101 protein-coding genes and 1 pseudogene (1 of these 102 running past the window's edge) are annotated in these 115,343 nt (G+C 64.4%); 49 read left to right on the forward strand and 53 right to left on the reverse strand.

Annotation, left to right across the window (positions count from 1 at the left end; genetic code table 11):
* The first annotated feature begins 218 nt into the window (after positions 1-218).
* The 9 genes from VGH98_03270 (at position 219) to VGH98_03310 (ending at position 7,904) form a co-directional block, all read left to right on the forward strand.
* A complete protein-coding gene (locus VGH98_03270; GenBank protein ID HEY2374974.1) occupies positions 219-2,519 on the forward strand; it encodes a protein kinase in 2,301 nt (766 codons plus the stop codon).
* A gap of 64 nt (positions 2,520-2,583) precedes the next feature.
* Complete coding sequence (locus VGH98_03275) at positions 2,584-3,774, forward strand: ATP-dependent 6-phosphofructokinase (GenBank protein ID HEY2374975.1); 1,191 nt, start codon at positions 2,584-2,586, stop codon at positions 3,772-3,774.
* 26 nt (positions 3,775-3,800) lie between these two features.
* Positions 3,801-3,986, forward strand: a complete 186-nt coding sequence (locus tag VGH98_03280; GenBank protein HEY2374976.1) for a hypothetical protein — start codon at positions 3,801-3,803, stop codon at positions 3,984-3,986.
* The gene (locus VGH98_03285) at positions 3,983-4,510 is read left to right on the forward strand and encodes an SRPBCC family protein (GenBank protein HEY2374977.1); all 528 of its coding nucleotides are present in this window, start codon (positions 3,983-3,985) and stop codon (positions 4,508-4,510) included. The genes VGH98_03280 and VGH98_03285 overlap by 4 nt, the downstream gene beginning before the upstream one ends.
* Positions 4,507-5,106, forward strand: coding sequence for a GNAT family protein (locus tag VGH98_03290; GenBank protein ID HEY2374978.1), 600 nt, complete (start codon positions 4,507-4,509; stop codon positions 5,104-5,106). Before VGH98_03285 ends, VGH98_03290 begins: the two co-directional genes overlap by 4 nt.
* Before the next feature lies 1 nt (position 5,107).
* Positions 5,108-5,596: a DinB family protein gene (locus VGH98_03295; GenBank protein HEY2374979.1), complete on the forward strand. Its 489-nt coding sequence runs from the start codon at positions 5,108-5,110 to the stop codon at positions 5,594-5,596.
* A 397-nt stretch (positions 5,597-5,993) separates the two neighbouring features.
* Positions 5,994-6,701, forward strand: coding sequence for an SdrD B-like domain-containing protein (locus VGH98_03300; protein HEY2374980.1), 708 nt, complete (start codon positions 5,994-5,996; stop codon positions 6,699-6,701).
* A 167-nt stretch (positions 6,702-6,868) separates the two neighbouring features.
* Positions 6,869-7,282, forward strand: coding sequence for a hypothetical protein (locus VGH98_03305; GenBank protein HEY2374981.1), 414 nt, complete (start codon positions 6,869-6,871; stop codon positions 7,280-7,282).
* Positions 7,283-7,340: 58 nt separating this feature from the next.
* Positions 7,341-7,904: a hypothetical protein gene (locus VGH98_03310; protein ID HEY2374982.1), complete on the forward strand. Its 564-nt coding sequence runs from the start codon at positions 7,341-7,343 to the stop codon at positions 7,902-7,904.
* 6 nt (positions 7,905-7,910) lie between these two features.
* Here the strand turns inward: VGH98_03310 and VGH98_03315 are convergent, their stop codons facing one another.
* Positions 7,911-8,312, reverse strand: coding sequence for a hypothetical protein (locus VGH98_03315; GenBank protein ID HEY2374983.1), 402 nt, complete (start codon positions 8,310-8,312; stop codon positions 7,911-7,913).
* Positions 8,313-8,481: 169 nt separating this feature from the next.
* Between VGH98_03315 and VGH98_03320 the strand changes: the two genes are divergently transcribed.
* Both VGH98_03320 and VGH98_03325 read left to right on the forward strand, forming a co-directional pair.
* Positions 8,482-8,949 (forward strand): hypothetical protein, encoded by a 468-nt coding sequence (locus VGH98_03320; protein ID HEY2374984.1) that lies wholly within the window; start codon positions 8,482-8,484, stop codon positions 8,947-8,949.
* An 86-nt stretch (positions 8,950-9,035) separates the two neighbouring features.
* Positions 9,036-9,786, forward strand: a pseudogene (locus VGH98_03325) (AAC(3) family N-acetyltransferase).
* Between the two features lie 13 nt (positions 9,787-9,799).
* Here the strand turns inward: VGH98_03325 and VGH98_03330 are convergent.
* Entirely contained in the window at positions 9,800-10,222 is a 423-nt protein-coding gene (locus tag VGH98_03330; GenBank protein HEY2374985.1) for a GNAT family N-acetyltransferase, read from the reverse strand.
* Between the two features lie 353 nt (positions 10,223-10,575).
* On the opposite strand from VGH98_03330, the gene VGH98_03335 reads away from it, so the two are divergent.
* Entirely contained in the window at positions 10,576-11,712 is a 1,137-nt protein-coding gene (locus VGH98_03335; GenBank protein HEY2374986.1) for a PAS domain-containing sensor histidine kinase, read from the forward strand.
* Positions 11,709-12,404, forward strand: coding sequence for a hypothetical protein (locus tag VGH98_03340; GenBank protein ID HEY2374987.1), 696 nt, complete (start codon positions 11,709-11,711; stop codon positions 12,402-12,404). Before VGH98_03335 ends, VGH98_03340 begins: the two co-directional genes overlap by 4 nt.
* Before the next feature lie 8 nt (positions 12,405-12,412).
* Here VGH98_03340 and VGH98_03345 read toward each other — a convergent pair whose 3' ends face one another.
* Both VGH98_03345 and VGH98_03350 read right to left on the reverse strand, forming a co-directional pair.
* Positions 12,413-12,826 (reverse strand): hypothetical protein, encoded by a 414-nt coding sequence (locus VGH98_03345; protein HEY2374988.1) that lies wholly within the window; start codon positions 12,824-12,826, stop codon positions 12,413-12,415.
* A complete protein-coding gene (locus VGH98_03350; GenBank protein HEY2374989.1) occupies positions 12,823-13,317 on the reverse strand; it encodes a hypothetical protein in 495 nt (164 codons plus the stop codon). The genes VGH98_03345 and VGH98_03350 overlap by 4 nt, the downstream gene beginning before the upstream one ends.
* 66 nt (positions 13,318-13,383) lie before the next feature.
* Between VGH98_03350 and VGH98_03355 the strand changes: the two genes are divergently transcribed.
* On the forward strand, positions 13,384-13,794 hold the full coding sequence (locus tag VGH98_03355) for a hypothetical protein (GenBank protein HEY2374990.1): 411 nt from the start codon (positions 13,384-13,386) through the stop codon (positions 13,792-13,794).
* On the opposite strand, the gene VGH98_03360 is transcribed toward VGH98_03355, so the two are convergent.
* Positions 13,783-14,982, reverse strand: a complete 1,200-nt coding sequence (locus tag VGH98_03360) for an amidohydrolase family protein (protein HEY2374991.1) — start codon at positions 14,980-14,982, stop codon at positions 13,783-13,785. The genes VGH98_03355 and VGH98_03360 overlap by 12 nt on opposite strands.
* A 90-nt stretch (positions 14,983-15,072) precedes the next feature.
* On the opposite strand from VGH98_03360, the gene VGH98_03365 reads away from it, so the two are divergent.
* Positions 15,073-15,633 (forward strand): class I SAM-dependent methyltransferase, encoded by a 561-nt coding sequence (locus VGH98_03365; protein ID HEY2374992.1) that lies wholly within the window; start codon positions 15,073-15,075, stop codon positions 15,631-15,633.
* A 2-nt stretch (positions 15,634-15,635) separates the two neighbouring features.
* Positions 15,636-16,133, forward strand: coding sequence for a GNAT family N-acetyltransferase (locus VGH98_03370; protein ID HEY2374993.1), 498 nt, complete (start codon positions 15,636-15,638; stop codon positions 16,131-16,133).
* A 176-nt stretch (positions 16,134-16,309) separates the two neighbouring features.
* Here VGH98_03370 and VGH98_03375 read toward each other — a convergent pair whose 3' ends face one another.
* From VGH98_03375 to VGH98_03385, 3 genes are all read right to left on the reverse strand, one after another.
* Positions 16,310-17,173 (reverse strand): glycoside hydrolase family 16 protein, encoded by an 864-nt coding sequence (locus VGH98_03375; protein HEY2374994.1) that lies wholly within the window; start codon positions 17,171-17,173, stop codon positions 16,310-16,312.
* 103 nt (positions 17,174-17,276) lie between these two features.
* Entirely contained in the window at positions 17,277-19,229 is a 1,953-nt protein-coding gene (locus VGH98_03380; protein ID HEY2374995.1) for a HAMP domain-containing sensor histidine kinase, read from the reverse strand.
* Entirely contained in the window at positions 19,230-19,688 is a 459-nt protein-coding gene (locus tag VGH98_03385; GenBank protein ID HEY2374996.1) for a response regulator, read from the reverse strand.
* A 147-nt stretch (positions 19,689-19,835) separates the two neighbouring features.
* On the opposite strand from VGH98_03385, the gene VGH98_03390 reads away from it, so the two are divergent.
* The 9 genes from VGH98_03390 (at position 19,836) to VGH98_03430 (ending at position 30,585) form a co-directional block, all read left to right on the forward strand.
* Positions 19,836-22,040 carry an acylase gene (locus VGH98_03390; protein HEY2374997.1) on the forward strand — a complete coding sequence of 735 codons (2,205 nt, stop codon included), beginning with the start codon at positions 19,836-19,838 and terminating at the stop codon, positions 22,038-22,040.
* A gap of 40 nt (positions 22,041-22,080) precedes the next feature.
* Positions 22,081-22,521, forward strand: a complete 441-nt coding sequence (locus VGH98_03395; GenBank protein HEY2374998.1) for a hypothetical protein — start codon at positions 22,081-22,083, stop codon at positions 22,519-22,521.
* Between the two features lie 14 nt (positions 22,522-22,535).
* Positions 22,536-23,240, forward strand: coding sequence for a class I SAM-dependent methyltransferase (locus VGH98_03400; protein HEY2374999.1), 705 nt, complete (start codon positions 22,536-22,538; stop codon positions 23,238-23,240).
* 559 nt (positions 23,241-23,799) lie between these two features.
* Complete coding sequence (locus VGH98_03405) at positions 23,800-25,065, forward strand: efflux RND transporter periplasmic adaptor subunit (protein ID HEY2375000.1); 1,266 nt, start codon at positions 23,800-23,802, stop codon at positions 25,063-25,065.
* Positions 25,066-25,083: 18 nt separating this feature from the next.
* On the forward strand, positions 25,084-25,812 hold the full coding sequence (locus VGH98_03410; GenBank protein HEY2375001.1) for an ABC transporter ATP-binding protein: 729 nt from the start codon (positions 25,084-25,086) through the stop codon (positions 25,810-25,812).
* The gene (locus tag VGH98_03415) at positions 25,809-26,951 is read left to right on the forward strand and encodes an FtsX-like permease family protein (GenBank protein HEY2375002.1); all 1,143 of its coding nucleotides are present in this window, start codon (positions 25,809-25,811) and stop codon (positions 26,949-26,951) included. Before VGH98_03410 ends, VGH98_03415 begins: the two co-directional genes overlap by 4 nt.
* A complete protein-coding gene (locus tag VGH98_03420; protein HEY2375003.1) occupies positions 26,948-28,114 on the forward strand; it encodes an FtsX-like permease family protein in 1,167 nt (388 codons plus the stop codon). Before VGH98_03415 ends, VGH98_03420 begins: the two co-directional genes overlap by 4 nt.
* Positions 28,115-28,187: 73 nt before the next feature.
* Positions 28,188-28,706, forward strand: coding sequence for a TIGR03546 family protein (locus tag VGH98_03425; GenBank protein HEY2375004.1), 519 nt, complete (start codon positions 28,188-28,190; stop codon positions 28,704-28,706).
* A complete protein-coding gene (locus tag VGH98_03430; GenBank protein ID HEY2375005.1) occupies positions 28,681-30,585 on the forward strand; it encodes a TIGR03545 family protein in 1,905 nt (634 codons plus the stop codon). Before VGH98_03425 ends, VGH98_03430 begins: the two co-directional genes overlap by 26 nt.
* Positions 30,586-30,640: 55 nt before the next feature.
* On the opposite strand, the gene VGH98_03435 is transcribed toward VGH98_03430, so the two are convergent.
* Complete coding sequence (locus tag VGH98_03435; GenBank protein ID HEY2375006.1) at positions 30,641-32,119, reverse strand: amidohydrolase family protein; 1,479 nt, start codon at positions 32,117-32,119, stop codon at positions 30,641-30,643.
* A gap of 93 nt (positions 32,120-32,212) precedes the next feature.
* Here VGH98_03435 and VGH98_03440 point away from each other — a divergent pair, with 93 nt between their 5' ends.
* The 4 genes from VGH98_03440 to VGH98_03455 all read left to right on the forward strand — a co-directional run bounded on the left by VGH98_03440 (position 32,213) and on the right by VGH98_03455 (position 38,772).
* Positions 32,213-34,639 (forward strand): ABC transporter permease, encoded by a 2,427-nt coding sequence (locus VGH98_03440; protein ID HEY2375007.1) that lies wholly within the window; start codon positions 32,213-32,215, stop codon positions 34,637-34,639.
* A 105-nt stretch (positions 34,640-34,744) separates the two neighbouring features.
* A complete protein-coding gene (locus VGH98_03445; GenBank protein ID HEY2375008.1) occupies positions 34,745-35,116 on the forward strand; it encodes a hypothetical protein in 372 nt (123 codons plus the stop codon).
* Positions 35,117-35,584: 468 nt separating this feature from the next.
* Positions 35,585-36,934, forward strand: coding sequence for a hypothetical protein (locus VGH98_03450; protein HEY2375009.1), 1,350 nt, complete (start codon positions 35,585-35,587; stop codon positions 36,932-36,934).
* Between the two features lie 50 nt (positions 36,935-36,984).
* Positions 36,985-38,772, forward strand: a complete 1,788-nt coding sequence (locus tag VGH98_03455) for a D-aminoacylase (GenBank protein ID HEY2375010.1) — start codon at positions 36,985-36,987, stop codon at positions 38,770-38,772.
* Positions 38,773-38,864: 92 nt separating this feature from the next.
* On the opposite strand, the gene VGH98_03460 is transcribed toward VGH98_03455, so the two are convergent.
* Positions 38,865-40,310, reverse strand: a complete 1,446-nt coding sequence (locus tag VGH98_03460; protein ID HEY2375011.1) for an aminotransferase class V-fold PLP-dependent enzyme — start codon at positions 40,308-40,310, stop codon at positions 38,865-38,867.
* A gap of 119 nt (positions 40,311-40,429) precedes the next feature.
* On the opposite strand from VGH98_03460, the gene VGH98_03465 reads away from it, so the two are divergent.
* Positions 40,430-40,978: a hypothetical protein gene (locus tag VGH98_03465; protein HEY2375012.1), complete on the forward strand. Its 549-nt coding sequence runs from the start codon at positions 40,430-40,432 to the stop codon at positions 40,976-40,978.
* Positions 40,979-41,054: 76 nt separating this feature from the next.
* On the opposite strand, the gene VGH98_03470 is transcribed toward VGH98_03465, so the two are convergent.
* From VGH98_03470 to VGH98_03480, 3 genes are all read right to left on the reverse strand, one after another.
* Positions 41,055-43,487: an ABC transporter permease gene (locus VGH98_03470; protein ID HEY2375013.1), complete on the reverse strand. Its 2,433-nt coding sequence runs from the start codon at positions 43,485-43,487 to the stop codon at positions 41,055-41,057.
* 17 nt (positions 43,488-43,504) lie between these two features.
* Positions 43,505-45,967 carry an ABC transporter permease gene (locus VGH98_03475; GenBank protein ID HEY2375014.1) on the reverse strand — a complete coding sequence of 821 codons (2,463 nt, stop codon included), beginning with the start codon at positions 45,965-45,967 and terminating at the stop codon, positions 43,505-43,507.
* A 158-nt stretch (positions 45,968-46,125) separates the two neighbouring features.
* Positions 46,126-46,377 (reverse strand): hypothetical protein, encoded by a 252-nt coding sequence (locus tag VGH98_03480; protein ID HEY2375015.1) that lies wholly within the window; start codon positions 46,375-46,377, stop codon positions 46,126-46,128.
* A gap of 125 nt (positions 46,378-46,502) precedes the next feature.
* On the opposite strand from VGH98_03480, the gene VGH98_03485 reads away from it, so the two are divergent.
* A complete protein-coding gene (locus tag VGH98_03485) occupies positions 46,503-46,970 on the forward strand; it encodes a hypothetical protein (GenBank protein ID HEY2375016.1) in 468 nt (155 codons plus the stop codon).
* A 7-nt stretch (positions 46,971-46,977) separates the two neighbouring features.
* Here VGH98_03485 and VGH98_03490 read toward each other — a convergent pair whose 3' ends face one another.
* Both VGH98_03490 and murC read right to left on the reverse strand, forming a co-directional pair.
* Positions 46,978-49,413, reverse strand: coding sequence for a fused MFS/spermidine synthase (locus VGH98_03490; GenBank protein ID HEY2375017.1), 2,436 nt, complete (start codon positions 49,411-49,413; stop codon positions 46,978-46,980).
* Positions 49,414-49,418: 5 nt separating this feature from the next.
* A complete protein-coding gene (gene murC / locus VGH98_03495) occupies positions 49,419-50,870 on the reverse strand; it encodes a UDP-N-acetylmuramate--L-alanine ligase (protein HEY2375018.1) in 1,452 nt (483 codons plus the stop codon).
* Positions 50,871-50,885: 15 nt separating this feature from the next.
* Here murC and VGH98_03500 point away from each other — a divergent pair, with 15 nt between their 5' ends.
* Positions 50,886-51,548, forward strand: coding sequence for a hypothetical protein (locus VGH98_03500; protein ID HEY2375019.1), 663 nt, complete (start codon positions 50,886-50,888; stop codon positions 51,546-51,548).
* 9 nt (positions 51,549-51,557) lie between these two features.
* Here VGH98_03500 and VGH98_03505 read toward each other — a convergent pair whose 3' ends face one another.
* The 7 genes from VGH98_03505 to VGH98_03535 form a co-directional block, all read right to left on the reverse strand.
* Positions 51,558-52,079 (reverse strand): hypothetical protein, encoded by a 522-nt coding sequence (locus VGH98_03505; protein ID HEY2375020.1) that lies wholly within the window; start codon positions 52,077-52,079, stop codon positions 51,558-51,560.
* Between the two features lie 121 nt (positions 52,080-52,200).
* The gene (locus VGH98_03510; protein HEY2375021.1) at positions 52,201-52,884 is read right to left on the reverse strand and encodes a DUF4349 domain-containing protein; all 684 of its coding nucleotides are present in this window, start codon (positions 52,882-52,884) and stop codon (positions 52,201-52,203) included.
* Positions 52,885-52,974: 90 nt separating this feature from the next.
* Positions 52,975-56,055: a M14 family zinc carboxypeptidase gene (locus VGH98_03515; GenBank protein HEY2375022.1), complete on the reverse strand. Its 3,081-nt coding sequence runs from the start codon at positions 56,053-56,055 to the stop codon at positions 52,975-52,977.
* A gap of 124 nt (positions 56,056-56,179) precedes the next feature.
* Positions 56,180-59,530 carry a hypothetical protein gene (locus VGH98_03520; GenBank protein ID HEY2375023.1) on the reverse strand — a complete coding sequence of 1,117 codons (3,351 nt, stop codon included), beginning with the start codon at positions 59,528-59,530 and terminating at the stop codon, positions 56,180-56,182.
* A 107-nt stretch (positions 59,531-59,637) separates the two neighbouring features.
* A complete protein-coding gene (locus tag VGH98_03525) occupies positions 59,638-62,076 on the reverse strand; it encodes an ABC transporter permease (protein ID HEY2375024.1) in 2,439 nt (812 codons plus the stop codon).
* Between the two features lie 110 nt (positions 62,077-62,186).
* Entirely contained in the window at positions 62,187-62,429 is a 243-nt protein-coding gene (locus tag VGH98_03530) for a hypothetical protein (protein HEY2375025.1), read from the reverse strand.
* Between the two features lie 195 nt (positions 62,430-62,624).
* The gene (locus tag VGH98_03535) at positions 62,625-64,490 is read right to left on the reverse strand and encodes a glycoside hydrolase family 9 protein (protein ID HEY2375026.1); all 1,866 of its coding nucleotides are present in this window, start codon (positions 64,488-64,490) and stop codon (positions 62,625-62,627) included.
* A 125-nt stretch (positions 64,491-64,615) separates the two neighbouring features.
* Between VGH98_03535 and VGH98_03540 the strand changes: the two genes are divergently transcribed.
* The 3 genes from VGH98_03540 (at position 64,616) to VGH98_03550 (ending at position 67,676) form a co-directional block, all read left to right on the forward strand.
* Positions 64,616-65,269: a hypothetical protein gene (locus VGH98_03540; GenBank protein ID HEY2375027.1), complete on the forward strand. Its 654-nt coding sequence runs from the start codon at positions 64,616-64,618 to the stop codon at positions 65,267-65,269.
* Between the two features lie 36 nt (positions 65,270-65,305).
* Entirely contained in the window at positions 65,306-65,830 is a 525-nt protein-coding gene (locus VGH98_03545) for a DUF4112 domain-containing protein (GenBank protein ID HEY2375028.1), read from the forward strand.
* Between the two features lie 229 nt (positions 65,831-66,059).
* A complete protein-coding gene (locus VGH98_03550) occupies positions 66,060-67,676 on the forward strand; it encodes a glycosyltransferase family 39 protein (protein ID HEY2375029.1) in 1,617 nt (538 codons plus the stop codon).
* 85 nt (positions 67,677-67,761) lie between these two features.
* On the opposite strand, the gene VGH98_03555 is transcribed toward VGH98_03550, so the two are convergent.
* The 4 genes from VGH98_03555 to VGH98_03570 form a co-directional block, all read right to left on the reverse strand.
* Positions 67,762-68,421 carry an NAD(P)H-binding protein gene (locus VGH98_03555; GenBank protein HEY2375030.1) on the reverse strand — a complete coding sequence of 220 codons (660 nt, stop codon included), beginning with the start codon at positions 68,419-68,421 and terminating at the stop codon, positions 67,762-67,764.
* Positions 68,422-68,527: 106 nt separating this feature from the next.
* The gene (locus VGH98_03560) at positions 68,528-70,501 is read right to left on the reverse strand and encodes an Ig-like domain-containing protein (protein HEY2375031.1); all 1,974 of its coding nucleotides are present in this window, start codon (positions 70,499-70,501) and stop codon (positions 68,528-68,530) included.
* A gap of 230 nt (positions 70,502-70,731) precedes the next feature.
* Positions 70,732-71,658: a DUF5996 family protein gene (locus VGH98_03565; GenBank protein ID HEY2375032.1), complete on the reverse strand. Its 927-nt coding sequence runs from the start codon at positions 71,656-71,658 to the stop codon at positions 70,732-70,734.
* 59 nt (positions 71,659-71,717) lie between these two features.
* Positions 71,718-71,996 carry a UBP-type zinc finger domain-containing protein gene (locus VGH98_03570; GenBank protein ID HEY2375033.1) on the reverse strand — a complete coding sequence of 93 codons (279 nt, stop codon included), beginning with the start codon at positions 71,994-71,996 and terminating at the stop codon, positions 71,718-71,720.
* A 74-nt stretch (positions 71,997-72,070) separates the two neighbouring features.
* On the opposite strand from VGH98_03570, the gene VGH98_03575 reads away from it, so the two are divergent.
* Both VGH98_03575 and VGH98_03580 read left to right on the forward strand, forming a co-directional pair.
* On the forward strand, positions 72,071-73,765 hold the full coding sequence (locus tag VGH98_03575; protein HEY2375034.1) for a Na+/H+ antiporter: 1,695 nt from the start codon (positions 72,071-72,073) through the stop codon (positions 73,763-73,765).
* Between the two features lie 662 nt (positions 73,766-74,427).
* Positions 74,428-74,829 carry a hypothetical protein gene (locus VGH98_03580; GenBank protein ID HEY2375035.1) on the forward strand — a complete coding sequence of 134 codons (402 nt, stop codon included), beginning with the start codon at positions 74,428-74,430 and terminating at the stop codon, positions 74,827-74,829.
* Between the two features lie 62 nt (positions 74,830-74,891).
* On the opposite strand, the gene VGH98_03585 is transcribed toward VGH98_03580, so the two are convergent.
* Entirely contained in the window at positions 74,892-75,068 is a 177-nt protein-coding gene (locus tag VGH98_03585) for a hypothetical protein (protein HEY2375036.1), read from the reverse strand.
* Between the two features lie 186 nt (positions 75,069-75,254).
* On the opposite strand from VGH98_03585, the gene VGH98_03590 reads away from it, so the two are divergent.
* Complete coding sequence (locus VGH98_03590; GenBank protein ID HEY2375037.1) at positions 75,255-75,956, forward strand: amino acid racemase; 702 nt, start codon at positions 75,255-75,257, stop codon at positions 75,954-75,956.
* 4 nt (positions 75,957-75,960) lie between these two features.
* Here VGH98_03590 and VGH98_03595 read toward each other — a convergent pair whose 3' ends face one another.
* From VGH98_03595 to VGH98_03625, 7 genes are all read right to left on the reverse strand, one after another.
* Entirely contained in the window at positions 75,961-76,149 is a 189-nt protein-coding gene (locus VGH98_03595; protein HEY2375038.1) for a hypothetical protein, read from the reverse strand.
* Positions 76,146-77,444, reverse strand: a complete 1,299-nt coding sequence (locus VGH98_03600) for an amidohydrolase family protein (GenBank protein HEY2375039.1) — start codon at positions 77,442-77,444, stop codon at positions 76,146-76,148. Before VGH98_03600 ends, VGH98_03595 begins: the two co-directional genes overlap by 4 nt.
* 94 nt (positions 77,445-77,538) lie before the next feature.
* Positions 77,539-78,843 carry a RagB/SusD family nutrient uptake outer membrane protein gene (locus VGH98_03605; protein ID HEY2375040.1) on the reverse strand — a complete coding sequence of 435 codons (1,305 nt, stop codon included), beginning with the start codon at positions 78,841-78,843 and terminating at the stop codon, positions 77,539-77,541.
* A gap of 93 nt (positions 78,844-78,936) precedes the next feature.
* Entirely contained in the window at positions 78,937-82,056 is a 3,120-nt protein-coding gene (locus VGH98_03610) for a SusC/RagA family TonB-linked outer membrane protein (GenBank protein HEY2375041.1), read from the reverse strand.
* A gap of 383 nt (positions 82,057-82,439) precedes the next feature.
* Positions 82,440-83,192 carry a type I methionyl aminopeptidase gene (gene map, locus VGH98_03615; GenBank protein HEY2375042.1) on the reverse strand — a complete coding sequence of 251 codons (753 nt, stop codon included), beginning with the start codon at positions 83,190-83,192 and terminating at the stop codon, positions 82,440-82,442.
* 24 nt (positions 83,193-83,216) lie between these two features.
* Positions 83,217-83,813 carry a ferric reductase-like transmembrane domain-containing protein gene (locus VGH98_03620; protein HEY2375043.1) on the reverse strand — a complete coding sequence of 199 codons (597 nt, stop codon included), beginning with the start codon at positions 83,811-83,813 and terminating at the stop codon, positions 83,217-83,219.
* A gap of 58 nt (positions 83,814-83,871) precedes the next feature.
* A complete protein-coding gene (locus tag VGH98_03625) occupies positions 83,872-86,439 on the reverse strand; it encodes an ABC transporter permease (protein HEY2375044.1) in 2,568 nt (855 codons plus the stop codon).
* A gap of 153 nt (positions 86,440-86,592) precedes the next feature.
* Between VGH98_03625 and VGH98_03630 the strand changes: the two genes are divergently transcribed.
* On the forward strand, positions 86,593-87,816 hold the full coding sequence (locus VGH98_03630) for an MFS transporter (protein HEY2375045.1): 1,224 nt from the start codon (positions 86,593-86,595) through the stop codon (positions 87,814-87,816).
* Between the two features lie 5 nt (positions 87,817-87,821).
* Here the strand turns inward: VGH98_03630 and VGH98_03635 are convergent, their stop codons facing one another.
* Positions 87,822-88,094, reverse strand: coding sequence for a hypothetical protein (locus VGH98_03635; protein ID HEY2375046.1), 273 nt, complete (start codon positions 88,092-88,094; stop codon positions 87,822-87,824).
* Positions 88,095-88,270: 176 nt separating this feature from the next.
* On the opposite strand from VGH98_03635, the gene VGH98_03640 reads away from it, so the two are divergent.
* Together VGH98_03640 and VGH98_03645 are read left to right on the forward strand one after the other, a co-directional pair.
* Positions 88,271-88,999 carry a c-type cytochrome gene (locus tag VGH98_03640; GenBank protein ID HEY2375047.1) on the forward strand — a complete coding sequence of 243 codons (729 nt, stop codon included), beginning with the start codon at positions 88,271-88,273 and terminating at the stop codon, positions 88,997-88,999.
* 528 nt (positions 89,000-89,527) lie between these two features.
* Positions 89,528-90,469 (forward strand): diacylglycerol kinase family protein, encoded by a 942-nt coding sequence (locus VGH98_03645; protein ID HEY2375048.1) that lies wholly within the window; start codon positions 89,528-89,530, stop codon positions 90,467-90,469.
* Here VGH98_03645 and VGH98_03650 read toward each other — a convergent pair.
* From VGH98_03650 to VGH98_03675, 6 genes are all read right to left on the reverse strand, one after another.
* Positions 90,466-91,239 carry a DUF1080 domain-containing protein gene (locus VGH98_03650; GenBank protein ID HEY2375049.1) on the reverse strand — a complete coding sequence of 258 codons (774 nt, stop codon included), beginning with the start codon at positions 91,237-91,239 and terminating at the stop codon, positions 90,466-90,468. The two genes, VGH98_03645 and VGH98_03650, sit on opposite strands and share 4 nt — an antisense overlap.
* A gap of 36 nt (positions 91,240-91,275) precedes the next feature.
* Positions 91,276-92,478, reverse strand: a complete 1,203-nt coding sequence (locus tag VGH98_03655; GenBank protein ID HEY2375050.1) for a phosphatase domain-containing protein — start codon at positions 92,476-92,478, stop codon at positions 91,276-91,278.
* Between the two features lie 14 nt (positions 92,479-92,492).
* Positions 92,493-92,663: a hypothetical protein gene (locus VGH98_03660; protein ID HEY2375051.1), complete on the reverse strand. Its 171-nt coding sequence runs from the start codon at positions 92,661-92,663 to the stop codon at positions 92,493-92,495.
* A 24-nt stretch (positions 92,664-92,687) separates the two neighbouring features.
* The gene (locus tag VGH98_03665) at positions 92,688-92,915 is read right to left on the reverse strand and encodes a hypothetical protein (GenBank protein HEY2375052.1); all 228 of its coding nucleotides are present in this window, start codon (positions 92,913-92,915) and stop codon (positions 92,688-92,690) included.
* An 8-nt stretch (positions 92,916-92,923) separates the two neighbouring features.
* The gene (locus VGH98_03670; protein HEY2375053.1) at positions 92,924-93,196 is read right to left on the reverse strand and encodes a hypothetical protein; all 273 of its coding nucleotides are present in this window, start codon (positions 93,194-93,196) and stop codon (positions 92,924-92,926) included.
* Positions 93,197-93,345: 149 nt separating this feature from the next.
* Entirely contained in the window at positions 93,346-94,197 is an 852-nt protein-coding gene (locus VGH98_03675) for a class I SAM-dependent methyltransferase (protein HEY2375054.1), read from the reverse strand.
* 100 nt (positions 94,198-94,297) lie between these two features.
* On the opposite strand from VGH98_03675, the gene VGH98_03680 reads away from it, so the two are divergent.
* Both VGH98_03680 and VGH98_03685 read left to right on the forward strand, forming a co-directional pair.
* The gene (locus VGH98_03680; protein ID HEY2375055.1) at positions 94,298-96,496 is read left to right on the forward strand and encodes a serine/threonine-protein kinase; all 2,199 of its coding nucleotides are present in this window, start codon (positions 94,298-94,300) and stop codon (positions 96,494-96,496) included.
* 40 nt (positions 96,497-96,536) lie between these two features.
* Positions 96,537-97,628 (forward strand): succinylglutamate desuccinylase/aspartoacylase family protein, encoded by a 1,092-nt coding sequence (locus tag VGH98_03685; GenBank protein ID HEY2375056.1) that lies wholly within the window; start codon positions 96,537-96,539, stop codon positions 97,626-97,628.
* 46 nt (positions 97,629-97,674) lie between these two features.
* Here VGH98_03685 and VGH98_03690 read toward each other — a convergent pair whose 3' ends face one another.
* From VGH98_03690 to VGH98_03710, 5 genes are all read right to left on the reverse strand, one after another.
* Positions 97,675-100,959, reverse strand: a complete 3,285-nt coding sequence (locus VGH98_03690) for a PDZ domain-containing protein (GenBank protein HEY2375057.1) — start codon at positions 100,957-100,959, stop codon at positions 97,675-97,677.
* Between the two features lie 77 nt (positions 100,960-101,036).
* The gene (locus VGH98_03695) at positions 101,037-102,356 is read right to left on the reverse strand and encodes a RagB/SusD family nutrient uptake outer membrane protein (protein HEY2375058.1); all 1,320 of its coding nucleotides are present in this window, start codon (positions 102,354-102,356) and stop codon (positions 101,037-101,039) included.
* Positions 102,357-102,388: 32 nt separating this feature from the next.
* Positions 102,389-105,370 carry a SusC/RagA family TonB-linked outer membrane protein gene (locus VGH98_03700; GenBank protein HEY2375059.1) on the reverse strand — a complete coding sequence of 994 codons (2,982 nt, stop codon included), beginning with the start codon at positions 105,368-105,370 and terminating at the stop codon, positions 102,389-102,391.
* Between the two features lie 123 nt (positions 105,371-105,493).
* Positions 105,494-106,300, reverse strand: a complete 807-nt coding sequence (locus tag VGH98_03705) for a GntR family transcriptional regulator (GenBank protein HEY2375060.1) — start codon at positions 106,298-106,300, stop codon at positions 105,494-105,496.
* 64 nt (positions 106,301-106,364) lie between these two features.
* A complete protein-coding gene (locus tag VGH98_03710) occupies positions 106,365-106,916 on the reverse strand; it encodes a hypothetical protein (protein ID HEY2375061.1) in 552 nt (183 codons plus the stop codon).
* A gap of 321 nt (positions 106,917-107,237) precedes the next feature.
* Between VGH98_03710 and VGH98_03715 the strand changes: the two genes are divergently transcribed.
* Positions 107,238-107,744, forward strand: a complete 507-nt coding sequence (locus VGH98_03715) for a DUF6496 domain-containing protein (protein HEY2375062.1) — start codon at positions 107,238-107,240, stop codon at positions 107,742-107,744.
* On the opposite strand, the gene VGH98_03720 is transcribed toward VGH98_03715, so the two are convergent.
* The 4 genes from VGH98_03720 to VGH98_03735 form a co-directional block, all read right to left on the reverse strand.
* The gene (locus VGH98_03720) at positions 107,729-108,067 is read right to left on the reverse strand and encodes a DUF3175 domain-containing protein (protein ID HEY2375063.1); all 339 of its coding nucleotides are present in this window, start codon (positions 108,065-108,067) and stop codon (positions 107,729-107,731) included. The genes VGH98_03715 and VGH98_03720 overlap by 16 nt on opposite strands.
* Positions 108,064-108,612: a BON domain-containing protein gene (locus VGH98_03725; protein HEY2375064.1), complete on the reverse strand. Its 549-nt coding sequence runs from the start codon at positions 108,610-108,612 to the stop codon at positions 108,064-108,066. Before VGH98_03725 ends, VGH98_03720 begins: the two co-directional genes overlap by 4 nt.
* An 89-nt stretch (positions 108,613-108,701) precedes the next feature.
* A complete protein-coding gene (locus VGH98_03730; GenBank protein ID HEY2375065.1) occupies positions 108,702-109,058 on the reverse strand; it encodes a cupin domain-containing protein in 357 nt (118 codons plus the stop codon).
* A gap of 53 nt (positions 109,059-109,111) precedes the next feature.
* Positions 109,112-109,567: a hypothetical protein gene (locus VGH98_03735; protein HEY2375066.1), complete on the reverse strand. Its 456-nt coding sequence runs from the start codon at positions 109,565-109,567 to the stop codon at positions 109,112-109,114.
* Between the two features lie 80 nt (positions 109,568-109,647).
* Here VGH98_03735 and VGH98_03740 point away from each other — a divergent pair, with 80 nt between their 5' ends.
* Positions 109,648-110,469, forward strand: coding sequence for a helix-turn-helix domain-containing protein (locus tag VGH98_03740; protein ID HEY2375067.1), 822 nt, complete (start codon positions 109,648-109,650; stop codon positions 110,467-110,469).
* Positions 110,470-110,539: 70 nt separating this feature from the next.
* The gene (locus VGH98_03745) at positions 110,540-110,908 is read left to right on the forward strand and encodes a VOC family protein (GenBank protein HEY2375068.1); all 369 of its coding nucleotides are present in this window, start codon (positions 110,540-110,542) and stop codon (positions 110,906-110,908) included.
* 4 nt (positions 110,909-110,912) lie between these two features.
* Here VGH98_03745 and VGH98_03750 read toward each other — a convergent pair whose 3' ends face one another.
* The gene (locus tag VGH98_03750; GenBank protein HEY2375069.1) at positions 110,913-111,353 is read right to left on the reverse strand and encodes a hypothetical protein; all 441 of its coding nucleotides are present in this window, start codon (positions 111,351-111,353) and stop codon (positions 110,913-110,915) included.
* 129 nt (positions 111,354-111,482) lie between these two features.
* The gene (locus VGH98_03755; GenBank protein HEY2375070.1) at positions 111,483-112,307 is read right to left on the reverse strand and encodes a HipA family kinase; all 825 of its coding nucleotides are present in this window, start codon (positions 112,305-112,307) and stop codon (positions 111,483-111,485) included.
* A 171-nt stretch (positions 112,308-112,478) separates the two neighbouring features.
* Between VGH98_03755 and VGH98_03760 the strand changes: the two genes are divergently transcribed.
* From VGH98_03760 to VGH98_03770, 3 genes are read left to right on the forward strand one after another with little or no spacing between them, the layout of a single operon-like run.
* Positions 112,479-113,315, forward strand: a complete 837-nt coding sequence (locus tag VGH98_03760) for a glycosyltransferase (protein ID HEY2375071.1) — start codon at positions 112,479-112,481, stop codon at positions 113,313-113,315.
* The gene (locus tag VGH98_03765; protein HEY2375072.1) at positions 113,299-114,153 is read left to right on the forward strand and encodes a ChbG/HpnK family deacetylase; all 855 of its coding nucleotides are present in this window, start codon (positions 113,299-113,301) and stop codon (positions 114,151-114,153) included. The genes VGH98_03760 and VGH98_03765 overlap by 17 nt, the downstream gene beginning before the upstream one ends.
* Positions 114,150-115,292 carry a glycosyltransferase family 87 protein gene (locus VGH98_03770; protein HEY2375073.1) on the forward strand — a complete coding sequence of 381 codons (1,143 nt, stop codon included), beginning with the start codon at positions 114,150-114,152 and terminating at the stop codon, positions 115,290-115,292. Before VGH98_03765 ends, VGH98_03770 begins: the two co-directional genes overlap by 4 nt.
* On the opposite strand, the gene VGH98_03775 is transcribed toward VGH98_03770, so the two are convergent.
* Positions 115,239-115,343, reverse strand: the 3' end of a protein-coding gene (locus tag VGH98_03775) for a dihydrofolate reductase family protein (protein HEY2375074.1). The gene runs 423 nt beyond the window's last position; 105 of the gene's 528 nt are visible here — the last part of the coding sequence; its start codon lies beyond the right edge, outside the window — the gene reads right to left on this strand; its stop codon occupies positions 115,239-115,241. The two genes, VGH98_03770 and VGH98_03775, sit on opposite strands and share 54 nt — an antisense overlap.

The following is a 115,343-nucleotide window of genomic DNA, read 5'->3' on the forward strand; positions in this document are numbered from 1 at the left end:
CAGGGAATCGGGCGCGCGCCAATGGCGCGGCGCCCGTTTCATTTTTTGTAACGCTCCTTTCGACGCGCCGTAATCGACGCGCCCCTCTCGACGCGCTGTAATCGACGCGCCGTAATCGACGCGCCCTTCTCGACGCGCCCCTCTACCGCCCGATCCGCGTCGCACATCCCACGGCCCGCAATTCGCGAATCACTGTCCATTCTTGCACATTCCCGTTCATGTCGGTCGACCTCCGCGACCACCTCCAACAGGCGTTGACCAACGCCTACTCCGTCGAGCGCGAGCTCGCCGGCGGCGGCATGAGCCGCGTCTTCGTCGCCGAGGAGCGCGCGCTTGGCCGACGCGTCGTCGTGAAGGTGCTCTCCCCCGACCTCGCCGCCGGCGTCAACGTCGAGCGCTTCCGCCGCGAGATCCAGCTCACCGCGCGGCTCCAGCACCCGCACATCGTGCCCATTCTCAGCGCCGGCGAGATGGACGGTCTTCCCTTCTATACGATGCCCTTCGTCGAGGGCGAATCGCTGCGCATCCGGCTCGTCCGCACCGGCGCGATGGGTGTTTCGCAAGCTGTGAACATCGTCCGCGACGTCGCCCGCGCACTGGAGTTCGCCCACGAGAAGGGCATCGTCCATCGCGACATCAAGCCCGACAACGTTCTTCTTGCGGGCGAGAGCGCGACCGTCACCGATTTTGGGATCGGCAAGGCGATCGCCGAATCGCGGGTCGGCGAGGCGGATGAAGCGCTCACCCTCCTTGGCGTCGCGCTCGGCACGCCGCAATACATGGCGCCGGAGCAGATCGCTGCCGATCCGGCCATCGATCACCGCGCCGACCTCTATTCGTTAGGCTGCGTCGCCTACGAGCTACTCGCCGGGGAGACGCCGTTTGCCGGCCGCTCCGGCGCTGCCGTCTTCCGCGCGCACCTCCTCGAGGAGCCGGCGCCGATCACCGCGAAGCGCAGCGACGTTCACGATTCGCTGTGCCAGCTCATCGCGCACTGTCTCGCGAAGGACCCCGCGCTCCGCCCCACCTCGGCCCGCGAGGTGCTCGCGCTGCTCGAGCGGGTCTCGACCGTGGCCGGCTCATCCGCGACGGGCGCCGCGATCGCGCGCGAGGCCCTGACAATCGCCGTGCTGCCCTTCGCGAACGTCAACGCCGACCCCGAGAGCGAGCACTTCGCCGATGGCCTGACCGATGAGGTCATCACCGACCTCTCCATGCTCAAGATGCTGCGCGTGACCTCGCGCCAGTCGGCGATGCGACTCAAGGGAAGTGACAAGGACGTGCGAACGATCGCGCGAGAACTGGGGACGCGTTTCGTGCTCACTGGCAGTGTTCGCCGCGCTGGCGCCAACCTGCGAGTCACCGCACAACTCGTAGACGCGACGAGCGACGCACAGGTCTGGGCGGAGAAATACAGTGGTACCCTCGACGACGTCTTCGACATCCAGGAGAAATTATCGCGCCACATCGTCGAAGCACTGCGCCTTCGTCTAACGCCTGACGAGGACCAACGGATGGCGGAGCGCCCGATCCGCGACGTCCGCGCCTACGAGTATTATCTCCTCGCGCGGCAGCAGATCTGGAGCTTCACCCGCCCATCGCTCGAGCGCGGCCTGCAGCTCATTCGCCAGGCGCAAGCCATCGTCGGCGAGAGTGAGCTGCTCCTCGCCGCCGAGGGACTGATCTACTGGCAGTACGTGAACGTCGGGCTCGTCCCGGTCGAGCGCTACGATGTGTATCTGCAAAAGGCCGATGCGTGCGCGGCACGAATGCTGGAGCTGAATCCGCGATCGGCGAAGGCGCACAGTTTGCGCGGTGCCGTGCGGATGCATCGCGCCGATCCGCGCGGTGCGATGGAGGACTTCAAGCGCGCGCTCGTCTTCGATCGCAACGACCCAGAGGCCCTTCTCTGGCTCGGCTACGGATACGCGGTCGCGGGACGGGTGGCGCTCGGGCGTGCGCTCATGGAGCGACTGCAGCAGGTCGATCCGTTGACGTCGATCAATCAGACCATGTTCGGCATCATCGCGATGCTCGACGGCAAATACGACGAGGCACTCTGCTGGACCCAGCGTTCGGTGGACGTCGATCCCGGAAATCCGACGACGCGCATGATGCACGCGCACGCGCTTGCCGCGAATGGCCGGGTCGACGACGCGCGTGGATTGTTACATACCGTCGCGAGCGAGAAGCCAACGATGGCTTGGGCTCGGCTTGCCTGCGCGATGGCATTCGCCTTGACCGGCGACCGTGAGCAAGTGCTCACGTCGATCACGCCCGATCTGCGCGACGCCGCGGCAACCGACGACATCTTCTCGTGGTGGATGGCGGATTGTTACGCGCTCGTCGGCGAACGCGACGCCGCGCTCGAGTGTGTCGCGCGCATGATCGATCTCGGCCTGTTCAATTATCCCTTCCTTGCGCAGTACGAGCCCTTCATTGCGTCCATCCGCGCCGAGCCACGCTTCGCCTCGCTGCTCGAACAGGCGAGGAAGCAATGGGATGCGTTCGAGCCATAGCCGATCGTCGTCCTGAGTGAAGCGAAGGATGACAGGGGAGCGGGAAACGATATCTTTCCCGACCATGCCAAACTCCAAGGGGACAATCGCGATTCTCACCGGTGGCGGAGACGTCCCCGGACTGAATCCCGCCATTCGGGCGATCACCATTCGTGCGCTTCGTGAAGGCTACCGCGTCGTCGGCATCCGCCGCGGATGGGCGGGGCTCGTCGACTACAGCCCGGACAAGGACGCGGACAACTCCGAGAACATCCAGGATCTCTCGGAAGCAGAGGTCAACCGCGCCGGCCGCACCGGCGGTACCTTCCTCCACACCTCGCGCACGCGCCCGAGCACGTTGCCAAAGGCGCGCGTGCCCGCGCACCTCTCCGGTTACAACGAGAAAATCAACGACATCACGAAGGACGTGCTCAAGAACCTGGAGCACATCGGCGTCGACGTGCTGATCCCGATCGGCGGCGACGATACTCTCAGCTACGGCAAGAGACTTCATGACGAGGGCGTGCACGTCGTCGCGATTCCGAAGACGATGGACAACGACGTTTTTGGGACCGACTACTGCATAGGGTTTAGTACTTGCGTGACACGCACGATCGAGCTCACGCATAGCTTGCGAACCTCTGCGGGTTCGCATGAACGTTTCCTCGTCATCGAGGTCTTCGGCCGGTATGCGGGCTTCACCGCGCTGCTGCCGACGATGGCTGGCGCCGCGGACCGGTGCGTCATCCCGGAACATCCCGTCGACGTCGAGCAGCTTACGGAGCTCCTGACCTACGACCACAATCGGAACCCGAGCAAGTACTCCGTCGTGCTCGTGTCCGAAGGCGCCAAGCTCAGGTCGCAGGAGGGCATGAGCTTCGAGGGCGAGGACACCGACATGTTCGGCCACCGCAAGCTCGGTGGCATTGGTGACAAGGTTGCGTCGGCGCTGAAGGAGTATTCACCGCGCTACAACAACGGGCGACGCATCGACGTCGTCAACCAGCGCCTCGGCTACCTCGTGAGGTCTGGCGATCCCGACGCGCTCGATTCGATCGTACCGATGGCGTTCGGCAACCTCGCGCTGGACCTGATTCTCAAGAAGGAGTATGGCCGGCTGGTGAGCATCCACCACGGCTTCTATGACAGCGTATCGATCAAGAGCGTGACGTCGGACAAGAAAGTCGTGGACGTGTCCAAATACTACAATACGGAGCGGCTGCGGCCGATTTATGATTTTGACGGCGCGCCGCTGTTCATCATGACGAATGACTGATTTTTCCCTAGCGGAGCTGACATGCGATGAAAGCCTATCTTCTCACGACAGCCGTCGTCTTTGCCGCGCTCACGGTTCTCCACCTCTGGCGGATGGTCGCCGAGGGCGGGGGTCCAGGAAGGGAGCCGTTTTTCCTGCTCATAACCGTGGTCGCGGCAGGCTTCACGGCCTGGTCGGTAACACTGCTGCTGCGACAGAAGCCGCAATCGTGATCGTCGTCGTTCTCGTCGTGATCGTCGTCGTCGCGGGGATCCTGCTCTTCGCGGCGACGCGACCCGATGCATACGGCATTCAGCGTGTCACCACCATCGGCGCGCCGCCTGAGCGTATTCTCCCCCTGCTGATTGACAAGCAGTGGCCGAACTGGTCCCCATTCGAGGCGCTCGACCCGACGATGGAGCGCACCTACAGCGGAGCGCCGACCGGTAAGGGGGCGGTCTACGAATGGGAGGGCAATCGCCAGGCGGGAAAGGGGCGCATGGAGATCGTGGATGTCTCGCCCCCAAAGAGCGTCACGATTCACGTCGACTTCGTCAAGCCATTCGACGCGCACAACATCAACCAGTTCACGCTCGAACCGCGGGGGAATGCAACCGTGGTGACCTGGTCGATGCGCGGCACCCAGCCCTTTGCCTTGAAGGCAATGAGCATCTTTGTAAGTCCCGATCGCCTCCTCGGTAAGCACTTCGAGACTGGGCTCGCCAATCTCAAGGCGACGGCCGAACGCAACGCATGATCACCACCGCCCCGGTAACGCTCGAGGCACACGGCGTCCGTCTCGAGCCGCTCGCGCCGGAGCATCGGGATGCGCTCGTCGCCGTCGCGACCGACGGCCGACTCTGGGAGCTCTGGTTCACCTCTGTTCCGACTCCTCAGGAAGCCGCCGGCTACATCAACGACGCGCTCACCGGCCAGCGCAACGGCCACATGCTCCCCTGGATCGTGCGCGAGCTCCACTCGGGCGAGATCATCGGGACAACGCGATTCCATGACATCGTGCCCGCCATCGATCGCGTCGAGATCGGGTATACCTGGTACGCCGCCCGGTGGCAGCGCACGCATGTCAACACCGCCTGCAAGCTGCTGCTGCTGGCGCACGCTTTCGACTCGTTAGGGTGCAAGGTCGTGGGTCTGCGGACGGACCGCTTCAACGTTGCTTCGCAGCGGGCGATCGCCGCACTCGGCGCGCGTCAGGATGGAATCCTCCGCCATCACCAGGCGCGCCGCGACGGAACCGCACGCGATTCGGTGATATTCAGCATCCTTGCGGCCGAATGGCCCGATGTGAAGCGACACCTCACGTTGCGACTCGCACGCCACGGCGGAGATTGAGATGCGCGTGTCGGACCTCGAGCGACTCTACGACTTCTCCTACTGGGCCAACCGCAAGCTCTTCGACGTGATCGCGAAACTTCCCGAGGAGCAGTTCACGCAGAAGGTGAGTGGCGCCTACGGTTCGATCCGGAACGCGCTCGTTCACGTGATGAGCGCCGAATGGGGATGGCTGGATCGATGCGGCGGACAACAACGCGGACCGCGCCTCGATCCCGATGATTATCCGACAGCGCAATCCGTCATCGAGACATGGAAACGTGTCGAAGGCTACGTGCGCTCCTTCCTTCCGACCTTGAACGATGAAGATCTCGAGCGGAAGGTGGAATTCTCGATCGGCGGTGGTCCGATGCGCCTCGTTGCCCTCGGCGACTTGCTGCACCACTCGGTGATCCACGCGGTGCATCATCGCGGTCAGGTGGCGCTGATTCTCCGGGAGCTCGGGCTTACGCCCGGCAATTTCGATTTGCTCATCTACTGCATGGAGTAAGAGGCATCGCGCGGATGTGCGCCTTTCGCGGCGGCTCGGGCATTTCGCCCTGCCGCTTCGGTTCTACCTCAGCGGCTCGCGGAAGGACGGCGACAGGGAGCTCCGGGAGGCAGAGGTAGGTACTGGACAATGTTCGGTCTCGCCGGGCCGCCGCGCCGAGTGACGCAGTGCAGACCTAACGCTGCCTAACGAGCACCACGGGGCGCTGAAGCGGACAAAAGCGCCGCGCGAGGGAGGCCGACAGGACGACCGAGTCCTTCGGCCCAACTGACTGTGCGGACTCTGGTCGGGCGAACGCGTTGTGATCTGGGTTATGGTTGACACGACCGCTTGCGCCTAACGTTCACGTCGTAGTCCCCACCTCGTTTCACTTCCGACACAAACAGGAGATGCAACCATGCGCGGCTCAATGGTCGTGCTAGCATTGGCCGTCACGCCGTTCATCGCGCGCACGTCGCTCGCGCAACGCCAACACGGGGTTCCTACCCACGTCGTGCGGCGCGAGATGCCCGCGGCGTCGCGGCGTGACGATGACGACAGCGACAACGATCGTCGCGGTGACGACAAGAAATGCGAGGAGCGGCAGCGTGGGAACCCCTCCCAGAACGGGTGGGATCACCGCGCGGATCCGCGCACGAAGGCCAACAAGGACTGCCAGACTGCGCCGCCTCCGGCTCCGCAGCCTCCTCCGCCTCCGGCTCCGCAGCCTCCTCCGCCGGCACCCGCTCCGGCTCCGGATACCACTCCGACCACGCCTCCGCCACCTGCTGGTCACACGATCGTGCAGGGCAGCGTGTTCTTCGATCTCAACCAGAATGGCAGTTTCGACGCGCCCGATGAAGTTTCGCTTTCGGGTTGGACCGTCGCGATCACGGGTCCTATGAATCTGACCGCAGTGACCGATGGTAACGGCGCGTACTCGTTCACCGGGCTCGTAGAAGGCAATTACCTGGTGTGCGTGATCCCGCCGATGGGCTGGATCCAGACGGCCCTTCAGGGTGCGCCGTCGTGCGGCGCGAACCTATACGGCTACGCAATTCCGGCCGTGCAGCTCGCGGGAGACGTCGTGTACTCTGGCGTCGACTTCGGCTTCATTAGCCAGTAACATCGAGTGGTACTTGCAGCAGGAACGGGCTCGGCATCGCGCCGAGCCCGTTCTTTTTTCCTCTGAGCGGCGAACGTCCAGGTTGTCACCTCGGCGAACGACGCGTATCGTTTGGGCGTGGACAGGCAGCACGTCATGATCGTTAGGCTATGCCGAGGCGCAGGCTCATGTCCGTCTTCCAGCGATCGGTCGCCGGTACCGTCCGCAATCGCCTGCGCGAGGCGGCGCGAACGTTCTCCGGCGAGCCGCCGACCCCTGAAGCAATCCAGCTCCAGCTCGAGCTCGTGCTCAAGGCGCGGAAGGAGCTTGCTGGCGGCCAGGCTGACCTCCTGCGTCTCCTCGGGCCTGGCGCGGTGGCGGACGCACTCGGCGACCCCGAGCGCATCGCCGCCTATGCGGAAAGTCTCGCCGTCGAGGCGCTGGTCAACGACGTCGCCGGTCACCAAGAGCGCGCCGCGGCGATGAGAAAACAGGCCGTGGCGATTGCGCGCGAGCTACGGCGGCATGCCACGACGCCAGACCCCGCAATCGAACAGCTGATCGCGCGCGATGGCCATCCCGAGATCGATGGCGCGCAATAGTGATGATCATGGCAGCCCTGCCGTTAGGCATCAACCTCGCCCGCATGGAGGCGTTCACGTGCAAGACACTGTCGCGCCGGTCCTCACCGAGTGGGAAAGCTTCTACGTCATCATCGGCTCATCGGCGGCGGCGCTCACGGGCTTGATGTTCGTTGTGATCACCCTCGTCAACGATTCTCGGCGGCGTCGTTCGGAGCAGGCCGTCTCCGCCTATTCGACGCCGACGATCGTGCATTTCGGCGCGGCGCTCCTCATCTCCGCCATCGCCAGCGCGCCCTGGCACGGGCTCGGCGCTGCAGGCCTGACGATGGGCGTCGTCGGCGCGGCCGGCATCGTGTATATCGCGCTCGTGCTCAAGATGATGAGCAACGTTCCCGACACATCATACTCCGCCGTGCTCGAGGACTGGCTATTTCACGTGATCTTGCCGCTGATTGTGTATCTCGCGTTCCTCGTTATGGCGTTCCTCCTCCCGCGACATCCCGAGCCGGCTCTCTTCGGGATCGGAGGCGCGACCCTGCTGCTCCTTTTCATCGGCATCCACAACGCCTGGGATATCGTGACATTCCTCGTGCTGGGACCCGACCAGCCCGGCGCCGATAAGCCAACGCCAGGAGCCTAACGGTACCTAGTGGAGGTCCAGATCCGCGGATTGGATGTCGGTCGCCTCGTAATTCCCTGAGGAGCTCCTTTGTAGCCGCCATTGCGTAACGCGCACGGCGGTCTGGCCGACGTGATAGCCGGCGATTTCCGAGTACGGGACACGCACGCTGGACTTCGCGGCCACGCGCGGACAGCTCGACGGATCGTCGCAGAGCGCGAAGTCGGCAACAGTCCCACTGGCAGTCGTCGCGAGGAAGTTGGGATCGACCGCCATGTAGAACACCGGCCACGAATTGGTATTCGTGAGGGTGAGCGCGGTACCGTCGCTTGTGACAACGAGTCGTTGCGACACCGGACTGGTCGACGTCTCACAAGCAAGGAGCGTCAGAGCGGCCAGTGCCAGAGCGAGTGCTCGCGATGTTCTCATTGCGCCTCGACCGGGAGGACTGTGATTGCTAAACCTTAAGCGAGGCGGTTGAGTCACAGTTGCGCCGGCCTGTTGTTGATCGCGTGGCCGTGATTCATTATTGGACCGCTGAACGATAGGTGATTCTTCCCGGATCTGATCGATCACGTTGAACTGGGACTCGCGTCGCATGACCGACACCGCAAGCGCTGCCAGTCTCCTGCTGAAGCTCTACGAGCTCCGCACCGAGCCGACCCTGCGCCAGGCACGTGCCTGGTTTGCTTTCGAGTTTCATCCGTCGAGCACGCGCGAGGTATTGAGCACCTGGCTCGGGCCTGGCCACGAGAGCGCGCCCTATCGCATGGTGACGAGCTACTGGGACATGGCGGCGTCGCTCGTCAGCCTGGGGGCAATTCCCGCCGAGATGTTCAATGCGGCGAACACCGAGCACGTCGCACTCTACGCGAAGCTGCGTCCCTTCCTCGGTGAAGTCCGCGCGGCCACGCGGTACCCGGATTATCTCTCGCACGTGGAGCGCCTCGTGACCGGTCCCGCCGACGCCCCGGAACGAATCGAAATTGTCGACCGTTATCTGCAGCGGCAGCGCGCGCTCGCCACCGAAGGAAAGCAACGGCCCAACCTAACGACGACCAGCTGAACCGTTCTCCGAGACACGCGATGTACAGTCGGGAGGAGCTCTCCACGGACCTCCGCGCACTCGGTCTCGCGCGCGGCGACGTCGTGATGGTGCACGCCTCGGTGCGCGCTGTCGGCGACGTCGCCGGCGGCCCCGACGAGATTCATCTCGCGATCAAGGATGTATTGGGGAGCGAGGGTACGCTCATGATGTACGCGAGCGCTCCACGCTATGTCGACGAAGTCGGCCGGGGGAACCTAACGCCACGCGAGGAAGCAGAAGTTCTGGACAAGTTGCCGGCGTTCGACCCGCTCACCGCGCGATCCGCGCGTGACAACGGCGCGCTTGTCGAGATGCTGCGGACCTATCCCGGCTCGCGTGTCAACAATCATCCGGCGCGATTCGTCGTGTGGGGAAAGCAGACCGACTACCTGCTTTCGCGCCAGCCATGGGACTACGCATCGCGACTCGGCGCTCGAGCGACTCGTCGCACTGGACGGCAAGATTCTACTTCTGGGCTCCGATCATGACGCCGTGACGTTTCTGCATTACGCGGAGCACATCGTCGAGATTCCCGACAAGCGCGTCGCGCGATTCGAGGTGCCGGTGCTCGAGCAAGGCAAGCGAGTTTGGCGCGAAATGGCCGAGTTCAACACCGGGGGCGACGGCGTTCACGCCAACTGGCCCGATCGGTTCTTCGCGCACATCGTCGACGCGCACCTCGCCGCCTCGGGCAACCATGGAGGAATTGTCGGGAATGCGCCGTCCCATCTACTGCGCGCTCGCGCCCTGCTCGACGCCGCGCTGGAGGCGATGCGAGCGACGGCAGCGGCGCCGGCCGTGCACAGTGATACCTAACGGCCCAGGAAACTCAGTCGCTTGACGGCTTGTCTTTCTCTTTGGACTCGGGCCGTGGTGATCGGCGCGCCTGCTCGGAGATCTGTGCCATTTGGGCACGCAGATCGGCGGCGTTTGCGGCCACCTCGCGCGTGATCTCCCCGGTGCGCTCGAGCTCACGTTCGCGTTTGCGTAACTCGGCGCGCGTGTGTTTCAATCTTGCGCCGCCGTCCTCGAGCGTCCGGTCTGCTTCGCGCAGGCCGGCCTCGGTCTGTTCCTGGCGTTCGCGCGTTTCGGCGTCATCTTCTGCCCTCACGCGAGTCGCTTCGGCGGGCTCCGCCGTGTCCGGAGTTGCTGCCTCCTCCGCACTCTGTTGATCGCTCGGATCCCCTGCCTTTTCCATCCTTTCCTCGCGGAAAACCGTTGCCTTGGTCCCGATTTGCAAGGCAAGAGCCATGAGCAATTAGCGTGGCTGAGCCGCAATGGCGACAGACGTTTGTTTCCAGGCCTTATTCGTGCAGCAAGTTGCCCGACCAGGTTGAGCCGTGGGCCCGCTTCTCGAGTCCACGGTAGTTGGTCTTCAATTCAGGCAATGACACTTCAGGCGACCACGACGCGGTCGAGAACGCGCTCGCGCCCGCCACTGGCCCGTTGTCACTCCGCGCATCAGTTTCGTAGACAATGACCACGAGAAGACCCCCGTCACCCACTTCGACTCCGGCCAACGAGTCCGAAGCTCGAGACAGGGCAGGCGCTAAACGAGACGCAGCCGAGTTTGTTGTTGCGAACGACTCCCAGGCCGCGACCATCGTGGGTGCGGATCTTTACGGTCTGCTCGTGGAGAGCGTACAGGATTACGCCATCTTCGCGCTCGATCCCAAGGGCTACATCCTGACCTGGAACATCGGTGCGGCACGCCTCAAGGGATATACCGCCGACGAGATCATCGGCCGGCACTTTTCGATCTTCTATCCTCCGGAGGACATCGCACGCGGCAAAACGGAGTGGGAGCTCGAAGTGGCCGCACGTGAAGGTCGGTTCGAAGATGAAGGGTGGCGCGTCCGCAAGGATGGAACGCTCTTCTGGGCGAACGTGATCATCACGGCCCTCCGCCGCGGCGAGGGACAGCTCGTCGGCTTCGCGAAAGTCACGCGCGACCTCACCGAGCGGAAGGCATCCGAAGAACGCGCGGTTCGCGACGCGAGCCGTCTCGCCGCGGCGGAAGCAGCGGGTCGCACGAAGTCCGAGTTCCTTGCGACGATGAGTCACGAGCTCCGCACTCCTCTGAACGCGATCGGCGGCTACGCGGAGTTGATCGAGATGGGGGTTGCGGGGCCGATCTCCGAAGAGCAGCGCTCTTACGTCACGCGCATTCGCAGCAGCCAGCAACACCTGCTCGCGATCATCAACGATTTGCTCAATTACAGCCGCAGCGAGGCAGGGCAGCTCGCCTACGACATCGGCAACGTGTCGTTGCACGACGTCGTCGAGCACGCGCTGCCGATGATGCTCCCGCAAGCCACCACCAAGGGCGTCTCGATCACACACGGACCGTGCACGCCCGTCGTCAACGCTCTGGCCGACGAGCAGAAGGTGGAGCAGATCGTTCTGAATCTGCTCTCGAACGCGGTGAAGTTCACGCCGCGTGGTGGCAGCGTCATCGTGTCCTGCCAGATCGACGACGACCAGAGCGCGATCACGGTCAGCGACACCGGGCCTGGAATTCCGCCCGACAAGAAGGAGGCGATCTTCGAGCCATTCGTTCAGCTCGGTCGGTCGCTGACGACTCAGCTTCAGGGAACGGGGCTCGGTCTCGCGATCAGTCGCGATCTCGCCCGGGCGATGCACGGTGATCTGTCCGTCGGCGACACGCCCGGCGGAGGAGCGACGTTCACCCTCACGCTTCCCCGCGCCGAAACGACCGCCGAGCACGAAGCTAACGAGTGAGCCGGCGCGTCCTGCTCAGCTGGAGCGGCGGAAAGGACAGCGCGCTCGCCCTCGCGGCGCTCTCTGACGATCCGACGATCGAAGTCGTGGGACTGCTCACGAGCGTTACGCGTGACTACGATCGTGTGAGTATTCACGGCGTGCAGCGCGCGCTGCTCGACGCGCAGTCGGCGGCATTGGGACTCCCCCTCACCGAGATCGCGCTCGAGCCCCAGTGCACGAACGCCGCGTACGAGGCGGCTTTCCTCACCGCTCTCGAAACGGCGAGGGCGCGTCATCCCGGAGTCGATGCAATTGCTTTCGGCGACCTCTTCCTCGAGGACGTCCGTGCGTATCGCGAGCGGCTGCTCGCCGGGACGGCTATCGAGCCCCTCTTCCCACTCTGGGGCGAACCGACCGCCACACTGGCCGAGCATTGCTGCAACCTCGGCATCGAAGCGCGGCTTGTCTGCGTCGACACGACACAGCTCTCGAGCGCATTCGCCGGTCGTCTCTTCGATCGCGAGCTGCTCGCCGAGCTGCCGACCGGAGTCGACCCCTGCGGCGAGCGTGGCGAATTCCACACTTTCGTCGCCAACGCTCCTGGCTTCGGCGCACCCGTGCGATATACCGTTGGTGAGATCGTTAGGCGCGACGACCGCTTCGTGTACTGTGACCTTCTTCCGGGTATTGCGGCTACGGTTGCTACTTAGAAACGGGCCTAACGAGCGTCGATCGCATGATGGAGCTCGGGCGGTAGCGGCAAGAACGCTTCGACGGCGCTCACCAGGTCGGCGACGCTTACCGGGCGACGTAGCACGCGAGTCCACGGCCCTGCGGGTGGCGGGATCGTCGTGCGCGCGAGAAGGATGACGCCGGGATCGGCATGGCGTTTTCGGAGCGCCTCGAGATCGGCGAGGTTCGCGCCGATGAGCGTATCCTGATCGACGACGAGCAAGCGTACCGGTCCGCGGTCCGCGAGCGCTGGTTGGACGACGCGCGCCTCGCGCATTCCGCGCGCGCCGACCGCGTCGTAGCCAGCTTCACGCAATGCGCCGCGGAGCAGCGCCCGCCGCCATTGATCACCCATGACGACCAGAACGCGCGGTGCGGTTCGGTCGTCATTCGTCGTCATGGTTTCTCCCTTGCGGCCGCGCGATCGGCGCGCTGTCCTTTACGCAGTAGAGCCCGCACGTAGTCGTCGAAGTCGTCGTGCATGATCTTCATCGCGGGGTTCGCGAGCATGTCGCGGAACGCGTCTTCCTCGCCCAGCTGTGACATGCGCTTTTCCCAGGACCTGAAGTAATCGTCCGGCAGCTGACCTTCCTTGTGCGCGTACCATGCGATCTCGAAGAGCGAGAGTTGCATGAGACTCAGGAAGTATTCCTGAATCTCACGATCGGAATGCAGGTGTTCGACATCGTTCTTGTGCACTGCGGCGAGCGATGGATGATCCACTCGAATCTTTCGCAATTGATACTGCAGCTCGACGAGCTTTGCGAAGTTGGCGACCGCCTGCGCCTTGCGTGCCGCGCGAAACTGGAACGCGGTGTACAGGAGTCCGCCAGCGATGGCAAACGATGACACGGCCTGGAGTGTTATCTGTACGATCTGTATCGAGGGCATTCTCTGAAGCTAGACTACGCTCTCTGCTTTTTGACAACCGCTCACTGGGCCAGGAGCCACCGCCGAATGTGGTACACCGTGCTGCACGAGGAAGCGCCCATCGGCATCGTCGAGTTGCCGCTGGCCGGTCTCGCTGCTGGAACGATGCAACGATTCCCCACCTATCGCGCGATTCGTCCCACCGTGCGCGCGGCCACGGGTGCCCTGCTCCAGCTCGGGCTCTTCGGCGCAGCTTATCCGCCGATCCCGCCGCGCCAGCGCGAGATCGCGCGCTTGAGGCGCGCGATTGCACGCGCCGCGCGGCTTCCCCTAAGTCTCGTCGATGAGCGCGGCGCCGCGGCGCATGCGGCCTTCGTGAATCTCCTGGAGGCGCCGGCAGACGAGCGGGTCGTTGTCGTAGCGGGCTTCGAAGACACCCTGGCGGGAGTCGGCGCCCGAGTGCCGGCGCCCATCGAAACGCTACCGCTATCGCGGTAGCCCGCGCGTGATCTTCTCCGCATTCGCGTAGTACACCTTCTTGAGCACCGAGTCTGGAAGATCGATCCCGTAGAGTTTCCAGAAGGCGTGGTAGTTCCGGTAGTAATCGAAGTACTCATCGTGCGTCTCGAAGACGCGCCAATAGTACGGATACTCCGCCGGCTGGAACGAATCCTTCCCGAAGAGGATGCGATCCTGGTACTTCACGAAGAAATCGTGCGCGCCGCGTGGCTGGCGGCCGATGTCGTACAGGACGGCGCCAACCTCGGTGTAGACGTTAGGCATCTCGTCCAGCATCTTGCCCAGGCGACCGAGGTCGTTCGCGTGCCAGCCCATGTGTGCGGCGACGAAGGTCGTGCGCGGATGTTTGTGGAACAAGTTGTCCCGCTCCGTCATCAGCTCCTCGAAGCGCGGGAAGCGATCGGGCGGATAGCGACGACCCGGAAAGAGGGCCAGCTCGAGCCACCGTTCGTTCTTCATGTCGATCGGCTCGAAGAATTGCTCGGGATCCGCAGTGTGGATGAAGACGGGAATGCCGAGTCTCGCACACGCGTCCCAGATCGGATCCAGCTCGGGGTCGTCGAGCTTGAGGCGCGTGCCGTCGGCCTTCTTGATCGTTAGGCCGAAGCTCTTCGGGATTTCGCCGACGCCAACGGCACCGGCGGCGAGGTCCGCTTGCAATTGGGCGATGGCCTTCTCCGCCCATCCCGGTCCAACGTTGCGGAAATCGATCCCCGCGAGCACGCGCACGCGATCTTTCATCTGCGCCGAGGCGCGAATCGCGGTGACGGCGCGCTTCAGGCGATCCCCGCTCAGGTTGTCGGCAGCGAGCATGACGCGCACGTTCAAACTGTCCATCGCGGCACCGAGCGTCGCGAGCCCTTCGGCCGACTCGAGGAGGCCTTCCGGATGACCATGGAAGTCGATGGCCGGATACTTGGCACGCCTAACGAGATGTGCCGGTGTGACGAGCGTCGATCGCGGGCGATAGTCGAGGATGCTCGGCGCGGCGAGATCGGGGGCCATGCAGCTGCCCGGCCGCACTTCCGTCGTACCTTCGGGGCAGCTTTCGCCCTGTTGAATCGTGGTGACGGGCCGGCCGCCGCGGCCACCAGGCCGGCCGGTCTGTGCGACAGCGTCGGTAGCGATGAGCGAGCACACGCCGATGAGCGTGAAGACAAGACGCATTAGGACTCCGAGCCGATTTGCCTGCGCAATCTGACACCGGTGGAGCAAGCTTCGAAAGAGGTGCGCCTCCTGCTTCGTCTCGTGGTGTAAATGGACTCGCGTGACGCCGGGCAACTGATCGCCCCCGCAGTGCACGTTGGCGAGCGTTGGGCCGACCTCGGAGCAGGCACGGGCACATTTACAAGAGCGCTCGCGCGTCTCGTCGGAGCGGCCGGCACCGTGTACGCCATCGAGCGCGATCGTTCGGCCATCGTTTCGCTCGAGGCACTCGCGCGAGATCGCGAGTCCGGAAAGGCCTCCGTCGTCGCCATGCGAGCGGATTTCACGCAACCGCTGGAGCTCCCACCGCTGGATGGCGCGCTCTTCGCCAATGCGCTCCATTTCATCGATGCCTACGAGCAAGCAAACGTGCTGCGACGCATCGCCGAGCGTCTCGAGAACGATGGCGCAATCGTCGTCGTCGAATACGACAACCGACCGCCGAGTCGTTGGGTGCCGTTCCCGCTTTCACTGACGCGTCTCGCCGAGCTGTCACGTATCGCGCACCTCGGCGCGCCCGAACTGATCGGCCAGCGCCGGTCGATGTTTGGCGGAAGCATGTACGCGGCGCGCGTGCCGCGGCGATCACCTATGCCGCTGACGCCAACCTAACGATGCGCCTCACCTTCGCCCTCGCCAGCCCCAAAGATGCGCCTGCCCTTGCGGCATTACGCACCGCGGCCGCGCGCGAGCTGACGAAGCAGTTCGGCGCGGGCCATTGGTCCAGCGAACCGTCGGAGCGAGGCGTCCTGGCGGATCTCAAGAATGCGCAGGTCTGGATCGCGCGGCGGGGCGCCGCCGTCGTCGCGACGTTTCGTCTCGCGACGAAGAAGCCGTGGGCGATCGATCGGTCGTACTTCAGCGAGTGCAAGCGCCCGATCTATCTCACGAACATGGCAGTGCGGCCGGACTACCAGCGGCGCGGCGTCGGACGTGCGTGTCTCGAGCACGCGGTTCGACGCGTCTGCGAATGGCCCGGGGATGCGATACGGCTCGACGCATATCAGGGCGACGGCGGCGCGGGCCAGTTCTACGCCAGGTGTGGCTTTCGTGAGGTCGGACGCGTGGTCTATCGATCCACGCCACTCATCTATTACGAGTTGCTCATCTGACGGCTGCGCGCCGCGAGATCGGAGACTCGAGGCCCTTTCAGGACAGTGCCACGGGACCCAGCCTGTTCGAGGATGGCCTGCGTCAGGTGCGTGCCGGCGTGACGACGATGGAGGAAGTCGTGCGCGCGACGGGCGGTGACCGCGGCAACGTGCCGACTTGAGCGCGGCGCAAGGACTTACAGCTTCTTATAAACGCGCACGTAGTCCACGACCATCGTCTGTGGGAAAGTCGTCGTCGCATCCGGATCGCCGGGCCAGCCTCCGCCGACGGCAACATTCATGAGCAGAAAGAACGGGTGATCGAACACCCATGTCGTGCCGGATGGAATGCTGCCTAACGTCGTCTGGAAGTACTGTGCGCTGTCGACGAACCACTGGACGCTATTCGGGTTCCACTCGACGGCATAGACGTGAAAATCATCGGCGAACACGCCGCTGCCGAGCTGGTATGGTCCTCCGATGCCGCCGGCGCCGGAATATCCAGGACCGTGCATCGTCCCGTGAACGACGGCTGGCTCCTTTCCAATGTTCTCCATGATGTCGATCTCGCCGCTCTTCGGCCAACCGACGAGATCGATGTTGTTGCCCAGCATCCAGAAGGCGGGCCAGAGCCCCTGTCCGCGAGGAATGCGAATGCGCGCCTCGAAGCGCCCATAGGACTGCGAGAAAAGACCCGCGGTTTTGATTCGCGCCGAGGTGTATCGACAGCTCCCATACCAGCAGCTGTCGACAGTGTTCGCCGGTTCAGCGAGTGCCGTGATAACCAGATGCCCGTTACCGTCGAGCGAAATATTGTCGAGGCGCGTCGTGTAGAACTCGCGCTCCTGATTGCCCCAGCCGCCTCCGCCGGTGTCCGCGACCCACTTCGTGCGATCGAAGGAGATGCCCGCCGCACCATCGAACTCGTCGCTCCAGACGAGCGTCCAGGATGGCGGCGTCACGGGAGGCGTCGTCACGCCCGACGTATTCGACGTCGCCGCGGACGCACACGCGGCAAGGAAGAGCACGACCACCGCTCGAGCATCCGCACGAGTTTTCATGCCCTTGAATGTGCGGCGCACACTGCCGCGTCGGAAGCGCGCCCGACGAATTTTGTGAACGATCTGGCGAACTACCGGCGCCCCGCCTCGACGGGTGTGCTGTTCACGGAATCGTCGTCTGGTTCGTAGTGCGCGGAACGTTCGGATGCCTTCGATTCTGTCCTCTGTCGCTCAGCGCTCGCGACACCACCGAATTGCCTAACGAAACGCCCGTACGTCCGTTCGGGGTCGTGGTCGAAACGGGAAGTGTCACGGTGAAGAGCGCACCACCTTCGGCCACGTTCACCGCACTTACACGGCCGTGATGCCGCTCGACGATCGACCGGACAATCGTGAGGCCCATGCCGAGTCCTTGTGTCTTCGTCGTGAAGAAGGGCTCGAAGAGATGCGCTTCCACGTCGGAAGGGATGCCAGGTCCGCTGTCGCGAATTGCGATCTCCGCCACGCCACGGACGAGCGTTGTGCTGACACTCACCGCGCGCCGGATGCTGGACGAGGACGCCGCATCCAGTGCATTGATCGTGAGATTGAGGATTACCTGTTGCAGCTGCACGGGATCCCCCATGAGCGTGAGCGAGTGCGGTGTGAGGGAGAGCTCCAGACCGGTGCTCCGGAGCACCGCGTCATGCTGGAGAAGATGCACGGCCTGCCGGCAAATCTCGTTGATGTCGAGCGTCGTCGTCGCGGATGACTCCTTGCGCAAGAGCAGCCGAATCTGGTTGATGACCTCCGCCGCGCGATCGCAGTCGCTGACGATGTTTCTGAAGCTTTCTGCCGCCTCGTCGAGATCGCGCGTCCCACGCGCGAGGAGAATCGATCCGGCCTCGGCGTTCGCACGAATCGCGGTCAGCGGCTGACGCAACTCGTGCGAAAAGGAGGCAGCGAGCTCGGCGACCGCTGCCACTCGGCCCATGTGCGCGATCTCGCGCCTTGTCTCTTCGGCGGCAGCCACTTCATTCGCCATGTGATTGAAGCTGTCTGCGAGACGCGCGATCTCGGCCACGTCGGCCCCTGGCACACGAACGTCGTATCGTCCGCGAGCAATCGACTCCGCGGCATCGGCGATCGCGACAATCGGCTTGGCGACTCGTCGACCGATGAACAGCGCCGCACCGGTTCCGGCAAAGATCAGGACGATGCCGACGACAACCAATTGCCGGAGGGTGGCCCGGGGCGCGGCGAGGATATAGTCGAGTCGCGACTGCATCATGATCTGGAGCGGCGTCTCCGGAATCGGCGCGCTCGCGGTGACAACTCTCACGTCGGTGCCATCATGGTCAGACTGGTTGATGACGCTGCCCGGTGGAGTAGCCGGCACGCCGCCGACGGTCGCCCAGGTGCTTCCATCGGCATTGCCGTAGTACGTCGTCACGCCGTCGCCCGCGAGCGCGCGCACGCTGCGATCCGCCTGCGTATTGTCCGCGATGCGACGCTCGTGCGCGATGTATCCGATCACTCCACGCCGCCTAACGACTGGCTGCACCAGCCAGAAATAGACGCTCCCGTCGGACACGTAGAGTGGGCTCAGCCCCAACGACTCGGGCGCTCTGGCCGCGCGGACCGCCAGGCGCAACATCGCTCGAGCGCCTAACGCCAAATTGCTCACGGGTATCGCTGCCGTCACCGACCTCCCTCGACCGACATGGGTGGCGCGCTGCCCCTTCGCATCCCACAGCTCGATCACCAGCCCGGAGTCCGTCGGGAGCACGAGGCCGGCGAGTACCAGGCGTGCGTCGGCGAGGAGCTTCTTCGAAGAAGCTGATACGCTTCGCTCGTTCTCGCGGGCGTCGGCGTCGCCCAACGCGAGGGTGAGCGCGGCATTACGCGCCGCCGTCAGGTAACGAAGCCGGTTTTGCCTGAGTCCCGTTTCAGCGACGGCGGCGAGTTCGCGAGTCGATCGGACGAGTCGCTCCTCCGCTCCCGCAATCGCCGAGCGCGTCAGCATCTTGTACGCCGCGGCGACGACCACTATCAGGCAAAGGGCGATCACTCCACCGGTGAGAAGCGCCAGCCTTCGCGCCAGCGACATGCGGTGTCGAGCTTCGGCGATTGGCATTCAGAAACTCTGGTGTGCCACGGCAGAGTCCGTGCGAACCGACCAGCAGGCGCTATCGTCCGAGCTGTCGCTCGCGCGACTCGCGAGGCACGGGCGCAGAAGCTCGAGCAGCGCAGCCGCGGTGAATGGTTTGCGGAGCCAGCCGCGCGCGCCAACGGCTCGAGCGTGCTGCAGCGTGGCCGGATCATCGTACGCACTGATGAAGATGACCGGCGGAAGCGAGTCCGCACGCGCCAGGAGACGGTCGTAGAACTCGAAACCTGTCGACGTTCCGAGCTGAACGTCGATTACGAGACAGCATGGCGACGAGAGGTCCCGCTCGAAATACTCCTCCGCGTCACCGAACGTCTCAGCGCGGACGCCAAGCACACGCAGCAAACGGACTAGCGATCGCCTGATCGACTCATCGTCGTCGACGATACCGACCCACTCTTCGAAAGTGATCGGCAATGGAGACATCGCTTCGGTCCGGCAGGTGGTGGTTGTATCCAGGAGTAATGGGCGCCACAGGTTGACTCAATTCTCACCATAGCGCTGCCGCCGGGCAGCCATATTGGACTTTCGACCAATCGTTACTTTAGAAGGAACCCTCCATTCGGTCGAACAATGAAGCGCCTCTCTCTGATCATTGCAGCCGCCGTCCCGCTCCTCGCTGCCGCGCCGCAGCAAGAGTCTCGGAACCCGGAGCTTGCGCGTCTCGAGCGCGAAGCACAAAACGTCTCCATCACGCGTGATGATTGGGGCATTCCCCACGTCTACGGGAAGACCGACGCCGACGCGGTGTTTGGTCTCGTCTACGCGCAGGCGGAAGACGACTTCAATCGCGTCGAGACAAACTTCATCAATGCGATCGGGCGGCTCGCCGAGGCAGAAGGGGAAAAGGAGATCTACCGCGACCTCAGGATGAAGCTGTTCATCGATCCAGACACGCTCAAGGCGGACTACGCCGCGAGCCCGGACTGGCTCAAGAAGCTGATGGACGCCTGGGCCGATGGGTTGAACTTCTATCTGGCGAAGCATCCCACGGTGAAACCGCGTGTTATCACGCACTTCGAGCCGTGGATGGCGCTGAGCTTCAGTGAGGGGAGCATCGGCGGCGACATCGAGCGCGTGAACCTCAATCAGCTCGCGGCGTTCTACGGAAACCAACCGCGTGAAGACAAGGGATCACAGCGCGAGGACGAAACCACGATGCCTAACGAGCCGAGCGGCTCGAATGGGGTAGCGATCGCGCCGTCGAATACCGTTGGGCATCACGCCTTGCTCCTGATCAACCCGCATACGTCGTTCTTCTTCCGTGCCGAGGTGCAGGTGCACAGCGACGAGGGGCTGAACGCGTACGGCGCGGTCACGTGGGGGCAGTTCTTCGTCTATCAGGGTTTCAACGATCGCATCGGTTGGATGCACACGTCGAGCGGCGTCGACGCGATCGATGAGTATCTCGAGACGATCGTGAAGAAGGGCGATCAGCTGTTTTACAAATATGGCAACGAGGAGCGACCCATAACGGTGAGTACGATCACCGTGCCTTACAAGACGGCGAGTGGTATGGCGACGAAGCAGTTCACCGTGTACCGCACACATCACGGACCGATCATTCGTGAGCAGAACGGCAAGTGGGTCGCCATTCGGCTCATGAACGAGCCGGTGAAGGCGCTCACGCAGTCCTACACACGGACGAAGGCGCGCGATTACAAGTCGTTCAAGCAGATCATGGATCTGCACACGAACTCGTCGAACAATACTATTTACGCGGACGCCGACGGGAACATCGCCTACTTTCATGGGAACTTCATTCCGCGTCGCAATACTCGCTTTGATTGGTCGAAGCCCGTGGAGGGAAGCGACACCGCCACCGAGTGGCACGGCTTGCTATCCGTCGACGAGTCGCCGCATCTGCTGAATCCTGCAAGCGGATGGCTGTATAACTCCAATAACTGGCCGTGGTCGGCCGCGGGACCGTCGAGCCCGAAGCGTGCGGACTATCCCGCCTACGTCGAGACGGGTCGTGAGGAGTCGTGGCGCGGCTACCATGCCTTGCGTGTGCTCTCGAATCGCAAGGATTTCACGGTCGAGCGGCTCCGCGCTGCGGCCTACGACAGCTATCTCCCCGCTTTCGAGAAATTCATCCCTTCCCTCCTCTCCGCGTACGATCAGTTGCCGGCGAGCGACCCGCTCAAGACGAAACTCGCCGAGCAGATCAAATTGCTGCGTGGGTGGGACTATCGTTGGGCAGTTCCGTCGGTGGCGACCTCACTTGCAGTGTTCTGGGGCGAAGAGATGACTCGGCGCGTCGGCGCCGAGGCGCGCCGCGCCGGCGTCTCGACCGATGACTACATCCTCGGGAAGGCAACGCCGGCGGAGCGCGTGGAAGCGCTCGCCGCGGCATCGGACAAGCTCGGCGCCGACTTTGGAAACTGGAAGACGCCGTGGGCCGATATCAACCGCTTCCAGCGCCTAACGGGTGACATCGTCCAACCCTTCAACGACGCCGGGGCGAGCATTCCCGTCGGGTTCACGTCGTCGCGATGGGGCTCGCTCGCTTCGTTTGGCGCGCGGCCATATCCGGGGACAAAGAAGTGGTATGGCACGAGCGGCAACAGCTTCGTTTCGGTCATCGAGTTCGGGGATAGCGTGCGAGCAATTGCGGTGACCGCGGGCGGTGAGAGCGGGCATCCGGCCTCACCACACTTCAACGACGAGGCGCAGCGATACGCGACTGGTGACCTGCGCCCGGTCTACTTCTATCGGTCTCAACTCGCGGGCCACACGGAAAAAACGTACAATCCAGGCGCGGAGGTCGAACCATAGGCTTGCCGCGTGACGCTCGACGAGGAGTCCAAGGTCTCATATGCCTAACGATTTTCAGGAGCAGGAGCAGACGAGACTGCGGGTCGCGCTATCCGTGGCGGCAGGTTTTCTCGCGGAAGTGTTCACGATCGCCGTCGTCGGGATCGTCATTCTCGGCCACCGACTGATGGCTCCTGGGCAGTCTCCGGACGTTCAGCGTGAGTTCAATTTCCGCGCGGCGTACATCACGGGCCCGCTCTTTGGTGTGATCTTCACGTACGTGATGGCAACGTGGGTCGTGCGCAAAGCCAAGGGGCGATACTTCGCGCATGCGCTGCTCGTCGGCGCGGGAGCGATCGTACTCCACGTCGTGACCACGATCGGCGCGCCGGGTGGATACGGCTTGATCCATGGCGTCGCCGATTTCCTGAAGCTCGTCGCCGCGGTGACGGCGGCGTACGTGGGCGAACGCAAGAGGGCTGGCCGCGTCGTCACCGCCTAACGTGGTGCGCATCCGTGGCGACGGCTAACGTCTACACTCGCCGCTGGTTCTCCACCTTCCTCGGCCGGATCGACGCGGCGATCGTCGACCGCGAGATCGCGTTTCTACGCAGGCACCTGGCCGCGGGCGCGCGCGTGCTCGACCTCTGCTGCGGCACCGGCCGGCACGCGGCTCCGTTGAGCGACGCTGGATTCCGCATCGTCGGCCTCGATCGAGACGCGTCGGCATTACGCGACGCAAGATCGTGGGCGCCAGCCGCAGACTTCGTGCGCGCCGACATGCGGCAGTTGCCGCTCGAGACAGGCAGCGTCGACGCAGCGATCTGCATGTGGCAGAGCTTCGGCCATTTGGATACTGAGGGTAACGAGGCCATCCTCGGCGGGCTGGCGCGCGTGCTGCTACCTAACGGTTGCCTGGTCATGGATCTCTATCACCTGGATTTTCACGCCGCGCACCAGGGCGAGCGAACGATCGAGCGCGATGGCGAGCGCGTGTTCGAATCGCGCCGGATGCATGGCGATCGGCTGCGCGCGACGCTGCGCTACGAGTCGAGCGGCGAGTCGGAGGAATTCGAGTGGCAGTTGTTCACACCCTCGGCCATTGGAGCAATGGCTCGGCGAGCTGGATTGGAGGTGCGGTTGGTTTGCGCCGAGTTCGACGAGCACGTTGCGGCGTCGAGCGAGCGGGCGAGGATGCAGCTTGTGTTTAGAGGGATGTGAACGGCGGAAACCGCGTGAACGGCGGTGCGAAGAGAAGGATCTAGTGGACTGTAACTGAGATAATGAGAGCAGATGCGAGAGCAGGCGCTTTCCACGCCAAAACAACAAAGCGCATTACGGATTCGACGGATGGACGGATGCTCCGGATCGCTCCGGATCGCTCCGCGAAGAGGACGACTCCGCCTGCCACGAGCCGGGAATATTTGTTAACTGCACACCGATTGAGCGTTGGTGGCGAATCGAGCGCTAGAGGCGTCCCGAGGCCCTAACAAAAATCGTCCGGGCTCGTTGCGCGCAGCTGGATCAAGCAAGGACCGAATCCGTTTGATCCGTGCTATCCGTCGAATCCGTAATACTTCTTTGTCATTGTGGCCTTTTCGGCTGGGCCAGTTTTGATATGGAGTCGGCAAGCCGTGCTCTCACAATCTCAATTACAGTCCACTAGTATCCGTGCCTTGTGGCTCGCCCCTAACAATTGATGCTAGATCCTGGGTCGCTTCGCTCCGGAGGATGACAAAGCCTCTAGCGGACCCCTTCCCCGTTCCTACATTCGCGCACTATGGGCAGCCCCACACCGCTGCACGACCTCTCCAAACTCCGTATCGATCGCGACGCGCCAACGGCCGGCGTGAGACGGGCAGTGATACGAAACGCGATCTTCGCGGTAATCGTGTTCGCTCTTGCCGCGGCCGTGCTTCTCGTTTTGCGCCAGCGATCGGTTGTGCCGGTGCAGACGATCGTCGCCGCCGTGTCGAACGATCCTGGAGTGAAGAGCGGTTCCAGCGGCGCAACGAGCGTGACGGCCAACGGGTACATCGTCGCCCGCACGCGCGCGTCCGTGTCGTCCAAGGTTCCCGGACGACTCGCGTACCTCGGCGTGAGCGAGGGATCATTCGTGACAGAAGGCGAGATCATCGCGCGACTCGAGAATGGCGATTACGCGGCGCAGGTCGCGGAGGCAAACGCGAACATCGCCACCAGCCATGCGCAGGTCGTCGAAGCGGAAGCGGATCGCGATCAGCAGCAAAGCGACGCGAAACGCTTGCGCGACATTCGCGTTCAGAACAAGCAGCTCGTATCGCAGCAGGAAGTGGATGCCGCCGAGACGAAGCTCGCGACCTCCGACGCGCGCGTGAAGGCGGCGCAAGCGCGCGTCATCGCGGCCGATGCATCGTTGCGTTTCGCGCAGGTGAATCTCGCGAACACCGAGATTCGTGCGCCGTTCACGGGTACGGTTTTGCGCAAGGAGGCCGAAGTTGGGGAGGTCGTCGCCCCGTCGGTGGGTGGCGGATTGACGCGCGGTGCGGTCGTGACGATGGCCGACCTCAAGAGCCTCGAGGTCGAGGTCGACGTGAACGAGGCATATATCGCGCGCCTGCACGGCGGACAAGCAGCGCGGATCACGCTCGATGCGTATCCGGACACGTCGTTCGCCGGCCACATTCGGCAGGTCGTGCCGACGGCCGATCGGCAACGGGCGACGGTGCAGGTGAAGGTGACGATCGTCGATCGCGATCCCCGCATTCTGCCCGAAATGGGCGCGCGCGTCGATTTCCTCGAGCCCGAGGCGAAGCTCGCGGGCGCACCTGCGATCGCGTCGGCACCGCGAATTCGGGTTCCGGCCGCGGTCGTTCACGAAGAGAACGGCCAATCGATCGTGTGGCTCGTGCGCGACGGACGCCTCGAGTCGCGCGCCGTCGAGGCAGCGCCGACGAGCGCCGGGTTCCGAGAGATTCGCAAAGGACTCGCCGGCGGCGAGATGTTACTGGCCGGCGGCGTCGATCAGCCGAAGACGGGGATGCGGGTGACGTTTACGAAACCCTAATTCGTTGGGAGTGGCATTATGGCCCTGGTCGAGATTCGCGACGTCTACAAGTCGTTCCAGCGTGACACGCAACACATCGATGTGTTTAACGGCATCACCCTCGACGTGGACGAGGGGAGCTTTCTCGCTCTGATGGGTCCCTCGGGCTCGGGAAAGTCCACGCTGCTCAACCTGATCGCGGGCCTCGACAAGCCGAATGCCGGCACGATTCGCGTCGCAGGCTCCGAAGTCAGCGCGATGAAACCGCGCCAGCTCGCGCCGTGGCGCGCGCGGCATGTGGGTTTCGTGTTTCAGCAATTCAACTTGCTGCCGGTGCTGACGGCATATCAGAACGTCGAGCTGCCGCTGCTGCTCACGCGGCTCTCGAAGAAAGAGCGGGACGAGCGAGTGCGTATCGCGTTAGGCGTCGTGGGACTCGACGATCGGATGGATCACTATCCGCGGCAGCTGTCGGGCGGGCAGGAGCAGCGCGTCAGCATCGCGCGCGCGATCGTCGCCGACCCGACGGTGATTCTCCTTGACGAGCCGACCGGTCAGCTCGACGGCAAGAGCTCGCAGGAGGTGCTCACCCTGCTGAAGCGTCTCAATGCCGAATTCAGGAAAACGATCGTCATCGTGACGCACGACGCTCACGCCGCCGAGCGAGCGACGACGGTGCTCCATCTCGAGAAGGGCGATCTCATTCGCAGCGACTCCGTGCCGAGCCTTCGGGCTGCCGAGGCCGCAACGGCGCGGGTGCCACGATGAAATACCTACCGTTGGTGCTCGCCAATCTCGGACGCCACAAGCGGCGCACGATCCTGACCATAACGAGTGTCGCGCTGGCGCTCTTTCTGTTCGCGTCACTCCAAACGGTGGTGACGACGATCGCGAACGCCGCGAATGTCGGGAGCGTGCGTCGTCTCGTCTCGACGAGCGCGACCGGCATCGTCTTCCCGCTGCCGATCTCGTACGCGAATCGTCTGCAAGCCGTGCCCGGAATCGAGGCGGTGACCTACGCGAACTGGTTCGGCGGCCGCTATGGCGATGGCAGGAAGTTCTTCGGCCAGTTCGCCATCGATCCGAAGTCGTACCTCGACATGTACCCGGAGATCTCCGTCCAGGAAGATCAGAAGCAAGCCTTCGTTCAGGAGCGCTCGGCAGCGCTCGTCGGCAAAGGACTCATGAATGCGTTCGGCTGGAAGCTCGGGCAGAACGTCACGCTTCAGGGAACGATCTATCCGGGCGACTGGACGTTCACGATCCGAGGCACCTACACGCCGACGGCTGCGTCGATCACCGATGACATGATGTTTTTCCACCACGACTATCTCGATGAGCGCACCGGCCGACAGGGTCTCGTTGGCTGGTACGTCGCGCGCATCGATCATCCCGATCGCGCGGCGACCATCGCGAAGACGATCGACGATCAGTTCAAGAATTCATCATATCCTTCGAAGACCGGCACGGAACAGGCCTTCAATGCAAGCTTTGCGACGATGTGGGGCAATGTGAGCTTGCTCATGGGCACGATCGGCATGGCGGTCGTGTTCGCGATCCTCTTGGTGTCGGCGAACGCGATGATGATGAGCGCACGGGAACGGACGCGCGAAGTCGCGATACTGAAAACGATCGGCTTCGGTGACACGACGTTATTCGGCGTCGTGATGCTCGAGGCAGCCGTCATCGCCGTTACCGGTGCCGTGATCGGTCTCGGCGGAGCGAAGGTGCTGTACAAAGCGACACATTTCAGTGGCGGCGGCTTTCTCCCTGGCTTCGATGTCACGGGCACAACGCTGGCCTTAGGCTCGGCGGTCGCGATCGTTCTGATGATCGCGAGCGGTGCCGTGCCGGCGATTCGCGCCGCGCGGCTGCCGGTGATCTCGGCACTGAGGCAGGTCGAATGAAGATCCCATTCATCTACAACGCGCGGAGTGTCATTCAGCGGCCCGCGTCGACGGCGTTCACCGCCGTCGGTATCGCCCTCGTCGTCGCGGTGTTCATCGGCATGCTCGCGCTGGCAAACGGCTTCCGCGCCGCACTCGCGCGCACGGGATCCGATAACAACGCGCTCGTCCTGCGCCGCGGTGCGGACTCGGAGCTCTCCAGCGGCATCGATCGCGAGACGGCGAACCTGATCGCGACGTCGCCGCATGTCGCCCTTGCCGCCGACGGTCGCCCGCTGGTCAGTCCCGAGGTCTACGTGCTCGTCCCGCTCGTTAGGGTCGGCGGTGACAGCAATGCGGTCGGGAATGTGGTGATTCGCGGCATCAGTGAGAAGGCGTGGGATGTGCGCGCCAATATCCATGTCGACAACGGCCACCGCCCAGCCTCGGGCCGCAGTGAGATCTGCGTCGGGACGAAGATCCTTGGCCGATACAGGAATACCAGTATCGGTGACAGGCTTCGCTTCGCCGGTCGCAACTGGGACGTCGTCTGTAACTTCAGCGCCGGCGGCTCCGCATTCGAGTCGGAGATCTGGGGCGAGAACGAGCAGTTCATGCCCGTGTTCCGTGGCCAGGTGTTCCAGTCCGTCTCGTTCCGCTTGAAGGATCCAGCAGCGTTCGAGGAAGCGAAGCGGGCGCTCGAGGGAGACAAACGACTTCAGGTGGACGTCCACCGGGAGTCGACGTTCTACGTCGACCAATCGAAGCTGCTCGGCGACATTCTCCAGTTCCTCGCGATCGTGATCACGAGCATCATGGCAATTGGCGCGGTATTCGGCGCGGTAAACACGATGTACGCTGCTGTCGCCGGTCGGACGCCGGAGATCGCGGTCCTGTTGACGTTAGGCTTTCATCCGCGCAGCGTGCTGGCGAGCTTCCTCGTCGAGTCGGCGCTGATCGCCGCGATCGGTGGCATCATCGGTTGTTTGATTGCGCTCCCCGTCAACGGATTTGTTGCGAGCACAACCAACTGGTCGAACTTCAGCGAGATCGCCTTCAATTTCCGGGTCACGCCTGGACTTCTGCTCGCGGGACTGATCTTCGCCGTCGTTATGGGAGTGGCGGGCGGATTCTTTCCCGCCAGACGAGCGGCGAAGCTTCCGGTCGTGCAAGCGTTGAGGTAAGGTGGTTCGTGATCGGTGTCTGGTCGTTGGTGGCACCCAACTACCAACGACCAGACAGCAATAACCAATAGACATGCTCGCCCTTCTAAAGCTCCTCCAATCGCTCGTCAAAACATTGCACTCCGACGGAACGCCGACCCAGATCGGGCTCGGCGTCGCACTCGGAGCGGCATTGGGACTGACGCCGATCGCGAACGCGCACAATCTGATAGTTCTATTGCTGCTCGCGGTGCTGAACGTGTCTTTTGGCGCGGGTATGTTGGCCTGGGCGGTCTTCGTGCCTGTGGGATTCATGCTCGACCCGCTGTTCGATCGCGTCGGACACTGGCTCCTGATCGACGCAGCATCCCTTCGGCCTCTCTGGACGACGTGGGACAACACGCCAGTGCTCGCGCTCACGAACTTCAACAACACCGTCGTTCTCGGTAGCGTTGTCGTCTGGCTCGTGCTCTTCGTACCGCTCTGGTTCGTGTCGCGGGTCGCGATCATCCGCTATCGCGCGACAATCGGCGAGCGCGTACGCCAGTCGCACTTCTACAAGGTTCTCTCCGCCTCCCAGGTGTACAATGTCTACCGCTGGTTCCGTCCGTAGCGGCTCGACGCCGGCCTACGGTCCGCCCGCGGCTGGCAGCGGCGCGGCGCCTAACGGGTCGAGCGGCCGCAAGCGCAAGGCGTTCTTCCGCTGGCAGGGTATCGTGCCGATCGTGCTCGTTGGCGCGCTCGTCGCGTTGGTTTGGTTGCTCTTCGCCGAGCGCCTTCTGCGCAACACCATGGAGGAAGCGGGCACCAAGGCGTTAGGCGCCGAAGTCGACGTCGCGGATCTCAAGATCCATCTCACGCAAAGCGCCATCGAGATCGCGGGCATCGCCGTCGCTGATCCATTCGATGCCCATAGGAACCTCCTCGAGATCAAGCGCCTCTTCGTCGAGCTCGAGCCTGCACCGCTGGCGGAGAAGAAGCTCGTCGTGAGCCGGCTCACGATCGGGGATGTCCGCACCGGCACGACACGAGCCACTGTCGCGCGGCCCGTGCCTGCGGGCGGCTTTGCGACGTCGGCGCTCCGCGCCATGCAACAATGGGCAAAGCAGTTCGACGTACCGCTCCTCTCGTTCACACCTATCGACACGATCAAGTCCATCGTGCTCGATCCGACGCAGCTCACGTCGGTGAAGGCCGCGCTTGCGCTCGCGGCACGCGGGGACTCGGCGCGCAACAGCGTCGAGAAAGGCTTCGCGAATCTGAAGTTGCAGGCGACGCTCGACTCCTCGCGCGCGCTGCTCACGCGACTTCAGGGCACGAACGTTCGTACGCTCGGCATCTCCGGCGCGCGCTCCGCGGTCAATGATATTCGGCGCGTGTCCAGCCAGGTAGATTCAGCGAGGAAGCGAGTTGAGAGCTTTGCAAATGGCTCGCGTGCTCTTGTGGACAGCATGCAGAGTGGATTGCGAACGCTGGACGACGCCCGCAAAGCCGACTACGCCTTCGCCCGCCGATTGATCAAGCTGCCGTCCGTCGACGCACCGGACATCGGCTCGGCGCTCTTCGGCAGGGTGACGATCGACAAAGTTCAGGAAGCTCTCTACTGGAGCCAGCTCGCGCAGCACTATATGCCGCCCGGCCTCTTGCCGAAGGAGTCTGAGGGGCCAAAACGACTTCGCGCATCGGGAACGACTGTGCACTTCGTGAAGCCCGCAGCCTATCCACGCTTCCTGCTCCGTCGCGCTGATCTCAGCGTCGCGATAAGTGACGGACCTGCGAAAGGGAACTACGTCGCCGCCATCACGAATGCGACAACCGAACCGGTGCTCGTCGGCCAGCCGACAACGTTCGCGGTGAGACGTGCCGCAAGCGGCACGGGTATCGATTCGCTGCGCCTAACGGGACTGCTCGATCACCGTACGGCGAAGCCGCGCGACGTGGTGAATCTGCAAGCGGCGGGCGTCGCGCTACCGGGGTTTCCAATTCCGGGGCTTCCCTATCGCGCCGAGCTGGGGCGCGGCGCCACCGCGCTCTCGTTGTCGCTCGACGGCGATCAGCTCGCGGCGAAATGGATGGTCGCATCGAACAAGATGGCTTGGGTTGCAGACAGCAGCGCCAGCAAGCGGCTGAACACAATCGAGTCACTCGTCGCGCGGGTTCTCACGGGCGTCTCGGCGCTGCAGATGAACGCCGACGTGACCGGCACGTTGAAGTCGCCCAAGCTCGCGGTGAGCTCGAATCTGGATCGCCTCGTCGCCGATCAGCTGCGCAATGTCGTCGGTGCTCAGGTGGCCGCGGCCGAGGCCAAGTTGCGCGCCCGCGTTGACAGTCTGGTCGATGAGAAGGCCGCGCCGGTGAAGCAGCGCGTCGCCGATCTCCGCGCGAGCGCAGACAAGCGCGTCGGCGATGCGCGCGCGCAGCTCGATGCCGAGAAGCAGAAGCTCGACGCACAACTCAAAGCACTGAGCGGCGGACTAGTCGGCCTGCCCTGAGGCGTGCGAGGCGTGCGAGGCGCGCGAGGCGCGGGATTAACAGACTGTGAATCGATCAGAGTTCTGGGCGCCGCCTCGGGATTCCCGTCTGGAGACGGCGCCGCTGCTGGACCGGGCCATCCGCGTGCGCCGCATCATTGAGCAAACGCTCACGGTCGGCAGCATCGATCAACCGGCCGTTCGCGACGACGGCCGCGATGTGCGAGATGTTGCGAATATCGGCCAGCGGATCGCCATCGAGGAGGACGAGATCCGCGACCTTCCCGACCGACACCGTACCGAGTGTGTCCGTCGCATGCAGGAAGCGGGCAGGGTTGAGCGTGGCAGCCTGCAGCGCCGCGAGGGGCGTGAGTCCCGCCGCCACGAGCCGAGCCAGCTCGTCGTGCAGGCTGAATCCCGGCAGGCAATACGGGTTGAGCTCGTCGGTGCCGGCGAGGATCGGCACGCCGTCTCGCCAGAGCTCACCGACAATGATCGTCTCACGGCGGAACTGCGCCTGCTGCGCCGCCGCGCCGCGCCCACCTCGCTCGATCGTTTCGGCGCGGTCGAACCAGCGCTGCCTAACGACTCGCGGTACGTAGCGAAGCCGAGGATCGTTCTCGAGTGCTGGGTCGTCGAGGTGCGTGACGTTGTAGCGGACGGTCAGCGTCGGGACCTGCCAGGTTTGGTTGCGCACGAACGTCGCCGCGAGGGAATCGCAGCGCGCCGCATCGTAGGTGGAATCGATCAGCCCACCGGCGCCACGCTCGAAGCTCGACGCGGCGGCCCAACCGCGCGACGAGATCGTGCGCGCTGTCCCCTCGACGATCTGCGACTCGAGTGCGGAACAGCCCAGTGCCACTCCCGTTAGGTGCTCGATGCTGCGCTGACCCGCATCCGAAGCCTCGGCCGCGGTGATCGCGATCGTCACGTGGCCCGCGAACGGGATGCCGAGCTTCTTCGACTCCTCGGCAATCGCGAAATACGTGTCGCGTGGGAGATGGCTGTAGACCTTGATAAAGTCGGCGCCGTCGCGTTGGAGCGAGCGCACGACGTTCCGGGCGTCGTCGGCATTGCGCACCCGAATCGAATTGGGCCACACCGGTTCTGGTCCATCGACGAGGTTTCCGGCGGCGACGAGACGCGGGTGCCGGCCATCGCGCTCCGCGACGCGCGATCGCCAGTCGCGAATGACGCCCGGGTCGCCCCACATGTCGCGCACGCCGGTAACTCCGTTGGCGACGAACAGCTCGGCGACCGCGTCGGCCATGTTCGGCCACGCGGCGTGGACGTGCATGTCCCAGAGCCCGGGGATGAGGAACTTGCCGCGTCCGTCGACCACGCGCGCGTCCGAGGGCGCCGCTTCGGAATCGATGCTCGCGATGCGGTTGCCTCTCACGACGACCGTCGCGTCGGCGAGCGGCCGGCCACCGGTCACGTCGATGACCGTGACGTGCGTGATCGCGATGGCCGCCGATGGAGCAATATCGGGCGATCGGCTGGACGACGAACACGCTGCCACGACGACGACGATCAGGGCAACGAAATATCTCACGTACTTCGCGACCCCTTGATACCAACCGAAGTCACGCCCAAGCTGTCCAAGCCCTAGACTCTACGCTCTAGCCCCTAGCCCCCCGGTCCCCCCGTGCGCGATATCCGCTATTCCATCCGCCGGCTCCTCAAGAGTCCTGGCTTCACCGCCGTCGTCGTCTTGACGCTCGGTCTCGGCATCGGTGCCAACACGGCGATTTTCAGCGTCATCAACACCGTGCTTCTCCAGCCGCTCGACTATCGCGAGCCGGACCGCCTCGTCACGATCAACCACTTCTATCGGTCCGCGGCGCTGAACAACCTCGAGGCGCCCGTCTCGGCCGTTGGATTCCGGGACTACCGCGACAAGACGAAGAGTTTCGAGGCCGTCGCGGTCGAAACCGGCTGGAGCGCGAACCTAACGGGAACGGGTGACCCCGAGCGCGTGCCGGCGATCCGTGTCTCGGGCGACTATTTCCGTGTGTTTGGCGTCGCGCCGCAGTTAGGCAGAGTCTTCGGTCGAGACGAGGATGAGCCCGGAAAGAATCAGGTCGTCGTGCTGAGCGACGGATTGTGGAAGCGCATTTACGGCGGCGATCGCGGCATCGTCGGCAAGACGATCCAACTCAACGCGCAGAGCTATACGATCCTTGGCGTCATGCCCGAGGGATTCAAAGCGTTCTTCAATAGCCAGGCCGACATCTGGACGCCGCTCGCGCTCGATCCAAAGCAGTTCAGTCCGGAGAATTACACCAACGAGTCGCTGAACCTCACGGCGCGGCTCAAGCCGGGCGTCTCGGCGAAGCAGGCTGACGCGGAGATGCACGCGTTCGCCGAGCAGGTGCGTCGACTGTATCCGAACTTCGTGGGCAAGGTGTGGACGCTCAAGGTCAGGACGCTGAATGAACTGGCGACTGGCGACATTCGGCCCGCGCTGCTCGTGCTGCTCGGCGCAGTGGGATTCGTGCTGCTCATCGCCTGCGCCAACGTTGCCAATCTGCTGCTCGCGCGCGTGACGTCGCGGCAAAAGGAAGTCGCGATCCGCACCGCCTTGGGTGCCGATCGATGGGTGCTCGTCAGGCAATTACTCACCGAGAGCGTGCTCCTCGCGCTCGCCGGCGGCCTCCTTGGACTCGGCATCGCCTATTGGAGTGTGCGAACGCTCATCGCGATCGTGCCCAACATTCCGCGCGCGAACGAGCTCGGTATCGACGGTTCGGTGCTGGCGTTCACGCTCGGGCTGTCGGTGTTCACGGGCCTGCTGTTCGGCGTCGTACCGGCGCTCCAGACCTCGCGAACGAATCTTCACGAAACGCTCAAGGAGGGCGGACGCACCGGTTCGGCGGACGTCTCCGGTCGGGTACTGCGCCGTGTGCTGGTCGTCGGCGAGATGGCGCTGGCGATGACGCTGCTCATCGGCGCCGGCCTGCTGATCAAGAGCGTGGCAAAGCTGCAGCACGTGAGCCCTGGCTTCGACCCCGATCGACTCCTCACATTCAACCTGTCGCTGCCTAACGCGAAATACCCTAACGATACCATCCGTCAACAGTTCTTCCAGAGCATGATCGAGCGCGTCAGCCACGTTCCAGGAGTCGCCGCAGTGGGGGGGACCTCGACGATGCCTTTCGGCGGCAGCTGGTCGACGGGAAGCTTCAACGTCGAGGGCTATCAGCGGGCACCGAATGAACCAGGACCGTGGGGTGATATCCGGATCGTGACGCCGGACTTCTTCCGAACGATGCACATCCCGCTCTTGCAGGGCCGGACTTTCGGCACGCAGGACAGCCACGGCGGCCAGTCGGTCGCGATCGTCGACGAGGAGTTCGTACGCAAGTACTATCCGAGCCAGAATCCGATCGGAAAGCGAGTGTACTTCAGCGATCAGCCGAAGGACTCCGATTACATCAGCATCGTCGGCGTCGTCGGACACGCGATGCACGAAGCGCTCGACGCGAAGCCACGCATTCAGCTCTATCTGCCGTACGCGCAGATTCCCAACCGCCAATCGATGTCTGTTGCCGTGCGCACGACCGGCGATCCTCTCTTGATGGCGCGTACGGTTCGCGAGGCGATTCATACTGTCGACAAAGACATGCCGCTCTCGAATGTGAAGAGCATGGACGACCTGCTCGAGAGCTCGCTCGGCCAGCGACGATTGTCGATGATCCTGCTCGGTGCGTTCTCGGCGATTGCGATGCTGCTCGCATCGATCGGGATCTACGGCGTGCTCGCGTACACGGTGACGCAGCGCTCGCGCGAGCTGGGAATTCGCATGGCCCTCGGCGCCGCGCGAGGCCGCGTGCTGCGGCTCGTGATCGGTCAGGGGATGGTCCTCGCCGTCATCGGTATCGCGATCGGGCTCGTTGGTGCGCTCGCGCTGACGCGGCTCCTCGCGGCGCAGCTCTACTCGATAACGCCGACTGATCCGGTGACGTTCATCGGCGTGTCGTTCATGCTCGCCGGGATCGCACTCGTGGCAACGTTACTCCCAGCTTTGCGAGCGACGCGCGTGGATCCCGTCGTGGCACTACGAGAAGAGTAGCCGTGAAAGCAAGCGCGAGCGTGGCCGCGACGAGCAAAGAGGAAACGACACGATTCATGCAGCGGCTTCCTGACGGCGGTTCACAATGTGATCAGGGAGCAACCAATGGAACCAAATCGACCGGAAAAGGACGCCGCAAGCGCTAACGAATCCGATCCTCTCTTTCGATCGCAGTCGGACTATGCCTATCGATTCGGCTACGATGCGGCCGGCGATCCTCGGAACTCGGGCAAGCAATTCGAGGAGGTCGAGAAGGACCTCGAGGGCGGCTGGCTGAACGTTCGCGTACCCGGTGGCGAATGGCAGGCGGTCCGTGATGACGCGCGTCTGGGTTACCAGCGCGGACAACACATCGGTATCGAGCCAGCCAGCGGCGCGATAGGCCAGACGTCGGACGACCGCCCGAGCTTCGCGGATCCGGTCGCCGATGGAATCGACCCAACATCACCGGAAAGCCCGGAGCAAGGCGAAGCGTGAGGGGCTGGGGGGGGGTAGGGGTTAGAGATTAGGGGTTAGGGGTTGGACAGTGTCGTAGCCCTGACACCTAGCACCTAGCACCGGCTTTGGCGCATAAATCAAAATTCAGAGCGTAAGCCGAGGTCGTAGACATTCCGTGCCGCCGTGCGGCGAAAAGAGATCAAGATCTTTGGACGCGAATGACGCCAATCTGAAGCGAATCCAATCGGCTGGCCTTGCAGCGCTGTCGAGCGGGCACCCCGTCTCGAGATCCTTGTTGGTGAAGGCGACGAACCGGGCGCGAGCTTCTCGATCGTCCACGCATTCACAATCATGGGCTTGCGCGATCATCGCTTTCGTGCGCACGGTTGGATTCGCCCCCGTCGCACAATTCGCGTCCCAGCAGTTCTCCAATCTGTGCGGCTCTCGCGGGGAGCACCCATTTCTGCACCAAAGCCCCTAGCACCTAGCCCCTAGCCCCTTCGGCGGATGCCAAACAGCTTCACACCGCTCGCCGGCGTCGCCACGTATAATGATGCGGCGCGCATCGGGTTTTCCGTCGACGAGAATGTACGGCGGCTGCTACGCTTTCACTGGGTGGAGCGCCGCCTGATGCGGATTCTCGTCGCGCACCTAACGAGTGAGCCGGTGTGGGAGGCGAAGTGCGCATTCGCGCTCCACCAGTGGCAGTGCGCCGAGCACGTGGACGCGTTGCGTCGGCGCATTGGGGAGATGCGGAGTCCGGTGCCACCGTTGGACGCGGTGCCCGAGAACGATCCGACCGCGAAGGAGCTCGACGCATTTCTCGAGCAGGTCGATGCCGCGCGGAGCACGAACGAGCTTCTCGTGGGCGTGTACGGCGTGCTTCTTCCCGCGCTCGCCGATGCTTATCGGGATCACATCGAGCGCACCAATCCGCTCGTGGACTATCCAACGCGGCGTCTGCTGCGGTTTGCGCTGATAGAGATCGATGAAGCCGTAGCGTGGGGCGCGACTAAGCAGAGTGCAGAGGGCGGCGGGTGGAACGAACACCTGCGGGCGTATCTCGCTGCCGCTGCGGGCATCGCGGGCGATGTGGACGTCGAGCTCGTCGACAGCACGCTCCACCCTCCACGCACAACTCTCCACGCTTTCCACCCTCGGCGCGACGAGCGCTTTCACGGCCAGTACAACTTCGAGTTCGCGCCGCATCTGGTCTACAGCATGCCTAACGTGGCAGCAGAGGAACGCAATCTCGCGCTGCTCTGCAAGCGAGCACTCGAGATGGACGTACCGGAGATGATGGCGTCGTTCATGACCGAGCGGCGCGATCAACCATGGGAGTTCTATCGTGACTACTCGCGCCAGCTCTGGGACGAAGCACGCCACGCGATGATGGGGACCGTCGCGCTGGAGGCCCGCGGTATCGACTGGAAGTCCGACATACCGCTGAACGTGAGCTTCGCGCTGCGACTCAACCTTCACGCGACGCCCATCGAGCGGCAGATGCTGCTCTACGCGATTGAGCAATCACTCATGCCTGGCGAGACGGGCAAGCGATACGAGTACGAGACGGCCGTCGCCGCGGGGGACGCGCTCTCGGCGCACTTTCACGATTATGACTGGGCGGACGAAGTGCTCCACGCGCAGATCGGCCGACGGATGCTGAAGCGCGAAGGGATCTCGAGCGATGAAGCGCGAGAGCGCGCGGCGGAGATTCACGAGAAGACCTGGGCCGCGCTCGACCAGTATCGCGCGCTCGATGTCCAACATGATTGGTGGCCTGAGTTTGTGCGCAGAGTCCTCGGCAAGGAAAGCGCTGCACAGACACGTCCCGCATTGAATATCTTTTCGGAGTAGCAACTGTCGGCGCGGGATCTGCACTGATCGCAAGAAAACAATTCCCCTCTATGTCCATCTCTCGACGCTCTTTCGTTCTGAGTGCTGGGACCACACTCGCTGCGCTCGCAGGCTCGCCGCGGTTGATGTTGCCCTGGCGTCGACGCTACGCACTCGTCATTCGCGGCGGCACCGTCTACGACGGCCTCGGTGATCACGGCGTCGAGGCCGACGTTGCGATCGAGGACGGACGCATCGTCGCGATCGGGCCGAATCTCAAGGATGAAGGCGCAGTCGAGATCGACGCGCGCGGCATGGCGGTGGCGCCAGGCTTCATCGACATTCACTCTCATGGCGACGGCTCGCTCTGGGAGGATCCACGCGCCGAGTCGATCGTTAGGCAGGGCGTCACCACGATCGTCGTTGGCCAGGACGGTTCGTCGCGAGCACCAATGGGCGGCACCCCGGACGAAGAGAATGGGCGACACTCGTTCCAGCGCTTCTCCGCCTTCTGGGATTCTCTGAAGACGCTCCAGCCCAGCGTCAATGTCGCGTCGATGGTGGGACTTGGGACCATCCGCGGCATCGTCATCGGAAACGTCAACCGGCCGGCGACAGCTGACGAGATCGTGCGCATGACGCAGCTCGTCGAGCAAGCGCTCGGCGACGGCGCGTGCGGCGCGTCGTCGGGACTCGAGTACACGCCCGGCGCTTTCGCGACGCGCGATGAGCTGATCGCGCTGTGCAGACCGCTCGCGTCGCGACACTTGCCTTACGCGACGCACATGCGCAACGAAGACGATCACGTCGTCGAGGCGATCGACGAATCGATCGCGGTTGCCGCGGGCGCGAACTGCCCACTCCAGATCTCGCATCTCAAGACCGAGGGCCCTCGCAACTGGCACAAGCTCGACGAGATTTTCCTGCACATTCATCGAGCGCGCGGAGGGCTGGACGTCGCGGCGATTCCTGCTGGTGAATCCAAGGGAGCAGCAACCACGAGAAAACGCGGGACGACGTCGTCGGCTCGCAGTCACCGAGCGCCGGCGCGAGCGCCGGCCGCGTCGAAGTCGCCCGACGCGCCGGGAATCGACGTCGCCTTCGATCGCTATCCGTACATCGCGTATCAGACGGGATTGAGCAATCTCTTCCCGGTCTGGAGCCGCGACGGCAGCACGGACGACTTTCTCCGCCGGCTCGATGATCCGGCCACGTCCGAGAGGATCCGCCGCGAAACGGTGGCCAAGGTCGAGCTCATCGGTGGCTGGGACAACGTCGAGATCAGCGGCATCAGTAACTACGCCGACATGGCGGCCGACGGCAAGCACATCGGCAGTTTCGCAAAGACTCAACAGCTCGAGCCGTACGCCCTGGCCGTCGCGCTGCTCCAGCGCGGCAAGGGCAACGTCGGCATGGTGGGCTTCGCGATGAGCGAGGACAATCTCGAACGGATCCTCGCGCATCCCCAGGGCATGGTCTGCTCCGACGGCGGCGCCTACGCGTTCGACGGTCCCACGCACAATGGTCATCCGCATCCACGCGGCCTCGGGACATTCCCGCGTGTGTTAGGCAGATACGTGCGCGACAAGAAGGCGCTGAGCCTGGCGAGCGCCATCCACAAGATGAGCGGGTTCCCTGCCTCGCGGATCGGGCTCACGGATCGCGGCCGCCTCGCAAGGGGTATGGCGGCCGACGTGGTCGTCTTCGACCCGTCGACGGTCGAGGACAAGGCGACTTACGAACAGCCGTTCCAGTACCCAGTCGGAATCAAAGCCGTGATCGTCAATGGAGTCGTTGCGCTGCGCGACGGACAGCGTAGCAAAGACCGATCCGGTCAGGGGATTGCGACAAGGGGCTAGGGGTTAGGGGCATAGGGTTACGGGCATAGGGGCTAGGGTCAGGCAAACGGACCTCTGTGCGCAGGCCCTAGTCCCTGACCCCTAACCCCTACCTAACCCCTAACCCCTTCGCACACGACGGCCATGAGCTGGTCAATGTCCGCCTCGGTCGTCCGCCAGTTGTGCGTGCAGACGCGCAGCGAGAACACGCCGTTGATCTTCGTCGAGGAAATCAGGAATCGGCCATGCTCGTTGACGCGTGCGTTCACGCGCTCGTTGAGCGCATCGAGCTCGGCGCGGTCGTCGACGCCGGAGGGATGAGCCCGAAAGCAGAGGATCCCGAGCTGCGCCGGTGCCAGCACCTCCAGCGACGCCGCGCGCCTAACGATTGATTCGGCGTACTCGGCCAGCTGCATGCCCCGCTCGATCATTGCGCGGATCGGCGCGAGGCCGAACGTGCGAACGGAAAGCCAGATCTTGAGCGCTCGTGAGTAGCGAGTGAGCTGCTCGCCGTAGTCGGCGAAGTTCACCTCCTCTTCTCCCGGCGCAACGTCCTTCAGGTATTCCGGGAAGATGTGAAAGGCCGACTTCAACGTCCCCGGATCACGCGCCAGAAGACCCGCACACTCGAATGGAACGAAGAGCCATTTGTGCGGATCGAGGACGACCGAGTCGGCGCGCTCGATCCCGCGCAGCATGTCAGCGCCGCGCGACGTCAACGCGGCGAAGGCGCCGTACGCCGCGTCCACGTGCAGCCAGAGCGACTCGCGCTCGCAGAGTGCCGCGATGCCCGGTAAATCGTCGACGGCACCGGTATTCGTCGTCCCCGCGCTGGCGACGACGCAGAAGGGAACAAGGCCAGCTTCCTGATCGCCGGCGACCGCGTCGCGCACCGTGTCCGCGCGGAGCCGCCAGCAGTCGTCAGTTGGCAGCACGCGCACGTTGTGTCGCGAGATACCGGCGATCCACGCCGCCCGCGCAACCGCCGAATGCGCCTGTGAGGAAGTGTAGAGAGTGAGTCGAGGGAGGAGTGAAGCGTCCTCGCCCGCGCGCGCATGCCGCGCCGCCACAACGGCCATGAGCGTCGCGGTCGAGCCGCCCGAGGTCAGCAGTCCGCTCGTCCCGTTAGGCATCGCAAGCCATTGTCGGAACCAGTCGAGCACGACGAGCTCGATCTCGTTCGGGCCAGACGCGATCGGCCACACCCCGGCGAAGAAGTTGTAGCCCGTCGCAAGCCAATCGCCCAGCACCGAGGGAAATGTCGGAATGCTCGGGACGTAGCCAAGAAAGTGCGGATGCGGCTCGCGTGCGTGATAGGGGAGCACGCGCTCCGCCAACTCGTCGAGTGCGCGATCGAAGCCGATTCCCTGCTCCGGCGCCGTCGGTGCGATCGCGCCAACGATCTGCTTCGCCTCACCGCGTGAGAGTGTTGTTCGCGCCGGTTGGTCGCGCAGCGACGCCAGATGACTGGTAACGAGGTCGGAGACGCGCGTCGCCATCGCGCGCATCGTGTCGCGGTCGACTTCGAGAGGGGAAACCCAGGTCTCTGTCTCTGCCATAGTTGTCGGTTGAACGATTGCAGCGGGCGCGCTGAGGCCGTTGCCCAACGCCGCGCCGCTCCCAGTTGTAATTCATCATGACAATCCGCTGCAAGCTTAATCTTATCTGGAGTCGAACCGTGCGACGCCGCTATTCACTGTTATTCATCCTCTCATCCGCCGCCGCCTCGGCGAAGCTACCCGCGCAGGCGCCGATGGCGGGCGTACCCGGCCCGGGCATGGCGGGCGCGCTGGGCGCTCAGATGCTTCTCGCGCAGACCGGTCCGTTACAGCTCACCGACGTGCAGGTCGTGAAGCTGGCGGCAATCGCTCGCCGTGCCGAGGACCGGCATCGCGCGATGCGCACGCGCCTCGACTCGCTGCGCCTGCGACGCGTTCCGGGCGAGCGTGATTCCACAGCACGTCCTCCGCGCGAAGGGTTCTCGACAGATCTGTTCGAACATGAGCGTGAGGCATCGCACAACGACTTGCGGGATGCGCTCGCCGTTCTCTCGCCCGATCAGCAGGCGCGCGCATGGGAGATGTTTGCGGCGCGACGTGTCACGCCGTTCGCGCGCGTCCCGATGCGCGACGATGGTGCTCGCGGCGAGCGTCGCGCTCGTCCGCCCGCCGGACGCATGATGCCAGCTCCAACGCCGCGACGTCCGGGTGAGAGCGAGTCGCAGTGACTATGGCTCGCCTGAGCGGGGCGCTCAGGCGCCACGCTCAGGCGAATCATGAACGCTTCGCAGGAACGCTTCGCCTCTAGTCCGCGCGGAGAGCCTGCACCGGATCGATGCGAGTCGCCCGGCGGGCCGGCAGGTACGCCGCGAGCACGGCCACTGCGATCAGTAGTACAGTCGCCGCAAGGAACGCGAAGGGATCGATCGGGCTCACCTCGAATAACAAACTTTGAAAGAGCCGCGACGTCGCGACGGCGCCGAGGAGACCGACAATCGCTCCCGCGATTGTGAGCTTCAGGGCTCGGCCAAGCACTGCGCCGCGCAAGTCGGATGGCATGGCCCCAAGTGCGATCCGTATTCCGAACTCTCGCGTTTGCTCACCGACGATCGAGGACATCACGCCGAACAATCCGATCGCCGCGAGGACAAGCGCGGACAGCCCGAAGCTGGACATCAGTAACGTGCCGAACCGGGGTTGCGCCAGCGGCTCGGCGAGCAGCTGGTCCATCGTCTGCCCGAGCCAGAGATCGACTTGCGGATCGACGTCGCGCGCGAGCCGTCGCGCGAGTGGAACGAGCGCGCCGAAATCACCCGTCGAACGCACCGCGAAATAGGTCTGCCACTCGAATTGATGCCAGGGCAGATACACCGTCGGCGTGGTCTCTCGGAGCGACCGCAGATGCGTGTCACGCGTGACACCGACGACAGTGCGCCATGCATTTTCGCTGTTCGCAGCGCCGGCGGGCGGAGGCCAGCGAATTTGCTTGCCAATCGGATCCCGCCCCGGCCAGAATCGGCGCGCCACTGATTCGCTCACGACGACGACGAGCGGAACACCCTCTCGATCGGTCTGGAGGAACGGCCGCCCTCGAATCACCGGAATTCCAAATGTTCGAAAGAAGTCCGGTCCGCCGACTTCGATCGGTACGGAAGGACCAGCCGCGGCCTCGGCATCGGTTTGTCCCTCGCTCTCGAAATGCAACTGCCAGACGTTGGGCCCAAGCAGTGGCGGTATCAGGATCGGGGTCACCGACGTCACGGTCGGCATTGACTGGAGCCGCGTGAGCAACTGATCGCCTAACGCGAGCAGCTTCGGGAACGAGTCCTGACGCTGGGCATTGTACGAGAACGACAGAATCGCGAGGTGGTCGGCGTCGTAGCCGAGATTCTGGCGTTGCAACCGCTCGAGGCTTCGCGCGAGGAGCGCGGCGCCGGCAAGCATCACCATCGCGAGTGCCACCTGCGAGGCAACAAGCAACTGGCGAAGGCCACGACGACGACGCGATTCGCTACCCGCGCGCGAGTCGAAGCGGAGCGGCGAAGCGAGGCTCGTACGTGCACCGAGGAGCGCCGGCGCCAGCCCGAACATGATGACCGCCGCCGCGGTCAGGCCGATCGCGCTGAGCACTGGCGCTCCAGTGAGACGCACGTCGTCCAGACGCGGCAATTGCGGAGGCGCGAGCCTGACGAGCAGGTTGAGTGCTGCCTCGGCGAGCGCGAATCCGAGCGCGCCGCCCGCCGCCGCGAGCAAGGCGGCTTCAACGAGCAACTGGCGAACGATGTCGCCGTAGCCCGCGCCGAGCGCGCGGCGCACGGCCATCTCTCGTGCGCGACCCGAAGCTCTCAACAGAAGCAGATTGCCGACGTTCAAACAAGCAATGACGAGTAAAAGCACCACGGCGGCCACGAGCACCAGCAGCACCGGCGTGACGTTTCCGAGGACGGTCTCGGCGAACGTCTTCGCATTGACGCCCTTGTAGCGAAGCTCCGGATTCACCCGGCTGGCGATTTGCAAGTACTCATCACGGGCCGTTTCGACCGTCGCATGCGGCGCAAGCCGGCCAACAGCGATCGTCGAAACGCCGCCCGACCAGCCGCCCCAGATCGGACCCCAGTATTCCGCGCCGGCAGGGTAATTCAGGCCGGGCGGCGCGACCCCGACGATCGTGAATTCCCAACGCAAGAAAGGCTCGATCAGGTGACGACCGATGACCGAAGGGTCGCCGCCAAACTTGCTCTGCCACGCGGCGTAGCTCAGAACGATCACCTTCGAGGAGCCCGTCCCAGAGCGATCGAATGCGCCGGCGTCGTCGTCGCTCGGCTGCAGCAAGCGTCCCAACACCGGCTTGACGCCGAGGAGCTCGAAGAAATTCCCGGTGACGAGCGAGCGATTGAGCGGAACGGAACGATCGCCGTCGAGCATCGGCGCCGGTGACGCTGGCCAGTGCGCGACTCCGGCGACGTCGCGCAGCGTCCGCGTATCACGACGGAAATCGGCAAGCGCCTTCGTCCCCGCGGCGTACTCGACGCCCGGCACGCGATACGTCCACATCACGACGACGCGATCCTGATCGACTACCGGCAGTCGTCGCACGAGCACCGCGCGAAACACGGTGAACATCGCCACCGACATCCCGATCCCGAGACCGAGGATGATCACCGCGGTCACGAGAAACGCCGGCGTGCGGCGGAAGCCGCGGAGCGCGCTCTTGAGGTCCTGTGTCAGCCGATCCATTTGATCTGACCTCACCTTCATTCCGCGCGCAATGCCTCCGCAGGGCTCACGCGCGCCGCGCGGCGCGCCGGGAGAAAGCTCGCCACCGCAACGACGCTGAGTACTATCGCCGTCGCAATGATCAGAATCCAGGGATCGCTCGGACTGATCCCGACGAGCAGCGAATGTAGAACGCGCGTCGTCGCGAGCGCGACGACGAGGCCGAACACGGCTCCGATCACGCCGAGCCGGAGTGCCTGAACGACGATGCGTCCGCTCACGCTCGACGGCCGCGCGCCGAGCGCAATGCGCACGCCAATCTCGCGTCGGCGCTGGCTGACGACGAACGCAATCGCGCCGAACACGCCGATCGCGCTGAGCAGGAGTGCCATCGCCGCCGAGATCCCGAGGAGCAGCGTCGCGAACGAGACGCGCGCCATCGACCGCGCGACGATGACGCTCATCGGCTCGAGGTTCGCGATCGGAACATGCGGGTCGAGCTCGCTGACCGCGCGACGGATGCCATCGGTGAGCGCGAGGGGGTTGTCACTGTGCGTGCGGATGACGACCCGCACGTAGTTTGGTGGCGACCAGAGATGCGTGCCCGTCGCTGGGATGAGCGGATAATAAATGATCGGCTGCGGCGGCTGGTCAAGCCCTTGGTCCCGCACATCGCCGGCGACGCCGACGACGCGATAGAACGGCGGCTGGGTCGAATTCGAGATCGTCTTGCCGAGGGCCTCCTCGCCGGGCCAGACGCGGTGCGCCAGCGTTTCACTGATGACAACGCCCGCCGTCCCCTGCTCCGTCTCGGTCCACGTCGGCACTCGGCCGCGCACCGGAATGCGCATCGCCGCGAAGTAGGTCGGAGCCACGTGCGGCTTCGGGACGCACGGCGCTGACTCGCCGCGGCCGAGCGGTTTGTCTTCCGCAAAGATCAACGCGCAGGCCGCGCCCGAGAACTGATCGAGTGGAAGCGATTCCGTGATGCCGACCGCGGTCACGCCCGGCATTCCCGCGAGCCGTTCGTTGAGCCGGCGATAGAAAGTCTCGACGCTCTGATAATCCTGGTACGTGCTGCGCGGCAACGCGATGGTAAAGGTCGCGACGCCGGACGGATCGAAGCCGGGCCGCGCATTGCGCAGGTTACGAAAGCTCTGAACAAGGAGCGCTGCGTCCGCGAGAAGTACGAGCGCGAGCCCGACCTGGCCGACGAGTAACACGTCACGTGTCGCGAGCTGTCTTCGCGACGCCGTCGTTCCACGCGCTCCCTCGCGGGCGCCGAGGTCCGCGCGCTCGCGCCGAAAGCTCGGTACGACGCCGAAGACGAGCCCGATGCACAGCGACAGCCCGGCCGCGAAGACAATGGTTGTGATGTCGAGATGCACCTCGGCCAAACGCGGAATGCTCGAAGGCGCGATCGATAGCAGCAGCTGAATTCCGTTCCAGGCAAGCGCCAGTCCTATTGCACCGGCGGCGAGCGCGATGAGCAGGCTCTCACCGAGATAGTGAAGCGTCACATATAACCGCGACGCACCGAGCGCGCGACGAATTGCCACTTCGCGCTGCCGGAACTCGAGGCGCACCAGAAAGAGATTCGCTACATTGGCGCAGGCGATCAACAGCACGAGGCCGACCGACGCGAGCAGGATCCAGAGTACTCCGCCGATGTTTCCCAGGATCTCATCACGCGCCGAGATCACGTCGGCGGTGAAATGGTAGTTGCGCATGAAGGCCGGCGAATAGGCGCCGGGGAAGAGCTCGGAAAAGCGCCGCGTGATCGCCTGCAGGTCACGTTGCGCGTCGGCAATCGTTACGCCCGGTCTGAGCCGGCCAATCGCGCTCAGCCCGTGATCGTTGACTGGAGGCGCGAGCGAGTCGATCGGCAGCGGAAACCATAGATCGACGCGCTCGTCGGGAAGCTCCATGCCGCTCGCCATCACGCCGATCACCGTCATGCGCGACCCTTCGACCGTAATCGGCTTACCGACGATGTTCGGATCGCCGCCATAGCGGCGTTTCCAGAGGTCGTTGCCGATCACGACGACGCTGGGCATGCCCGGATGGTCGTCGGCGCTGGTGATCGGACGTCCCATCGCGGTGCGCAAGCCGAGGATCCGCACGAGACTCGCGCTCGCAAATGCTCCCGGCACACGCTCGGCGTCACCTTGGTCGGTGATCGCCGGCTGCCACGAGCTGAAGGCGCCGATATCCTCGAACGTGTGGTTGTGCCGCCGATACTCGAAGTATCCCGCCACCGACACGCCCCAGAACCCAGTGGCGGTCTTGCCCGAGACGGAACTCCGGATCTTCACGAGTTGATTGGCATCCGGATACGGCAGCGGCCGGAGCACGACGCGGTCGAGCACCGTGAAGATCGCCGTCGTCGCACCGATCCCGAGCGCCAGCGTGAGCACCGCGACGATGCTGAAGATCGGGCTCCGCGCGAGGGCACGGGCTGCGTGACGCAGCTCGCGACCCACAGCGTCGATGACGTCCATGCGCCGTTGTTGGCTGAGGATACGCCCGTAGCGCGACCAGCGTGACACCTCGGCGGCGAGCTGACGGCGGCCCGCAGTCGTTAGGCGATTTACTGGAATGGTTCAGGTAAGGTGCGCATGTCCACGCTAGCTGTCAAGAAGACGGGGTCGTCGTTAGGCTAGTGCCCGTATCTGATCGGCTTGCGCACGAGCGCGGCGGTGAGAAGCAGATTGCCCAGCTGCTCGATCGGGAGCTCTGCCCAGCCGTTCGGCGGCGGCATCAACCGTCGCTTCTCGGTTGAGCTCTCAAAGCAGAGCCAACCCTCTCGGTATCCTTCCGGCAGGGAATCGGCCGAACGCCACTCACTCGACGCCGGATTCACCTCGTACACCATCCACTCGACACCCGCAGCATCGCGGATCTGACGCATCGCGCTCTCCGATCAGAAGGGCCCAACGCTGCGAAGCGCCCGCAAGATCTGCTCCTTCATGCGCAGCACTGCGCGATTTCGAGTTCGGTCTCGAGCGCGGCAGGCGACTTGCGGGCACGGCCCGTGTGACCGACGCCACCAATCGCCTCAGCAACGACGACGCCATCTCGGCAATTCTTGCCGAGTGGCGGCGACGGCTCCGCGGAGAGTCGGATCTGGAGGCCCGCGAGGACCTGCGCGGCCGGCGCGAGCGTTCACTCACCCGCGCTCTGCTCGCGGTTGCCGACGCGCCGGAGAACTCGGCACAAGCCTCGGAATCCCTCAGCAAGTTGGCGATGATCGCCGCACTCTACGGCGTCGACCAGCCGCGCGAACGTCTCGATCCCGGGGCGCTATGCGAGGAGCTCAACCACCTGCGCCAGGCAGTGCGGCACTACGTGCGTCAGAAACGCCTCGAACCCGACGTCGCCACGAAGCGCATTCTCGCTTTCGACCGCGCACTGTCTGTCGCGATGCACGCAGCGCGAGCGGGAGAACACCAATGCGACAGCGGCGACAATTCCCTGCCGAGAGAATTAGAGGCCAGGGGCTAAGATCAGTTCAGCGCATCACCGCGCGGAGACGATCCTTCCACGCGTCGTCAGCGACGAAGAGCGAATCCGGAAAGACACGGTACGACGCGAGCTGCGTGTAGATCGCCTCGCTGCGATAGGAATTGAGCCCGACGGCTGCCAGGTACTGGAGACGCAGGTTCCGATCGCGATTGATCGCCGCGCCCTCGAGCCAGGGTTTCAGTGTCGACCCGTCCCCAGCATACGTGGAGAAGAGCGCGATCGGCGAATCGAAGCCGACTTCGCCGAGCGATGCCGCGACCCCTGCATAACGAGGATTCCCGAAGCGCGCCGCCAGCGCGGCGATATCGATGCGCGTCGTCTGGTTCTGCGCGAGCAGGACCAGATCATAGCCGCCGCCGTTGAAGTTGTTCGCCCAGACCGTGCCGTACGGAAAGACGGCAAGGAAAGTCGCGATCTCGCTTTTCACGGCGTCCGGCGTGCTCTCGTAGAGCGGAACCCATTGGGTCACGACGCCGCCCGGGTTGAGGTGCCGCTTTACGGCCTCGAAATACTCGCGCGTGTAGAGCGACGCCGCGCCCTTGACCCACGGGTGAATCGGATCCGAGGTGATGACGTCGAATTTGTCGTGCGTCGTGAGAATGAAGCTGCGCGCGTCATCATAGACCATCGTCGTGCGCTTGTCATTAAGCACGTCGTTGTTCTGGTGCGTGAAATAGCCCGAGACGACACGCGGAATGAGCGGCTCGATCTCGCAGATCGTTAGGCGCTCGACGTCGGGATACGGCACGAAGGAGCCGGCCGTCACGCCGGCACCGAAGCCGACGACGAGCACCGACGCCGGATGCGGGTGCACGAGCGCGGGCAGGTGCGCCAGCATCCGTTGCAGTCGCATGTCCTGCGGCAGCGTCGACGCCTCGACCTTGCCGCTGACGTGGAATTGCGTCGCACCGCTGGACGTGAGCGTCGTCACCGCGACGCTCGAGTTCATTCCCTCGCCAACATAGCGCACGTCCACCTGACCCAGCCACGTCACCATGTACCGCCCGTACGCGACGAGCAGTCCCGGGACGCTCGGCGTGGCGACACTGGCCAGCACGGCCAGCGTCACCGCCGCCGTCACCATCCCGATACGAGCGCGCCCGCCTAACGACGTAACGAATACGGCCAGCGCCGCCAACGCCGCCAGCGCGACGAGCCATCGCTGCGCGTCCTGAGTTCCCAGCACCGGTACGAGCACCAGGCTGAACCCGAGCGCACCGACGATGCCGCCGACCGTATTCGCCGCGTACACGGCGCCGACGAACTGCGCGGCGTCGCCGCCATCGTGTGCCGCCGACGCGAGCGCAAGCGGGAAGCTCGCCCCCCAGAGACATGCCGCGGGTAGGACAACCCAGATACACCTCGTCAGGTCCAGTTGAAACGTGTACCAGGGACTTGGCGCGAGCGCGGGATTGATCGGCCAGTACGGAAGTGCGCTCCCGATCATCGCCGCCGCGAAGAGGATCGCAAGCACCTGAAGCAGCTGGCACGCGCCCAAAGCGAGACGCGGTCGCGCGACCGAACGGCCGATGGCCGCGCCGAACGCGCTGCCGATACCGAGCCCCGACAGGAAGACGCCGAGGATCATCGAGAAGGTGTACGTCGTCGCGCCAAGCATCAGGGACAGCAGTCGCGTCCACACGACTTCCGCGCCGAGGGCAGCCGCTCCCGAGAGGCCAATGACGAGATAGATCGCAGTATTCCGCGTGGTGCCTGACGCGCGGCGCCCGGTTGGCTCCAGCGGCGGCACGCCCGTTCGCTTCGCGACGCCGAACCCGACCCCCGCGACGATGAGATTGATCGCGAGCGCGGCGAGCGTCGTGATCGTGAGATCGTACACGCGCAGGAGATAGAAGCCGGCGAGGATGCTGCCGAATACCGCGCCGACGGTGTTCCCGCCGTACAGAAAGCCAATCCAGGCGACGCCGTCAGGGGTCGCGGCCACGGCGCGCGACGCCGCCGGCAGCGTCGCGCCCATGAGCACCGTCGGTGGAAGAAGGCATATGGCGCACACTACGGCCCGAATCAGGATCGCGAACGGCCCATGGCCGGCGATCGCCGAGTACACACCGCTCACCAGCGGCACCACCGCGAGCACGAAGAGTCCACATGCACCGATCCCGAGCTCGAGGAACGCATAGAGACGAAACGGGTGGATGACGCGCAATTTCGTTAGGCGCGGCAGAAGCAGACTGCCGACGCACATCCCGCCCATGTACGTGGAGAGCAGTACCGCGAGCGAGATCGCCGAGGAGCCGATCACCAGCTCGAGAAGTTGAAACCAGACGATCTCGTAGATGAGCGCCGCGATGCCGCTCAGGACGAAGAGCGCGAGCAGAGCGCCGAGTGGTCGCGCGGGAGCGACGCCGGCAACGGGCGGCTCGAATCGGGTGACAGCGTGCTTGGCAACTGTCTTCGGCATGGGTCTCAGCCTTGCCGCTTCTCGAGCTCGCCCAGAAGCGACGGAATGAATCCCCCGAATGCGCCATTGCTCATGACGAGCACCACGTCTCCACGCTTCGCTTCGTGCGCGACCCGGCTCACGATCTCACCCACGTCGGACGAGTAGTCGGCAACCATGCCCCGATGACGCAGCGCGTCGACGATGGCCGGCACGCTGAGCTGTTCGTTCGCCGGCACCTTGTCGTGTGGCTCCGGCACCTTGAGCGACACACGCTCGGCACCCTCGAATGACTCGGCGTATTCCTTTTGGTGGATGTTGCGGCGGCTCGTATTCGAACGCGGCTCGAAAACCGCCCAGAGACGGCGATCCGGATAACGCAGACGGATTGCATGAATCGTCTCGCGCACCGCGGTTGGGTGATGCGCGAAGTCGTCGATGACGAGAACGCCGTTCGGCTCGCCGCGCGGTTCCTGACGCCGCTTCACGCCGCGGAACGAGGCGAAGCCCGCGGCGATCTGCGTACTCGTTAGGCCGAGCGATCGCGCGGCGGCGTAGACGCCCGCGGCATTCTCGACATTGTGACGCCCGGCCATCGGCAGGAGAAAGCGCGGCGCGCTGCCATCGGGCTCTCTGATCACGAAGTGCGCGCCCGACGCGTCGAAGCTCAGATCGTTTGCCGCGTAGTCGCCGGTGAATCCATAGGTGACCACGTCCGCCCTTCCCTTCCGGGCGATCTCGATCGCGTTGGGGTAGCTCGAGCACACGGCGAGCGTACCATCGGCGGGGAGAACGTCTGCGAATTTCACGAACGCCGACTCGTAATGCGGCATGTCGCGATAGATGTCGGCGTGGTCGAACTCGATGCTCGTGAGAATCGCCGTCTTGGCGCGATAGTGGAGGAACTTCGGTCCTTTGTCGAAATAGGCGGTGTCGTACTCGTCACCCTCGACGACCACGTACGGACCCGCGCCACAGCGAAAGTTGCCGTTGTAGTTGAGTGTCACGCCGCCAACGAGAAAGGATGGATCGGTCCCTGCAGCGACGAGCACGTGCGCCACCAACGCCGACGTCGTCGTTTTGCCGTGCGTGCCAACAACGACTACGCTGTGCTTGCCCGCGAGAATGAGCGATCCAAACGCCGCGGGGAAGCTCATCTGTGGAACGCGCCGCTCGCGGACTGCCGTCGCTTCCGGGTTCTCGCGTCTAATGACGTTGCCGATGATCACCAGGTCGGGCCGCGCACGATCGAGATTCTCAGCCGCGTAAGGCGTCATCACGTCGATTCCCCAGGCGCTCAACATGTCGCTCATGGGGGGGTAGACGTTTGCGTCGCTTCCCGTCACTGTATAGCCGGCGGCCTTGAGCATTCCTGCAAATGATCCCATCCCCGTGCCGGCGACGCCGACGAGGTGGATGCGCTTGACGGAGTGCGGCGCGATGTCGTCCAGTACGAGCCCGTTGTCATTCATGGCCATGAAGCATAGCGACTGATGCTGCGCTCCGTTTCGATCCTCTGCCTGCTCGCGCTACCTACCCTCGCTTCCGCTCAGTCGGATAGCAGCGCGCGACCGCGAAGTCCGCTGTGTTGGCGCGGAAAACCGGAGCCGCGGTGCGGATCGTTCTGGATCACGGAGATGAGCGGTGAGTACGCGTTTGCCACCACGCAAACTCACTACACGCTGAGCTCCGGACCGTACGTCGACTCGTTCAGAGTCCCGGATGTAAGCTCGCAGCTTCTCTGGACCGTTGGGCCCATGTTCAACACCGGCCCAACGCGAGCGCTTGGCGGAACGATTTCCGCGGGCTTGGTGAGCGAGGGTGCGCGCATCGCCGTCGAGGCGCGGCGGCGTTACTGGATGTCTCCGACGAGCGCGGTCGATGTCTCGGGGGGCGCTCTACGCATGGACGTACCGATGGTGCCCAACAACATCGATCATAGTCCGTATGGCGTGACGGCCGGTGTCTACGTCGTAGGCGGAGACCTCATTCACCTCAACGGGCACGTTGACGCGCTATTGACGGGCGGCCGAGTACGCGCCGCGGGAACGGTCGGCGGCGGACTGGGAAGCTATCCGGCGCTGGGAGCAACGCTGCTGTTCGGCGTACTGACGCTGGCGGTGATTGCGGCGTTCGCGAGCAACGGGGACTTCTGAGCGCGCTGCCTAACGAACGAGCTGGAAGGTATTCGAGACCTCCTCGTCCGTGGGCAGCTGAGCGCGCGTGATCACCGGATGGCTCGGCTCGCCAGCCGCGCCGTGGAAGACTTCCCAGAGAACGCGGTACGTCCCCGGAACCTCGTTCACCGCGAAGCGCGGCAGGTAATTGGTACCCGGCATGCCCGCGATGACCTGAAAGACGTACTCGTAGGTCGTGTTGTTGGCGATCTTGAGAGGCGTCTCCTCACAGGCGAGCACATTCGGCTGGAACGCGATGACCCACTTGTCGCCAACCTGCTTCTGCAGTCGCGGTGGCTGCGGCCCCTGGCACATCGGCAAGTAGACTGGCCCGCCGGTGGAGTTGCGGTACGTCATCCGAATCGTTAGGTGCGCGAGCCCATTCGCCTCGCTCACCGTGTAGATCGGTGAGTCGGTTCGAATGGGCTCGGTGGTCGGGTATGCCATCCGCGCACCGGCGCAACCAAGGCCTGCTGCCAAAGGGAGCAGAAGTATCGGCGAATAACGCATGGAATGCTCTCGACTGATCCTACTGTCGCTAAGCGAGCACCGTGCCGGGCCGGGTTGGAATTGCCTAAGGGAGGCTAGGAGGGCGAGCCCTTTCAGCTCGCTCCTCCAAGCAGTTCCGCCGTCACTTGACGAACAACCGCCCGATCCCTCGCCCGATCGCGCTGAAAAACACCGATATCGGGCCGGGCTCACGCTTCTTGCTGAACTCCGCGTTCAGCTCCGCGAGCGCCGATGTGTTCTTCAGATGATCGAGCCGGTGCTCGAGGCTGTCGATGTCCCCCTGCACCCGCGCAAGCTCGCGCTCGAGCGTGAACACGTCGCTCATATTGACGGCTTTCTCGAGCAATGTCCGGAGCTGATCGCGTTCGGTGGACAGACTCGTGATGCGGGCCTCGACGTCGATCGACTCCTCGGTGACGTCCTGGGACGACACCTTACGCGACTTCACCGTGCCGAGCTGCGAGAGTGAATCGAGCGCGACATCGAGCTTGGGCTCCGGCACTCGCATCGAGACACTGACCCGTCGCTCGTCCCGCGACTCGCTGGCGATGTAGCCGCCGAGCGATTCCGTGAGGCTGCGGGTACGAACGACCGGCGGCGTGAGGTCCTCCACTTCCTCGGAGAGATCACCACGTCTGACGAGCATGCGTTGCGCCGGCTCCAGGCGAATCGAGCCCACCCCTGCCGGGGCGACCGAGGCGCCGGGTCCCAGCACGGGCGCTCCGGCGCGTTGGGCGATATGACATCCGGCGGCAGCGAGTACCACTACGACAGCGAACGCGGGGCGAAACACGGAACGAGTCATAGAGCACCTCCCATACGGTTAGGGTGCACGCGACAGCGCCCGTGGTACACGTACGGAGATTGAGGGTTTCACCGAGTCGTTCTGCTTGGCCTACTTCGAGTCCAGCTTCCTCCCCACGTTCAGATTGTCAAAGTTCATAACCGTATTGAACACGAGGAAATACGACCCGATCGTCTCGCCGCGATAGATCGGGTTGTTTGCGAACAACACCACGTGTCCCTTCTCGAGCGGCGCGTCGATGACGGCCGGGCGTTGGGCGATGTCGGTCCCGCCGTCGAGGAGACCCGAGACCAGCAGGTCGCGTTGATCGGCGAAGCGCACCGCGACACGTGGACGCTGGTCGGGTGGGATCACGCCGACCGGGTTGCGCAAGATCTCATCGGTCACCGGCGCGGCTTGCCACGGCTGCACGGGCGTTGGGCGAGGCGCGTCGAAGCGTTCGTCGAGCGGCCGTCCCTGGACCACGTCCGGATCGTCTGGGGTGCCGCGACCGGTCGCGCGCGCTTCGCCATTGCCAGCACCAAAGCGACCGCCGCCGCGTCCGCCACGCACGCTGCTGACGCCGAAGCTCTGGCCGTTCGCGCTGTACAGGGCGAGGCTGTCCTTCACGCCATAGACGATCGGGCTAGCGTCGTCGACGATCCGTGAACGGAGGAGCGTGCCGACCACTTCGCCTCGGCGCGGCTGATTGACGCTGACTCCGTTCGCGAGGCCGAACTGCACCGCGAAGTCGGCCGTGTTTTCGACGCTGACGAGCACGCCACCGCGCCTGACGAAGCTCTCGAGGTTCGCCAACCCCTGCCAGCCGAGTCCTGGGCGGAGATCCTCGGTCTGTGCCAACACTCCGATGTTCGGCGTCTCCGGCGTCTTCTTCCACGGGAGTGGATTTCGCCACTGTGGAAGTCCCTGGATGATCGCGTTGGCGTTGCCGCCCGCCGGTGGGAAGAGGATGACGTCGTACTTCGCATTGAGCGTTGCGTTTTTCGCGACGTCCTGCGTCGAGATGTAGTCGTAGGGGATCTGGAGGAAATCGAGCGCCTGGCGCCACCACCCTTCGGTCTGGGTGTTCTGCCAGGTATGCAGCAGCGCGATGCGCGCGGCGCGCAATGGATGCAGCTTGACGTTAGGCGCGGCGGCCGACGCGTACGCGGAAATACCGAGCTCCTTCGTTAGGCGATCGAGGTCGCCTTGCGACACGTTGCGGATGACGAACGAGCCCCGGTTGAAGTGCTTGCCGTCGGCGTCGAACGGCGCTTCGGCCGCTTGAAAGTCCGCATTCCTAAGCTTGTATCGGAGCGTCGCCAGCGCGTTGTCCCCGTTGTGGTTGACGAGGAACACGCCACCCGAGCCCGTGACGCCGCCCGGCGCTTTGATCTCCCCCGTCACGCGTTCCATGGGAACGTCGAGAACTTTGGTATCCGTGGTGCGGACAGCGCGTACGCCGAACCCTTCCGGGAACGTCCAGCCAGTGTCGTCGTAGGGATTCTTCTGCGGATCGTTCGGGCTCCAGTACTGATAGTCGAGGAGCGCGTCGGCGATGCGTGAGTACGGCTGGTCCATGCGGATGACGTAGCTGCCCGCGGGGAACTGTCGAGTTTCCGTCACCTCGGTCGGGCGTGGCGGTGCACTGTCGCCCTGCGTTGCCGCTCCGCGTCCAGCCCGGCCGCCCCGGCCTTCCGCGGGACGCCTAACGACCACCGTGACCGAGAAGGGCCGCGTCGCCCGCGAGATCTCGACCGCCTGTTTTTGCAGCACGCGAAGCAGATCCGCCTGCGCGCCGCGACGCGGATCGTCCGCCGGCAGCACGTACGCCGCGGGCCCTTCTGTTTTCGGCTTCAGAATCGAGCGTTTGCTTTTTTCGTAGAAATTCTCGAGGAAGGTACGTCGATTGTTGGCGATATAACTCAGCGAGACGAGTATCCCCGTCTGCTCGTAGTTGTTGTTGTTGCGGAGGGACCACTTCACGTGCGCGAGCGGCGGATTCTGGCGATACCAGGTCCGCTCCGTCTCGCTCGGGCTGAGCGTGCGATCGAGTGTCTCCGCGGTGCCGCCATTACCGAAGGTCTCGTACAAGCGGCTGATGCCGTTGTGCGTCGCCGCGATGAACATCAGGTAGCCGGGCGACCACGTATCGAACTGCCCGTGCGCGAAGACGCCGGGCATCCCGAAGCGCGTCATCTCCTGCACGTTGTTCCAGCCGATCATCTGCCATTCGTTCGTGAGCAGCGGATCCAGCCACGCATTGAACGGCCCGTCCCCGATCGTATTGTCGTACATGAACGGCACGGACTCGTGGAGGTCGTGCAGTACCTGCGCCTTCCAGTCCACGAAGGTGTTGAGGACGTTCTGGGTGAGCTTGAGCGTCATCCCCATCGCGTCGCGATTGTTGTCGTGACGCACGTAGTGCCCCCAGTACACGAGGTCCGGGTACGTCGCTCCAGGGTGCTTCATGTGCCAGTTGAAGATGTCGACCATGCGGTCGCGTCCGTCGACCTCGACAATCGGTGTGATGAGCGTGATGAGATGGTCGCGGATGTTCTTGATATACGGACTCTCATCGACGGCGAGTCGGTAGGCGAGCTCCATGAGGGCCGTCGGCGCGCCCGACTCGGTGGAGTGGATCGTCCCGGTGATGTAGTACACGGGCGCCGCGTCGGCGGCGATGCGACGGGCCTCGTCGTCGTTCATGCCGATCGTGCGCGGGTCGGCGAGCTTGGCCAGCTTCGCCTTGTTCTCGTCGAGCTTCGCCATCAGCTCTTCCGATGCCACGGCGACGGCGACCATCTCGCGCCCTTCTTCAGTCCTGCCAATTGAGTACACTCTCACCCTCGGCGACGACTTCGCGAGGAGACGCATGTACGCGTACACCTCCTTGGAGTCGGGGAGCTTCGTCGGCGCGCCGGCGATGTCGCCGAGGACAGCCTTGGGCGTCGGGACGGTCTTGGAGGCGGGCAGGTAGTCGACGAGGGGCGAGAGGAAGAACGGCTCGGTGGTGTACTCGTGGATCTTGCGCGTGTACTCCTCGTCGATCGCCTGGCCGGGATCGCGGCCAGGTCGGGCGGCGGAGAGATCGGCCGCGCTCGAACCCTGCTGAGCGGTCGAGTTTTGCGCCGGCAACGGCGCAGCCATCAGCAGAGTGAGAAGGACCAACGCGGAACTGAAGCGAGTCATTCCGGACCTCGGAGAAGGTAGAGAGTAGTTGTATGCAGCAGACAACTTAACGCGCGCGACTGTGTCGGCGAGCGCCGTGACTTGGCAGCGGCGCCTCAGGCTTGGAGAACTGTTGGGACGCGGATCAGCGACCGGTGATGAGGGTGTCGGTCAGCGCCGTGACCTTACCCGACATCGCCTTGTTGAACGCCGGCACGTCCTCCGTCATCACCTTGGCGTACTCCGCCTTTGCCGCCGCGAGATCCGACTCGATCTGTGCGAGCACCTCGAGCGACGTATCCGTCGGCCGAGAATCCGCGCCGCCGGCGACGTCACCCGCCCCCGTGCCGACCTCGCCCGAAAGCCAGATCAGGTTCAGATACACCTTGTACGCCTCGACGTAATACTTGTCGTCGCTGTTGAGATCGGACTTCGTGAGCAACCGTAGCTCGACGCCGAGGAGCTTTCCGTCGAGTGCTGCCAACGCCGACGACGCGTCGGCCGACGTCGCGGGCGCCTTGCGCTGATCCTCAATCTGACGCCTAACGATTTCGAGCTTGTTGATCATCTCCGCCGCGGCGTTCAGATCGTCGCGAATGCGGATCTGCGTCTGCGTCGAAGCGACGAGGTCGGCGTCGCTCGACGCAATCTCCGGATCGCGGAGAACCTCGAGCGGCTGCGAGGGCGTCGTGTCCTTCCCGACGACGACCCGCACCGCGTAGCGGCCCGGCAGGCTTAATGGGCCCGTGCTCTGCGGACCCTGAATGCCCCAATGCGTGATCGGCCTAACGGCTTTGCCCTTGAAGCGTGGCTCCTCCCAGATGTGCGGATTTGCCTCGGGCGTCGTGCGCAGCTCGACGCGCTTCGGCGCGTCGTAGTGCAGATCCCAGATCGCGCGATTCAATCCGACGCGTGTCGGCTGCTGGATCGTGCGAATCACCACGCCGGTCGAGTCGAGCACCTGGACCTTTGCCGGCGCGCGCTCGGCCGTGGCGAGTGAGAAGGTGATATCGGCGTGGCCGCTGCGCGCCTGGCGATAACCGGGGTGCGGCGTGTAGAGTCGCGCACCGGCGGCAGCGAGCTGTGCGCCTGCTCCCTCCTCGAGGGGCCCAATGTCGCGCAGAATGTAGACGCCGCGTCCATACGTCGAGACGACCACGTCATGCCACTTCTTCGGGACGACGATCCACGTCACGGGCGCCGCAGGAAGTCCTTCCTTGAATTGCGTCCAGTGCGCGCCGTCGTCGAGCGAATAAAAGAACGCGTGGCCGGTCCCCGCGAAGATCATTCCCTTCCGATTCGGGTTCTCGGCGACCGACATCATATAGGATAACGGGTGGTCGTTAGGCAGGCCGTCGCTGAGGCGCGTCCACGTCTGGCCGAAGTCGGTCGTCTTGTATAGATACGGCCGGCGATCGTCCATCATATGAAAGTCGACGGCGACGTACGCTGTGCCGGGATCGAAGTGAGATGGCTCGATCTTGCGTATCGTTCCCCACGCCGGCAGCCCGGTCACATTCTTCGTGACGTTCGTCCAGGTCGCGCCCGCGTCCTTCGTGAACCAGATCTGACCGTCGTTCGTGCCGGTCCAGATCAGCCCGCGCTGGATCTCCGACGGCGCGATCGCGAACACCACCTCGCCGTAGAACTGGCCAAGGTTATCGCCGACGATGCCGCCCGAGGAAACAATCCGTGAGGGATCTCGAGTCGAGAGATCCGGACTGATCACGCGCCAACTTTGCCCGCCGTTGGACGTACTGAAGATCACCTGGCAACCATAATAAACCGTGTTGTGATCGAACGGATCGATCGCGAGCGGCGGCGTCCAGTGGCAGCGGTACTTGAGATCGTTAGGCGGCGAATCCAGCGTGTGGAACCACGGACTCACGGAGCGCGCCTGTTTCGTCTTCGCGTTCCAGCGCGTGACCTCGTCGCCGTAGCACGAGGCCCACACGATATCGGCGTCGGTCGGATCAGGAAGTGTAAATCCCGACTCGCAGCCGCCGAGGCCGTGATCCCACGTCGAGAAGCCGCCGCCACGGCCGCCGCCCTGGTCCTCGAAGGCATTCGAGTCGGCGGCCATGACGCTGTCGCGCCGCGTCCGTCCGCTGTCTGCGTTAGGCGGCCGGCGCGGTGGGACCGAATCCGGCCGGCCACCGAGAGCGCCCGCGCCGCGTCCGCCGCGACCACCCGGAGCGAACACGCCGCCGCGTCCGCCGGTGGGCGCCTCCGGCGCCGTGCTCGGCCCACGCATCGTGCCGTTGTCCTGGCGGTTGCCGTACACCCAGTAAGGAGTCTGGTTGTCGACGGCGACGTGATACATCTGCCCGTTAGGCAGCGACACGTTCGTGAAGCTCTTCCCGTGATTCACCGTGATGCGCGCGTCGGCATCGTTCGTGAGCGCGAAATGATCCGCGTTCTTCGGATCGAACCAGATATCGTGGTTGTCGCCACCCCACGGCACGGTCTGGAACGTGACGCCACCGTCCATCGAGCGGAAAAAGCTGCTGTTCGCGATCAGAATCTCGTTCGCGTTGCTCGGCGAGACCGCGACGCGAATGTAGTATCCAGCACGCCCGATGAGCGCGCGCGTCCAGTTCACCGGGCGCCAGTTGGCGCCGCCGTCGTCCGAGCGCCAGAACGAGCCCTGGTCGGGAGTCTGAATCAGCGCGTACACCCGGCGCGAATCACTCGGCGCCACCGCGACGTCGATCTTGCCTAACGGGGACTTGGGAAGTCCGGGACTCGCGACCTTGCTCCAGCTCGTGCCGCCGTCGCGCGAGACGTAGAGGCCGCTCCCCGCACCGCCGCTGAACATCGCCCAGGTGTGCATCTCCACCTGCCACATCCCGGCGAACAGCACCGACGGATGCTTCGCGTCGATCGTGAGACCGGAGCAACCGGTGTTCGGATCGACGAACAGCACGCGCTGCCAATTCTTGCCGCCATCGGTCGTGCGATACACGCCGCGCTCCTGCTGCGGGCCAGTGACTCGGCCGAGCGCACAGACATAGACGATGTTCGGATTGGTCGGATGGACGATGATACGTCCGATGCGCCCCGTCTCACGGAGTCCGACGTTCTTCCATGTCGCGCCCGAGTCGTTGGACAGATAGACGCCGTCGCCCATGACGTCGGCGTCGCGGATCGCCCACGCCTCACCGGTCCCCGCCCAAACCATGTTCGGGTTCGACGGAGCGACGGCGAGCGCGCCGATCGCCTGCACCGCCATCGAGTCGAACACAGGGCGGAACGTGGCTCCGCTGTCGCTCGACTTCCACACGCCGCCGGACGCCGAGCCGACGTACCACACGCGCGGGTCGCCCGGTACACCCGTCACGGCGGCGAACCGGCCGCCACCAGACGGTCCCATCAATTGGAAGCGAAATGGGTCTTCAGGACGCTGCGGCCGACGGCCGGGCTGCTGCGCCGAGAGAATGGTGGACTGGAGAAGAAAAACCGAGAGGACGACGCGAAAGTTGCCGGTGATCGACATGCTCTTGCTCCATTAGCGCTCGTTCGACGGATCAACGATACGAGCGGCACGAGCGAGAGCAAGGTCACTCCACTAACCAGATTGTCATCCTTGAGCGAAGCGAAGGATCAATCGCCGAGTCGAAGCGCCTTCACCGGATCCTCACTAGCGGCGCGCCTTCCCGGGACGACGCACGCGCCCGCCGCCACGATGAGGACGATGATCGTCACACCAACGAGTGTCAGCGGATCGGCGGGAGAAACCTCGTACAGGAAGCCCGAGAGTGAGCGGCCAGCGATCACTGCCACCACGACGCCGATCGCACAACCGATCCCGGCGAGGACGAGTCCCTCGCGGACGATCATCCGGAGCATCGTCGCGGGCTCGGCGCCGAGTGCGACGCGGATGCCAATCTCCTTTCGCCGCTGTGTGACCGCGTAGGTGAGAATTCCATAAATGCCGACGGCGGCGAGCGTCAAGGCCAATGCCGCGAAGACGCCGAGGAGAAGCATGACGAAGCGCGGTGGGTCGGCCGACGCGGCGAGTGTCCTGCCTAACGGGTCGATCTTCGCCACCGGTAGGCTCGGATCGAGTCCGCGCAGTGCATCGCGAATCACTGCCGCGAGCGCCGCCGCATCGCCGCGTGAGCGCACGACGAGGTGCATCTTCCGGAATGGGAACTGATGCTCGCTGAAGTAGAGCGCCGGCTCGGTGGCACTCTGGATCGACGCATTCTTCACGTCGCGAACGACGCCGATCACCTCGTGATCGTCGCCAGCGACGATACGGGCGCCTAACGGGCCGACGTATCGTACGGTGGTGACGATGCGCTTGCCGATTGGACTTGCTCCCGGCCAGAGCTGGCGCGCGAGCGTCTCGTTTACGATTGCTACACCTGGTGCGTGCGCGTCATCGCGGGGCTCGAAAACGCGGCCCGCAACGAGCGGAACGCGAAGTGTATTGAAGTAGCCGTCGTCGACGGTGTGATACTGCGCTGTCGGCTCGTCTCCCGAAGGGGGCAACGGCATGTCTCGCACGCGGAAGGGAATCCGCCAACCTGTCTCGAGGGGGAGAAAGTTGCTCGCACCGGCGGCGGAAACCTCGGGTCGGCTGCGGAGGGCCTGCACCAGATTCGTGTAGAACAGATCGACGCGCGCGAAGTCCTTGTACGCGACGTCGGGAAGTTGCACATCCGCGGTGAGCACCGAGGTCGCGTCGACGCCGAGGTCCGCGCGCAGCAATCGCGAGACGCTGCGGACGAGCAGCCCCGCTCCGGCCAGCAGCATCACCGCAAGGGCAACCTCGGCGATCACGAGCGTGGCGCGCGTGTGGCGCGCTCCGGCGGAGCTGCCGCGAGCTCCCGCTTGAAGTACGCGCTGCAGCTCGGTGCGCGACTGGACGAGCGCCGGCGCGAGACCAAAAGCGACCGCCGTGAGCGCGGCAATGGCCGTCGCGAAGAGAAGAACCGGTGGGTCGACGCCGATCTCCTGCGCGCGCGGAATGTGGATCGGCGTCCAGGCGAGGAGGCCCTTCACGCTGATGACGCCAATCACCGTACCAAGCAGGCCACCGAGGATGGCGAGGAGGAGACTTTCGGTGAGAAAGAGCCTAACGAGACGCGAGCGGCTCGCACCTATCGCGGCGCGTACTGCAACCTCTCGCCGACGCGTCGTTGCCCGAGCGAGGAGGAGATTCGCGACGTTGAGGCACGCGATCGCGAGCAACACGCCCGCGGCGCCAAACAGCGCGAACAGCGCGGGACGAAAGACGCCCGCCACCTCGTGGTCGAGGTCGACGGCACGTGCGCTCCATCCGGCGTTCGTCGCCCGGTTCTCGTCGCCGAGCCTAACGGTGAGGGCGCTCAGCTCACGATTGGCAGCACCGGTGGTCGCATGAGGCGCGAGGCGCGCCACGGCTTCCATGAAATGCGCGCCGCGGCTGTGCTGCGCCGGATTCCAGATCATGCCCTGCCACAGATCGGTCTCGCCGGGAAAGGTGAAGCCCGGCGGCATGACGCCGACGATCGTGTACAGGAATCCATTCAGGCGCACGCCTCTCCCAACGGCACCCGGGTCCCGCTGAAACCGGGACTCCCACAGTCGATCGCTGATCACCACCTCGAGCGCTTTCCCGTAGAGTCCCTGCTCAGGCGTGAAGGCGTGGCCGATACGGGGGCGCACGCCGAGGACGTCGAAGAGATTGCGCGTCGTCTCGACGCCACTCACACGAATCGCATTGCCGTTGGCGTCGTCGGAGAGGTTCAGCTCGGGCCTCCACCACGCGGCCGCGTCGACGAAGGAGCCTGTGAGTCCTCGGTAGTCGAGAAAGTTCACTGGCGAGAGAGGCTCGTGCTCGAGCGCCTTCGCGTGGTTGGTCTCCCAGATTTGGACGAGGCGGTCGGGGTCCGCATATGGCAGCGGGCGCAATACGACCCCATTCAACATGCTGAAGACCGCAGCGGTGGCGCCGGTCCCCAGGCCTAACGCGAGAACCGCGGCGATCGTAAAGGCAGGCGCGCGCAGGAGGCTGCGCAAGGCGAAGCGGAGATCACTGATGAGGTTGTCCATGCGGAATTGGACAACGGCTGGTGGCTGGTGGTTGCTGACTGGATAGCGGGCGGAGGGCAGAGAGTCGTTGCTCTAACCCCTAACCCCTAACCCTAACCCCTAGCCCCTCCTCACGTCCTCCAACTCAGCTCATACAGCTCCGAGTCGTTCAGCACCTGCCAATCCTTTGGGTAGGCCCGAACCCGGCGGAATCCGGCCTCGGATTCGAAGATCAGCGATGGAGCGTCGTCGGCGAAGCTGACCTCCCGTACGCGCCAGACACGCCCCTCCTCGTCGGCGACCGCTCGCCACGGTCGATCCGAGCGGCTACGCACGCGCCCATAGGCGCTGCGGCTGGGATCGACGGAGCTCATTGGCGAAGCGACTCTGGGGGCGCCGACAACATGTTTGTTGGTGTATCGGAAGCTGGATGCCACAGGTTCGAAAATCAACCGATTCACCTGTCGAGAGCGCCGTGCCATCTCGACGACCGAGCCGACGGTCGGACCCCTAACGACGTAGCGCCGCTGGGTTGAGACGGCCTAACGCGGCCAAGAACGTAGCTACCGTCAGTTCCCTCCGCGGCGCAGCTTGAACGCCGTCGATTTCGTCTTGCCGGTCGCTGCTCGATCGTTTTGTACGGTCGACGCGCTGTCGCCTTCCGCCGCATAGCCAGAGATCAAATACACGAGGCTCGCCGTCCCGTCCATGATCGGCTCGTTCGTCGAGTAGTCACCAATGTCGTCGTGATACACGATGAAGCCGGTGTTGAACAGCGCGTACTCGTCGGCGTCGTGGAGTGCGATGCCCTTGAGGTTCTGATAGATCGAGCGATAGACGGGTCCGTCGAGGAGGCCGCCGCGCAACTTGTCGACGCCGAGCGCCTTCGCGACCGCCGAGTGCGGATCGTGCGCCCAGACGCCATCGTTAGGCCAGCCGATCACCATCGACGTCCCCCACGGATTCGTCCCGAGCAGCCAGTCGAGCGCTGCCTGCTCGTACTCGCGGTACTGCTCGTCGCCAGTCATCTTGCGGTAGAGCATCGCCTGCGTCGCAAATGCCGTCATGAGATCGTTGGAGCACCAGATGAACGGGATGCCGACGCGAAAGCCGTTTGTGGCGCGAGCGATCACGGCCTCGATGCCGCGACGGTAGTAATCCTCCATCTCGCGCTTGATTCCCGCGCCTAACGCGGAACGCCACGTCTCGTAGTGGCCGTTGTTGTACCAGGGGAAGAACTCGTAATGGCGCGCGGTATCCGCACCCATCCAAGGCGTCACCGGCTCTTCTTCCGCGAACGACACCGCCTGGCCGAGGAGCATGCGGTCACCCGTGAGAGCGTAGAGCTCGGCGGCGCCGAGCTCCATGTCGTCCACCCAGTTCGCCTCCTCGTAGAAGTACGGGGCGTGTCCCGGCGCCGTCTGGCACACGCCGTGGTTCTGCGTGCCTAACACAAACGCGAGCAGCGCATGGCGTTTGAGTGAATCGGCGAATACCGTGTCGCGCTGGGTGTAGAGTATCGAGCCGAGGCTGAAAGCCGAGGCGTACTTCCCTGCTGTCGAGGCGAGTCCCGTCGATCGATTCTTGTACCCGAATAACCCCTGTGGATGACCGGTACATTGATATACCGGCCGCTCTTTCCCCTTGCCCCAGCCGTAGTCCGTCGAGTCGTTCCACGGTAGATCGAAGTACGTATGATCTCGATCGTCGCCGACCTGGTTGTACATCTCGCCATAGCTCGGGAACATGCGCACGAGCCACTCGAGACCGTGTCGCGCCTCGTCGAGCACGTCGGGAACTCCATTCTTTCCCGCGACACCGCGCCCGTCGAACTCGTCCCCGAATGCGTCGCGATGGTCTCGATAGGCAAGCAGCATCATGTACGTCGCGTTTGCGGAGGTCGCGACGTATTGCAGATAATCCGATGCGTCGGCCCAACCGCCGCTCACGTCGACGCGCTTCACGACGTGTCCGGTGTCGTCGATGACGAAGCCATCGTGCGTGTGCACCGAATCGGCACTCACGGGGTTCCAGCCCGAGCGCTGCTCGCGCAAGTAGCTCAGGAGTGTGTCCGCGCCGCCGTCGTATGCGTGCGCGTCGATGCGTAGCAGTCGCGAGGTCACGCCGAACGCCGCGATGCGATAGCGGCCGGCGCGGCGGAGCTCGGTGAAATCGAGACGCCACGTTTGCCGACAGGGACCGAATGCGCCCGTCGCGTTGATCTTGCGCGGTCCGAACACCGTGCGCCCGCGCTCGTCGCGCACAACGAACGTGCGTGTGACGCGCGTCACGCGCGACGAATCCAACGCGCACGCGACGGCGACTTTGGGCGCGTCAGGCAGATAGCCCACCTGATTCACACGAAGGACGATCGATGAATCTGGCGCGTCGACAGCCAGGAGTCGAAGCGACAGCGATACAGCGAGAGCAATCATTGGGTTTGAGCGAGCTGACGTTTCAATATGCGTGCGCGTCGAGGAGTGGTGAAGCGTGCCCAACGTCCGCTTCGCGGTCTGCGATTTGCGCGCGGTGAGTCGCGGCTTTTTCGCAGGAGGATGTCATGCATCACAAACGAATCGGCATGATCGTCGTCACCAGCGCAATGCTCGGCGCGTGCGCGAGCGGACCGCGCGTCGAGACTGCCGGTGGCGAAGTGTCGACGCCAACGACGACGCCGGCGAACGCTCGGACGCTGCCCGCCGGCGCGATGATGGACCTGACGCTCGATCAGCAACTCGGCACGCAGTCGTCACACACCGGCGACACGTTCTCGGCGACGGTCGCGAACTCCGTGATCGCGCAGAATGGGCGCGCGGCGGTCCCCGCGGGCGCCAAAGTGTGGGGACACGTGAGCGGCGTCACACCGGCGAGTAATGCGACGCAGACCGCCGCACTCGTGCTCGACTTCGACAGCCTCACCTTCAGCGGCCGCAGGTATCCGTTCGAGGCGAATGTCACCGCTACGAATCTCCAGAAGGAGGGCGGCACCTCGACGAACCAGGCTGTGAAGAGCGCGGCAATCGGCGCGGCGGCGGGTGCAGTGCTCGGCGCCGTATTGAGCGGCGCGGACAAGGACAAGATTCTTCTTGGGGCCGGTCTCGGCGCGGTAGCGGGTACGGCGATCTCACTCGGCAGGGGCGGCGAGAACGGCGTGTTGCCGGCGGGGTCGCGTATCTCGGTGCAGACGACGCAATCGGTGGCCTTACGGTATTAGAGCCGCCGTGTCATCCTGAGCGAAGCGAAGGATCTAGTGTCCTTTGTTAGAGGCAAGTATCTAAACTGGGACAGTAGATCCTTCGCTGCGCTCAGGATGACAAAACAGCCTAACGAGTCTCTTCGTCGCGTACGCGTCATCGCGATGATACTGGACGAGGCGATCCGGGTGCCCGGCACGAAGCTTCGCTTCGGCATCGACCCCATCGTAGGTCTCGTGCCCGGGCTCGGCGACGTGCTGGGTGGCGTCGCGTCGGCGTACATCGTACTCGAGGCTGCCCGCGCGGGCGCTCCGGCGAGCGTGCTGCTACGCATGACCATGAACGTTGGGGTGGATACCGTGGTCGGCGTGCTGCCCGTTGTCGGCGACGTGTTCGACTTCGCGTGGAAGTCCAACTCCCGAAACGCGCAGTTGCTTGCTCGCCACATCGAATCGCCGGTTCAAACCAGACGAGCGACTATCGCCCTCGTCGTGCTGTTGCTTGCCACTCTCGCGGCACTCGCGGTCGGAGCAGCGTTCCTCGTCTTTTGGGTCATTCGGCGGCTCATGGCGTATCGATAAGTCCGGGACCTTTGCGCTGTCGGGGTCCGGAGCCACTCGCCATTTAGCGAGTGTTGGCTCACGAAGGACTCGTCAGGCACGGTCACCGGCTTGATTCTGAAGCAGAATGGTCAGGACTCGCGGGCAAGAAAATCAAATGAACATGGGTAAAGGCACAGATCCCCTCTAAGGGCCTCCATCGGCCGTTTTTTCGCTGTAATCGAGGGTCGCGCTCACTCGTCTATTAACTGTGACCGCGAGCACGAGACTGTCCTTTGCACCCGCCGGCCGCGGCTGGCGCGCTATCGCTCTCGCGGTCACGATCGCGGGGGCGCTTGCTGTCGTCGCCACACATTTCTCGTTCAGCAACACGCTCGACGAGCCCGCACACATCGGCGCCGGCATGGAGTGGCTCGCCGGTACTCATGCGTACGACGCGCAATCTCCTCCGCTCCCGCGAATCGCGGCAGCGTTGGGACCGTACTCGCGCGGCGAGCGAGCCGTTGCCGCTTCGTCCGCATCCGATGAAGGCTCGAGAATCCTCGGGCGTGCCGCACACTACGAGAGCACACTCGCGTTCGCGCGCCTCGGCGAGCTTCCGTTCTTCCTGGTCCTGTGTGGCGTCGTGTGGGCTTGGGGGCGACGCCTTACCGACGAGCGCGGCGCGGCGATCGCCGTCATCCTCGTCGCGACCAACCCCAATATGCTTGCCTACGCCGGGCTCGCGACCTCCGACATCGCGCTCGCGGCGACCGTCACTGCCGCGCTCTTCGCTTTCGTTCGCTGGCTCGACGCGCCCCGCTGGACTGCCGCCGTCCCGTTAGGCATGGCGATGGCGCTGACGATGGCCACGGACTACGCGGCCCTCCCCATGCTGGCACTCGCCAGCGCCGCGACGTACGGCGTGCGTCGGCGCACGCATGGCGGGCCGCTCTGGGCAAACGAGATGCCCTCGCAGAGACGGCTCGCGCTCGGCGTGACATTTGCGACCGCCGGCGTTGTCGCATGGGCGATGTACGGCTTTCGCTTCGGTCGAGTTGGCGAGCTTCCAGTATTCGTTCCTGCGCCGGATTGGTTTTGGGGATTCGCAAGCTTCGTGATCGAACGAGCAAGAAATCATCCGTCGTACCTCTTCGGCACGCTCTCCCTCAGCGGCTGGTGGTACTACTATCCAGTCGCGCTTCTCGTGAAGACGCCTCTTCCACTCTTCCTCCTCGCCATGCTCGGCGGCGCAGCGGCCGGCGGCGATCTCGTTAGGCGCGGCGGTCGGGAGCGAGCGGTACTGCTTGTCGGAGTGCTGGGCGTCGTGCTTGCGGCGGCGATCATTGGTGACGACTCGGGCGTACGTCTCGTGCTCCCGGCCTTCGGTCTCATGGCCTTGCTCGGTGCCGTCGCTGCGGTCGAGCTCTGGGATCACGCGGTATCGAGTCCTCCCGCGCAACGGCTCGTGCGCGCCACCGTCGCGGCGATCATGGGAGCCGCGCTGCTCGTTCCGATGCGTACGCATCCCGACTACCTCGCGTACTTCAACGCGCTCGCCGGCGAACGTCCGGAGCTCATTCTCGTCGACAGTAATCTCGATTGGGGACAGGATCTCTATCGGCTCGGGGCGGTGATGAAGCGCATGCACATCGACTCGATGGCAGTCGCGTATTACGGCTCGGCAAGTCTCGATGCAGCCGGCGTGCGCAATGCACGCCCGCTCGCCGCCGCCGAACGTCCCCGAGGATGGATCGCCGCCAGCCAAACCATGCTCGCCGGCGTCGGCGGTGACGGCGCGTATGAATGGTTGAACGACCTTCAACCAGTTGGACGCGTGGGGTCGTCGCTCGTGCTGTACTACATTCCGCCACCCAAGCGGCGATAGCAAAGTGTGTGGTGGGTAGCGGCAAGGCCCTAACCCTCGACCCTCTGCCCTCAACACTCTGCCCTCAACCCTCTGCCCTCAACCCTCAGCCCGCCACGATCTCGCCCGACTCGATCACGCGCACACCGCTTCGCCCTTCTCTGGCCGCGCGGACGATGGTCGTTGCGACGGCTCGGGCTTCGACGGGCTTGAACGCACGCGGTACGAGCGGACCGAGCCAGCGCGTGACGCGCTTCGCGACTTCCTCGCCGAGCCGAAGCTCGGCGCGCGGGCCGAGGAGCAACGACGGCCTAACGATTGTGAGGCGCGGATAGCCGAGGCCGCGCAGTGACTCCTCCAAATCGCCTTTCACGCGATTGTAGAAGTAGCGCGAGCGAGAATTCGCGCCGAGCGCGCTGACGACGAGAAAGTGTTCGCACCCATGACGCCGGCCGAGGCGGGCGAAGGCGAGCGGATACTCGTAGTCGACCGTTCGAAATCGCGTCCGCGAACCTGCCTGGCGAATCGTTGTACCGAGCGCGCAGATGATCGCGTCGACGGTGAAGAGCTCGTCGTATTCGTTGAGATGATCGAAATCGACGACGTGGGTTTCGAGCTTCGGCGATCGCACGTCAGGCGACAAGGGTCGCCGTGTGACGACAACGATCCGGCTGAATCCGCTATCCGCGAGGAGCACGCGAAGACACTCGCGACCGACGAGTCCCGTTGCGCCGACGAGAAGAACCGATAGCGCGTTGTCAGGCATGGCTCTGAGTGACACCCGCCATGACACCACCTCCCGCTGCGACAGTCGATAGGGAAAAGCTGTGCGAGCCCGAGGCCGCACGCAATTGTCGCAACCGGACTATCGATCAGCTTCTCTTCTTACTGGCCTTCGACGACGTGACTTTAGTGGATGCAGTCTTCGCGGGCGTCTTCGTGCTCGAGCCGTTGCCGGGCGCCACGAACGATCCTCGGACATCCGTGCCCTGCACGCTGCCGCTGAGCGATTGATCGCCCGGTTTCGTGCCGAGTGTCCACGAGACCTTCACGCGGCCCTTGGCGTCGCTCACGGCGCGCGACGGCGTCACGTTCCCCGATCGCGTCGAGAAGTTCAGGCGCGCATCGGGCACAGGATTGCCGAATGCGTCGGTGACGAGCGCGACGAGATGCTTACCCTTCGCGCGCGAGCTCCGCGTCTCGCCAGGCGCGTCGTCGAAGGAGAGATTCGCCGCGGCGGCGGGACGCGCGACAGCCGTCAACTTGAGCAGTTTCTTCATTCCGTCGAGATGCACGGCGAGCGCGTTATCGCCCGCGGAGTGGCCAAGTGTCCAGCGCACGCGAGCAATGCCGGACGAGTCGGTGTGGATCGACGTGTCGGGTACCTCGCCTTCCGACGGTGAGAGTTGCAGCTCGGCATCCGCGACGCCATTCCCGGCAGAATCGACGACGCGCAACACGAGCGGCTTGGAGAGCGCTTCACCAGCGACACCTCGTTGCGCGTCGCCGGAAACGACGACGAGTGCCACGGCCGCGCCGGCGAGCGCCGTCGCATGGACGGTCACCGGTGGCACCGCCCCCTTGCCGTGGCCATTCCCAACCTGCGCTCGGAGGCGCTGCGATCCCGACTTCGGTCCGAGCGTCCAGAGCGCGCGCGCCTCTCCCACCGAGTCCGAACGCACGTCGATGGCCTCGGCGCGTCCGTTGTCGAGCGCGACCCATGTGACCGGAACATCGGCCAATGCACGGCCAGTCGAATCCGCGACACGTATCGCGATCGTGTCGGCGAGTTGATGGCCAGCCTCACCACTCGCGTGGTCGTTCGACGCGGTGAGTCGGGTGTTCGCGGCGACCGGCTCCGCTTCGGCGACGACGGCGAGCGCGCTGTCGATGCGCTCGACGGTCGCGAGAATCGTCTGACGACCGGGCAGGTCGCCGAGCGTCCAGACCGTGCGCGCGCGACCGTCGGCATCGGTGAGCGTCGATTGTGGGTCGAGCGTGCCCCCTCCGTCGGAGAGACGGAACTTGACGAGCACGCCTTCGACGGGCCGAGCACGCCGGCTGGTGACGCGCACGACCACCGCTTGCGGCAGCAGGCTGCCAGCGAGCGCGCGCTGCGTTCCACCAGCCACGGTCGTGATCGCGGCGGCGGTCGCGACGACGGTGATCGGCCCTTTGCCGGAAACGCCGTCGACGGTCGCCGTCGCAATGGTGCGCCCGGCGATCTTGCCGGTCACGGCGCCTAACGAATCGATCTCGGCGACGCTCGTGTCGTCGAGCCGCCACTGCGGGACGAGCCCGATCACGGGATGGCCGCGCGCGTCGCGCGGAATGGCGCGGAGCGGTTTGCGCTCGCCTTCGGCGACCACTGGCGTCGTATCGTTCGCGATACCGACGACGTCGACGGAGGTGACCGTCTGCCTAACGAAGACGCGCGACCGCGCGATGAGATCGGCGACGGCGATGCTGATCGTCGTCGTGCCGGGCCCCTGCGCGATCACGGAGCCGTCGTTCAGCACCGTCGCGACCTTCGGATTCTCGCTCACCCAGGTCGGCGTGGCGCCGACGAGCAGTGCGCCGCTCTTGTCGGTGATGGTCGCGGCGAGGTGAATCGTGTCACCGATCGCGTACGCCGTATCCGCCGCGGGGCGCAATCCAACCCACGAAGCGCCGAGATTCCCGATCGTCTGATGGCTCGCCGATTTCCCGATGACGCCGTACGAGTAGAGGAAGGAAATGATCGACACGAGCGCCGCGCCGGTAGACGCAGCCATCGCAACGAGCTTTCCGGCGTTATGGATGAGCGGCTTTTGCGCGGGGCCGCTGACTCGCGTGGGGGAAGCCATACACTAAAGGGACGGCAGCGGAGGGGAGGCCGTCACGGGCAGAGAGCGGCGGGCGAGAGTAGAGGGCAGAGCGCTGCGGGTTGAGGCCAGAGGGTAAGGCAGAACCGTCCCCGGGTCGGCTATTTCGCCCCAGTGTTATTCGCCCCTCAACCCTCTGCCCCTGCTCTCAACCCACTACCCGCAACCCTTTGCCCTCTGCCCTCAACCCTCTGCCCGCCGCCCTCAACCCTTTACCCGTCACGCTCCAGTTCCCGTCGATTCCACCCGCCACGATCGGCCGCTGCCTCGTAGGTGCTCTGGAGGAAATCCAGCACTGCTTCCTTCGGATCGGACGCCGTGCGCACGGACTCGTAAGGCAGGATCCACTCCTTCATCGTCGTGTTGTACGTGGCGCCCGCGGGTCGAATCGGTGCGTCGGAGCAGCCGGGTGGTTCGGGGTACGCATAGGCATAGAACGCTGGCTCCTCGATCGGTGAACCGACACTCCCCGGCCACCAGCCCGCACTGATGCATTCGTGCGAGTACGCCTCGACTGCCACGTAGTCAGGACAGTTGGGAATGCCGCCGGGGTGCCGGGGCGCGCGCCGGCCCGAGAAGCGCGTGCAGGCGAGGTCGAACGAGCCCCAGAAGAAGTGCGACGGACTGCACTTCCCGATGAAGCGGCCGCGAAATTCCTTGAGGGCGCGATCGGCGCTGGCGAGGGCACGCCACCACCGTTGCACAGCATCGGGATCATACGCGTTATGAAGGCGATCCTCGGGAAATGGCGTGGTGTCGGCGATTTCCGTCGGCACCGGGTGAATGTGCGGTGTGATTCCGAGCGCATGCAGCGCGGCCATGTAGTCCCGGTAGAACTCCGCCACGGAGCACCGCTCGAGGGAAAGCAGTCGCGTGTCGCCATCGCTCGTTCGCGCGACGAGCCGGTGCTGCAGAAAGTCCAGCTCGACGTCGATGGAGCGATCGCCGACAGGCATCGGTGAAGTACCGAGGCCTCGACTCGTTAGGTAGAGCGTGATCTGCCACCAATGATTCTGCATCGGCGCTAGCGCGAGTCGCGTCTTGCCGACGATCTGGAGCCAGCGATGCAGCGTGGCGTACGTATCCTGCCACTCCGCGAGTGGCAACGCGGGCCAAGGGTCGATGGCGGTGCCGAGCATAGGGCTAGAGACTAGGGGCTAGGGGACAGGGGTTAGGGAAAGAACCAATTCGCAGCTCTCTACGCATGCGGCGCTGGCTCGATGAAGAGCTGATCCGTGTAACACCAGCCCCAATCCTCACCCGGCTCGAAGCTCTTGATTATCGGATGTCCCGTCGCGTGGTGGTGCTTGGTGGCGTGTTTGTTCGGCGAGTTGTCGCAGCAGCCGACGTGTCCGCACGTTAGGCAGAGTCGCAGATGCACCCATCGGCCGTGCATCTTGAGACATTCCTCGCACCCCTGTGGGGTCCGTGGCTCGACGTCGCGAACCTGATCGAGATGGCTGCAGGTAGTCGCCATAGCGCCTCCGGTCGGTGTTCTTGAAGGTATAGCGAGCCCCTCAAGCCGCTGCCGGACCTTGGTATCTTTGCGGCATGGCTGGACTCGAGCTTGTGCTGCTCCTGCTTGCGGTCTCCACCGGCTTGCGAATCCTCGCCGATCGGCTGGGGCTTCCGTACGCGGCGCTCCTCGTCGTCGGCGGACTCGTGTTGGCGTTCACCCCCAACCTTCCGCATGTCGAGTTGGCCCCCGACGTTCTCTTCCTGATCTTCATCCCACCGCTTCTTTACTGGGGCGCGGCATCGTTCCCACTGCGTGACTTCCGCCGCGAACTCGGCCCGATTCTGCGACTCGCCGTCGTCATGGTGCTCGTCTCGACCGTAGCGGTCGCGGGCCTGGCGCATGCGCTCGATCCTGCGTTCACCTGGGCCGCCGCATTCACCCTCGGCGCCATCGTTTCGCCACCCGATCCCGTCGCCGTGCTGTCGCTCATGCGATCGCCCTCGCTTCGCGCTCCGCGAGCGATCGAGAGCATTCTCGAAGGTGAGGGATTGCTCAACGACGCGACGGCGCTCGTCGCGTATCGCGTGGCCGTCACGGCCGCGGTGACGGGGACGTTCTCTCCCTGGCGCAGCGGGCTCCAATTTCTCGCCGCAGCGGCCGGTGGACTGGGCATCGGACTCGGCGTCGCCATCGTGACGTTGCGTCTCCACCGCCTAACGAAATCCGTGCCCGTGGCCGAGAATACGGTGTCGCTGCTGACGCCATTCGCAGCCTATCTGCCGGCGGATCTCATCGGCGCGTCGGGCGTGATCTCCGTGGTCGCCGCTGGGATGTACATCGCGCGCAACGTCCAGGACGTCGGGAGTCCCGAGACGCGACTTCAGAACCAGTCGATGTGGTCGGTCGTCACGTTCCTCCTCGAGAGCCTCGTCTTCATTCTCGTCGGCCTCGAGCTGCCGTACGTGACGCGCTCGCTCGCCGGCGTGTCGATCGTCGCGTTGATTCGCGAGGCCGCTGTCGTTTGTGCGTGCGTCGTCATCGTCCGCGTCCTCTGGGTGATTCCGAGCACGTACATCGGCCGCATCATCGGCGGATGGCTGCGCCGCTCGAAGGTCACGCTGCCGTCGTTGAAGTGGATTCTGTTCGTGGGGTGGGCGGGCATTCGCGGAGGCGATTCGCTCGTGATCGCCCTCGCTCTGCCACTCGCCACCGCCGCAGGCAGGCCTTTCCCTGCCCGTGCCCAGATCGTGTTCATCACTTTCTTCGTGATCTTCGTGACGCTCGTCGTACAGGGGCCGACGCTCGCCCCGATCGCGCGATGGCTCGGCCTCGAAAGCGACGGCGCTGCCGAGGACGAAGAGGCGCACGCGCGGTTGTCGGCCGCGGAGGCCGGTCTTCGCGTTCTCGACTCGCCCACATTCAGGGAGGCGCAGTACAAGGAGGTCGTGCGGTATCTGCGACAGCGCCATCGGCAGCGCGCGCGGCGCTGGGCGGCACGGGAGGATCGCCAGCAGGCGCATCCGCCTAACGAAGAGCGGCACGATAGCTTCGTCGCGGCGCCATCGCACGACGCGGGCACGCTCGACGACCGACGCGCCGTCGAGTACCGCCGCATCCGCGCGGCGATGATCCACGCCGAGCGTTACGCGCTCTCGGATCTGCGCGACCGCGACGTGATCGGCGACGACGTCATGCGCCGCGTTCAGCGCGATCTCGACCTCGAGCTCATTCTGCTCGATAGCCGCGAGCCGGTCGTCGAGCCGACGAGCGAAGTGCCGTTGCCCTGAGCTGGGTGCGCAGAGCAGCGAATCGTCGCGCCACTTCCGGGATCTTTTCGGTTCGATGGCGTTCGGGGCGCCTAACGCGGCCTTCGGCCGCGGTCACCTCGCAGCCGTTCCGCCTGACGGCCGAGCTGGACTGCCCGACGTGCGAAAGGCCGGACCCGCGGTCGCGGCCGACGGCGCTGAGCAGCTGGATCGACGCGCTCCGAGGCCGTGGGCCGCACCATACGTCTCGAGTGGCTCAGTCGTGGTCACGTCATCGCCGGCCGCGATGCGTTCCGCCGATCATGCCGTTACGAGCGAACGAGCTGAGTTAGCAATCGCTCGAGCTCTCGTGGTCATCGCGCGACCTGTGATACCATTCGCCCGAGTTGCGATGCTGTTCTAGAGAGCAGCGATGGCGATCGCCCGAGCTGCGGTGCCGTTTGAGCCAACTTCGATGGCAGCCGAACACGCTCACGTGCTACTCGGACGGCAATAGCTCACGGAATTCGTGCCTGCACAGGCGAGCGGATTCCCTCGCGCGTCGCACGGGCCGCCTCGCCTGCCATTTGGCAAACCTCACGACGCGTTCGGATGAGCGACGATGGCGTGCGGGCGACCCGAGTAGCGATGCGCGACAGTTGACCTGCTGGAGTTCGTGCACTCGATCGCAGCCACCGGACCACGTGTGGCCGACGCCCGAGCCGACGTCCCAGAATCTGCGCCTCACCTGCCCCTTATTCGACTCGCTGAGCCATTTGCACGACTCGCTGAGCGATTTGCTCAACTCGATGAATGATTGGCGCGACTCGATGGATAAGTCCCGGAACTCGATCAATGATTTGCAGCGCTCGATGGATCATTTCCGGAACTCGATGAATGATTTCCGCGACTCGCTGAGTGATGCACGCGACTCCATCAGGGATGCGCTCCACTCGATGAACGATATCCGCGACTCGATGAAAGCTGTCTTCGACTCAATGAGCGAAGCGCTCGACTCGTTGAGCCGTGCACTCGACTCGATGAGCTGTTCATTGCGCTTCCAAGCCGGAATCGCGCCACCGAGAGTCGTCACCGTCGCCTCGTGACTCGCGGTCAGCACCTGGTGACTGCGAATCAGCGCCTCGAGACCGCAGCGCGCGGCTCGCTGTCAGGGAATCTCGACCTCGAGTGCCGGCATAACGGCAAGCTCTCGAGAAATCGCCGCACGGTGAAGGCTTCGCGCCGCGGCGAGTCGAGTGCACGCGACCTCGAGAATGGTGATCACGACAACGTGAACCATGATCGGAGCAAGGGGAGTCGTGATCGCGCCATCGAAGCAGCTCACTATCGCTCGATGTCCGATGCGTCGGTCACGCTCAGTTGGAACTCCCCTCGTCGTGGCCGAACTTCGACTCGCAGACCCGGAACGTCGACTCGTTGTGTCGAGATCTCGATTCGGTGCGAGCTTCGGCGAGCGCGCGTAGGTTATTGTAACCCCGAGGCAGGCTAACCCGAACGTGAAAGGCCATCGATGGGCACTCGATGCGGTCTCGTGGGCGGCATGGGCCCCGAATCGACACTCGATTACTACAAGCTTATCGTCGAGCTCTATCGGGACGGGCGTGACACACACTATCCCGAACTCACGATCGATATCGTCGACCTCGAGCCGATCCTCGCGTTTCTGGAAGCCGGCAATCGCCAGGGATTCGCCGACTACGTCCTGCGGTCCATCGAACGACTCGCGCGCGCGGGCTGCACCTTCGCTGCGCTCACGTCGAACACCTCGCACGTCGTGTTTCCCGAGGTCGTCGCGCGCTCGCCGATTCCACTCGTGAGCATCGTCGAGGCAGCCGCCGATCACGCCGTGTCGATCGGAGTACGCCGCCCCGCGCTCCTCGCGACGTCGTTCACGGTCTCGGCCGGCTTCTATCAACAGGTCTTCGACAAACGCGGGATGACGATTCTTACGCCATCGTCCAGCGAGCAGGCGTTCCTTCACCGGAAGTACATGGACGAGCTCGTGCACGGCACCATCGTCGACGAGACGCGCGCGGCGTTCGTCGCGATGGCGAACCGACTCGTCGCCGAAGAAGGCGCCGATGGCCTCATCCTCGGCGGCACGGAGATTCCGCTTCTGCTGCGCGACGCCAAAGGGATCGACGTCCCGGTCGTCGACACAACGCTCGTTCACGTGAAACGGCTCGTGCAGATGATGCGCGCCGGCGCCTGACGGTTCAGGTCCGCACTCTTCTCTTGGCGCGCAGATTCATCACACCACGCAGCAGGAACACCGCCGCGAAAGCCATGTCCAGCCAGATCGAAGTCGTCACCGGCTGACCGTGTGACCAGAGCGGGTGCACGGCGATGTACAAGCCTAACGCGATCATGACCCAGCCGAGCACGAGACGCACCGTGTTCATCATCGCCGGCTCCGCGTATCGACGACCACCTGACCTCCCTTCATCACCCAGCGTACGCTGTCGATGACCGCGTGGATGTCGTGCAACGGATCGCCGGCGACGGCGACCAGATCGGCATAGTAGCCCGGCGCGACGGCGCCGAGTGATTGGCTCATGTCTAACAACGCAGCGGCATTCGTCGTCGCTGTCGCGATCGCCTCGGCCGGCGTCATCCCGATCTGCACGAACCACCCGAGCTCGCGCGTGTTCTGACCGAACATCGTGAACACCGCGTCCGAGCCCATCGCGAATTTGACATGTGCCTTCCATGCGCGCCGCGCGGTCTCGATGTTCCGCGCACGATACGCGTCCAGTCCCGCGACCTGCTCGGGCGTGTAGCCGAACCGCTCGTGATACTCGGCGTAGTAGCGATTGTGGTCGATCGTTGGCACGTAGTACGTCCCGCGCGTCGCCATCTCGGCGAGCGTCGAATCGTCGAGGTCGACTGCATGCTCGACGGACTCCGCACCGGCACGCATCGCGTCGCGTCCGCCCTGTGGACCGTAGGAATGAATCGCGATCCGCTTGCCGGCGGCATGTGCCGCATCGACGGCCGCTTTCATTTCCTCGAATGTGAACGTCTCGTCGCCGCTCACGTCGGCCGCGCTGCCCGTCGAGCCGTAAACCTTGATCCAGTCCGCGCCGGCATCGACCTGCGCCTTGACCGCGACGGGAATGTCCGCAATGTCGGCGATGCGACCGCGCGGCGGACCCGGAGGCGATCCGGGGCGCGGCGGCGTACGCTGACGCGAGAGCCCGAAGCCCGCGACGAACATGCGCGGTCCGACCATCGCGCCGCGATTGATCAGGTCGCGCATGGCGATGTCGCCATACTCGGAGGCGCCGAGGTCGCGTACCGTCGTCACGCCCGCTTCCAATGTCTTCCTGGCGTTCTCCTGGGCCAGGAAAACGGTTTCGGCGCTGCGGCGCCGCCCTTGTTGCGACCAGGGCTGCGTCCCCGGCTTCTGATCCCAGTAATAGGTCATGTGCGTGTGCACGTCGATCAGACCTGGAATGCCCGTGAGTGGTCGCAGATCGATGACCTTCGCACCGGTGGGAATCGCGCGCGTTCCCGAGCCGACACTCGTTATGCGCTCGGCCTGCACGACGACGACGGCGTCGTTCACGAGGCCACCCTTCCCGTCGACGAGATGCGCGAAGCGTATCGCCGTGGCCTGCGCCGACCCGACGTGCTCGACGCAGGCCAGCAGGATGAGCGCGCGCGTGATGACGCCTAACAGCTTGAGGGACGATCGCACGGTTGGCGAGCAGAAAGAGATACGGCCCGGCGCGCGGAGTGCGCACCGAGCCGTACCAGGATACTGCGGAAGCTGTCAACTGTGAACGGCGAGCTTATGTGCCAGTCAGGCTTGGAATGAAGGCGGGACCGAGGCTCGGGTTGTTGTTCTTCTCGATGTCGGGCAGCGGCAGACAGGTCGTGTTGCCGTACGTACCGCCCTTGAACGGGAACGCGGTACCGATCGGCGGATTGAAGGCAATCTGGAAGCGCTCGACGTCGTAGTTGCGCTGACCCTCGAGGAAGAGCACGCGCTGTCGCTCGCTGATCACCAGACTCTTAATCGAGGCTGCATCTGTCTGGCCGGTGTAATGCGCGAGACCGACGCTATCCCGCAGCGCGTTGATGATCGACACCGCCTGGGTGCCGCCCAGAATCTCTGCGGCGATTAACTGTGCCTCCGCGTAGCGGGCAATCGGAAGGGGCACGGCATCGCCACCGCTGTACTTGTTCGCGACGTAGATCAGCGTCTTGTTGTTGTCGGCCGAACGCGTGCTGGTGAGCGTAGTCGCCGAGCGAGGGTCGATGTCCCCGTTCTCGGTCGTCATGTTCTGAGACCACGAGGGGATGGAGTAGTCGCCGAATTGTTTCGTCACCGCATACACGCGATTGTAATTCCGATAGTTCGAGGCGTCGTTAGTCGAGTTCATCACGAAGCCGCCCGGAACCGACTGGGCATCAGTGAGCGCCGCTGCAGTGTTACCCTGATACAGTCGGACGCGCGCTCGGCCGACATATGCCGCGTTCTTGATGCTATCGGCTCCGGCGGGAGCCGCCGCGATCGCGGCGCTGAAGCGCGCCTCGGCAAGGGCGAACATTCCCTTCTGATTCACTGCCGGACCGTTGTCGAATGCCGCCTGGCACATCGACATGCCCAACATCGCATAACTGAAGCCCGCGTACAGATTCGCAACCGCCAACAGTGTGGCGCGATTCTGGACCTGGGCATCGGTCCACTTGGTCAGGTTCGCGATCGCGTGATCCGCGTCGTAACGAGCGGTCGAGAGCGGGTAATAGATGCCGATCACTTGCGCCGAGTTGTCGCAACGCGCCGTACCATAGATGCCGTTTGTCAACGTATTCGCGGTGCGTCGCGCGTAATCCCATTGCGCCGCGCCGAGTTGCGCGTCGCCCATCTCGCCCGAGATCAGCCCCTCGACGACCACCGCCGTGCCCAGTGCGCACTGGAAATCGCCCACGGCGCTCGCAACCGCGAGGGCTGCGTTCACCGGTTGGTCGAGAATGTCCACGGGCACCGCGTTAGGCGTCGTGACATCGAGCAACCGGCTCGAATTGCATGCCGTGACAACGCCGGCCGCGAGCGCCAAACCGGCGACCGAGAGCGCAATCCTGCGCTGCATTCGCGGCCAGACCATCAGTCTAGTTTCCGTATTGTGTCTCATCGATTGAATCCGGGAATTGTTAGGCAGAGTGGTGTAAGCACTCCGACATGCTCAGTAGCTCAGGCGAATCGTGAGGGCATAGGTGAGGAGCTGCGGCAGCTCCGCCTGGTCGACTTGCGCCGGGTTGCCGGCGACGAACTGGCTCTCGGGATCATAACCCGTATAGTTGGTCCACATGCCGAGATTGCGAACCGACGCAGTCAGCGTCGCGTTACGAGCGCCAGCGCGCGCAGCAATGTTCATCGGGACATCATACGACAGCGACAGCTCGCGGAACTTTATGTACGAGGCGTCGTTGATCGTGAAGTTACGCAGCGGGCCGCCGCTGAAGAACTGCGCGAGCAGCTTCGGATCGGTGTTCTGCGGCTGGACGTACTGCAGGCACGTGTCGAAGATCTGGCAGCGTATGCGAATGTTATTGTCGAGGCGCTTGTAGCCGCTCGCCGCATCGAGCATCGCTGACAGTCGGAAATTCTTGAAGATCGTGAGGGTGTTGGACCAGGAGCCCTCGAACGTCGGCGTTGTATGGCCCTGATAGACCTTCGGCGCGATGAGCTGACCGGTGGGACTGTAGCAATTCGTCGCACCGCCGTGCCCGTTGTCGCACATGATGCTCGCCTGCGGCACACTTACAGTGTTCGTCGCGGCGTCGTATGTGCCCGTCGCGCCCACCACCCTGTATGAGAACCAATCGAACGGCGAGTGGCCGACGCGGTGCGCGTAATTGCCGAAATCGATGACGGTGTCTCTTCCGTTGAGGCGAATGATCTTCGCATTCTGCGTGGACATGTTGACATTCATGTCCCAGGCGAAGTTCCGCCGTTGCATGACCGACGCCTTGAACAGCGCCTCGACGCCATGCTTCACGATCTCGCCGGCGTTGAAGTACTGATTATTGAGGCCGAAGCCCGTGCCCGGAGCGACACCGCGCGAGAGAATTGCGTCGCGCGAATCGTCGTGGAAGTAGGTGAAGTCGATTCCGAAGCGATCATGGAACATCGACGTCTCGAAACCGACCTCGGTGCCGAGCACGCGCTCCGGCTTGAGATCCGGATTGCCGAGCGTCGACGGGGTCAGGATGCTCCTCCCGAGTGGACCCGCCGCGGGCGCGAGCGTCCGGAGTGCCGTATTCAGCAGCGGCTGTTGACCCGAGCCTCCGTACGCGCCACGTAGCCGCAGGCTATTGAGCCACGAAGGCAGATGCTGCTGGATGGCCGGCTCATCGCTCGCGACATAGGAGACGCTGACTTTCGGATACGTGACCCAGTGCACCTGGCTGCCGAAGGAGCTGTTGTTATCCACGCGCACGGCGCCGGTGAGGTACAGGCGATCGTTGTACGCGAACTCCTCCTGGCCATAGTAGCCAAGGGTGTTGTTCTCGGTGAAGTTCTCGACCGACGGCACGGGCGTACCCGCAGAGCTCAGCGTTTGGAGGCCCGGTGCCGGGAAGTAGTCGCCTTCAGCCGAGAGCGAGTCGTTGTGTTGCGTGTAGTACTGGACGCCGAACGAGGTCTTTGAGTTCAGATACGACCGCAACTTGAGATTCGCGCTGCCGACGTAGTCGTAGGTGTTGAACGTCGCCTGATGGTTCAGCCGATAGCGATAGCCCTGCGCGGAAGCACCCCAGAAATTGGCGAGCGTGTCATTCGTGAGATAGGGCACGTACTCGACATTCCCTTCCTGCGTCACGTCGGTACCGATCGCCAAGCGGTTCGTGAACCAAGAGAACGGGTTGTAGTTGATCGTCGCGCTGGCGGTGATGCGGTTGAGATCCTGCCAATCGTGCTGCACCTCGTCGGCGGCAGGCGGTGCACCATTGAAGCCTTGCACCCACGTACACGGGGTGTCTCCCGGGTCGCAGAATTGCGGCAGATTCGCCGGGTTCGAGTACTCCGAGTCCCACATCAATCCGCCGCAGCCTGCCTCGCAAGTGATCGTCGTATGACCGTTGACGTAGCCGAAGTTAGTCTGGAGGTTGACCTTGTCGTTAGGCGTGATCGACAGGTTCGTGCGGAAGCTCTGCTTCCGTTGCTCGTTTCCAGGATCGACGCCCTGATTATCGGTGAACGCGCCGGCTGCGAAATACGTGAACGGACCCGTGCCGCCGCTGACGTTCGCGTCATAATTCCGAAGACCGCCACGGCGGAAGATCGGCGCCCCAAGCGAGTCCTGGCGCCGCACGGTGTTGAGTCCGAGCAGCGGTCCGGTGCCGTTCGCGTCACACGTCGGCGTTCCGCCACCCGCGGGCGTGTCGACGTGGCACCAGTTCGTGGCGATTCGGCCGGCTGCGTTCTGAAACACGTTCTGGCCACCGGTGACGGTGAAGTTGTACGTCGTGCCGCCGGTGGTGCCCTTTTTCGTGATGATGTTGATGACTCCGCGCGCCGCTTCGGTTCCGTAGAGCGTCGCCGCGGCGGGACCCTTCAAGACCTCGATGCTCTCGATCTGATCGGGATCAAAGTCATTAAGGCGGGAGATGACACCGGAGCTGAAGGCCTGAATGGAAATACCAGTGCTCGTCTGGTTGTCGACGCGCACGCCGTCGACATAGATCAGCGGGTCGGCTGAGAGCGAGAAGCTGCCGATGCCGCGGATGCGCACCTTCGCGCCGGCGCCCACCATGCCGGTGCCCGGCAACACCATGACACCCGCAGCACGGCCATTCAGCAGCGCGTCCACTGAGGGGACCGCTTGCTTGGCCACGACGTCAGCGACGTCCACCTTCGAGACCGACGCGCCAAGCGCGCGCTTTTGCTCTCCGCCCGCGGTGCCGGTGACGATGACCTGATCGAGCTCCAGCGCCCGCTCCGACATCGCGAATTGCAGGTTTGTCGTGCCGACGCTGACCGTCTGCGTGATGGCGCGATAGCCGATCATGCGAGCATTCACGACAACCTGCGATCCCGTGACCCCAGTGATGCGGAATCGACCGGAGGCGTCGGTGACAGCGCCCTTCCCGGCCTGGTCCAGTACCGCGACCTGCACGCCGGGGAGTGGGCGGGCACCGGATTGAGTGATGACCGTGCCGGCGATAACCCCCTCCTGCGCCCGCGCGCTGCGCGGGACGGCGAGGAGCGCCACCGCGATGGCGACGGCAGCGGCACGCGCGGCGAGCGCGCGCGCACCGAGCCTCAGGCCTGGGCCCGAGCGAGTGAGACCTGCGAATGACATGTTGTGTGCCTCTGCTTGGGAATGAGACTGGTTAGGCAGGTAGGCGTGGATGCGGCTTCGCCTTCAGAAACGGCCGAAGATCCGCGCAATGTGGAGACTGCAAGAGTGAACTGCAGCCGCGCGCGCCGCAAGGTGGAAAAGTTGCTGGGGCGGTGGGCCCATAAGAATGTTCAGACAAATGCAGATAAGCAGTAACTCCGGTATACCGGCCTGGCGTCACAGTTGGGAACAGCGAAGGGCGCCACTGCGGACAGCAGCCTGGCTTTACATCATGAGGCGTCGCACCGGCTGCGCTTCTCTTCCGCTTCACAGCGGCAACGCGCCGTCTTGGCTCGTCTCGCGTTCGACTAGCAGCACGGTGGATCGCTAGACGAACCCAAGTGTCAGGCTGCCGGCAGTTGGGTGATCAGCAGCGGCTCTCCGTCGCGAATCACGACTGTGTGCTCGTAATGCGCCGCGAGGCAGCGGTTATGCGTGCGGAGCGTCCAGCCATCCGGCTCTTCCACGACGCGCGCGGGGCGGGCACAGATAATCGGCTCGATGGCGAGCACCATGCCTTCGGTCAACGTCCCACGCGTCATCAGGCTGTCATAGTTAGGCACCGATGGCGATTCGTGGATCGAACGGCCGACGCCGTGGCCGCACATCTCGCGCACCACGGCGAAATCGTGGCGCTTCACCTCGTCCTCCACGACGCGCCCGATCTCACGAATCGGATTTCCCGCGCGCGCCACGGTCATCGCCCGCGCGAACGCGCGCTGCGCACACTTCCGGAGCTTGCGCGCTTCCGCCGTCACGGGGGGAATCGTGACCGTGATCGCCGCATCGGCAACGAAGCCGTCGAGCTCCGCGGTGACGTCGATCTTGACGACGTCGCCCGGCGCGAGCACACGCGGCCCCGGCACGCCGTGAACGATCTGCTCGTTGACGCTGATGCAGCTGAAGCCGGGGAAGTCGTAGCTGAGCTGCGGCGCCGAGCGGGCGTCATGCCGGCGCAGAAAGGCAGCACCAATGGCGTCGAGCTGCGCGGTCGAGAGGCCAGGTCGCGTCGCGTGCTCCATCTCGCGCAGCGCCCGCGCCACGAGGGCGCCAACGCGCTCGAGGCCGGCCAGATCAGACTTCGAGGAAACGGTCACGCGACGAGGGCTAGGGAATAGGGGCTACGGGCTAGCGCTCAAATACGGTCTGTGTCTCACACCTAACGAGCGGCGTTTGCGCAGCGCGAACCGCCAACGAAAGAACGATGCGACGACGATCACGAGCAGACTGAGCTCGATCGCGACCTTCTCCGCGTCGAGATAATCGATCGGATTGTCCTTCAGCGACGGATCCGACCAGATGCCATGAACGAAGAATAGCGCGGCCGTGAGGTACGTGCCGTAGTGGATGATCCGCCACCGGTCGTGTCCGATGGCCGCGCGATAGTACGACGTCACGACGACGACGATCAGCACGTACAACGCCGCGGCACCAAGGGTGTTGATGACCTGCTGCTTCGGTCCAACCATCGGATACAGCACGTCGACGAAGCGGAACTTGGCCTCGGTCGACGCGAGCAACAGCACGACATGCAGCACCGACAGCGTCAGTGCGGTGTAGCCGGTCCAGTTATGAATCTTGAAATAATTGATTCGCTTGTGTGGCCACCGTTTCCATGGGTTGTACTTCACACCCATGAGGAGACCGAGGAGGATGTTGCACGAGATGACGATGACGGCGACGATGCCGACGTCGCTCGATAATTCGAGGGCAGACATTCTGGAAAATCTAAGAGCGCAGCCGCTGAAGGGCGCAGTCGCGCCTCACTCGCGTTGTTTATTCAGTCCGCAGCGCCTCTATCGGATCCACTCTCGTCGCCCGAAGCGCCGGCACGTACGACGCCACCAGCGCGACCACGGCGAGCAGAAGCGCCATGACAACGTAGACGAACGGGTCGAGTGCGCTCACGCCGAACATCAGTGAGACGAACAGGCGCGTCGACAGAGCGGCGACGATGGCGCCCGCGATCAGACCGACGCCCACGAGGCGCGCCCCATGGCTGAGTACGAGACGGAAGACGTCGTCCGTCTGCGCACCGAGCGCGAGACGCACGCCGAACTCCCGCGTGCGCTGCGCCACAACGAATGACACGACGCCATACAGTCCAACCGCCGCGAGGAGCGCGCCGATCACACCGAACAGCATGAAGATGAACGTGCCGATCCGCCATGGCGCGAGCTGTGGCTCGATCATCGCCGTCATCGGACGCACGGTCGCGAAGGCGACGCGCGCGTCGAGCGACTGCAGTTCCCGGCGCAACGTGCCGGCCACGGGCGCAGGCTCCTCGGTCGTGCGCACGTACATCATCGTCAGCGGCGGCATCTCCGGGCCGCGCTGTGCGATCGGCCGGTACATGAACGGATCGGGATCGCGTGTCACGTCGCCATAATGAGCGTCCGCGACCACTCCGACGATTTGCGAGCAGCTGCCACCGCGAGCACCGGGCCCGTCGTTGATACACGCCGAGAGTGGATTCACGCCGTGCAGATAGCGCCGCACGAAGGTTTGATTCACGATGGCGACGGGTGCGCCCGACTCGCGATCGTCGGCGTTGAAGGCGCGGCCTTGAACGATGGGGATGCCCGCGGTCGCGAAGAAGTCGGGATCGACGAAATCCGCCGATGTCGGCCGCGGACGGCCGTCCGGCGACGGAGCGCTCGGGATGTCGACGCCGAAGGTAATGTTCATCTCGAAAGGCATCGCCGCGCCTAACGCGGCGCTGCGCACCCCGGGCAGCGTCTTGACGCGCGCCAGCGCTCGGTTCCAATAGTCGATCGCCTGCTCGCGGGTGAAACGGGCGCCGCGGACGTCGGCGCTGGCGAGCAGGAGCCGGTCGGCGGCGAAGCCGGTGTCGACAGCCTTCACATTGCGCAGGCTGCGCACGAAGAGACCGGCGGCGACGAGGAGCGCGAGCGACGCGCCGAGCTGCACGACAACGAGCGCGTCGCGCCCGATGGACCGTCCGGCCCGCGCTCGGCTCGCCACGCCGAGCACCGAATAGAGTTGCTGGCGAGTCGCTCGCCAGGCCGGAGCGAGACCGAACGCCAGCGTCGTGACCGCGGCAACGGCGGCGGTGAAGAGCAGCGCGCGGTCGTCCACCACGGAGGGCATCGGCGGCAACGGCAACATCGCGGGGAGGAGCGCCGCGCCCGCGATCGCGACCCCAACCGCCGCCGCACCGCCTAACGCAGCGAGGAGGAGACTTTCGGTGAGAAGCTGCCGGGCGAGCCGCTCCCGTGTCGCGCCTAACGACAACCGGACCGCAATCTCATGAGAACGATTCGCGGCGCGGACGAGGAGTAGATTCGCAACGTTCGCGCAGGCAATGAGCAGGACCGTCCCGGTGATCGCGAGGAACCAGAGCGAGACGGGCATCGAGCGACGTCCGGCGCCGCGTCCGGGCCGCGCCGCATTCCCGGCCCCCGCGACCTTCGTCAGGCTGACACGACGCGGCGGAGGCGGAGCCGCCGCCCCGCCGCGACCGCCACCCGGTCCGCCAATCTGCACGCGCACCTCGCTCCCCGACGGCATGCCGCCTCCGGGCCCGAGTCCGGTCGGCGGGAGATCGGCGCCCTCGTCGCGCGCGGCGAGGAGCGCTGCCTGCACCGACGCCTGCGCCTGCTCACGTATCGCGTTAGGCGCCAGACGGCCGATCACGCTCAACCACGACGCGAAGCGCGACCGGACCATGCGGTCGTCATACCCGAGATCGGTGGCGGTACCGAGTGGCACCCAGAGCGACGGCGCGCCCGCGTCGATGCCGGTGAAGCTCTTCGGCGCGACGCCGATGATCGTGAACGAGTGGCCGTTGAGCACGATCGATTGACCAATGACGCGCGGGTCGCCCGAATACGCGCGCTGGAAATATTCCCAGCCGAGCATCGCGACCGGAATCGCAGCGCTCTCGCGATCGTCGTCGACGGTGATCGTGCGACCGACGGCCGCGCGCGTGCCGAGCGTGGCGAAGTAATCGCCCGACGCGAGCATGACTGGCTCGCTCCGGGCTTGATCACCACGTCCCACTTCGATGCTCGTGCGCGCGAATGCGGCCGCGTGGGCGAATCCCTTCGCGCGATCGCGAACGTTGACGAAGTCGGGATATGACAGGACGCCCGTCATTGTTGGCGGTCCGTTCGGCAACTGCAGCTCGAGCTCGACGCGCATCAGGTGTGATGCGTCCACCACGCCCGCGGGCGGACGGAAGAGAATCGCGTCGACGATGCCGAACATCACCGTGTTGGCGCCGATGCCGATCGCCAGCGTGAGGACGGCGACGAGTGTGAAACCTGGTGATGTGCGCAGCTTGCGCAGGCCGTACTGGAGATCTTGCAGGAAGGCTGACATTGGTGGGGGAGGGACTTTCAATTCGTCACTAGTCTACCCCTCTAGGTTGCTTGCCGCCTCCGATAGTTTCGCGGTCGCACACGCCATTATGTCGCAAACGCTTTAGGACGCGTATGTTGGTGCGCCGCCGGACACCATCCCGCGAGGCCATCGATGGGCAAGCTGATCGTACTCATGATCACGGCGTTCGTCGACATGGTCGGCTTCGCCATGGTCCTCCCGCTCCTGCCTTTTTATGCGGCGAGCATGGGTGCGACGGGCTTCGTCGTGGGGCTTCTCATCTCCACGTTCTCGGTCGCCCAGCTCGTGAGCGCGCCGACCTGGGGGCGGATCTCGGATACGTTCGGCCGCCGTCCGGCCGTGATTTCGGGTTTACTCATTTCGGCCGCCGCGTACGTGGTGTTCGGTCTTGCCGGCACGATCTGGGTGCTCTTGGTCTCGCGAGTCGTGCAGGGCGTAGGCGGGGGGACGGTCGGCGTCCTCCAGGCGTACGTCGCCGACGCGAGTCATCCCGACGATCGCGCCAAAGGCCTTGGTTGGCTCTCGGCGGCGACGAGCGGGGGCGCCGTCGTCGGGCCGGTACTCGGATCGCTCTTCGTGGATTGGTGGGGACACCGCGGGCCTGGATTCGGCGCCGCGGGATTTTGTATCCTCAGCTCGCTCTTTGCGTGGAAATACCTGCGCGAATCGGCGGGGATGCGAACGACGACGGAGCATGCGCTACCCGTCAGGTCGTTAGGCGCGGAAGGTAGCGTGCTCGGACGGGTCATCGTGCATCCCGGCGACCCGGCGCCGCGACTGATCTGGATCTACGCCATCGCGATCGGTGGATTCTATGGTACCGCCCCGCTCCTGTCTCTGCTCTTCGCCGATCGGCTGAATGTCACCGAACGGAACGTGGGCCTGTTCATCACGTACTTCGGCGCAATGGGAGTGCTCGTTCGCGCGGGCGTGCTCGGGTTCGCGGTGAAGAAGCTGGGTGAGGCGCGCCTGGCACGGCTGGGGATCGTTCTGCTCGCAGCAGGCCTCGGCGTCATCGCCGTCGCACATTCGTACCTAACGACATTCATCGCCATCACGCTCATGCCGCTGGGCACGGCGTTTCTCTTCCCGTGCATAACGGCGCTGCTGTCGCGCGTCGTGCCGAGCAGGGAGCGGGGGCTGCACATGGGTGTGCAGCAGACCTATGGCGGCGTGTCGCGCGTCATTTTCCCGATGCTCACTGGATTTATGATGGACCGATTCGGCACCGGATCGCCGTACGCCCTGGCCGCCGTGCTGGTCGCTGCGACGCTGCTGATTACCGCCCCGCTGGAGGACTACATGGGCTCGCGCAAGCCCGCGAGCCCGCAGCCGGAACTCGAGATGGAGACCTGACCCTCTCAGTCCTCCGCGCCGAAAGTGATATCGGTGTCGATCGGCTTGCCGTGACGCCACACGCCTTCGCCGGCGCGCGGCGGCATCACGACCTCGAATCGCACCTCGAGCGGCTGTGGCTCGTCGGCAAATGTGGGCCGGAGATTCTCGAGCACGCTCGTGTAGGCATCGACATGATTCTCCGCCGTCACGAGCCCGACATGGATGGGATGAGCGAAGCGCTGCATCTCGAGCGCCCCGGGCACCTTCTCGGCCACATAATAGATGTAAGTCTGCATTTGGTCGTGTGATGGGATGTCGTAACGTGGACTGACGCTCGGACCGCGAAAAGGCAACAGTCGTCACCGATTGCCGCGCACCAGGCCGAAAATCCCGCTCGCCCCTTCAGCCTCTCTCGGGGCAATCGCGAACAGTAGCATGCTCGGACTCGAGCTCCCTAACGGACGGTCCGATCATGCGCCTTTGTTTTCTCGCACTGCTCCTGGCGTCGCCTGCAACTCTCACAGCCCAGCTCCCCGCGACGTTCGAGAATCTTCAATATTTCCCGAAAGACATTCCGCGTGACACGCTCATCCAGATCATGCGCGGGTTCTCCTTCGCTCTCGGCGTACGCTGTCAGTACTGCCACGCGGGCGGCGACGGCATCTCCTTCGAGGGAGTCGAGTTCAAGTCAGACGAGAAGGTGGCGAAGCGCAAAGCGCGGTACATGCTGCACATGGCCGACACGATCAACAATCAGTTGCTCGCGGGCCTTCCGAATCGGAGCACGCCACCGGTGCGCGTCGCGTGCGTGACCTGTCATCGCGGACTCTCGAAGCCGGCGACGCTCGCGTCGACGCTGACGGCAACTATCGAGTCGACGGGGACCGACTCCGCGGTCGCGCAGTATCGCCGGCTTCGCCAGAACACGATGACGCAGGGAACGTTTGACTTCGGCGAATGGTCGATGAACGAGCTCGCGCGAACGCTGGGCGAACGCGGAAAGACGATGGAGGCGATCGCGATGCTCGAGCTGAACCAGGAATTCTATCCGCAAGCAGCCGAGATCGATTTCATGATCGCGGAGTTGCACCTGCAGCGCGGCGAAAAGGACAAGGCGATCAGTCGCTATCGCGCGGTGTTGGAGAAGCAGCCTAACAATGCGCGCGCGAAGCAGAGACTAATCGAGCTTGGGGCGACCTGAGGTTGGTGGTGGTGGATTGTTGATTGGTGTTGGTGAGTGGTGATTGGTTGTTGGTAGTTAGTGGAAAACGAACGACCAATCACCAATTACCAACAACCCGATCACCAATTACCAACGACCACGATTCACCAGTTCGCTACCTTCGGGAAACGTTCCCGATTGACGACTTCTCGCTCCAGTCTCATCTTGGCGACGCGTTCGGGAGATCGGTCAATACCCGGACGTGACGGTCTTCGGTGGGACGCCATCCGAGGACAGCTCGCCGGTAGTTCGGCATCGTCGAGATGGTTGTGAGGTCGCTGGCCACAACTGATAGCTCTCCGTACAAGGGCACCTGAGTCGAGACCGTACGACAAGGGAAAGGGAAGTCGATCAGGCCACGCACGAAGTGGCGCCGAGTCAATCGATCGAATCCTGCCAGCGGATGAAGCCCCGCGATTATCGGCGTGCCGATGTCGCGGGGTTTCGCATGTATAGAGGGCGTAGGGGCTAGGGGAATAGGGGCTAGGGTGCGTAGGTTTGCGGCCCATGCCCGACAAATTGCCTAACAACCGAGCGCTCATCCTTGCCAATCCTCGGGCGCGCCTGGCCGGCGCCGCCGAGTGGCGTGAGATCGCGATCGCCGAACTGGCGTGTCGTTACGCGACCGAGCTGGTCGAGCCGCGGGATGCGCGAGAGACGACAGTGCTCGCGCGCAAGGCGGCCGACGAGGGAATCGCCGTGGTGGTCGCGGCTGGCGGCGACGGAACAATCAATGCCGTCGCCCAAGGCCTCGCCGGCACGCAGACCGCGTTAGGCATCCTGCCGCTCGGCAGCGCCAACGATCTGGCGCGCGAGTACGGCGTTCCGCGATCGATCGCGCACGCGGCACGGCGCATCGCCGAGGGCGAAGCCCGCCACATCGACGTCATCGCGATCGGCGACCGCGTGTTCTGCAGCGTCGGTGGATTGGCGCTGGTAGCGCGGGCGGCGCTGGCAGTGACGCGCTTCAAGCAGCGATCGCAGTCGGCGCGGCGGATGGCGGACTGGCTCGGCGGACACGTCTATCGGCTCTCGGCGACCACGGCACTCCTTTCACCCTGGTCGCTCGACGACCACCTGCGCATCGCCTATCGCGACCCCGAGAGCGGCGAGCCGCACTTGTTCGAGACGCGTGCATCGGCGCTGTTCGTCACGAATCACAGCACGTTAGGCGGCGGCCTCGTGCTGCCGGTGAAGGCCGATCCCGCGGACGGCGTGCTCGAGATTTGTTACGTGCCGGCGCGGGCGAGACATTCGTTGATGCTCAACTTCGCGCGGTTGAGCGCAGGATCGCCGATTCCACCGGGCGTGCTGGAATCGATTCGCGCGACGGAAGCGACGATCGAGACGGGTCGTGAGGACGCGTTCGTGGCCGATGGCGAGCTCCTCGCGCAGGGAAGGATATTCGAGGTCCGGGTGTTGCCGCGCGCGCTGTCCATCGTCGCCTAACTACCGCCTGACAGCTCGCGCACCCAGATATTCCTGAACCGCACCAGGTCCCCGTGATCTTGGAGAATCAGCGGCAACAGATCGGGATGCTTCGCATACGGCGGGCGTTGCTTGTGCGCGGTGGGGCCGGTGAGCACGGCATTGTCCTGAATCAAAATGCCGTTGAAGAGAATCGTCATCCGCGCCGGACTCGTTAGGTTGCCGTTGGCGGCGAAGCGGGGACGGTGGAATACGATGTCGTACGTCTGCCACTCGCCTGGCGGACGGCTCGCGTTCACGAGCGGCGGATATTGCCCGTAGATCGCCCCGACGGCACCATCGGCGTAGGTCGGATTCTGATACGAATCGAGTACCTGGACTTCGTAAATCCCCATGAGAAAAACGCCACTGTTGCCGCGCTCCTGGCCTTCACCGTGAGCAGGCACGGGCTCCATGAATTCGACGTGGAGCTGAACGTCGCCGAAGCCGCGCGTGGTCGCGATGTTCCCGGCGCCTGCGACGACTTCCATGTAGCCGTCCGCGACCTTCCAGCGCGCAGGGTGACCGCTCGAGTCGGCTGACTGCCAGCCGTCGAGCGAGCGCCCATCGAAGAGCACGACCGCGTCGGACGGTGGCTTCCGCAGCCCGGGATACGGTCCGGGATCGACGACGGTCGGTTGCGGACGCGTCATCGAATGAATGGGATATTCGGTCGGCGACTGCGCCGCCGCTGGTAACGACTCGATCGTTGCCATGACGAATGCGATGGCGAAGGTGATGGGGCGAGGCATCGTAATCTCTATTCTCGCTGGGGCCCAGTTGTCGCGCTACTCCACGTCGCGACGCTTGACCTCGGGATCGACGACGAGCGTCGGCGCCTCCTCCGCGTCCACGCCCGGCGTTGGCACCTTCGCCCCCGTCCGTCCCTCGTCGTCACGCTTCTCGAGCTCGATCTCGTGCAATGAGTCTTCACTAATCCAACCGTGCGCCGCCGAGTGGCGCGCAGCGGCGAGTGTGTCGTCGGCGAGGAGAAGCGTCGACCCGGCCGCGCTCACCTCTTCGGCGAGCGCCCGAATCGACGTCGAACGCTCGGGATGCGGTGAGACATTGCGGATATAAATGGCGAGGATCCGGCCCGGGAATTCGCTCACGAGCGTTCGGTAAATCTCGGGATCCTCCTGCCCGCTGTCGCCGACGAGTACGAATGGCAGCGCGGGATATGTCCCGAGAATTTCACGGATCTGCGCCAGTTTGTACTCGCGCGTGCGGAGCATGTCGCGGGCGATGTCCCAATCACGCAGCAGCATTGGCCCCACCGGAATCTGCTGCGCGTCGAGAAAGTCCGTGATCACGTCGTGCAGATTCCACGGGCTGCTCGAGACGTAAAAAATCGGATTCATCGGTGCGCTCGCCGTGCCGCGCGCCAACGCGCGATAGAATGCCGCGACGCCAGGGAATGGCAGCCGCGTGCGCGCGTTCTCGAGCAGCATCAAGCGAGCAGCCCGAACGAAGCTGGTGATCTCCGACTGGAGCACGGTGTCGTCCATGTCGCTGATGACGCCCAACTGCGCGCGCGACGACGGCACGAGCACCTTTGCGGGAACGTGGGCCGCCGCGGCAACGGGCGTCTCCGGTCCAGCAACGACGTCGAGGTGTACGGTGTGCCACTCGCCGGCGCGGAGATTTTCGTCCGTCTCCACCCAACGACGGAGAAATCCCTCGTCGTCGGCGACGAGGTGCGTCTCGCAACCACCGATGCGGGCCTGAACCTTCGCGAACGGCAGTGGACCGGAATCGATGCGCTGCAACATCGCCAGCAGATTCCTCCACCGCGCGTGCGACGCCTCGGCGCTCGCGATGCGCGTGTGCTCGAGGACGCGGCCGAGGACGAGCGCGCGCTCGGTCGTCGCGTAGCCTCGGTAGCCGACGACGTGGTAGGCCCCCGTCTTGCCGAGTGCGCGATCGTAGGCGCGCTTCGCGTCTCCCGCGAGCTCCGCGACGAGCGCGCTCAAGTCACGCCAGCTCGGCATCGATTATAAGATGCTCAACGCACGGCACCCAGGCCGCCGCTGTCGCGATGCGGCATACCGGTGACCACGCAACCGGCGTAGCCGAGGACGCGGTCACCGGTCTTGAGCCGCGAAGGCGTCGGCCTCCAGCCGCGCGCGAGGCGGCGATCGAGCAGCTCGCGAGCCGACGGCTCGTGATTCCACACGGCGACCGCCGTGATCGCACCAACTCACGTTGCGTCGAACACGAGGACGAGCCACTCCGTCCACGGCACGATTACGTCGTGCGTGTACTCGTCCTGCGTGACGATCTCGGTCGCTATGCGTGGCGGATCCTGCGCGCGCAGCCACTCGAGCACGGGGCCAAGGGTGCGCAGATCACGCAGGGCGAGCTTAAAGCGCGCCAGATCGCGACGGGAGATGTCGCCGACTGCTTCGACGCCGACGTGTCGGATCATCACACTGCCTAACGAAGGAAGCGCGCTGCGAGCTGGGCGAGGCGATCATCCCCCTCCCGCACGGCGCGTTCGAGAATCCTGCGCACGTGGCTATGCAGCCGCCGCTCGCCCCAGTAATATCCGGTTGCTTCCTCGGCGCTCTGGGTTTCGCCTTCGCGCGCGGCCTCGAGAAGAGTTTCCGCCGCGGCCCCGTCATAGCCGGGATCGTCGCGCGACGGAAGCGCGTAACGACGCTTCGGGCCGCCAGCGCCGGCGTCCTCGTTCACGAAGGCACGACTCATATCCCAGTATTAGCTCGTTTTCGTGAGAGTGCAACGGCGGTGGTTGGTGGGTGGTAGTTGGTCATTGGTAGACAAGGAATGTCCCGCGAGCGTAGCTCGCGGGACTCCGAATTCACCAATCACCAATCACCAACCACCAATCCCACCAACTACGAACCACCAACGATGGCGCTCACAATCGAGCTCCAACGCGGCGGCGGCAGTGCGTCCGTCCGACCCGTGAAGTAGCGCCTTGCGGCCTCGTCGGGCGTGAGCAGCTCGACACTGTTGAAACCAACCGCGCGCAGCTTCTCGGATAATTGGTCCGGATCGAAATACGTTCGCCACGGCTCTCCGACCGACGCCGCCATCTCCGCAAGGCGCGCCGTGACGTCATCGACAGCGCCGTCAGAGCTCACCCGGGCGAAGGTGAACACGATCTCGCTTCCGGGCGCGTAGCTCGCGACGTCGCCGAGCACCGACATGACCGCGTTCTCCGTGAGATACATCGTGACGCCGAGCCACGAGAAGAAAGTCGGTTGCTGCACATCCACGTCATAACGAGTGAGCCCATCACGCAGCGACTCGGACTCGAAGTCGATGGCGCCGAAGGCGACGTTGTCGGGAACGAAGACCTGGGCGAGCGAGAGACGTTCGCGCTTCTCGCGCTGCATCGGTGCGCGGTCGATCTCGACGATGCGAAGGTTGCGCGCCCACGCCGGCTGTCGGTAAGCGAAGGTATCGAGGCCGGCGCCGAGGATGACGTACTGCGTCACGCCACGGGCGATCGCTTGCGCCAGGCGGTCCTCCGCGTACCGGCTGCGCATCACGACGTGGGCGCGGAGCGCGAGCGCGCCGGGCGTCTGATAGCGCTCGCGGTCCTCGCGGATCGTGTCCAGCGTCTCGATCCCCAAGAGGCGAAGGATGACCGGGTCGTCGAGGACGCGAGGCTCGGCGTCGACGAGCTGATGCGCCGCGCGGAGTGCCGCGACGCCGATGGCTGTACGACTGGACTTGCGCATCGGAGATTCGATGTGTCGAACAGGTATGAAACGGGGACGGCGCCGCTACCTGCGGGCTGAGCTTCGCCGTAATTTCGTCCGTCCCTGCCGGTGACTTCCAGTGGACACAGACTCTTTCGCCGAACAGCTCCAGGACGCCCTCGCCTCCGCCTACACGATCCAGCGTGAGTTGACCGGTGGGGGGATGAGTCGCGTGTTCGTCGCTACCGAGCGCGCGCTGGGTAGAGCCGTCGTCGTCAAAGTCCTGAAGCCGGAGCTGGGCGCAGGCGTGAATCGCGAGCGCTTTCGTCGGGAGATCATGCTCGCGGCTCAACTCCAGCACCCACACATCGTTCCCGTGCTGAGCGCAGGTGAGCACGGGGATCTGCTGTGGTACACGATGCCCTTCGTCGAAGGCGTCTCGCTCCGCGATTCGCTCATCCACGTGGGCAAGTTCTCGGCGCGTACCGTCACGCGCGTCCTGCATGACGTGCTGGACGCGTTGGCATATGCGCACCGGCGGGGCGTGATCCATCGCGACATCAAGCCTGGGAATATCCTTCACCACGGATCGCATTCACTGGTGACGGATTTCGGCGTCGCGAAGGCGTTGTCGGCATCGATGCCCCACTCGGGGACGACCTCGGTCGGGATCGCGATCGGCACACCGGCGTACATGGCGCCGGAGCAGCTCGCGGCTGATCCGAGCGCAGATCACCGCATGGACCTGTATGCGGTGGGATTGCTGGCCTACGAGCTGTTGACCGGTGTGCAGCCGTTCAGCGAGCGCTCACCCCAGGCGACGATGGCGGCGCAGCTCACGCGGATGCCGACGCCGCTCGAGGAGGCGTGTCCCGGCGTGCCACCCGTGCTGGCGTCACTCGTTATGCGGCTGCTCGCGAAGCATCCCGACGACCGCCCGGCGACGGCCGCGGCAGCGCTCGCGGACTTGGAGGCGTTCGCGACGCCAGTCTCGACGGGCTCGTCGACGGCGGATCCACCGGTTGCCCAGGCGAGCGGCGCAACGAACGTCAGGTCGGCCGCGCCGCGATCGAGACATCTCGCGATTATCGTCGCGGGCGCAGCAGCGCTCGTCGTCGTTGCAACGGCGGTGGTATTGGCTCGCGGTGCGCGCGGCTCCGCGTCGCTGGCGCCGAATAAGCCGCCTGCGGATTCGGCGGCAGCAAATCACGCGAACGTCTCCGTACCCACTTCCGCGTTGACGCACGACGACTCGTTGCGGATTGCCGAGGCAGTGCGAGCGCTGATGGCGAAGGCGCGGCTCAATGCGGCGCCGCCTAACGCCGCTGGCCTCGACTCGCTGCGGCGGACGCTCGTCCGCGCGTACACGGACTCCGCAATTCGCGAGGCTGGTCAGGGGAAGGGGCAAGCAGGCAGCCAGACAGCGCCTGCCCCGCCAGCGGCAACCCAGGCGCCGCATTTCGCGGGAGGAACGCGGACCAGTTCCCGCGTGACGCCAAAGCCCTCACCGGTGCCGAAGCCCATCTTTGCGCGTCCGCGCCGCGTCGCGATTCTGCCCGTGCGCGACGTGACGCAGCGGCCCGCGGTCGCTCCCACGGCGCGGGCGCTCGAGGATTCGCTGCGGAAGGCGCTCGTCGCCCAGGGCTACACGCCGGCCACGGACGCGGAGCTGGTGCGCTTGATGGCGCAGAACGATCTCGGTGCGCAGCGGCGGATCGCGGACAGCCTCGGCATCGGCGCGATCGCGATGAGCATTCTCTCAATGCGGGCGGACGAGATTGTCGCGCAGTCGATCGTGGTCGACGTGTGGCGCAATTATCCGATGTCGGACCGCGCCGCGACGGACCTCGATAAGCCGCAGGACGCGCTCGGAATCGTGCGTGACGTGTCGCGCGCGCTGGAGCGCGTGAGCTGGCGGTCGCGCGCGGATCCGAAGCGGGTGCTCGTGTTCGACCTCGAGAACCAGACGGGAAGTGATTCGATTGGCGTCCTGGCGCGGCAGCTCTCGGATTCGTTACGCGCAGTGGTCGCGAAGCGGCTTGGCGCCGAGGTGGTGACCGACTCGGGGGCGCGGGCGACGCGGGATATCATGGAACGGCGTGCGGCGGGCGCGCGGTTAGGCGTCGGCGTCCTCGTGGCGGGCGGATTGTATCGCGCTCGAGGTGATTCGGTGTCGGTGCGGCTCTCGACGCGCGATATGTCTGAAGATAAAACGTTCCCGACTTTGGAAGCGCGGTTCGCCCGAGCAGATCTGCTTGCGGGACTCCAGCCGCTCGTCGATCGGCTCCTGCAAGATTTGAATCAGGTAAACTGGGGGCCGAAGCAGGTCTCTCGATAGTTGAACGGCGGTGGCTCGAAACCGTTATCCGGATCCTCTCATGAAGATCGTTCATGTCATGTTCGCTGTTGCGGCTCTATCGGCCAACACGGCCCTTTCGCAGCAGCAGCAATCGTCTGCCTTCAGCGTTGGTAGCGCGACGGCGCAGCGCGGTACGACTGCGACGGGAGTGATCGCCGTGCCCGCGGGCTCCGACTCGGCGCTCGACATTCCCGTCGCCGTGATTCATGGCGCCCGACCGGGACCGGTCGTCGCGTTCGTTGCCGGGAGCCACGGTACCGAGTACAGCTCGATCGTCGCGATGCAGCGACTGATTCCGCGCATTGATGCAGCGAAGCTCGCCGGCACGGTAATTGTGGTGCCGATCATCAACATCGCGTCGTGGACGCAGATGACACCGCACGTGAATCCCATCGATCGCAAAGGGATGAACAGCTCGTATCCGGGCGACGCGAGCGGGACGCAGACGCAACGCGCGTTGGCGTTGATGACGAGCCAGGTCGTCGCGCCGGCGGATGTCGTCGTCGACCTGCATGGCGGTGATCTCGACGAGAACCTCCGCCCGTACAGCTACTGGTTCCGCGGGGGCAAGACGGCGCAGGACTCGGCCGGTCTCAAGCTCATCATGGCATTCGGACTCGATCACGTGATCGTCACCGACGTGGATCCGTCGGCGCCTAACGCGGGGCGGTCGTTATCCGGGCAAGCGCTGGTGCGGGGCAAGACGGTGCTCGTCGCCGAAGCCGGACGAAGCGGCGTCGTCGCGCCGGGTGACATTAGCGCCCTCGTTGAGGGTTCGCTCAACGTGCTCGCGGCGCTGAAGATGATCGATCGCCGCTACACGCCCGTCAGGCGGCCGGTGTGGCTGGATGGCGCCGGCGCCCGCCTCGCGGCGGAGAGCGCGGGCGTGTTCATCGCCTCGGTGGATCGCGACACGCGGGTGAAGAAGGGCCAGCTGCTGGGCTACACGACCGATTTTCTCGGCCGGAAGACAGGTGAGGTGCGCTCACCGATCGACGGCCTGGTGACGTTCATTCGAGGCGTGCCATCGATGTGGGCGCACGCCACTCTCGTAAACATTCTCCCGGTGCTCGAGCGCCCTGCCCCGTGGAAAGCTCCTACGCCTCGCTGATTTGTTTTGTCATCCTGAGCGAAGCGAAGGATCTAGCGTCCTTGGTCTAGGGGTTTTTGCGAGACGTTCTATCAATCGGCGCTGGACGTGCAACTCTCAAGGCCGGCTTCGTCTTGAGGATTGTCAGGGCTTCCTGCACCGCGCGCTCGAGCTGCGGATCGTGCCCCTTGATGACATCAGCGGGCGTGTATTCGACGTCGACGTCCGGCGGGACACCCTCGTTCTCGATCGCCCACTTCCCCTGCAGATCATAGAATGCTAAACCCGGCGCGGTGATGCCGCCGCCGTCGATCGTTTGCGGAACGCCTAACGTGCCAACGAGCCCGCCCCAGGTGCGCGTGCCGATGAGCGGGCCGATCTGCCGCTGGTGGAACATGTACGGCAGCGCGTCACCGCCCGAGCCGGCCGATTCGTTGATCAGCATCACCTTCGGACCGTAGATGCCGGCAATCGGCGTCGTGGATACCTTGCCCTCGCGCGTCGCGAAATAGCCCATCGGTTTGCGCTCGAGCTCATTGACGATATAGTCCGCGACCATGCCGCCGTGGTTGTAGCGCTCGTCGATCACCGCCCCTTCCTTCTCCTGCTGCGCATAGAAGTAACGCGTGAACGACGTGTACCCGCCGCCTGCGGTGTTCGGTAGCCATACGTAGGCCAGCCGTCCACCGGAGAGCTGATCGACCTTGCGGCGATTCGCCTCGACCCAGGCACGCGTGCGCAGGCCTTCCTCGCTCGCCACCGGCACGACCGTCACGACGCGCGAGTCGTCACCCGTCGGCGACTTCCCGACGCGAATCTCGGTTTGATGGCCTGCCGTTCCTAGGAACACGCTGTAGAGGTTCGTCGGCGGCGTGAGCGGACGCCCATTCACCTCGAGGATGTAATCGCCCTCGGCCACGCGAATGCCCGGCGCGCTGAGGGGCGCGCGCAGATCCGGATTCCAGTTCTCGCCGCTGTAAATGTGCGTGATGCGATACCGCCCGTTCTCGATCGCGAAGTCGGCGCCTAACAAGCCCACCGACTCCGGCTGTTCCTCGGGCTCATCGCCGGGACCGCTCAGGTACGAGTGGCCAACGGTGAGCTCGCCGCCGGTGAGCGCGATGATGTAGCCAAGGTCCGAGCGATGGCCGACGAACGGCAGAAATGGAGCGTACTTGTCGTACACTGCCTGCCAGTTCGCGCCATGCATCTTCGCGTCGTAGAAGTAATCGCGCTGGGTGCGCCACGTTTCCTTGAAGATCTCCGGCCACTCGGCTCGCGGATCGACCAGCATCTCGAGCTGGCCGACGTTGATTGCGCCCTCGCCAACTTTCGCGGGCTTATCGGCGGCGACGATACCCCAGCGGCTTTCCGGCGCACCGCGCGCCGCTTGATAGAGCAGCTTCTTTCGGTCGCCGGAGAGCGTGTAGGAGCGAATGCCTTCGAGGATTGGCGTCGCCGAGCGCTCCTTGATCTGGTAGCGCTCCAATCGCGCCGCGCCGCCAGCGTTAGGCATGGCGTCCATGTAAAGGAAACTGCCGGCCGTGGCCGCGCTCAGATCACTGTAGTCACCGGCGGGGACACCGATCGGGAGAATCCGTTGCGCGATGCCGTCGAGATCGATGCGAACCTGTGACGCGGTCGTGTCGGCGCGCGGCTTGGACGCGAGCGCGACGACGGCTGCCGCCGCGGCGATGGGCTCGTCGCCCGCCTCGGGGAGTAGCGGTGATGGCTCGCTCGCCGAGAGCACCGCGAGATAGATCGAGCGTCTTGCCGGCCGATCGAGCGAGCTCATTTCCAGCCAGCTCGTTCGTGGACCGTAGTCGGTGCTGGCGAGGAAGTAGAGGTACTTCCCGCCGGCGTCGAACGCCGGCGACACGACATCCGACATGCCGTCGGTGATCTGATGCGGCTTCCCTTCCTCGAGCGAGTAGAGGAACACTGCTCGCATGTGGCTGTCGATATTTCGTGAATACGCAACCCAGCGCGAATCGGGCGACCACGCCATATCGATATCGCGCGTCGGGTCGAAGTACGTATCGCTGTCGATCTTCGTCGCACGGCCGCTCGCGACGTCGAGCGTCCACAGCGTCAGGTGATTGTCCTCGAGGAGGAGGTGCTTGCCGTCGGGCGACCAGGTTGGCGACGAGTAGTAGCCGTTCCCCGGCAGCGTCACGACGCGCGGCTTCGCGAGGCCCAGCTGATCGCCGATCATGAGCTGATACTCACCACTCGCGTCGGACAGCCAGGCGACCTGCGATCCATCAGGTGACCACACCGGACTGTGCTCGTGCGCACCGGTCGTTCGGGTGAGATTTCGGTAATCGCCTTGCGTCGCGGGAACCGTAAAGACGTCGCCGCGTGCCTCGAAGGCGGCGCGAACTCCCGTCGGCGATAGCGACGCGCTCCGAATCATGCTCGCGACGTGCTTCATCTGCGGCCGCGCCCAGGGCAGGTCGCCTTTGACGTCGATCTCGAGCTTTCGCGATTGACCGGTCTTCACGTCGAACAGGTGGACGTAGCCCGCCTGCTCATAGACGATCGCATCGGGGCCGGCCGACGCGTTTTGAATGTCGTAATCGTCGTGGTGCGTGAGCTGCTCGGTCTTTTTGCTATCGAGGTTGTACGCAAACAGGTTCGCGGTGTAGTTGCGATCGGAGACGAAGTAGACGGTGTTGCCGATCCACATCGGATCGCTGTCGTTGCTATTCGCGCGCGGGAGCTTCTCGACCGAGTAGTCGGCGAGACTGATGATCCAGATCGGATGCGTGCGGCCGCCGCGATAGTGCCGCCATTCGCTCGCCTCGTACCATTCGGGGATGAACTGCGTCCCGATCTCCTCGTACGCGAAGCGCTTGCCGTCTGGCGAATAGGTGCCCGAGTAGGCGCGCGGCATCGGTAGCACCTCGGGAAGTCCGCCATCGATCGAGATGCTCCACAGCCGGTAATACGATTGCTGCGGCGCGCTCGTCCGCTCGGAGGCGAAGAGCACGTGCTTGCTGTCGGCCGTCCAGCCGCGCGCACGATCGACGCCGGGATGATACGTTAGGCGCTTCGGGTCGCCACCGGCGGCAGGGATGACATAGACGTCGGTGTTGCCGCCGCTCGTGCCGCTGTAGGCGATGAGCGATCCGTCGGGCGAGAACTGCGGATCGGTCTCCACGCCGGGCGTGGCGGTGAGACGACGCGCCGAGCCGCCGTTACGGCCCACCACCCAGAGGTCGCCGGCGTACTCGAAGGCGACGAGGTCTTTGCTGACGGCGGGGTGACGAAGGAGGCGAGTGCCTTGAGCGCTCAGAGGCGCCGCCGTCGCAAGGACGGCAGCGATAGCAAGCAATAATCGGGCGGACATGGTCTACGATGAAAAGGCTGAAACGTGATTGAGTAGTCGATCAGTCCAGAAGCAGTGCGCCACGGCGACGCGAACGATTACGGATGACTGATGCTCGGATTGTTGTTCCGCTCGACGTCGGGAAGCGGGAAGCAGAGTTGAATGCCGGTGTCGAGGCCGTAGGCGCCGCCCTTCGAGAAGGGCGTTCCTTTCACCGGTGTCGCTTGCAGGTTGTAGCGAATGAGGTCGCCGAGACGCTGACTCTCGAGGAACAGCTCGCGACGGCGCTCCTCGATGATCTGCGCCTGAACCTCCGCCTGTGTGCCGCCCGCATATGGCGGAATGTTCGCCTTCGTGTGCAGCAGATTGATCGCTGCCACCGCGGACGCGTTGCCTGCAGGCGTGCCCGTCGCGTTATCGGCTTCGGCCTTGATCAACTGCGCCTCGGCCGAACGGGCAATCGAAATCGGCGCTCCGATATTTCCATACTTCGTCTGCTGGAAGACTTCGGTGGCCTGGTCCTGACCCTTAATGCCGGCATCGACGACTTTGACGCGCGGGTCGGGGACGCCCTGCCACGTCAGATTGCGGAAGCTCGGATCGACCGACGAGTAGAAGCCGCGGTACATCTGCGTCCAGACGAGATTCTCGCGCCGCGTGACGGCGCTGGAGTAGCTGGCAGTCAGGGCAAAGCTGTCCGGCACCGTCGCCGCCTCGGCTCCGGCTGCCGCTACCTGCCCGAGGTCGAGCAGGGCTCGCGCGCGTCCGATGTGCGCAGCGTTGAGCATTGTCGTATTGTTGGCCCCCGTCGCCGCGGTGATGGCGGTCGCGAATCGCTTGAGCGCCTCGCTATCCACCTGTGCGCGCGAGAGCTCCGGACCCTGATCGATTGCGGCGCTGCACATCCCTTCGCCGAGGAGCACGAGGCTGTAGCCGGCGTACGTCGCGGCCGTCGCAATGAGGCTCTGACGGTTGGCCACCTGCGCATCCGTCCAGCCCTGGAGTAGCTTGAGCGCATGATCGCCCTGGAAGCGCGCGACCGATAGCGGCGTATAGAGGCCCGGCGTCTGCGTGCTGTTGCACGAGCCGGTCGAATATGGAATCGAGCCGGAGAAGATCGTGCGTCGATCGTAGTCCCAGCCGGCCTGTGCGAGCTGGGAATCGATGAGCTCATCGCCGACGAGTCCGCCGGCGATGATGTATTGAACGAAGGAGCACTCGAAGTCACCGATCGCGCCGTTCACGAGCAGTTGCGCATAGACGGGATTATCGAGAGTGGCGGCATCGACGCGGCTCGGCGCTTCCTGGTTGAGGATGCGGCTCGCATCAGTGCAGGCAACGGTGGTGGCAGCCGCAAGCAGCGTCAGGCTCACGACGCGCGCCAGACCGCGCATTTCACGTTTGTGAATCGAGATCATATGAGAGGTCTCCGCTCGGCGGTCGTGTCGGCTCAGAAAGTCACTGTGATTGTGGTGAGGAACTGCGCGAGCGTCGGCGTAACCGCCTGATCGAACGCGATGTTCTGTGTTCCCAGGCTCGACCGGGACTCGGGGTCCAGACCGGTGTAGGGCGTCCAGGTGTGGAGGTTCCGGCCCGCGATCGTTAAGCCGACCGAGCTCGCGTTGATGCGCCGCGCCCAATCGGCCGGCCCCGTGAACGTCGCCGAGACCTCGCGAAGCCGCCAGAAGCTCCCGTTCTCCATGTACGCGTCCGTGACCGTGAGCGAGCCACCGTTCTGATAGGTATAGAGCAACTTCGGATCGATCTTGTCCGGGTTCACGTTTCCGAAACACAAGCCGAATCCCGAGCAGCGGTTGAAGGTGTCGGCGTTGAAGACCTTGTTGCCCTTTCGGAAATCGGCGAGGGCGTGGAGCTTCAGATGCTGGCCGATCGACAGCTCGCTGTTGAGCGAACCGCTGACCTTTGGCGTGATCGTGCCGAAGTAGAGCATCGGCGCCGTGGCGCAGGACACATCCGGACCACCTGGATGGTTGCCGCCCGTGCCGCCGTCGCACATCGCATTGGTCGCCTTCTTCGTCGTCGGATCGTAGGTCGCGCTCCGGACGATCTTCGTGAAGAACGCGCCGATCGGGAAGCCTTGCTCGTTGCGGTGGAATGGCAGCAGGATGGTGAAGAACGGCAACCCGCCCATGTTGTCAATGTGGTCGGTCGACGTGGCGATGTTCGCGCCGATGTCCCACGACAGATCGCGACGTGAAACCGCGTTCGCGTTCACGCCAAGCTCGAACCCGTGGTTGCTGATGCGACCGATGTTGACCGGTTCCGCACCCGTATAACCACTCGACGGGGCGATCGAGCGCTGGAGGATCGCGTCCTCGGTGCGCTTGTCGAAGTACGTGAAGTCGACCCCGACGCGCTTCATGATCGACGCCTCGAAGCCAGCCTCGAGCTCCGCCCCACGCTCGGGCTTGAGGTCCCGGTTGCCAGGGAATTGCGGGGTGACGATCGGCTTATCGGCTGGGCCGGTCGTCGGCGCGTACGTCGTCAGCGCGGCGAATGAAGGAGGCTGCTGGCCGGAGAGGCCATACGCCGAGCGCAGGCGGAGCTGGTCCATCCAGCTGAAGCGCCAGAAACTTTCGTCGCTCACGACCCACGAGGCGCTGATCTTCGGATACGTCACGAGATGGACGTCCTTTCCAAACGCGCTGTTATTGTCGACGCGGACAGCGCCGGTCAGGAACATGCGATCGCGCCAGGCGAGCTGCTGCTGAACGAAGGAGCCCAGGGTGGTGTTGGTGTTGAAGTCCTGGGTGCCCGTGCGAATCGCCGCCGCGGCGGCTGTCGTCAGGCCGGGTGCCGGGAACTGCGACGCGGTGATCGACGTCGAGTCGACGCGTTTGCGATAGAGCTGTCCGCCGACCGACGAGGTCGATACGAGACTCGAGCTCAGGTTGAACGTCGCCGTGCCACTATAGTCGAGCGTCGCGTACGCGATGTTCCGGACGTCCTGGTTGATCGCGCCTAACGACGCGACCGGCCCGAAGAACTGGACGTACTGCGGCGGCAGGTAGTTGTTGAGCGCCTGGTCATCTTCGCTCGTCTGATCGAGGCCGACGGTGACGCGCTGCGTGAACCAACGGGTCGGACGATTATTGAGCTGAATGCTCGTCGTGAAGCGGTCGATGTTCTGTGTGTTGCGTACGTAGGCGTCGATGGCGTCCGGCGGCGCGATGAAGAAGCCGCGCGTCGGTCCGGACGCCGCGAGCGGATTGCCGTACTGCCCGTCGAAGAATCGGCCGAGCCCGTAGTCGGAGCCGAGCAGATCCGTGCCCTTGATGAGATGGATGCTCGCTTGAATGTCGTACTTCTCGCTCGGCGCGATCGCGAGGTTCGCGTGGCCGGTGTAGCGACCGACGCGGTTGTTCGGCTCGATGCCGCTGTCGTGATCGTACGTCGAGGACAGATAGTAGTTGAGCGCACGCTCACCGCCGCGGACGTTGAGCTCGTACGTCTGCATGTGTCCCGTCTGGAAGAGCGGCGTACCATGCGCCGCTTCGGACGTCACCGGGTTCCAGGTGAGGACGTTGCCACTCACCGGATCCCGCGCGTAGTTCGTGGCCATGCGATCAGCGGCGTTCATGAACCATTGGTTGCCTTGCCGCACGTACGCGCTGAAGTGCGGAGCACCGCCACCGCCCTTCTTGGTAATGATCTGTACGACGCCGTTCGAGGCTTCCGTGCCGTAGAGCGTGCCCGCCGCCGGACCCTTGATGATCTCGATCGACTCGATGTCCTCCGGCGCGATGTCGTCGAGACGCGACACGACGTTGCCGCCCTGCACGCGCGGCCCGGTGCCGACTTCGTTCGACACGCGCACGCCGTCGACGTAGATCAAGGGCTGCTGCGAGAGCGATAACGTCGAGCGGCCGCGAATGTTGAGTACCGTGCCCGCGCCAGCGCGGCCGGTACCGCCGGTCACGACGACGCCCGGCGCGCGGCCATTGATCAGGGCACCGAGATCCCCGACCGCCGACGCTTGCAGCTGATCCGCGGCGGCGATCGTCGACACCGCATTGCCGACGGAGCGCTTCTCGACCGCGCCGGCGGTTCCCGTCACCACGAGTGCATTCAATTCGATCGGGGCTTCCGTCAAGAGAATGCGCAACCCTTCCGTGCCGACCGTGGCACGCTGCGTGACCGGTCGGTATCCGACGCGCCGGATCTCGAGCGTCACGTCACCAGCGGACAGTCCCGTCAACCGGAAATGCCCATTCACATCGGTCAGCGTTAGGCGACCCGTTCCCTGCGCCGCGATTTGCGCGCTGGCGACGGGTGCCTCCGTGCCGGTAGCAAGGACGGTCCCGGCGATGGTGCCGGCGCCAGCCTGGGCGCGAAGGCGCGCGGTTGGCGACAACGAGAGCAGGGCGAGCACACAGACGGTCGGCAGCCAACGGTACAGAACGAGTCGCATAGCGCACTCCGGAGTGCGGGACGTGGGCGGAGTCGAGGGGAGAACGGCGCGGAGGGGGTGAAGCGCGCCGCGAATATGGTGGTATACCAACTCGGCCGCAATGCTGGCCGGTCACACGAGAGGCTATCGAAGGTGCCAGAGCCCGCGTTCGCCGTGTTGCGCGATGACCGCAGACAGTCGTTGGGAGGCGTTGCGCCAGTTGGTCTCGACCGCTACCTGGGCTGCCGAGGGATTACCTGATGCGATCCCACGAATGATCACCTCGTGCTCCTTCACCGAGGTTGGGAGCTCATCGAGCAGCGCATTGACGTACAATCTTGTATATCGCTCACTCTGCGGCTTGATCGCGCGATGCAACGCAAGCAGGCGCGGCCCGACGACGCCTTCGACATAGGCGCGGTGGAACTCGAGGTCGAGCACGAACGCGCGCGCATGTCCCCCTCGCGCGCGAGACGCCACCGCGAGCTGCCGATTGATCTCGCGCATCGTGCGCACGAGCGTCTTGCGCACGTCCGGCGCCAGCGACGCCGCTTCGCGCGCCGCCAGCCCCTCGAGGTGACCGACGATGAGTAACACCTCACGTCCATCGCTTTGGGTGAGGGGCGTCACAATCAGCCGTTGATCGCGGCCGATGCCTGACGAGGCGACGAAGCCCTCCTGCTGCAGTCGATGCAACGCGCTTCGAACCGGCGTTCGGCTCAATCCCAGTCGTTGCACGACGGCCCGCTCGGCAATCCGCGCCCCGGGCGGGAGCTGGCCCGTGACGATCAGCGCCCGAAGCTCCTGATAGACACGCGAGACGTTGTCGTCTCGCTCGGGTGCGAGCGCAAGTCGCGCCGCGCCGTTCGGAGACTGAGCGGCTCCATTGCCGTTGGAGCCGCGCGTTTTCAGGGAGCGCGCAACCTTGCGCGCCGAAGCGGTGGGGGGCACGGCTGCCAACCTAGGAATTGATGTGTCCTGGCGCAAGGCTCCAGGGGACGATATGGACTGGGCGTTACGGCAGCGCCGTCAGCGTCAGCGTCACGGACCCCGACTTCGGTTGAAAACTCGCTAACTCCGAATTCGACCAGACCGTGTAGGCGCCAGTGCAGTCGGGAGTTCGGTAGGCTCGCATCTCTGTCCCCGGCGTCAGGCGATAGTAGCCCGTCTGCGTGAAGCCGTCCGTCGTCGGCGTCGCGGATGGGACCTGCGACGCGCAAGAGGCCGTCGTCCCGTCGAAAACGCCGATCGACGCCGGGACGTTCATGCGATTGAACACCGAGGCAGTGATATACGTCTGATCCTGGATGACGTTCGTGATCTCGAGGACGCCATTGATCGCCGGGACCGAGACGTTCACTTCTCCGATCTGATCCGGTATCGCCTCGCCGTGCGAATCCGCCGGCTTCGCCGAGATCCAGGTCACGTGAGCTTTTGACGAAAGGCTCAATCCCTGCGTGCGGCCGCTGCTGAGGATGGCGTAGGGCGATCCATCCACGAGAATCGTGATCGGCGCGAGGAGGTCGTTGGTGGCCAGGAATCGGACCGTGAACTCGGTCGGTAGCATCGTGTCGCTCCCACCTGCACACGAAAAGAGCGGCACTACGATCAGTAGTGTCGCGATAGGCCGGAAACCGGCTGGTCGTTGTCTGCCAGCCCTGAGCGCAGTCACGTGGTCCTCGGTACGGATGTATCCGCCTGCGCGACGCAATGTTCCGGCCATGTCGCGTTCGCTTGCCAAAATACCACCCGGCGGATGGACTCGCCAGACACGACATGGGTGGCGACACAGGCGAGCATCTCACATCGCCCGTCGCTCCCTGCCGTCGTTAGGCACCCGTCAGCACGCAATTTGCCCCACTCGGACTCGACATGAAGTGGAGGCGTCATGCCCGAAAAAGAAACGATCCGACGCGCGCAGGCGGACAAGCGCGCTGGTAAGGCACCGTCGTCGCAGGCTGGCGAGTTCGTGCGCGAGGAGATGCACCATGTGCGCGAGGGCAAGCACGGCGCGCGATCGACGAAACAGGCGATCGCAATCGGCCTGTCCAAGGCCCGTCGCGCCGGCGTCAAGCTCTCGCCGCCCAAGAAGGGCACGTCCTCGGCACGCACGCGTCGTCAGGCAAAACGCGACGTCGCAAAGGGACGCTCCGGCACCAAACGCTCGCCCTCGCGCAAGCGGTCGACAGCCGTTAGGCACGCGCTGAAGCGCGAAGGCCATAGCGCCGCGTCGCGTCGCTCGCTCTCGCGGCAGGCCCACGCCAGCGCGCGCCGACGCTCAGCCGCTCAGCGTTCGGCAGCCGCGAAGAAGGCTGTGCGCACCAAGGGCGCGCGCGCGCGTTCCGCGGCCGCGCGCAAGGCCGCACGCACGCGCACCCGTCACCGGGCGCGCTGAGACGTCCTTCGCGTTGCGGTGCCTTTCGTGCTGCGCGCGCCTTCGTCACGACCGAAGGCGCGTCGCAGCTCGCCCTTTGCCTGCTGCAGCACGCGACGCTGGCTCGCGCTCAGATTTCCGCCCGCGCGATTGATGTAGAACGTCAGCATCGACATCGCCGAGCGATACGGCTCGCTCTTGCGACGATGGCTGTGCTCGGCGGAGCGCTTGAGCGAACGTGCAATCCGGCGCGGGTCCTTCCAGGTGAACACGCTCCGGTCGAGATCGAGCGCGTTGCTGTGCTTGGTGACGTACCCCGACCAGCGCTTCTTCGCCGCCGTCATCGGGCCTCCTCGTCGCGACGTGCGGACCCCCGTGCCGCATTGATGCGGCTCCCGAACGTCGATGGCGCGCCGACCTCGGGCACATCGTCATGCCTAACGTCACGCCCGACCGCGCCCTCGCCCATGAGTCCCGCCCAGAATCCGTGACGCACCTTGAGCTCGTTGTTCACGTCGTCGACCCCGACGACGTCCTCGGCAATGAACTCCGCGATCCGCTTCTGATGTCGGTCTTCCGTTGTCCCCACGAGCGTAACGACGCCGTTCGCGACGCGGACTTCGATGTCCGACGCGTCCACGTCGGGATGCATCATCAGCCGATCGCTGATCTCCTCGTGAATGCGCTCGTCGGTGCGTCGGTAGCCCTTTGGGCCAACGCCGACATACGGTCCACGACGCGGCGGCTGATTGCGGACCCAGTGCGGTGGATAGTCGCGCGCATAATCCCACCAAGCCTCGGCGGCGCGCACGTCTTCCGCCCCATAGTCGTAGTCGCGACGAAGACGGTCGGAGTCGGGTTCGCGCGGCTTGTCGTGTCTGTGCGGCATGAGGTCACTCCCAGCTGAGAACGATTCAGTTGGGAAGTGTTTCAACTAGTGTTCCATCGGGCTGCATAACGGATGGAGTCGCCAGTCCCCTATTCGACGATCTCCGAATCGTGAGCCCGATAAATCGCGTCGTGACGGCCGCGATCCTTTTCGCTCTGCAGCGCCTTGATGAGCGCGTCGAGTTTTGGCGTCAGAATGATGAGATAACGCGCATCGATCGCCTCGTACGTATGCGCGACTCCGGCCGGGACAAACATCGTTCCGCCGGCGTCGACGTCCACACTTCGATCGGCAAAACGGAACCTGAGTTTGCCTTCGAGGACATGCCACGCTTCGTCGTCGGCGAGATGCACGTGCATGATCGCCGGGCCGCTGCCGCGCCATTCGTGAATGCAGAATGAATTGCCGGTCGCCGAGAATCGCTCGTTGCTCGAGCTCGCAGTCATCGTGGATTGTGGCATCGGGTCAGCTTGATTAGTGGTTTGCGACAGGCGTCGTCCTAATCCTCGTCGTTTTCACTCGGGGCGGCGCTGTCCGACTCGAATTGCTTCAGCTCCTTCGGCGTGAGGATGCGCGTCGCTACCCAGTGACCGAAGGTGTCCGGTGTCGGCGCGTTCATCGGCACGTCGCCGTGCAGCACACGCTCGGCGAAATCGCGGACGAGTGCCGCTTTCCCGATGTGCCAGAGAGCGATCGCCGTCGCTCGGACGTGAAGGGTCTCCCGATCTGAGCCGCCATCGCGGAGAATTCCATTCAGGTACGCCGCGACGTGCACCTCCGTCGAGCCGGCGTCGACCATGCCAAGGATGGTGTTGGCATGGTCGTCGAGCCAGGGTTCGTGGTCAGGCGTGTGGCGGTCGAAGAAGAAGGCGAGCACGCGGCGAAGCGTTGGCAATGCCGGCTCGCCTCGGTCCACCCAGTTGCCCGCCTTTTTCGAAATGATCGTTGGCTTCATGGAATTACCTGCCAGACGGTGTCACCGCGATTCTCTGTCGCGAGATCGACGCCAATCTAGGCGCGCGCTATCTTCGGCACATGTCCGCCGTCTCGATGCACCGCCTCTCGCCTGCCCTCTCGCGGTTCGTGAGCGGGCTGCATTACTTCGAGGCCGACGACGATTCACCACCTGAACTCGAACGCATCCTCCCCGGCGGCAATGTCCACCTCATGGTAAATCTCCATGAGGACGAGTTTCGAATTTACGAAGGTGCGGACTATAGCGAAGTCCGGCGCTCGGGCGGAGCCGTCCTCGAGGGAGCGGCGTCGCGCGCACGCGTCATCGACACCGGCCTGCAGCGGAACCTGATCTGTGTCGACTTCAGCCTCGGCGGCGCCGCGGCCTTTTTCAATTTGCCGGTGAGCGAAGCTCAGGACAGTCTCGTCGACCTCGATCAGCTCTGGGGTCGAGACGGCGCGCTCGTACGCGAGCGATTGCTCGAGGCGCGGACGCCAGATTCGAAACTCCTCCTTCTGCACGACCTGCTCGTAGAACATCTCGCGGCTCGCGATGCGCCCGATCGAGCCGTCCGATCCGCCGCGTCGCTCCTCGAGCAGGGAGTCTCGATCGCCGACGCAGCATCCCGCGTCGGCCTCCTTTCAAAGACACTCAATCGGCGCTTTCAAGCGCTGATCGGTCTGACTCCGAAACGCTTCGCGCGCGTGCGCCGCTTGCAGCGCGTGCTTGGCTCACTCGGCGCGCTCCACGAGGTCGACTGGGTCGAGACCGCTATCGCTCACGGGTTCGCTGACCAGGCGCATCTCATCCACGATTTCCACGATCTCACGGGCCTGACGCCAACCGCGTACCGCTCACGGTCGCCCGAATCGCAGAACCACGTGCCCGTTCATTCGGCGTGACCTTTTTCTACAAGACGCACACTTCGGATCGTGCTATCGTGAACAACGTCTTCTTTTCGAGAGCGTGTTGATGCCTCCGTCGAAAACCAATGGCAAGGTGTGCTATATCGAGATCCCGTCACTCGATATCGACCGATCGGTGAAGTTCTATCAAGCGGTCTTTGGGTGGGATGTGAGAACGCGCGGTGATGGCAAGCGCGCCTTCGACGATTCCGTCGGCGGTGTGAGCGGCGCGTGGGTGAAAGGTCGGCCGGCGATGCGTGAGGTCGGATTGCTCGTGTACATCATGGTCGACAGCGTAGCCTCCACGGTCGAGACGGTGATCGAGAATGGTGGCGAGATCGTGCAGCCAGTCGGCGCCGACGCGCCGGAGATCACGGCGCGGTTTCGTGATCCCGGCGGGAACATCATCGGCTTGTATCAGGAGCCCTCGCGCTGACCGGTTAACCGCGCTGCGGCTCGTTGCCACGCGCACGAACGACGCGCTCCCAGATCGGCTCGGGAAGAACTGGCCAGACGTTGCTCAGACAGATGCGAAAGCGCCGATCGGCCGCGGCACGCTCTTCGACACGCTCGATAATCGCGTTGCCGTGCTGCCTGAGCATGTCCTCGAGAATGCCAGCGCCGATTGCGCAGAGCGCATGCTCGGAAGCCATTTCGATCAGCGCGAGAACAAGTGGCCAGGCCGCCTCATAACCCTCTTTCTCGTGCACGCGGTTGAGCTCTTCCCATGCCCAGAAGTTTTGATGATACCTAAGCCATCCCTCTGCTTGTGCGCGCAGCATCTCGGGATCGAGCGACGGGACGTCCTCGGCCGCGAGCGGGTGAGGATCCCATGACATCATCGTCGCGAGGTCCGGAAGCTCTTCGTGGAGCGCTGACATGTGCGGCTTCATCGATCCGATCGCAGCACCGGCGGCAGCGCTGAGTCTCCGCCACAACGAGTCAGGAATTGCGAACACCGGGTCCGGATGGACCTCGCGACTTCGACACGAATGCTCTGTCTCATGGTGTTATCGCGGATCGAGCCACGCGGGCCGGCCGCGCCTCGGACGCTGACTGACCTGCACAAGCACTCGCTCGAGGAACGGCCGCGGCTCGGCCAGGCGATTGCAAAAGAACTCAACGTACGCCAGACGTCTCTCGCCGAGAGCAGAGTCGCGACCATCACCAAGTAGCGGCTCGAGAAACTCGTCAGGCACCTGCGCCACCGCCCGCTCGATGACCTCACGTGGCACGAGCCCCGCAAACGCGGCATCCCACGCGGCCAGATCCGGGACACGGGACTCCAGCAGATGCGGCTCGCGCACCGTATATGGTCGACGCGACGCGGCGGGATCGATATCCGGCAACGAGTACTGAAATGCTAACGCGGCGCCGTGGTCGATCAGCCAGAGCGCGTCGCGCCACCACAGGAGGTTGGTATTTCGCGCGGTACGGTCCGGATTTGACGACAAGCCGTCGAGCCATAGGATCTTTGCCGCTTCCTCGACCGTCACCATTTCCACATCGCCGGCGGCGGCAAAGTTCCGCGCGTCGTCCAGATACGCGAAGCCCAGGTTGAGACCCTCGCTTGCCCGCAGCAGGTCGGCAAGCTCGTCGTTCTTGTCGACCGAGTCGATGTCCGCGCCGAGCCTAACGAGCGACCGCGCGGGGACGCGCAGACCAAGCGCTTCCGCAAGCTCCGCCACGATCACCTCGGCGACGAGCGCCCCCGTGCCCTGTGCCGCCCCACGAAGCTTGGTGAAGAGCAGTCCGTCCTCGGTCTCGACGAGCACTGGCCACGAGCTGCCCCGTTTGTCCGCCGAGAGAACGCGACGCGCAGCGAGTATCCGCATGACCAAAGATAGGACGCCGGCGCCACACCGAGCAGCGCGAGAGCAACTCGCTCGACGCGCCGCATTAAGTAATCGTTGTGCACTGCCCCGTGGCTGCACCCTTGCATGAATTCACGCGACTCGCAACTTCTGTGTAAACCGTATCGCCCCGTCCCACCAACGGCGGTGATCATGAGTACCTGGAACACTGCGGCCGCGGCGGGCACGCCCGCCCCACTACCGCGCGGGCGCCCTGTGCGTTCGCGTCTCTCCAGCGTCCCATACCTCTCCGTGATCGTGCCGGTATGGAATGGGGCGGAGCAGCTTTCGCGCACACTCTACGCGCTGCACCAACTGCTCACCAACGAGCCCTATCCGACGGAGCTGATCGTCGTCGATGACTGCAGCGGTCCGGAGGCCGTGCACGCCATCGAGTCGTTCCGAGACGCTGTACGCCGAGACGACGCGACAGTTCGCGTCGTCCGCAATAACGACAACCGAGGAAAGGGATATTCCGTCAAGCGCGGGATGCTCGCAGCCACGGGCGAGCTGCGCGTCTTCATCGATGCCGATCTCGCGTATCCGGCGGGGGAAATCGACGCCATCGTCGACGCGCTCGAGAAAGGCAATGACGTCGCCGTCGCCTGTCGGCTGCTGCCCGGCTCGCGATACGTCATGAGCCCGGCCTTCTTTCCATACCTCTTCACGCGGCATCTCATGAGCCGCGCGTACAACACCTTCGTGCGCCGCGTGCTCGTGGACTCGGTGGTCGACAGCCAGGCCGGGCTCAAAGGATTCACGCGCGAGGCGGCGGAGTTGATCTTTCCACGCCTGACGATTCATCGGTTTGGCTTCGACGTCGAGTGCCTCTACATCGCGCAGCGCCACGGCCAACGGCTGGCGCAGGTGCCGGTGACCTTCCGGTACGACGACGAGCCGTCCACGGTTCGGTTCATGCGCGACGGTTCACGAATGGTGACCGACCTCGCGCGCATTCTCGTGAACGCCCGACGTGGCCGCTACGACTGAGATAAGGTCGCTCATCGTGAACGCGGATGACTTCGGTCTGTCCGAGGGCATCAATCGCGGCATCATCGAAGCATTCACCGCGGGCGCGCTCAGTTCGACGTCCGTGATGGTCGGCATGCCCGCCTTCGACGACGCCGTTCACCTCGCACACAGTGTATCGTCGTTAGGTGTCGGACTCCATTTCACGCTCACGGCCGGCCGACCGCTTACCCGCGCGACGAGCCTCGTCGATCGCGCGACGGGCGAGTTTCTTCGTGGGCCCGCGCTCGTCAGGCTCGCGCTTGCGGGTCGCATCCAAACCCAGGAGGTGGCCGACGAGTGCGCCGCACAGATTGCCGTCGCGCGGAAAGCGGGCCTTCGCCTTACGCATCTCGACGGCCACCATCACGTCCACCTCCTTCCGGGAGTCCGCGCCGCGGTCCGCCGCGTCGTCGAGGCGGAGCGCATCCCCGCTGTGCGACGGCCCATGGAGAGAATCTTCGGCGTGACCGCGTGGTTCCGGCGCCTGCCCGAACGTGTGCTCATCGCAATGCTCGCCCGCTACGTCGATCGGAAACGATGGCATGTCGCGACCACTGACTACTTCGTTGGCTCAGTTCTACTCGGCGCATCCAACTTTCACGCGATCTTGCTTCGTGTGCTCGATTCGCTCCGGGTCGGCACGACGGAGCTCATGGTCCATCCGGGCTACGTATCAGGCCCATTGCCGGGCGACGACAGCTATACCTCGCAGCGCGAGATCGAGCTGCACGCGCTCACCTCACCAGACGTCATCCAGCGACTTCACTCCGGCGCCATCCGCCTCGTGAACTATGGCGACATCGGAGATGCACGGTGACCGAGAGACGGTTGAAGTGGTTGATGCTCGCGCTCTGGATTGTCGTAACGATCGCAGCGAGCGTCTCGCCCATTCTCCGGCACGAGAACAACTTTGAAATCTTCCGTTCCGCGTCGACGCGTTTCGCCGCCGGACAGGATCTGTACGCGGCGAGTCGTCAGCACTTCGATCTGTTCAAGTACACGCCCACCGCGGCGCTTCTCTTCGCACCGTTTGCCGCGCTGCCGTTCGCCTTCGGAGTGCTAGTGTGGAATGCCGTGAACGCGGCGACGCTCTACCAGGCGCTTGGCCGGCTTCTCTCGTCGCGGGATGCGATGATCGCTGGCGCGATCGTTCTCCCCGAGATGTTCGGCTCGCTCCAGAGTGCACAGTCGAACGTGCTCATCGCGGGTCTCATCATTCTCACGTTCACGGAGCTCGAGCGCCGACACGACCTGCGTGCCGCGCTAGCGGTTTGTGCCGGCACGATCATCAAGATCTTTCCACTCGCTGCCGCCTCGTTTGCACTCTTCTGTGACAAGCGACGACGATTCGCGATGTGGTGCGCCGCCATCGGCGCCGCAATTCTTCTCGCGCCGATCGCGTTTCACGGACCGAGCTGGATGCTGCATCAGTACGACGACTGGATCCTTGTGCAGCGCGTCGACTCCGGCGATCCAGGCTTCTCGTTCATGGCGCTCATGCGCCTCTGGCTCGGTGTAGACTGGCCTTCCTGGCCACAGCAGCTCGCCGGCGCTCTCGCTCTCGTCGCGCCGATCATTTTTCTCAACGAGTGCCGTGCCGATCACACATGGCGCCTCCGCTACGTCGCATCGTTGCTGATCTTCTGCGTCATCTTCAACCACCAATCGGAAGGTCCGAGCTTCGTCATCGCGCTTGCCGGTATTGGCATCTGGTTCGCGCTGGCTCGCCGTACATGGCCCGAGTGGCTGGCGCTCGTTTTCGTGCTCGTCTTCACCGTGCTCGCAAGCAGCAGTCTCATGCCTCGTCCGATTCGCGCCAAGTTGTTCGACGTTCGCTTCAAGACAGTCCCTGTGCTCGTCGTCTGGATCATTCTGCAAGTCAAGCTCTGGGCGACCCAGTGCTCAGTGTCTCACTCGATACATGCTGTACACGCAACCGCCGTCGATCACTCGTGACGTGACGAGCTCGAGTCCAACGCGGTGCGATGGATCGAGAAACATCGGTAC

Source organism: Gemmatimonadaceae bacterium (assembly GCA_036496605.1).
In the GTDB taxonomy this organism is placed as follows: Bacteria; Gemmatimonadota; Gemmatimonadetes; order Gemmatimonadales; family Gemmatimonadaceae; genus AG2.

Coding starts and splice junctions, on each gene's coding strand:
- VGH98_03330 (HEY2374985.1), bottom strand. CDS start 10,222: ATGGCTCTTGCCTTGCAAATCGGGACCAAGGCAACGGTTTTCCGCGAG.
- VGH98_03410 (HEY2375001.1), top strand. CDS start 25,084: ATGGCCCTGGTCGAGATTCGCGACGTCTACAAGTCGTTCCAGCGTGAC.
- VGH98_03700 (HEY2375059.1), bottom strand. CDS start 105,370: ATGCGACTCGTTCTGTACCGTTGGCTGCCGACCGTCTGTGTGCTCGCC.
- VGH98_03385 (HEY2374996.1), bottom strand. CDS start 19,688: ATGTCTCCATTGCCGATCACTTTCGAAGAGTGGGTCGGTATCGTCGAC.
- VGH98_03290 (HEY2374978.1), top strand. CDS start 4,507: ATGATCACCACCGCCCCGGTAACGCTCGAGGCACACGGCGTCCGTCTC.
- VGH98_03450 (HEY2375009.1), top strand. CDS start 35,585: ATGCCAAACAGCTTCACACCGCTCGCCGGCGTCGCCACGTATAATGAT.
- murC (HEY2375018.1), bottom strand. CDS start 50,870: ATGGCCATGAATGACAACGGGCTCGTACTGGACGACATCGCGCCGCAC.
- VGH98_03715 (HEY2375062.1), top strand. CDS start 107,238: ATGCCCGAAAAAGAAACGATCCGACGCGCGCAGGCGGACAAGCGCGCT.
- VGH98_03370 (HEY2374993.1), top strand. CDS start 15,636: ATGCGCCTCACCTTCGCCCTCGCCAGCCCCAAAGATGCGCCTGCCCTT.
- VGH98_03555 (HEY2375030.1), bottom strand. CDS start 68,421: ATGCCTGACAACGCGCTATCGGTTCTTCTCGTCGGCGCAACGGGACTC.
- VGH98_03760 (HEY2375071.1), top strand. CDS start 112,479: ATGAGTACCTGGAACACTGCGGCCGCGGCGGGCACGCCCGCCCCACTA.
- VGH98_03735 (HEY2375066.1), bottom strand. CDS start 109,567: ATGAAGCCAACGATCATTTCGAAAAAGGCGGGCAACTGGGTGGACCGA.
- VGH98_03510 (HEY2375021.1), bottom strand. CDS start 52,884: ATGACTCGTTCCGTGTTTCGCCCCGCGTTCGCTGTCGTAGTGGTACTC.
- VGH98_03500 (HEY2375019.1), top strand. CDS start 50,886: ATGCTGCGCTCCGTTTCGATCCTCTGCCTGCTCGCGCTACCTACCCTC.
- VGH98_03295 (HEY2374979.1), top strand. CDS start 5,108: ATGCGCGTGTCGGACCTCGAGCGACTCTACGACTTCTCCTACTGGGCC.
- VGH98_03475 (HEY2375014.1), bottom strand. CDS start 45,967: ATGGACGTCATCGACGCTGTGGGTCGCGAGCTGCGTCACGCAGCCCGT.
- VGH98_03395 (HEY2374998.1), top strand. CDS start 22,081: ATGCCTAACGATTTTCAGGAGCAGGAGCAGACGAGACTGCGGGTCGCG.
- VGH98_03665 (HEY2375052.1), bottom strand. CDS start 92,915: ATGATCCGACACGTCGGCGTCGAAGCAGTCGGCGACATCTCCCGTCGC.
- VGH98_03350 (HEY2374989.1), bottom strand. CDS start 13,317: ATGCCCTCGATACAGATCGTACAGATAACACTCCAGGCCGTGTCATCG.
- VGH98_03455 (HEY2375010.1), top strand. CDS start 36,985: ATGTCCATCTCTCGACGCTCTTTCGTTCTGAGTGCTGGGACCACACTC.
- VGH98_03565 (HEY2375032.1), bottom strand. CDS start 71,658: ATGCTCGGCACCGCCATCGACCCTTGGCCCGCGTTGCCACTCGCGGAG.
- VGH98_03365 (HEY2374992.1), top strand. CDS start 15,073: ATGGACTCGCGTGACGCCGGGCAACTGATCGCCCCCGCAGTGCACGTT.
- VGH98_03360 (HEY2374991.1), bottom strand. CDS start 14,982: ATGCGTCTTGTCTTCACGCTCATCGGCGTGTGCTCGCTCATCGCTACC.
- VGH98_03540 (HEY2375027.1), top strand. CDS start 64,616: ATGCATCACAAACGAATCGGCATGATCGTCGTCACCAGCGCAATGCTC.
- VGH98_03670 (HEY2375053.1), bottom strand. CDS start 93,196: ATGAGTCGTGCCTTCGTGAACGAGGACGCCGGCGCTGGCGGCCCGAAG.
- VGH98_03415 (HEY2375002.1), top strand. CDS start 25,809: ATGAAATACCTACCGTTGGTGCTCGCCAATCTCGGACGCCACAAGCGG.
- VGH98_03640 (HEY2375047.1), top strand. CDS start 88,271: ATGCGCCTTTGTTTTCTCGCACTGCTCCTGGCGTCGCCTGCAACTCTC.
- VGH98_03675 (HEY2375054.1), bottom strand. CDS start 94,197: ATGCGCAAGTCCAGTCGTACAGCCATCGGCGTCGCGGCACTCCGCGCG.
- VGH98_03270 (HEY2374974.1), top strand. CDS start 219: ATGTCGGTCGACCTCCGCGACCACCTCCAACAGGCGTTGACCAACGCC.
- VGH98_03490 (HEY2375017.1), bottom strand. CDS start 49,413: ATGCCGAAGACAGTTGCCAAGCACGCTGTCACCCGATTCGAGCCGCCC.
- VGH98_03685 (HEY2375056.1), top strand. CDS start 96,537: ATGAAGATCGTTCATGTCATGTTCGCTGTTGCGGCTCTATCGGCCAAC.
- VGH98_03345 (HEY2374988.1), bottom strand. CDS start 12,826: ATGACGACGAATGACGACCGAACCGCACCGCGCGTTCTGGTCGTCATG.
- VGH98_03275 (HEY2374975.1), top strand. CDS start 2,584: ATGCCAAACTCCAAGGGGACAATCGCGATTCTCACCGGTGGCGGAGAC.
- VGH98_03695 (HEY2375058.1), bottom strand. CDS start 102,356: ATGATCTCGATTCACAAACGTGAAATGCGCGGTCTGGCGCGCGTCGTG.
- VGH98_03590 (HEY2375037.1), top strand. CDS start 75,255: ATGGGCACTCGATGCGGTCTCGTGGGCGGCATGGGCCCCGAATCGACA.
- VGH98_03480 (HEY2375015.1), bottom strand. CDS start 46,377: ATGCGTCAGATCCGCGATGCTGCGGGTGTCGAGTGGATGGTGTACGAG.
- VGH98_03730 (HEY2375065.1), bottom strand. CDS start 109,058: ATGACTGCGAGCTCGAGCAACGAGCGATTCTCGGCGACCGGCAATTCA.
- VGH98_03505 (HEY2375020.1), bottom strand. CDS start 52,079: ATGCGTTATTCGCCGATACTTCTGCTCCCTTTGGCAGCAGGCCTTGGT.
- VGH98_03650 (HEY2375049.1), bottom strand. CDS start 91,239: ATGCCTCGCCCCATCACCTTCGCCATCGCATTCGTCATGGCAACGATC.
- VGH98_03405 (HEY2375000.1), top strand. CDS start 23,800: ATGGGCAGCCCCACACCGCTGCACGACCTCTCCAAACTCCGTATCGAT.
- VGH98_03460 (HEY2375011.1), bottom strand. CDS start 40,310: ATGGCAGAGACAGAGACCTGGGTTTCCCCTCTCGAAGTCGACCGCGAC.
- VGH98_03530 (HEY2375025.1), bottom strand. CDS start 62,429: ATGAGCTCCGTCGATCCCAGCCGCAGCGCCTATGGGCGCGTGCGTAGC.
- VGH98_03515 (HEY2375022.1), bottom strand. CDS start 56,055: ATGACTCGCTTCAGTTCCGCGTTGGTCCTTCTCACTCTGCTGATGGCT.
- VGH98_03635 (HEY2375046.1), bottom strand. CDS start 88,094: ATGCAGACTTACATCTATTATGTGGCCGAGAAGGTGCCCGGGGCGCTC.
- VGH98_03690 (HEY2375057.1), bottom strand. CDS start 100,959: ATGTCCGCCCGATTATTGCTTGCTATCGCTGCCGTCCTTGCGACGGCG.
- VGH98_03605 (HEY2375040.1), bottom strand. CDS start 78,843: ATGCAGCGCAGGATTGCGCTCTCGGTCGCCGGTTTGGCGCTCGCGGCC.
- VGH98_03740 (HEY2375067.1), top strand. CDS start 109,648: ATGTCCGCCGTCTCGATGCACCGCCTCTCGCCTGCCCTCTCGCGGTTC.
- VGH98_03630 (HEY2375045.1), top strand. CDS start 86,593: ATGGGCAAGCTGATCGTACTCATGATCACGGCGTTCGTCGACATGGTC.
- VGH98_03710 (HEY2375061.1), bottom strand. CDS start 106,916: ATGCTACCGACCGAGTTCACGGTCCGATTCCTGGCCACCAACGACCTC.
- VGH98_03745 (HEY2375068.1), top strand. CDS start 110,540: ATGCCTCCGTCGAAAACCAATGGCAAGGTGTGCTATATCGAGATCCCG.
- VGH98_03725 (HEY2375064.1), bottom strand. CDS start 108,612: ATGCCGCACAGACACGACAAGCCGCGCGAACCCGACTCCGACCGTCTT.
- VGH98_03375 (HEY2374994.1), bottom strand. CDS start 17,173: ATGAAAACTCGTGCGGATGCTCGAGCGGTGGTCGTGCTCTTCCTTGCC.
- VGH98_03380 (HEY2374995.1), bottom strand. CDS start 19,229: ATGCCAATCGCCGAAGCTCGACACCGCATGTCGCTGGCGCGAAGGCTG.
- VGH98_03305 (HEY2374981.1), top strand. CDS start 6,869: ATGTCCGTCTTCCAGCGATCGGTCGCCGGTACCGTCCGCAATCGCCTG.
- VGH98_03610 (HEY2375041.1), bottom strand. CDS start 82,056: ATGTCATTCGCAGGTCTCACTCGCTCGGGCCCAGGCCTGAGGCTCGGT.
- VGH98_03300 (HEY2374980.1), top strand. CDS start 5,994: ATGCGCGGCTCAATGGTCGTGCTAGCATTGGCCGTCACGCCGTTCATC.
- VGH98_03420 (HEY2375003.1), top strand. CDS start 26,948: ATGAAGATCCCATTCATCTACAACGCGCGGAGTGTCATTCAGCGGCCC.
- VGH98_03625 (HEY2375044.1), bottom strand. CDS start 86,439: ATGTCAGCCTTCCTGCAAGATCTCCAGTACGGCCTGCGCAAGCTGCGC.
- VGH98_03320 (HEY2374984.1), top strand. CDS start 8,482: ATGACCGACACCGCAAGCGCTGCCAGTCTCCTGCTGAAGCTCTACGAG.
- VGH98_03755 (HEY2375070.1), bottom strand. CDS start 112,307: ATGCGGATACTCGCTGCGCGTCGCGTTCTCTCGGCGGACAAACGGGGC.
- VGH98_03535 (HEY2375026.1), bottom strand. CDS start 64,490: ATGATTGCTCTCGCTGTATCGCTGTCGCTTCGACTCCTGGCTGTCGAC.
- VGH98_03595 (HEY2375038.1), bottom strand. CDS start 76,149: ATGATGAACACGGTGCGTCTCGTGCTCGGCTGGGTCATGATCGCGTTA.
- VGH98_03570 (HEY2375033.1), bottom strand. CDS start 71,996: ATGGCGACTACCTGCAGCCATCTCGATCAGGTTCGCGACGTCGAGCCA.
- VGH98_03425 (HEY2375004.1), top strand. CDS start 28,188: ATGCTCGCCCTTCTAAAGCTCCTCCAATCGCTCGTCAAAACATTGCAC.
- VGH98_03560 (HEY2375031.1), bottom strand. CDS start 70,501: ATGGCTTCCCCCACGCGAGTCAGCGGCCCCGCGCAAAAGCCGCTCATC.
- VGH98_03315 (HEY2374983.1), bottom strand. CDS start 8,312: ATGAGAACATCGCGAGCACTCGCTCTGGCACTGGCCGCTCTGACGCTC.
- VGH98_03390 (HEY2374997.1), top strand. CDS start 19,836: ATGAAGCGCCTCTCTCTGATCATTGCAGCCGCCGTCCCGCTCCTCGCT.
- VGH98_03525 (HEY2375024.1), bottom strand. CDS start 62,076: ATGGACAACCTCATCAGTGATCTCCGCTTCGCCTTGCGCAGCCTCCTG.
- VGH98_03620 (HEY2375043.1), bottom strand. CDS start 83,813: ATGTCTGCCCTCGAATTATCGAGCGACGTCGGCATCGTCGCCGTCATC.
- VGH98_03750 (HEY2375069.1), bottom strand. CDS start 111,353: ATGTCAGCGCTCCACGAAGAGCTTCCGGACCTCGCGACGATGATGTCA.
- VGH98_03575 (HEY2375034.1), top strand. CDS start 72,071: ATGGCTGGACTCGAGCTTGTGCTGCTCCTGCTTGCGGTCTCCACCGGC.
- VGH98_03470 (HEY2375013.1), bottom strand. CDS start 43,487: ATGGATCGGCTGACACAGGACCTCAAGAGCGCGCTCCGCGGCTTCCGC.
- VGH98_03280 (HEY2374976.1), top strand. CDS start 3,801: ATGAAAGCCTATCTTCTCACGACAGCCGTCGTCTTTGCCGCGCTCACG.
- VGH98_03445 (HEY2375008.1), top strand. CDS start 34,745: ATGGAACCAAATCGACCGGAAAAGGACGCCGCAAGCGCTAACGAATCC.
- VGH98_03720 (HEY2375063.1), bottom strand. CDS start 108,067: ATGACGGCGGCGAAGAAGCGCTGGTCGGGGTACGTCACCAAGCACAGC.
- VGH98_03520 (HEY2375023.1), bottom strand. CDS start 59,530: ATGTCGATCACCGGCAACTTTCGCGTCGTCCTCTCGGTTTTTCTTCTC.
- VGH98_03655 (HEY2375050.1), bottom strand. CDS start 92,478: ATGCCGAGCTGGCGTGACTTGAGCGCGCTCGTCGCGGAGCTCGCGGGA.
- VGH98_03430 (HEY2375005.1), top strand. CDS start 28,681: ATGTCTACCGCTGGTTCCGTCCGTAGCGGCTCGACGCCGGCCTACGGT.
- VGH98_03645 (HEY2375048.1), top strand. CDS start 89,528: ATGCCCGACAAATTGCCTAACAACCGAGCGCTCATCCTTGCCAATCCT.
- VGH98_03355 (HEY2374990.1), top strand. CDS start 13,384: ATGTGGTACACCGTGCTGCACGAGGAAGCGCCCATCGGCATCGTCGAG.